The sequence below is a fragment of the uncultured Pluralibacter sp. genome (assembly GCF_913775985.1).
Classification (GTDB): Bacteria; Pseudomonadota; Gammaproteobacteria; order Enterobacterales; family Enterobacteriaceae; genus Pluralibacter.
This window is the reverse complement of the sequence record NZ_CAJYMB010000147.1, coordinates 346,029-459,952: the sequence shown is the minus strand read 5'-3', so window position 1 is coordinate 459,952 and position 113,924 is coordinate 346,029. Positions and strand designations below refer to the sequence as shown.

The following is a 113,924-nucleotide window of genomic DNA, read 5'->3' as shown; positions in this document are numbered from 1 at the left end:
TTCGCCAGCGAGGCCAGCAGCACGCCGCAGGTGATGAGCGTCAGGTAGTGGCGATTGAAGGCAAACAGCAGCGCATTGGCTACCGCCATCAGGCAGCAAAAGAGGATCAGCCGCCGGCGATCGCCCCGGCTGTCGGAGCGTTTCGCCAGCGCAAAGCTAATGGCAATCCCGGCCACGGCGTTGACGGTATAAAACAGGCCGACCCAGAAAGGCGCGGCGTTAACCTCTCTGCTGAGAAACAGGCTCAGGGTCGGCATCTGCAGCGCACCGGCAACGCCCACCATAAACGCCACCAGCATAAAAGCGGCGTACACGCCGTTGAGGCGGCGCCCCATTGTTATCAGCCAGTGCATCATTGATCCTTATGTTCTTTCGGGGCCAGACAGGTTACGCGGATCCAGCCCGCCTGCCGCTAGCGTAATTGCAGATGATATTGAAAAACCATAAAAAAACGCCAGCAGAGAATACCTGCTGGCGAAAACTCAGTCACACATGATAAGGCCGGTCTAGCGCGATTCAGAAACCTGCCCGTTGACGTCCCACTGCATCAAATCATTCAGCATTTTCAGCCGGTAGCCTGCAAGCAGGCGGGCCAGCCACGATGCGTCACGCGTTGCCAGAAAATAACGGCAGTAGAAGTTATAGGTTACCGGTTTCATCCTTTCGCGCCTCCTCGCTTCATCGACGGTAATTATTGTCCTAATATGGGGATTAATATATTGATGAGATTTGAGAAGGAGTTCCCCTTTTATGTCCTCTGCCCGCCTGCAACAGCAGTTCATCCGCCTCTGGCAGCGCTGCGAGGGGAAATCTCAGGAGACCACCCTCAGCGAGCTGGCTGAGCTCCTGAGCTGCTCCCGCCGCCATATGCGCACCCTGCTGCACAGCATGGAAGAGCGCGGCTGGCTCGCCTGGGAGGCGGAGGCCGGACGCGGCAAGCGCTCGCGGCTAACGTTCCTGTATACCGGGCTGGCGCTGCAGCAGCAGCGGGCGGAAGATCTGCTGGAGCAGGATCGCATCGATCAGCTGGTGCAGCTGGTGGGGGATAAAACCGCCGTGCGCCAGATGCTGATCTCCCACCTCGGGCGCAGCTTTCGCCAGGGGCGCCACATCCTGCGGGTGCTCTACTATCGCCCGATGCGCAATCTGCTGCCGGGCACCCCGCTGCGGCGCTCGGAGACGCACATCGCCCGGCAGATCTTCAGCGGCCTGACGCGCATAAATGAGGAAAACGGGGAAGCAGAAGCCGACATTGCCCACCACTGGCAGCAGCTTTCACCGCTGCACTGGCGCTTCTATATCCGGCCCGGCATCCACTTTCACCACGGGCGCGAGCTGGAAATGGACGACGTAATTCAGACTCTGTCCCGCATCCGCGCGCTGCCGCTGTATACGCACATCGCACAGATTGATTCGCCGACGTCCTGGACGCTGGACATCCACCTTTCAAGGCCCGACCGCTGGCTGCCGTGGCTGATGGGCCACATTCCGGCGATGGTGCTGCCGCGCGAGTGGCAAACCCTGCCCCATTTCGCCAGCCTGCCGGTTGGCACCGGCCCCTATGCGGTGGCGCGCAACAATGAAAACCAGCTGAAAATCCACGCCTTCGACGACTTCTTCGGCTACCGGGCGCTGATCGACGAGGTGAACGTCTGGGTGCTGCCGGAGGTCAGCGATGAGCCGAGCTGCGGCCTGACGCTGGAGGGATCGACCGAGGGTGAAAAAGCGGTGGAGAGCCGCCTCGAAGAAGGCTGCTACTATCTGCTGTTCGACGCCCGCAGCCCGAAAGGCGCCAGCGGCGAAGTGCGCCGCTGGGTCAGCCACGTGCTTTCTCCCAATAACCTGCTGTACCACGCCGATGCCAGCTATCAGGGATACTGGTTCCCGGCCTACGGCCTGCTGCCGCGCTGGCACCACGCCCGGCCTGTGCAGGCCCCAAAACCCGCGGGTCTGGAAACCCTGACCCTGACCTACTATCGCGAGCACCCCGAGCACCGCAGCATCGCGGAAATTATGCGCACGCTACTGCAGGAGCATCAGGTCACGCTGGAAATACAGGAGCTGGAGTACGCCGAATGGCACCAGGGTGATGCCCGCAGCGATCTGTGGCTCAACAGCGCCAACTTCACCCTGCCGCTGGATTTCTCCCTGTTTGCCCAGCTGTCCGAAGTGCCGCTGATCCAACACTGCATTCCCCTCGACTGGCAGGACGCGACGGCGCGCTGGCAGGCCGGCGAGCTGCCCCTCGCCGCCTGGTGCCAGCAGCTGATCGCCGATCGGGCGATTGTCCCCCTCATCCACCACTGGCTGATGATTCAGGGCCAGCGCAGCATGCGCGGGCTGCGGATGAATACCTTAGGCTGGTTTGACTTTAAATCCGCCTGGTTTGCGCCGCCGGAGCCGTAAGACTTTCTGTCGTAGGCCAAAGTCATTACAATGGCGCGTTCTCAACGGGGTGCTGATAAACATACGCGCGTTGCGCGAATGGGCTGAGAAAATACCCGTCGAACCTGATCCGGATAACGCCGGCGAAGGGATTTGAGGCTGTCTCAAAATCCTTTGCCACCCATACTCTGAGGTGCAAAGTGTTGAAAAAACTGCTGCCGCTCGTCGCGCTCGTCGCCCTGCCCGCTTTTGCTAAACCGGTACTCACCGTCTACACCTACGACTCTTTCTCCGCCGACTGGGGCCCCGGGCCCGCCGTTAAAAAGGCCTTTGAAGCCGACTGCGGCTGCGAGGTGAAATATGTGGCGCTGCAGGACGGCGTCTCGCTGCTGAACCGCCTGCGCATGGAAGGGAAAAACAGCAAGGCCGACGTGGTACTCGGGCTGGACAATAATCTGCTGCAGGCAGCGAAAGCCACCGGGCTATTTACCGCAAGCAGCGTCTCAGGTGAGGGGCTGAAAGTGCCCGGCGGCTGGCACGATGACGTTTTCGTTCCTTATGATTACGGTTATTTCGCCTTCGTCTACGACAAAAACAAGCTGAAAAACCCGCCCGCCAGCCTGAAAGAGCTGGTCGAAAGCCCGACCCGCTGGCGGGTTATCTATGAAGACCCGCGTACCAGCACCCCGGGTCTCGGCCTGCTGCTATGGATGCAGAAAGTCTACGGCGACGGCGCGCCGGACGCGTGGCAGAAGCTGGCGCAGAAAACCGTGACCGTCACCAAAGGCTGGAGCGAGGCCTACGGGCTGTTTCTTAAAGGCGAGAGCGATCTGGTCCTGAGCTATACCACCTCCCCGGCATACCACGTTATCGAAGAGAAAAAAGACAACTACGCCGCGGCCAATTTCACAGAGGGGCACTACCTGCAGGTGGAAGTTGCCGCCCGCACCGCCGCCGGCAAGCAGCCTGAACTGGCGGAGAAGTTCCTCCACTTTATGGTCAGCCCCGCCTTCCAGAAAGCCATTCCCACCGGCAACTGGATGTATCCGGTCAGCAACGTACCGCTGCCGGACGGCTTCACGCCGCCGCCCGCCGCCGCTGCCACGCTGCAGTACAGCGCTGAACAGGTGGCCGAAAACCGCCAGAACTGGATCCGCCAGTGGCAACGCGCCGTCAGCCGCTAAGTGCGGGTGCCCTGCTGCCGGGCATCGCCGTCGCCGCCCTCACGATCGTCGTGGCGCTGGCGGCGCTGGTTGCCCTGCTGCTGAACGCGCCAACCTCCGACTGGGGCGATTTTCTGCAGGATGACTACCTGTGGCACGTGGTGCGCTTCTCCTTCTGGCAGGCGCTGCTTTCCGCTCTGCTGTCGGTTATTCCGGCGATATTTCTCGCCCGGGCGCTCTACCGCCGCCGCTTTCCCGGCAGGAACATCGTGCTGCGCCTGTGCGCCATGACCCTGATCCTGCCGGTGCTGGTGGCGGTTTTCGGCATCCTTAGCGTATACGGACACCAGGGCTGGCTGGCGCAGCTGTTCACCGCCGCCGGCTGGCACTGGACCTTCTCGCCCTACGGCCTGCAGGGGATCCTGCTGGCACACCTGTTTTTCAATCTGCCAATGGCGACGCGGCTGCTGCTGCAGGCCCTGGAGCAGATCCCCGCCGAGCAGCGCCAGCTGGCGGCCCAGCTCGGGATGCGCGGCGCGGCCTTCTTCCGCTTTGTGGAGTGGCCGTGGATGCGCCGCCAGCTTCCGGCCATCGCCGCGCTGATATTTATGCTGTGCTTCGCCAGCTTTGCTACAGTGCTGGCGCTCGGCGGCGGGCCGCAGGCTACCACCATCGAACTGGCGATCTACCAGGCCCTGAGCTTCGATTACGATCCCGGCCGCGCGGCAATGCTGGCGCTGGTGCAGATGATCTGCTGCCTCGGGCTGATGCTCATCAGCCAGCGGCTGACCCGAAGCCTGGCGCCGGGAAGTGCCCAGCGCGCGCGCTGGCGGGATCCCGACGATCGCCTGCGCAGCCGGGTGAGCGACGCGGTGCTGATCGTGCTGATGCTGGTCCTGCTGCTGCCGCCGCTGCTGGCGGTGGTGACCGGCGGGCTGAACCGCCACCTGCCGGAGGTGCTGGCCCAGCCGGTGCTGTGGCAGGCGGCCTGGACCTCCCTGCGCATCGCAGTTGCCGCCGGGCTGCTGAGCGTGATCCTCACGGTGATGCTGCTGTGGAGCAGCCGCGAGCTGTACGCCCGCAATCTGCCGCTGGCGGGCCAGGGCCTGGAGCTGAGCGGCATGATTATTCTGGCGATGCCGGGCATCGTGCTGGCCACTGGATTCTTCCTGTTGCTTAACGATACCGGCGGGCTGCCGGATTCCGCCGACGGCATTGTTATCTTCACCAACGCGCTGATGGCCATTCCCTACGCCCTGAAGGTGCTGGAAGCGCCAATGCGCGACGCGGCTTCCCGCTACGGCATGCTCTGCGCCTCGCTGGGTCTGCGCGGGTTAAACCGCCTGCGTATCGTCGAACTGCGCGCCCTGCGCCGCCCGCTGGCGCAGGCGCTGGCCTTCGCCTGTGTGCTCTCTATCGGAGATTTTGGCGTCGTGGCGCTGTTTGGCAACGACACTTTCCGCACGCTGCCGTTCTATCTTTACCAGCAAATCGGCGCCTACCGCAGCAGCGACGGCGCGGTTACCGCCCTGCTGCTGCTCGCCATCTGCTTCCTGTTATTTACCGTCATTGAAAAACTTCCGGGCCGCCATGCTAAAACTGAATGATGTCACCTGGCTGTACGAGCATCTGCCGATGCGCTTCTCCTTTGCTGCGGAAAAAGGCGAGCGCATCGCCGTGCTCGGCCCCAGCGGAGCGGGGAAAAGCACGCTGCTCAGCCTGATTGCCGGTTTTATTACCCCGGCCAGCGGCAGCATCACTATCGACAATCGGCCACACGGCGCAACGCCGCCCTCCCGCCGCCCGGTGTCGATGCTGTTTCAGGAAAATAACCTCTTCAGCCACTTAACGCTGCGGCAGAATATCGGGCTGGGAATGCATCCCGGACTGAAGCTGAATGACGCCCAGCGCGAGAGGCTGCAGGCCATTGCCGCGCGGATGGGCATTGGGGATTTACTGGAAAGGCTGCCAGGGGAACTGTCCGGCGGCCAGCGCCAGCGGGCGGCGCTGGCGCGCTGCCTGGTGCGGGACAAGCCGGTGCTGCTGCTGGATGAACCCTTTTCGGCGCTGGATCCGGCCCTGCGTCAGGAGATGCTGACGCTGGTGGACGACATCTGCGAAAGCGCGCAGCTGACGCTGCTGATGGTGTCCCACAGCGTGGAGGACGCGGCGCGCATCGCGCCGCGCTCGCTGGTGATTGCGGAAGGAAGGATTGTCTGGGACGGGGCAACGCGCGATCTGCTGAGCGGCGCCAGCAGCGCTTCGGCGCTGCTGGGCATCGCCCGCACCTAGCGGCTGACGACCTTCGCCAGTATCTCCAGATAAACAGGCATCAGGGGATGGTTGAACATCCCGTACAGCGCCGCGGCGGCCAGCACCGCCAGCAGCGGCGCGAGCCACACCAGCACCCCGCGCGGCAGATAGCGCGCCAGCGCGTCGTCGGCATCCTTTTTGCGCCACAGCCGCCAGATAAACCAGCCCGCCAGCCAGACCAGCAGCGCAGTGCCCAGCAGCAGCCACTTGAAGCTGCTGCTTCGGTCATCGGCCGGAATATCAATGGCCGCCCCGGCCAGAATTCCCGGCAGGAAGTAGACCGGCGGCCAGAACAAGCAGCCGATAAGGTTAGGCACGATAAATTTGGCGACAGGCAGATTGAGCATCCCGGCCACCATCGGGATCAGCGGCCGGGTCGGCCCGACAAAGCGCCCAACCAAAATCGTCACCATGCTGTGCTGGTGCAGGGCGTGCTCGGTTTTATCCAGCAGGGCCTTGTTTTTCTGAATAAAAGACCAGTTGTGCAGCGGCTTTTTGAAGCGCCATCCCAGCCAGAACGAAATCCAGTCCCCCAGCAGGCAGCCCACAATCCCCGCCAGCCACGCCTGCCAGAAGTTCACTTCGCCGCTGCCGATCAGCGCGCCCAGCCCGGTCATCAGCACCGCGCCCGGCAGGATCAGCCCCACCAGCGCCAGCGATTCCAGAAATGCCACCAGCCCGACCGCCAGCAGCGCGTAGGTCGCCGACTGGGTGATGAAATGTTGCAGAAATGCTTCCATAGGAGATCCGCCTGAAAAGTGAACCAGCGATTCTCCAGCCCGGCGCGGTTTACGTCAAGCCTGCGATTATCAACCCGGTTTACATATTGCTAACACCCGCGCGAAACTCGCTCGGGCTGGCGCCGGTGCATTTCTTAAAGACCCGCGAGAAATAGAGCTGATCTTCGAAGCCCACGTTGCGCCCGACGCTGGCTATCGGCATCCGGGTGGTGCTCAGCAGCAGCTTCGCCTGGCTGATGCGCTGGTCCTCCCGCCAGCTCAGTACGCTGACCCCCAGCTGCTGGCGAAACAGGTGCGACAGCCGCGAGGGCGAGAGACAGACGTGGCGGGCGACGCTGGCGATATCAAATTCGCTGTCCGCCAGCCTGTCGCTGATGTACTGGCAGGCGTCGCGCACGCGGCCGTCCAGCGGGGGATGCAGCGAGGCGTTGATCGCTTCCACGCGCCTCAGCAGCAGCTGCTCCAGCAGATTGATCGCCAGCAGTTCGGAATAGCGCCCGGTGCCCTGCCCGGCGTCAATAATCTGCGAAAACAGCTCGGCAATGCGCGGCTGGTCCTGCTCCTCGGGTCGATAAAAGCCGGTGCGGGCAAACAGGCTCGGCCAGTTCAGCCACTCCTGCCAGTAGGCGCGCGGGCGGAAATAGACCCACTTGTGGTGCCACTCCCGGGCGTCGGGATGGCGGCCGTAGTGGTGTACTTCGCCGGGGGGAAACAGCAGCATGTCGCCGGGGCGGCAGACGAACTGCTTATCGTTATTTTCAATGATCCCTTCACCGCGCACGGTCAGATTGAGGATATAACCCTTCATTCCCAGCGGGCGGTCAATAAAAAAATCGAGATAGCCGTCGGCTTCAATCGGCGTTAATCCCGCCACCAGATGGGCATTAAAGGAGTAGCCGGGTAACAGCGGATCGTTCTGGGGTTCTGCTATCGCCATGGTGCATGCTGCCTGCCAGTAAAGGAATCATTTGTCCATATTGCCAGCGGCGGGATAAAGGGTGAAATGGCCTGTGAGAATATTTGTGCGCCGTCACACTTTGCCCTTCCATAGCAATATTATCCATAAGATCAGCGCTAAACGCCTGACGCTTTTGCGCCGCAAAACCCTACTGTTTCTCCAGACCTAATATCTTCAGGAGAAACACGATGGCAATAGCAATTGGCCTCGATTTTGGCAGCGATTCGGTGCGGGCGCTGGCGGTTGAATGCGCAACCGGAGAGGAGATCGTCGCCCGGGTCGAGTGGTACCCGCGCTGGCAGGAGGGCCGCTACTGCGACGCCGCCGGGAATCGCTTTCGCCACCATCCGCTGGATTATATTGAATCAATGGAGTCCGCGCTGCGTGCAGTTGTCGACTCGCTGGGGCCGCGCCGCGACGAGGTCGTGGGTATCGGCGTGGACAGCACCGGCTCCACGCCGGCGCCCATTGACGAGCATGGCAACGTGCTGGCGCTGCGCCCGGAGTTTGCGGATAACCCCAACGCCATGTTCGTGCTGTGGAAAGATCACACCGCCGTCGAAGAAGCCGAAGCCATTACCGCTCTGTGCCACCGGTCAGGCAGCGTTGATTACTCCCGCTACATCGGCGGCATCTACTCCAGCGAATGGTTCTGGGCCAAAATCCTGCACGTGACCCGCGCCGATCGCGCGGTGGCCGAGGCGGCAAGCTCGTGGATAGAGCTTTGCGACTGGGTACCGGCACTGCTCTCCGGCACCACCCGGCCGGAGGCGATCCGCCGGGGCCGCTGCAGCGCGGGCCACAAGTCCCTGTGGCACGAAAGCTGGGGCGGACTGCCGCCGGCGGACTTCTTCGACGCTCTCGACCCGCTGATCAACCGCCATCTGCAGTATCCGCTTTTCAGCGAGACCTGGACCGCCGATGTGCCGGTAGGCACCCTGACCGCCGAGTGGGCGCACCGCCTGAATCTGCCCGAAACCGTGGTTATCGCCGGCGGCGCTTTTGACTGCCACATGGGTGCTGTCGGCGCGGGCGCCCAGCCCAACGCGCTGGTGAAAGTGATTGGCACCTCCACCTGCGACATTCTGATTGCCGATCGCGATAGCGTGGGCGAGCGTGCGGTGCAGGGGATCTGCGGCCAGGTGGACGGCAGCGTGGTGCCCGGCTTTATCGGTATGGAGGCCGGGCAGTCCGCTTTTGGCGATATCTACGCCTGGTTCAGCCGCATTCTCGGCTGGCCGCTGGCGCAGCTGGCGGCGGCGCACCCCGAACTCGGGCCGCAGATTGATGAAAGCCGCAAAGCGCTGCTGCCGAAACTGACCGAGGCCTGGGCAAAAAATCCCGATCTTGAACACCTTCCGGTGGTGCTGGACTGGTTCAACGGCCGACGCACGCCGAACGCCAACCAGCGGCTGAAGGGCGTCATCACCGACCTCAATCTGGGTACCGACGCACCGGCACTGTTTGGCGGCCTGGTGGCGGCGACCGCTTTTGGCGCCCGCGCCATTATGGAGTGCTTCACCGAACAGGGGATCCCGGTGGACAGCGTAATGGCGCTGGGCGGCATTGCCCGTAAAAACCGGCCAATCATGCAGGCCTGCTGCGACGTGCTGAACCGCCCGCTGCAGATTGTCGCCTCCGATCAGTGCTGCGCCCTCGGCGCCGCGATTTTTGCCGCGGTGGCCGCAGGCGTTCACGCCGACATCCCCGGCGCGCAGCAGAAAATGGCCAGCCGGGTTGAAAACACCCTGCAGCCGCGTCCCGCCGAGGCGCAACGTTTCGAACAGCTCTATCAGCGCTACCAGCAGTGGGCTAAAAGCGCCGAACTTCACTATCTCCCCTGCGGCACAGCAGCGGAACATCCGTCTGCCGCACAGATGGCTCTGACTCATTAAGGATACCGATATGACAATTTTCGATAATTACGACGTCTGGTTTGTGATTGGCAGCCAGCATCTGTACGGCCCGGAAACCCTGCGCCAGGTCACCGACCACGCGCAGCAGGTGGTTAACGCCATGAATGCGGAAGCGAAGCTGCCGTGCAGGCTGGTGCTGAAGCCGCTGGGCACCACGCCGGATGAGATAACCAACATCTGCCGCGATGCCAACTACGATGAAAAATGCGCCGGTCTGGTGGTGTGGCTGCACACCTTCTCCCCGGCCAAAATGTGGATCAACGGCCTGGCTATTCTCAACAAGCCGCTGCTGCAGTTCCACACCCAGTTCAATGCCGCCCTGCCCTGGGACAGCATCGACATGGACTTTATGAACCTCAACCAGACCGCGCACGGCGGCCGCGAGTTTGGCTTTATCGGCGCGCGGATGCGCCTGCAGCACAGCGTGGTCACCGGCCACTGGCAGGACAAGCACGCCCAGGAGCGCATTGGCAGCTGGATGCGTCAGGCGGTTTCTAAGCTGGACACCCGCCAGCTGAAAGTGGCCCGCTTTGGCGATAACATGCGCGAAGTGGCGGTCACCGACGGGGATAAAGTCGCAGCGCAGATCAAGTTTGGCTTCTCGGTGAATACCTGGGCCGTGGGGGATCTGGTTGAGGTGGTCAACGGCGTCAGCGCAGGCGATATCAGCGCGCTGGTGGACGAGTACGAGAGCAGCTACCGCATGGCGCCCGCCGCGCAGGTTAACGGCGAGAAGCGCCAGAATGTACTGGACGCGGCCCGCATCGAGCTTGGCATGAAGCGCTTTCTTGAAGAGGGTGGCTTCCATGCCTTTACCACGACGTTTGAAGATCTGCACGGCCTGAAACAGCTCCCCGGCCTTGCCGTGCAGCGCCTGATGCAGCAGGGCTACGGCTTTGCGGGGGAAGGCGACTGGAAAACTGCCGCTCTGCTACGCATCATGAAAGTGATGTCAACCGGTCTGCAGGGCGGCACCTCTTTTATGGAAGACTATACCTACCATTTTGAGGGCGGCAACGACATGGTGCTGGGATCCCACATGCTGGAAGTCTGCCCAAGTATCGCTACTGCGGAGAAACCGCTGCTGGACGTCCAGCATCTCGGCATCGGCGGCAAAGCCGATCCGGCCCGCCTGATCTTCGACACCCGCCCGGGCCCGGCCATTGTCGCCAGCCTTATCGATCTGGGGGATCGCTATCGCCTGCTGGTCAACACTATTGAAACCGTCCCCACGCCGCACCGCCTGCCGAAGCTGCCGGTGGCCAACGCGCTGTGGAAGGCTCATCCGGATCTCAATACCGCGTCCGAAGCGTGGATCCTGGCCGGCGGCGCGCACCACACCGTGTTCAGCCACGCGCTGACCCTGGACGATATGCGCCTGTTCGCCGAGATGCACGACATTGAACTGACGGTGATCGACCCGCAGACCCGCCTGCCGGCATTCAAGGACGGCCTGCGCTGGAACGATGTTTACTTCGGATCAAAACGCTAATTTGTTAGGTACCGGACGCGTGGATGCGTGTCCGGATTAAGGTGAGCCTATGTATCAACAATTAAAGCAGCAGGTGCTGGAGGCCAATCTCCAGCTGCCGAAGCACCATCTTGTGACCCTGACCTGGGGCAACGTCAGCGCCGTGGATCGCGATCTTGGCGTGCTGGTGATCAAACCTTCCGGCGTTGATTACGACAAAATGACCGCAGACGATATGGTGGTAGTCAGCCTGGAGACCGGCGCGGTAGTGGACGGGACGAAAAAACCGTCATCTGACACCCCGACCCACCGCCGTCTCTATCAGGCGTTTCCAACGCTGGGCGGCATCGTGCATACCCACTCGCGCCACGCCACCATCTGGGCCCAGGCCGGGCAGCCGATCCCGGCAACCGGCACCACTCACGCCGATTACTTCTACGGCCCGGTTCCCTGCACCCGCACAATGACCGATGCGGAAATCAACGGCGACTACGAGTGGGACACCGGCAGCGTGATCGTTGAAACCTTTGAAAAGAACGGCATCGATGCCGCGAGCATGCCCGGCGTGCTGGTGCATTCCCACGGCCCGTTTGCGTGGGGCAAAAATGCCGAAGACGCGGTACACAACGCGATCGTACTGGAAGAGATTGCCTATATGGGGATTTTCTGCCGCCAGCTGGCGCCAGATCTTCCCGACATGCAGCCCTCTCTGCTGGATAAACATTTCCTGCGCAAGCACGGGGCGAAAGCCTACTACGGCCAGTAACCCCTGTATAAAATCACAGCGCGCCCGCGCGGTTCAGGTTATACTTTGAGCCTGTTTACTGCTTGAGTGGCGCGCGTGATCCAGCAACGAGAAGGCTTCTTACTGACCCGGCACTGGCGGGATACCCGACAAGGCACGGAGGTGACGTTCTGGCTGGCCACCGACGACGGCCCGCTGAAAGTTACCCTGCCGCCGCAGGAATCAGTGGCCTTTATCCCCGAAGCGCAGCGCGCACAGACTGAAGCGCTGCTAAGCGACGAGCGCGACGCCCGCCTGGCCCCGCTCGCCCTGCGGGACTTCCACCGCCGGCCGGTATTTGGCCTCTACTGCCGCTCGCACCGCCAGCTGATGCGCCTTGATAAACGCCTGCGCGAGGCGGGTATTACCGTCTACGAAGCCGACGTTCGCCCGCCCGAACGCTACCTGATGGAGCGCTTTATCACCGCCCCGGTGCGGGTAGAAGGTACGGTTCAGGGCGATACGCTGATTGATACGCGTATGAAGCCCAGCCCGCACTATCGCCCGCCCCTGAAGTGGGTTTCGCTGGATATTGAAACCACCCGCCACGGCGAGCTGTACTGCATCGGGCTGGAGGGTTGCGGACAGCGCGTTGTCTACATGCTGGGGCCGGAAAACGGCGCGGCGGGAAACCTCGACTTCCGGCTGGAGTACGTTCCCGGCCGCCCGCAGCTTCTCGAAAAACTCAACGCCTGGTTTGCCGAACACGATCCGGACATCATCATCGGCTGGAACGTGGTGCAGTTTGACCTGCGGGTACTGCAAAAGCACGCCGAGCGCTACCGCATTCCGCTGGCCCTCGGACGGCAGAGCGCGGCGCTGGAGTGGCGCGAGCACGGGTTTAAGAACGGCGTTTTCTTCGCCCAGGCCGAAGGCCGCCTGATTATTGACGGTATCGAAGCCCTGAAATCCGCCTTCTGGAACTTCAGCTCTTTTTCGCTGGAGTCGGTATCCCAGGCGCTGCTGGGCGAGGGCAAGTCCATCGATAATCCCTGGGATCGAATGGACGAAATCGACCGCCGCTTTGCCGAAGACAAGCTCGCCCTCGCCACCTATAACCTGAAAGACTGCGAGCTGGTGACCCGCATTTTCCACCACACCGACATCGTGCCGTTTCTGCTCGAGCGCGCCACGGTTAACGGCCTGCCCGCCGATCGCCACGGCGGATCGGTCGCGGCCTTCAGCCACCTCTATTTTCCGCGCATGCACCGGCTGGGCTACGTCGCCCCCAACCTCGGCGACGTGCCGCCGCAGGCCAGCCCCGGCGGCTACGTGATGGACTCGCGCCCGGGGCTGTATGATTCGGTGCTGGTGCTGGATTACAAAAGCCTCTATCCGTCGATTATTCGCACCTTTCTGATCGATCCGATCGGGCTGGTGGAGGGCATGGCGCAGCCGGATTCGGCCCACAGCACCGAAGGCTTTCTCGGGGCCTGGTTCTCGCGAGAAAAACACTGCCTGCCGGGGATCGTGGATCACATCTGGCACGGCCGCGACGAGGCCAAGGCCCACAGCAATAAGCCGCTGTCCCAGGCGCTGAAGATCATCATGAATGCCTTTTACGGCGTGCTCGGCACCAGCGCCTGCCGCTTTTTCGATCCCCGGCTGGCATCGTCGATCACCATGCGCGGCCACGCGATCATGCGCCAGACCCAGGCGCTGATTGAATCCCGGGGCTACGACGTCATTTATGGCGACACAGACTCCACTTTCGTATGGCTGAAAAAGGCCCACGGCGAGGAAGACGCGGCGCGCATCGGCCGCGAGCTGGTGAGCTTTGTGAATAGCTGGTGGGCGGCGGAGCTGGCAAAAGAGGGCTTAACCAGCGCAATGGAGCTGGAGTTTGAAACCCACTTCTGCCGGTTTTTAATGCCCACTATTCGCGGCACCGACACCGGCAGCAAAAAACGCTACGCTGGTATGATCCAGCGCGGCGACGAGCAGCAGATGGTGTTTAAAGGCCTGGAAACGGTGCGCACCGACTGGACGCCGCTGGCCCAGCAGTTCCAGCAGGAGCTGTACCGGCGGATTTTTCGCAACGAGCCCTACAAGGCTTTCATCCGCGAAACTATCGACAAGCTGATGGCCGGCGAGCTGGACGATCGGCTGGTGTACCGCAAGCAGCTGCGGCGCCCGCTGGCGGAATATCAGCGCAACGTGCCGCCCCACGTGCGCGCGGCACGGCTGGCCGATGAGCATAACGCCCGGCTGGGTCGCCCCTTGCAATATCAGTCCCGGGGCAGCATTAAATATGTGTGGACCACCGGCGGCCCGGAGCCGGTCAGCTATCAGCAGTCGCCGCTGGACTATGAACACTATCTCAGTAAACAGCTTGAGCCTGTTGCTGAAGGAATACTGCCTTTTGTTAACGATGATTTTGCTACAATACTCACGGGGCAACTGGGGCTGTTTTGAGACGTGACGAATCCGACAGCATCCAGTACCATAGCGCCCTTCCAAACTCCTGGACCCAATTTTTGCTTACCGTAACTCAGACTGCGGTGCGCGATCTTTGCCTGTTATTTCAAGATATAGAGCCCAAAATCATATGCCTTTTACACTTGGTCAACGCTGGATCAGCGATACAGAAAGCGAACTGGGATTAGGGACCGTGGTAGCGCTGGACGCGCGGATGGTTACCCTCCTCTTCCCGGCTACCGGAGAAAACCGTCTGTACGCGCGCAATGACTCCCCGATCACCCGCGTGATGTTCAACCCGGGCGATACCATTACCAGTCACGAAGGCTGGCAGCTGCGCATTGATGACGTAAAAGAAGAGAATGGCTTACTGGCCTATACTGGCACGCGCCTCGACACCGAAGAAGAGGGCGTTGAACTGCGCGAAGTGCTGCTCGACAGCAAGCTGGTGTTCAGTAAACCGCAGGACCGGCTGTTCGCCGGGCAGATCGACCGCATGGACCGCTTCGCCCTGCGCTATCGCGCGCGCAAATACCAGAGCGAAGAGTACCGGATGCCCTGGAGCGGCCTGCGCGGCCAGCGCACCAGCCTTATCCCACATCAGCTGCATATCGCCCACGACGTGGGCCGCCGCCACGCGCCGCGCGTGCTGCTGGCTGACGAAGTCGGCCTGGGTAAAACCATTGAAGCCGGGATGATCCTGCACCAGCAGCTGCTGTCCGGCGCTGCCGAGCGGGTGCTGATTGTCGTCCCGGAAACCCTCCAGCACCAGTGGCTGGTGGAGATGCTGCGCCGCTTCAACCTGCGCTTTGCGCTGTTTGACGACGAGCGCTACGCCGAAGCGCAGCACGATGCGGAAAACCCGTTCGAAACTGAGCAGCTGGTGATCTGCTCGCTGGACTTCGTGCGCCGCAGCAAGCAGCGCCTGGAGCACCTGTGTGACGCGGACTGGGACATCATGGTCGTCGACGAAGCGCACCATCTGGTATGGAGCGAAGAAGCGCCGAGCCGCGAGTATCAGGCCATCGAGCAGCTTGCCGAGCGCGTGCCCGGGGTGCTGCTGCTGACCGCTACCCCAGAACAGCTGGGAATGGAGAGCCACTTCGCCCGCCTGCGCCTGCTGGATCCGAGCCGCTTCCACGACTTCGGCCAGTTCGTTGAAGAACAGCAGAACTACCGTCCGGTAGCCGACGCCGTGGCGCTGCTGCTGGGCGGCGAAAAGCTCAGCGATGCGCAGATGAACACCCTCGGCGAGCTTATCGGCGAGCAGGATATTGAAGCCCTGCTGCAGACCGCCAACAGCGATCGCGACGGCGCCCAGAGCGCTCGCCAGACGCTGATCGCCATGCTGATGGACCGCCACGGCACCAGCCGCGTGCTGTTCCGCAACACCCGCAACGGCGTGAAAGGCTTTCCACAGCGTGAGCTGCACACCATCAAGCTGCCGCTGCCGACCCAATACCAGACCGCCATTAAAGTCTCCGGCATCATGGGCGCGCGCAAAACTGCTGAAGAGCGCGCCCGGGACATGCTCTACCCGGAACAAATTTATCAGGAGTTTGAAGGCGATTCCGGCACCTGGTGGAACTTCGACCCGCGCGTCGAGTGGCTGATGGGCTACCTGACCAGCCACCGCTCGCAGAAAGTGCTGGTGATCTGCGCTAAGGCAGCCACCGCGCTGCAGCTGGAGCAGGTACTGCGCGAGCGCGAAGGCATCCGCGCGGCAGTGTTCCACGAAGGTATGTCGATTATCGAGCGCGACCGCGCCGCCGCCTGGTTTGCCGAAGAGGACACCGGCGCGCAGGTGCTGCTGTGCTCTGAAATCGGCTCCGAAGGCCGCAACTTCCAGTTCGCCAGCCAGCTGGTGATGTTCGATCTGCCGTTTAACCCGGATCTGCTGGAGCAGCGCATCGGCCGTCTGGACCGCATCGGCCAGGCCCACGACATCCAGATTCACGTTCCTTACCTAGAAAAAACCGCCCAGTCGGTGCTGGTGCGCTGGTTCCACGAAGGGCTGGACGCTTTCGAGCACACCTGCCCCACTGGCCGCGCCATCTACGACAGCGTACACGGCGAGCTGATCAACTACCTGGCCGCGCCGGAAGAGACCGCCGGTTTTGACGATCTGATCGCCCGCTGCCGCGCCCAGCATGACGCGCTTAAGGCACAGCTGGAGCAGGGCCGCGATCGGCTGCTGGAGATTCACTCCGGCGGCGGAGCCGGCGCGCTGGCGCTGGCGGAAAGTATTGAAGAGCAGGATGACGACACCGGGCTCATCAGCTTCTCCATGAACCTGTTCGATATTATCGGCATTAACCAGGACGACCGCGGCGACAACCTGATCGTGCTGACGCCGTCTGACCACATGCTGGTGCCGGATTTCCCGGGCCTGCCGGAAGACGGCTGCACGGTGACCTTCGAGCGCGATATCGCCCTCTCACGCGAGGACGCGCAGTTCCTGACCTGGGAACATCCGCTGATCCGCAACGGTCTGGATTTGATCCTCTCCGGCGATACCGGTAGCAGCACCATTTCGCTGCTGAAGAACAAAGCGCTGCCGGTAGGCACTCTGCTGCTGGAGCTGATTTACGTGGTTGAAGCCCAGGCGCCGAAACAGCTGCAGCTGCACCGCTTCCTGCCACCGACGCCGGTGCGGATGCTGGTAGATAAGAACGGCAACAACCTCGCCGGACAGGTAGAATTTGAGAGCTTCAACCGCCAGCTCAGCGCCGTCAACCGCCATACCGGCAGCAAGCTGGTGAATGCCGTTCAGCAGGACGTGCACGCCATTCTGCAACAGGGCGAGGCGCAGGTGGAGAAAGCGGCTAAAGCGCTGATTGACGCCGCCCGTCAGGAAGCCGATGAGAAGCTGAGTGCCGAGCTGGCGCGTCTGGAAGCGCTGAAAGCCGTCAACCCGAACATTCGCGATGACGAGCTTGAGGCTATCGAGAGCAACCGCCAGCTGGTGATGGAAAGCCTCGCTCAGGCCGGCTGGCGGCTGGACGCGCTGCGCCTGATCGTCGTGACGCACCAGTAAGGGATCGCCGATGATAATGCCGCCCTACCACCCGCCGCAGGATCCCTGGCTGGTTATTCTCTACCAGGATGCGCACATCATGGTGGTCAACAAGCCGAGCGGCCTGCTGTCGGTGCCGGGGCGTCTGGAGGAGCACCGGGACAGCATCATGACCCGCATCCAGCGCGACTATCCCCTGGCGGAGTCGGTACATCGCCTGGATATGGCCACCAGCGGCGTGATTGTCGTGGCGCTAACCAAAGCGGCAGAGCGCGAGCTGAAGCGCCAGTTTCGCGAACGCGAGCCGAAGAAGCAGTATCTGGCACGGGTGTGGGGCCATCCGCAAAAAGCGCAGGGGCTGATTGACCTGCCGCTGATTTGCGACTGGCCGAATCGCCCGAAGCAGAAAGTGTGCTTTGAAACTGGCAAGGCGGCGCAAACGGAGTATGAGGTGGTGGAGTACGCGGCGGACAACAGCGCCCGCGTGGTGCTAAAACCCGTTACCGGGCGCTCGCACCAGCTGCGCGTGCACATGCAGGCGCTGGGACACCCGATTCTCGGGGATCGCTTCTATGCCGATCCGCAAGCGCTGGCGATGGCGCCGCGCCTGCTGCTGCATGCCGAAACGCTAACTATCACCCATCCGGCGTTTGGCAACAGTATGACGTTTAAGGCGCCGGTGGACTTCTGACGTCACAATTCGGCGGACAGGTAACTGCGGCCTCATCAGTACGTTGATGAGGCCTTTTTATATTTCCGGCCCGGTCTGGCATCCCCAATAAAAACAGAATCTCACTTACCTTGTGTAAATGTGTCTCGCCCCGGGATAGCCTTATAACCATTCATAATTAAAGAATTATTTCTGGCATTAATTATGGAGATAATTTTGTAACTATAAAAAATTCAATCAATTAACAATAGCGCCAGTAAAAAAACAACATCTAGTATTAACAGGCAGGAATATCCGCAGTAGTGCAAGGGTGTTTAAAATTAAAAACGGTGCTAATGTCATTTTATCCGCTGGGCTTATATCACTTTGATTAAAGTTAGTTCAAAAAAAGATGAATCCTTTTATAAACCTGTGGTTATTTAATTTAACATCGACATTATGCGTTAATGATATCAAGGGGGGAAGTAACGCTGGAGGCGAACGCCGCTCAGGGACGCAGGAAGCCGTAATCTTTCAGAATATAACCACTGTACCTCTCTTATTACATCCATGTTTTTAACATAATTAGCATAATCACATACTCATGTTTTTGGCCAGGAAAACGTCTTTTAAGGGGAGATGATGAAAAAGATCCAACAGTTATTGCTTTTGGCTTCAGTGGTAACATCAACAGCGGTGCTCGCTGCCGATTATGGTCAAACACCGGGGAGCTACACTAACTACATTTTTGACCAGAGCGTAAGCGGGTTTGATTCCGTGGATTTTGCGATTACGCCGGATGCCGATCCCGGGCACGCCGCCAACGTATACTGGTCTTCACAGTTTGGCTTTGTTGGCTCATCAGCAGCTGCTTATACAGGAATGCAGAGCAATGGCGGCCCTAAGCGCACATTTTTATTCTCAGCCTGGGGAGCAACCGAGTCCAGAGTGGGCAGTGAGGGGAGCTACTGTCAGAGCTTTGAAGAGTCGGGAAGCGGCCGGACCTGCCGCATCACGCTCGACTGGAAGCAGGGGCATACGTATCAGTTCCATGTGGGATATGACCAGCACGATAACTGGTTAACCGTTAAAGTTAACGATCTCACTGATAATACCTCCTTCACGCTGGGAAGTATCAAAACGGAGGCGTCCCAAATTTCGCCGCAAAATATGGTCAACTGGACAGAGTATTTCGAGTGGAGCGATAAACGTACCGTTTGTTCAGGTCAGCCCTACAGCAAAGCAACCTTCACTCTCCCTGTCGGATATTCAAACGGCACCGGCTATACAGCGTTCACAAACTCCCACAGTTCGAATACTTGCCAGGCGTACACGAAAATTACCAGTACAGATACGGGCACTGTTCATGAAAATGGGGTAGGTAACTCTTTACGGGGAGCGATAAAAAACAGCTACCTCTGCGTTGGTGCCTGGGGGGAATTAAAAGATGGTATCGATGCAGAAACGGATCTCTGTAATTCATCAGAAAAGCAGGGCTGGGTTCGCCCCAAAAATGATTTGTCGCTCGAGGCCGCCTATAACCAATGTCTGGCAGCCGACAGCAGCAGTAATAAGGTAAAAATCAGATCGTGTGAGCATACTAATCCCAATTTCCAGTGGGATATTAAAGGGACTGAAATACGTAAGGCGCAAACCTCGCTGTGCCTGACCAGTAATGGTACAGGGCAGACGCTGACGTTAACATCCTGCGACGGTAGCCTGGCGCAGGAGTGGGATACTTCAGAACTCGGCCTGGCTGATAAAAAAGCGTAATTTTTATTTAGCGGAAGAGTACTGCTGTTGCGGACTCTTATTACTGTGCGGCGCCCGGCGTAGATTGCCGGGTGTTTTATTATTTAGCAGGTTCTAAAGAGGCCGGGCATCGCCAGGGCACTAAACAGGCACGGCAATATTCTTATCTGTTTATTAAACCGTTAACGCATTCCCGAACAGGTCTTATCAATAAAACCGGGCCCTATTCACTTCACACATGGTGAGTGAACAAGGGCCCGGCCTTGAAGCTAATTTCTACTTAAAACCTTTCTGCTCTTTGATCAGCTCGTAGGCGCTCTGGATCTCCTGCGCCTTCTGCTTGGCCATCTCCATCATCTCCGGCGGCAGCCCCTTGGCGACCAGTTTATCGGGATGGTGTTCACCCATCAGCTTGCGGTAGGCGCGCTTGATGGTGGTGGCATCATCAGAAGGCTTCACCCCGAGAACGTTGCAGGCGTCTTCCAGCGTCGGTCCGCGTTGCGCCTGCTGCCAGCTGCCGCCGCCCTGGGACTGCTGCTGGTAGCTGCCGCCAAACTGCGCTCCGCCCTGAATCATGCGCAGGAACTGCTCAAACTGGGCGCGGGAGATACCGAGCTCCTCGGCGATCACAAACAGCACGTCTCTCTCATTAGGATGTAATTCGCCATCGGCAAAAGCGGCCTGAATCTGAATTTCCAGAAACATCCTAATTAAATCAGCGCGGCCAAAACAGACGCTGCGCAGCTGACGCATTTTTTCACGCAGCGGATAATTATCCGCTTTGCCGATACGAAATGCCTGCTGCGCTGCGGTGCGGGAGTTACCGTGCAGGTTCATGCGGTCCATCAATACCGATGCGACCTGGATATCGGCTTCCGTCACGCGCCCTTTCGATTTGGTGAGGTGCCCCATCACTTCGAAGGTGGTGGCAAAAAAGAGCGACTGGCGCTCCTGCTGCCCCGCGGAAAAGCTGAGCCGGCGCGTCCGTGCTGTGTCGAACATATGGCCTACGATAAGCCCAAGCAGTACGCCCCAGAAGCCGCCGCCCATCATAAACGCCACGGCGACACCAATTACTTTACCCCAATACTGCATAGACTCCCCAATCGCTCAAATGTCATGCCGCTGGCATCATATTGCGCCTTGAAAAAAGGCGAGTTTTTAAACTACGACCTGTCGGTCATAGCAGGACATAAACTATAATTTGCTTTATCATACTCGCCATTCGACGCAGTACCTAACGTCACGAATTTGAAACGACCTTATTAACACTGGCGCGTTAACGACGAGTGCGTTAGTCTCTGACCGTTTGCATGCCGCGAAGCCACAGATGACGGAACAATAAATACAACGTATGAAAAAACGTATTCCCACCCTTCTGGCCACAATGATCGCCAGTGCCCTTTACAGCCAGGCAGGCGTTGCGGCTGACCTTGCCTCACAGTGTATGCTGGGGGTACCAAGTTACAACCGTCCGCAGGTTGATGGCGATACCAACAGCCTGCCGGTAACCATTAATGCCGATCACGCCAACGGCAATTACCCTGATAACGCCGTCTTTAGCGGCAATGTAGATGTTCAGCAGGGTAACAGCCGCCTGACCGCTGATGAAGTCCAGCTGCACCAGAAACAGCCTCAGGGCCAGACCGACCCGGTGCGCACCGTCGATGCGCTCGGCAACGTGCGCTACGATGACGATCAGGTGATCCTCAAAGGGCCAAAAGCCTGGTCGAATCTTAACACCAAAGATACGAACGTCTGGAAGGGCGATTATCAGATGGTGGACCGCCAGGGCCGCGGTAAAGCAGACGTCATGAAGCAGCGCGGCGACAACCGCTACACCATTCTTGATAACGGCACATTTACCTCCTGCCTGCCCGGCTCCAATACCTGGAGCGTAGTAGGTAGCGAAGTGATTCAGGACCGGCAGGAAGAGGTTGCAGAAATCTGGAACGCGCGCTTTAAGCTCGGTTCGGTCCCTATTTTCTACAGCCCGTATTTGCAGCTGCCTATCGGCAACAAGCGCCGCTCCGGTTTCCTGATCCCCAACGCGGGCTACGGCTCTGACGATGGTTTCGAGTTTAGCCTTCCTTATTACTGGAACATCGCGCCGAACTTCGATGCCACTATTACGCCGCACTACATGTCTAAGCGCGGCAACGTCAATTGGGAAAACGAATTCCGCTACCTGACGCACGCGGGTTCCGGCGTTGTCGAATTCGACTACATGCCGTCCGACAGCCAGCACGGCGACGACAGCGGCCACCGCTGGATGACCTACTGGAACCACTCCGGGGTTGTTGACCAGGTGTGGCGCCTGAACGCCGACTACACCAAAGTCAGCGATAAAGATTACTTCGACGACTTTAGCTCGAAATACGGTAACAGTACCGACGGCTACGCCACGCAAAAATTCAGCGCCGGCTATTTTGTCGATAATTTCGATGCCAACCTGTCGGCCAGAAAGTTCCAGGTTCTTGATGACGGCAGAAACAGCTCATACTACTCGCTGCCGCAGCTGGACGTTAACTTCTATCAAAATGACGTAGGGCCTTTCGACACCCGGCTGTACGCGCAGGCGGTCAAGTTCGAGAACACCAGCTCCGATATGCCAGAAGCCACTCGTCTTCACCTTGAGCCGAGCATCAATCTGCCGCTGTCAAACCGCTGGGGCAGTATTGATACCGAAGCCAAGCTGATGTCGACCCACTACGAGCAGAAGCGGATAAACGGCTATAACGACACTTACGGTACACACCTTAAGGGGTCCGTAAACCGCACCCTGCCGCAGTTTAAAATTGACGGCAAAATGGTTTTCGAACGCGACATGGACTGGTCAGAAGGCTATACCCAGACGATGGAGCCGCGCGTGCAGTACCTGTACGTGCCTTATAAAGACCAGGGCAACATCATGGAGTACGACTCCTCGCTGCTGCAGTCTGACTTCACCGGCCTGTTCCGCGACCGCTCCTACAGCGGCCTCGATCGCATCGCGTCGGCAAACCAGGTGACTACCGGCTTAACCACCCGCGTTTACGATCAAAATGCGGTTGAACGTTTTAACGCATCCATTGGTCAAATCTACTTATTCAAAAAAGCGCGTACCGGCGACGATAATTTCCACTGGGAAAACGAAGACGATACCGGCTCGGTAGTTTGGGCAGGCGACACATACTGGCGCATGACAGACCGCTGGGGCCTGCGCGGCGGCGTGCAGTACGACACCCGTCTCGACGACTTCACCACCGGCAACGGCGCGATCGAGTATCGCCGCGATGAAGACCGCATGGTGCAGCTGAAATATCGCTACGCCAGCCCGGAATACATCAAAACGACGCTGACGTCGTATTCAACTGCGCAGCAGTATAAAGATGGCATCTCGCAGGTGGGCATGACCGCCAGCTGGCCAATTGCCGATCGCTGGTCGGTGGTAGGCGCTTATTATTACGACACGAAGATGAGCAAAACCGCGAACCAGATGCTGGGCGTGCAGTACAGCTCCTGCTGCTTCGCGATTGGTATTGGCTACGAACGTAAAATTAACGACTGGGACAACAACAAACTCGAGTCGAAGTATGACAACAAAATTGGCTTCAACATCGAGCTTCGCGGCCTGAGCTCTAACTACGGCCTTGGCACCCAGAAAATGCTGCGCTCGAACATTCTGCCTTACCAAAGCGCGCTGTAAGGTCCGGGGTACAACGAAATCCGCATTGCGGTTAGTTAATTGAAATGGAAAGAGTATGAAGAACTGGAAAACGCTGCTTCTCGGTATCGCTATGGCTGCGAACGTCAGCTACGCTGCACCGCAGGTTGTCGATAAAGTCGCCGCCGTGGTCAACAACGGTGTCGTACTGGAAAGCGACGTCGATGGGATGATGCAATCCGTTAAGAGCAGCGCGGGCCAGTCCGGCCAGCAGCTGCCCGACGACGCGACTCTGCGCCATCAGATTCTGGATAAGCTGATCATGGATCAGATTATTCTGCAGATGGGGCAGAAAATGGGCGTCACGGTCTCCGATGATCAGCTCGACGATGCCATTGCCAACATCGCCAAGCAGAACAACATGACCCTCGATCAGATGCGCAGCCGCATCGCTTACGACGGCATGAACTACAACAGCTACCGCAAGCAGATCCGCCAGGAGATGCTTATCTCCGAAGTGCGCAACAACGAAGTGCGCCGCCGCATCAGCGTGCTGCCGCAGGAAGTTGATGCCCTGGCGAAGCAGATTGGCAATCAGAACGATGCCAGCACCGAGCTGAACCTGAGCCACATCCTGATCCCGCTGCCGGAAAACCCGACCGCAGATCAGGTTAGCGAAGCCGAAAGCACCGCCCGCTCGATTATCGATCAGGCCCGCAACGGCACCGACTTTGGCAAGCTGGCAATTACCTACTCCGCAGACCAGCAGGCGCTGAAAGGCGGCCAGATGGGCTGGGGCCGCATTCAGGAACTGCCATCAATCTTTGCGCAGGCGCTGACTACGGCGAAAAAAGGTGACGTGATTGGCCCAATCCGCTCCGGCGTTGGTTTCCACATTATTAAGGTAAACGACCTGCGCGGTCAGTCGCAGAGTATCGCGGTTACCGAAGTTCACGCTCGCCACATTCTGCTGAAGCCGTCGCCGATCATGACCGATGACCAGGCGCGCGCCAAGCTGGAGCAGGTTGCAGCCGATATTAAGAGCGGCAAAACCACCTTTGATAAAGCGGCGAAAGAACTGTCTCAGGATCCGGGCTCTGCAAACCAGGGCGGCGATCTGGGCTGGGGAACCCCGGATATGTACGATCCGGCTTTCCGCGACGCGCTGCTGAAGCTGAGCAAAGGCCAGATGAGCGGCCCGGTTCACTCTTCTTTCGGCTGGCACCTGATTCAGCTGATGGACACGCGTAAAGTTGACCGCACCGACGCCGCGCAGAAAGATCGCGCCTACCGCATGCTGATGAACCGCAAATTTGCGGAAGAAGCGGCGACCTGGATGCAGGAACAGCGCGCCAGCGCTTACGTAAAAATCCTGAGTAACTAATGATCAAACCGTTTCGTGTAGTCATCACTCCCGGCGAACCCGCCGGGATTGGTCCCGACCTGGTGGTCCAGCTGGCACAGCAGGACTGGCCCGCCGAACTGGTCGTCTGCGCAGACGGCACGCTTCTAAAAAACCGGGCAGCAATGCTCGGTTTGCCGTTAACCCTCCTGAACTACGATCCCGATGAACCGCCCCTGCCACAGCGCGCGGGCACGCTGACCCTGCTGCCGGTGGCGCTGAATACGCCCGAGGAGCCCGGCAGGCTCAACGTACTGAATGCCCCTTACGTCGTTGAAACCCTGGCCCGCGCCTGCGACGGTGCAGCCGGCGGCGAGTTTGCCGCCCTGATAACCGGCCCGGTGCAGAAAAGCATTATCAACGATGCCGGCATCCCCTTCACCGGACACACCGAGTTCTTCGAGGAGCGCACCGGCTCCGCAAAAGTGGTCATGATGCTGGCAACCGAGGAGCTGCGGGTCGCGCTGGCAACCACCCACCTTCCCCTGAAGGCCGTGAGCGAGGCGATTACCCCTGCCCTGCTGCACGAGGTAATCGGCATCCTGCATCACGACCTGCAAACTAAATTCGGCATTGCGCAGCCCCGCGTGCTGGTGTGTGGCCTCAATCCGCATGCCGGTGAAGGCGGCCACATGGGCATGGAAGAGATAGAGACGATTATTCCGGTGCTGGACGCCTTACGCGCGCAGGGGATGAATCTCACCGGCCCGCTGCCTGCAGACACGCTGTTTCAGCCTAAATACCTCAAGGATGCCGACGCAGTGCTCGCGATGTACCACGATCAGGGCCTGCCCGTGCTAAAATACCAGGGCTTTGGTCGCGCGGTAAATATCACCCTCGGCTTGCCCTTTATCCGCACGTCCGTTGACCACGGCACCGCTCTCGAACTGGCGGGCCGCGGCGAAGCGAACGTCGGCAGTTTTATTACGGCGCTTAATCTCGCCATCAAAATGATCGCTAACTCTCAATGAATAATCGAGTCCATCAGGGCCACCTCGCCCGTAAACGCTTCGGGCAAAACTTTCTCAACGATCAATTTGTGATCGACAGCATCGTTTCTGCAATTAACCCACAGAAAGGCCAGGCGATGGTCGAAATCGGTCCGGGCCTTGCCGCCCTCACCGAGCCAGTCGGCGAACGCCTTGACGAAATGACCGTCATTGAGCTGGACCGCGATCTGGCCGCCCGCCTGAAAACCCATCCGTTTCTCGGGCCGAAGCTGACTATTTATCAGCAAGATGCGATGACCATGGATTTTGGCGCGCTCTCCAGAGAAATTGGCCAGCCGCTGCGCGTGTTCGGCAACCTGCCCTACAACATCTCTACCCCGCTGATGTTTCATCTGTTTAGCTATACTGATGCCATTGCCGACATGCACTTTATGCTGCAAAAAGAGGTGGTCAATCGCCTGGTTGCAGGGCCGAACAGTAAGGCGTATGGTCGATTAAGCGTCATGGCGCAGTATTACTGCCAGGTTATCCCGGTGCTCGAAGTGCCGCCGACGGCATTTACGCCGCCGCCCAAAGTTGACTCTGCCGTGGTTCGCCTGGTGCCCCACGCGGTAATGCCGCATGAGGTGAAAGATCTTCGGGTGCTGAGCCGTATCACCACCGAAGCCTTTAACCAGCGCCGCAAGACTATCCGCAACAGCCTCGGTAACGTGTTTACCGTTGACGTGCTGACGGAGCTGGGCATCGACCCGGGCCTGCGGGCAGAAAACATCTCCGTGGCGCAATACTGCCAGCTGGCAAACTGGATTTCTGAGCATGCTTCCCCGAAGGAGAGCTAAATCATGATTAATGCGCCCCGCGTGTGTGTTCAGGTGCAGAGCGTCTATATTGAGGCGCAGTCCGCACCGGATGAAGAGCGTTACGTTTTTTCGTATACCGTAACCATCCGCAATCTTGGACGACATCCTGTTCAGCTGCTGGGACGCTACTGGCTTATCACTAACGGCAACGGCCGCGAAACGGAAGTTCAGGGTGAAGGCGTAGTCGGCGTTCAGCCGCACATTGAGCCCGGCAACGAATATCAGTACACCAGCGGCGCAGTGCTGGAAACGCCGCTGGGCACCATGCAGGGCCATTACGACATGATTGATGCTGACGGCAACCCGTTCAGCATTGATATCCCCGTTTTCCGTCTGGCTGTGCCAGCACTAATTCACTGATCTCATGGCTACTTACCTTATTGGCGATATCCACGGCTGCTACGACGAGCTGATCGCGCTGCTCGAACAGGTGCATTTCACCCCCGGCGAGGACTGCCTGTGGCTGACCGGCGATCTGGTCGCCCGGGGCCCGGCCTCTCTTGAAGTTTTGCGCTACGTAAAATCGCTGGGCGACAGCGCGCGCATCGTGCTGGGAAATCACGATCTTCACCTGCTGGCCGTATTTGCCGGCATCAGCCGTAATAAGCCCAAAGACCGGCTTACGCCGCTGCTTGAGGCTCCTGACGCGGACGAGCTGCTCAACTGGCTGCGCCGCCAGCCGCTGCTGCAGGTAGATGAAGAGAAAAAGCTGGTGATGGCCCACGCCGGCATTACGCCACAGTGGGATTTGCCTACCGCCGAGCGCTGCGCCCGCGACGTGGAAGCCGTGCTGCGCAGCGACTCCTATCCATTCTTCCTCGACGCCATGTACGGCGATCTGCCCAACCACTGGTCAGAAGAGCTCTCCGGCCTCGCCCGCCTGCGCTTTATCTCTAACGCCTTTACCCGCATGCGCTACTGCTTCCCTAACGGACAGCTGGATATGTACAGCAAAGAGCCGCCGGAAGACGCGCCTGCGCCGCTGAAGCCGTGGTTTTTAATTCCCGGCCCGGTATCGAAAGCATACAGCATTGCGTTTGGCCACTGGGCATCGCTGGAAGGTAAAGGCGCGCCGGAAGGCATCTACGCGCTGGATACCGGCTGCTGCTGGGGCGGCAATCTTACCTGCCTGCGCTGGGAAGACAAAGCCTACTTCGTGCAGCCCTCGAACCGTCAGCTGGATTTAGGGGAAGAAGAGGAAGCCGCGGCGTCCTGACCGCGGTTTTCCCGGCAGCGCGCCGCGCGGCCGGGATAGTACTAGCGCCGTTCCAGAATTTCGAAGCAGTAGCTGTGCGAGTTGGACTCGTCGGCGTCGTGAAACTCGCTGAAAGTAGATTCCCACTGATCGGGATCGTAATCCGGAAAATGGGTATCGCCCTCCACTTCCGCATCAATGTGCGTCAGATACAGGCGCTGAGCCTTCGGCAGAAACTGCTCGTAGACGCGCCCCCCGCCAATCACCATCACCTCTTCCGCATCGCCGCAGGCGGCAATCGCTTCGTCAACGGAGCTGACCCACTGCACGCGATCGTCGCTGCCCGGCTGGCGGCTAATCACGATATTTTTACGTCCCGGCAGCGGACGCCCGATGGATTCCCAGGTCAGGCGCCCCATAATTACCGGCTTGTTTAGGGTGTTGCGTTTAAACCAGGCGAGGTCGGCAGGCAGATCCCAGGGCATGGCATTCTCCATACCAATTACGCGATCGACCGCGAGTGCCGCAATCAAACTGATCATTGAAAGTATCCCGGATAACAATTGGCCGCCGCAGCACATCAACTCATTCGGGTTGGACTGACGCAGCGGCAGAAACAGGCCTGCGGCGCACGCGGCGCCCAGGATTACGAAGGCCGCCATAAAGGCGGCCTGAATGATGACGTGTATATACGGAAAGGATAATCTCTCGTCAACTCCCGGATGCGTAAAGAAAACGAAAAAATATTACCCCGCCGCTAAGTTCCGGTTATGCAGACGGTTTTGTTTCCGGCTCGTCAGCAAGATTTCCGCTGTGCACGCCCTCTTCCGTACCCTGCCAGCCGTGCTCGCGAACCACCGAAAGCTTGCTGCGGTCTTCGTTAATGATGCCGGTCAGCATGGCGCTGGTGCGTTTGATCGCCGCAGCAAACGAAGCTTCATCGTTTTCGGACGCATCTACCATGTCCTCCACCATCCTGACGTTGAAGTGGCGGAACATATCGGCCCGCTCGCGCGCCTCGTAGGCGCCCAGCCCCAGCGTCTCCAGCGCCATGCGGCCCGACTTGAGCGCGCCCTCGAAGGTTTCACGTTCAGCCGCTTTCACCCCGGCGTGCCGCAGCTGAATGTAGTGCTCGACATCGCGGGCGCGGGCGATAATCTCGAGGTTCGGGAAGTGTTCTTTAGCCGCCTCGGTCAGCTCAAGGCTGACTTTCGGATCGTCAATGGCGTTGATCAGCACTTCGGCTTTCGCCGCACCGGCGGACTCCAGCAGATCCGCGCGGGTTGCATCGCCGTAAAAGACCTTCATCTCAAATTTGCGCAGGGTATCCACGTGATCCGGATCGTGGTCGAGGATGACCATCTTGACGCCGTTGGCCAGCAGCAGGCGGCCAACAATCTGGCCGTAGCGGCCAAAACCGGCCACGATCACCCGCGGCTGCTCTTCGTCTATTTCATCGGCTTCGCGGGCCTGGCCGCTGGAGGCTTTTTCCATCCGCGACAGCAGCACCAGCAGCAGCGGCGTGGCCGCCATTGACAGCGCCACGGCCAGCGTCAGGGCTTTCGCCCAGTCGCTGTCGATGACCTTCGCCATCTGCGCCGCGCCGAACACGACAAAAGCAAACTCGCTGCCCTGACCGAGCAGGGCGGCAAACAGGCGGCGCTGCGCTTTCGGCACGCCCAGCGGGCGCGCAATCAGCCACAGCATGATGAATTTAATCACCAGGAAACCGGCCAGCAGAATCAGGATCCGCAGCGGGTGATTCACCAGCGTGCCGAAGTCCACAGACATTCCCACGCCGATAAAGAACAGTCCCAGCAGCAGCCCTTTGAAAGGCTCAATATCGCTTTCCAGCGCATGGCGGTATTCGGAGCTTGCCAGCAGCACGCCGGCCAGGAAGGCGCCCATCGCCATCGACAGTCCAACCTCTTCAAGCAGCAGGCCAAAACCGAACACCAGGAACAGCGCTACGGCGCTGAACACTTCCCGCAGCCCGGAGCGGGCCACAAAGCGCAGCACCGGACGCGTGACGTAGCGGCCCAGCAGGACAACCAGCACCAGCGCGCCCGCCACTTTCGCCGCGGAGAGCGCAAATACGGTCAGCGAGGTTGACGCGCCGCTGGCGGCCAGCAGCGGGATCATCGCCACCAGCGGAATGGCGGCGATATCCTGAAACAGCAGCACCGCGAAGGTGCTGCGCCCGATTTGGGAGGTGGTCAGGTTGCGCTCGTTCATCGCCTGCATCGCAATCGCCGTGGAGGAGAGCGCCAGCGTCATGCCGATAAGCTCGGCAATCTTCCAGTCGAGCCCCAGCAGAATGCAGAACCCGCCGATGGCCGCGCCGCAGAGCACCATCTGCAGCAGCCCACCGCCGAATACCGACACCCGCAGCTTCCACAGCCGCTTGGGATCGAGCTCCAGCCCAATAACAAAGAGCATCAGCACCACGCCGATTTCGGCAAAGTGCAAAATAGCTTCCGCATCGGTTACCAGACGCAGCCCCCAGGGCCCGATAATGCAGCCGGCAATAAGGTAGCCGAGCACGGAACCCAGCCCAAGCCGCATAGCGATTGGCACGATCAGGGCGGCGGAACCGAGATAAATTAGCGCCTGTATCAGCGTATGGCTATCCATGATGCGTCTCCTGCCATTCAATCAGTGTTTGCCGGTAGCGGCGCGCTTTTGCCATCAAAGTTTCATCGTCGCACACAAAAGTATCGTGCATCACGAAAGGCGGGAGCCACGTCATGCCGCAGTAAATTGCCGTGGACTGCAGCGGCTGAGCCAGCACGTCAAATCCGGGAAACTGCCCGATCTCGAAATGATGTTCGCTGCCGCCGGTGGTTACCGCCCAAAGCAGACTTTTGCCATGCAGCGCAGTGCCGCCGTGGCCGTAGGCCCAGCCGTGAGAGAGCACTTTGTCGATCCACAGCTTCAGCAGCGGAGGCACGCTGTACCACTGCATTGGATGCTGCCAGACGATCAGATCGGCGCGGGAAAGTGCCTCCTGCTCGGCGGCAACGTCGATATTAAAATCCGGATAGCGCTGATAAAGGGAACGCACTTCAACGCCGTCAATTTCCTTTGCCTGTTCAATCATGCGCTTGTTCGCGTGCGAGTGCTGCGAATAAGGATGAGCATAAATAATTAAAATCATAAAGGACTCTTAATGAGAGTTATTTCACATTAAGAGTATCTGATTGTAGAAAAAAACGAAAAGGAAGTCTGACCCGTGAGGGAAAGAGCCGCGGTTAACCGCGCATGCCGTAGGGATGCTTTTCACACAGCGGGCAGCGGGAGCCCTGAGCCGGCCAGCGGGAAAAAGACCGGCTGCAGTCTGTGCAGCGCGCCGGCTCAGTGGCGTGTTGCACGACTTCGGCAGGCCTTATACCAGCAGTTACCTCAATCGCCTCTGCGGGACATACTGCGGCGCAAATACCGCATCCGCTGCAGCGCGCGGGCTCAAGGCTGAACTGCTGAGGCAACTGCACCAGCGCCTGCTGTGGACAGGCCCGGGCACAGGCGCCGCACAGCAGGCAGCGCTCCGTATCGAGCTGAGGTGTAAACCGGCTAAAGGCCGGGAACGCCTGCCGCGCTTCGCCGCTGCTGCCCGCAACAGCCGCAGAGCGGCTTGCCGCCTGTCCGGCGGAAAGCAGGTGCCGCAGACCGATGTTAACCTGCGCCTCCGGCGGCGGCACTATCCGCCAGCCCGGTTCTTCGAGCGCGGCCAGTTCAATATTCAGGGTAGCCACTGCCAGCATCCACAGCGGATGCTCATCGGACAGCATTTCAACCCCGCGAATGTGATACTGCGCGTGCCAGATCAGCAGCTCGCTAACCTCGGGCGGCAGTGGAGAAAAAGGGGCCACCAGCAGGCCGGAACGATAGTGGCGCAGCGGCGGCGGGATATTCACCAGCGCCTGGGTGGGGCAGACATACAGGCAGCGCCCGCAGCGCAGGCAGCGCTCGTCGTCAATATCAGCGCCGGACGCGCTCTCAGTTATCGCGTCGCAGGGACAGGCATCCATGCAGGCCCGGCAGTCCGCACGCGGGTATAGCCGATGGACGCAGGCCTCGCCCACCGCCGGCGGCGGTGGGGAGTCTGACAGAGAAAAACGCCGCATTAACGGATGCTGAAGAAGGTAAAGCGCAGCAGCACTTCCGCCAGCAGTAGCAGCGCGCCGCCTGCTATCAGCCAGCCGCGCCGGGCTTTAAAGCCGCCGCAGGCAAACAGCAGCGCGCCCGCAACCGACAGGCACCAGCCGGTCAGGCGCAACGAGGCGCTGGCGCTGAAAGCCGCCAGCGGCTGGTGCGGGAACGTCAGCGCATCGCTCATAGCGGCCTCGTTCAGCCACGCCATCAGGGAAGGCTGCGCCAGCAGGCGCACCGCAACTGCGGTGATGGCGATAACCGGCCCCCACGTCAACAAAGAGGCCTTTTTAATCGCCTCCGCAGGCAGCAGCGCAACGCCCAGCACCGGCCCCACAATGGCCACCGATCCAAAGAACATAATGGCGGTGTTCACATGCATCCACGTCACCACGGACGTGTGCATGTAAATAGCCCCCATGCAGTAGACATCGATAAGCCCGGCCAGCAGCGCCAGCGGAACCAGCCCGCGCCACAGCCCGGCCTTGAACAGCCCCAGCAGCAGGCCAAATCCCGCACAGCCGAGAAACAGGCTGGCAAAAACGATCTCCCGGCTGAGCCAGGAGCTGCTGACGTGGCGCAGCGCGTTAAAAGCGTTGAGCGGATAGCCCAGGTGGAATACCGACGCCAGAAGTCCCAGCCCTCCCATGATGCAAATTACCCACAGCGTCTGCATCACGTTTTGCGTCGTCAGCACCCGGCGGTTAAAACGCCGCCTGTCGGCGCACAGCGCAAATGTCAGCATCAGCGTTAGCCCGACGCTGCCCTGAAGCAGCAGGGTAAATATAAGCAGCGGCCACTCATGCATGATGCTTCTCCTCTTTTTCGGCGCCCTGATGCGGGGTTATCACCAGGCTAGGATGGGTAATCGCCGAATCGGGTAATCCCTTGACGTCACACAGCGTTCCATACTTCGCGCGCAGCTCGTCCACCGGACCAAACTTAATTGCGCCCAGCGGGCAGGTTGCGACACAGATGGGCTGTTCACCCCGAGCCTGTAAATCCACGCAGAAATCGCACTTCGACATCTGCCCGGTGCGCTCGTCGAGCTGGGGCGCACCGTAGGGGCACGACCACGCGCAGTAGCCGCAGCCCACGCATTTGTCGGTGTTGACCCTGACAATGCCGTCGCCGGGGCGCTTGTGCATCGCGGTGGTCGGGCAATTTTTAGTACAAATCGGATCCGCACAGTGGTTACAGGAGATAGAGAGCGTGTAGGCAAACACGTTGTTCTTCACGCCGCCCTGCCCGGTGGCGACAAACCCGCCGCCGGTCACTTCGTACACCCGGCGAAAGCGCTGGCCGACCTCAAGGTTATTTTTATCCTTACAGGCCACCTGGCAGGCTTTGCACCCGGAACAGCGGGAGGAGTCGATATAAAAACCGAGCTGCTTATCGCTGACCGGCGCATATTCTTTAAACTGACTCATGCTTCACTACCTCCACCAGCATGGTTTGATGAGAATTCCCTTTCGCCAGCGCCGTAATTCTTGCAGAACTGAGCACGTTGGCGCAGCCGCCGCGATCGATACCCTGCTCGTCCGGCTGCCACCAGGCCCCCGCCTGCATGGCGACGACGCCCGGCATAATGCGCGGCGTCACCTCCGCCGGGATAACGCTGATGCCGCGATCGTTATGGATGCGCACGCTGTCGCCCTGGCGAATGCCGCGCTTTTGCGCGTCGTCAGGATTAATCCACAGCTTCTGAGTCTGCACTTCCTGCAGCCACGGGTTGGCGTACTGGGTGGAGTTGGCGCGATTTTTTCCTTTCCAGGTGATCAGCTGCAGCGGATATTTCTGCACCAGCGGATCTTCCGGGCCTTCGTGGGCCGGCACGTAGTGCGACAGCGCCGGGATCTCCGGGTGCTGCATGTCGTAAAGCCGCTTTGAGAAAATTTCGATTTTTCCGGATGGCGTGGGGAAAGGATGATTATCGGGATCGCGAATGTTGTCCTCAAAAGCCACCAGCGGAGCGCTTTTGAACAGATGACGGCGCGTAACCTGCAGTTCGGCAAAGGTCGGCAGATTCTCGCCCGGCATGGCTTTGCGGCTGTTTTCCCAGATATGCTCAACCCACTGCTTTTCATCACGGCCTTCGCTGAACGCCGCCTCAACGCCGAGCTTGGCGGCCACCTCGCGCTGCCACTCATAATCGCTGCGCCGCTCAAATTCCGGCTCGATCAGCTTCTCAGAAAGGATCAGGTAGCTTCCGGTACCCCAGCTCTCGCCAATATTCCAGCGCTCCATAAAGCTGGTTTCAGGCAGCAGCACATCGGCGTACTTCGCGCTGGGACTCATGTACAGATCGCTGACCACGATAAATTCAATTTTGCTCTCGTCTTCCAGCACCTTCACGGCCTGGTGAACGTCCGGGTTCTGGTTTGCCAGGTAGTTTCCCGCCAGTGAAAACAAAATGCGGATATTGCTTTTGAGCTTATCGGCACCGACCAGGCCATCTTCCGGGGTAACTTTGCTGGCGTCGTCCGCCGCCTGCACCCAGTTCATGATTGAGATCTTCTCTTTCACCGGGTTCTCCAGCGTCTCAACGCCGGTGGTGAACTTGCGGTTGCCGCATCCGCCGTAGCCGGCGGCCCAGCCGCCCTTCACGCCGACGTTGCCGGTGATGGTCGCCAGCAGCGTCGATCCGCGGGCGGTGCGCTCGCCGCAGTTGTGGCGCTGCGGCCCCCAGCCCTGGATCAGCGCTGCCGGTTTGGTGGTGGCGTAATCCCGCGCCAGCTGGCGGATCGTCTGGGCCGGAACGTGGGTGATTTTTTCCGCCCACTCCGGCGTTTTAACGATGCCGTCTTTTTTGCCCATCAGCCAGGCGACCAGCGACTCATTCTCCGCCACGCCCGCGGGCATGCTGCTTTCGTCAAAGCCCAGCGTGTAGCGATCGATAAACGCTTTATCGTGCAGATTTTCGCTGATGATCACATACATCATCGCATCCATCAGCGCGTTATCGGTGGTGGGCAGCAGTGGGATCCACTCATCGGCCAGCGAGGAGACGGTATCGGAGTAGCGCGGATCCACCACGATAAAGCGCGTGCCGTTCTGCTTCATCTGCTGAAAATAGTGGTTAGTGTGGCCAAAAATGGTTTCGGTTGGGTTGTGTCCCCAGAGGATCACCAGCGGCGTGTCTTTCAGGGTATCCAGCGAACTGCCGCTGGCGGCAACGCCGTAGGTGTAGGGTGTGGCGGCAGCGGTATTGCCGAGGCTGACGGAGTGGTAATAGGGCAGATAGCCGCCGGTCAGGTTCAGCAGCCGCTTCATCATGCCGTCGCCGGAGAACGCGCCGCCGCTGGTGGCGGTATTGTTATGCATGAAGCGGGATTCAGGGCCGTATTTCGCCGTGATGCGCTTGAGGTTGTCGGCAATCAACGTCGTGGCTTCGTCCCAGCTGATGCGCTCGAACTTGCCTTCCCCGCGCTTGCCCACGCGCTTCATTGGGTATTTCAGGCGATCGGGATGATAGACGAACTTGCGGTAGCCTCGCCCGCGCACGCAGGCGCGCATGATAGGCATATCGGGATCCAGCGCATCATCAGGACGGGTGGTGATACGTGTCACTACGCCCCCGGCGACGTGGGCCCGGATATCGCATTTACCGCCGCAGTCAAAGGTGCTGCAGGTCGCCACGACGCGTTCCGCCGGCAGCGGCTGCACCGCAGGGGCAGACTGCGCACTATCGGCAGCGCGGCTGGCTTTTATTGATGAAAAAGGCAGGGTTAGCAGTAAAGATCCTGCTTTTAAGGCATTACGCCTTGAAAGGGGAAACGCAGTTCCGTTTTTCTCTTTTTTGGGGTCTTCCATAATTGCTCTCCAGTAAGAAGAGCGCGATTGTTACCTACCCCTAAATAATTACATTTGATATGCGTCAAAGAGCGTTGCAACAGAGTTGCCGGATGCAGCGGCCGAGGCCGCTGCAGAGAGCATTTAGTTATCCAGCTCGCTCATGGATTTAACCTGGTTACGGTTAATCTGCTCGGTTTTGCCGGTTTCGGCATTTTCATAAGAGACCAGCCCGGTATCATTATCTACTTCCGGCTTGCCGTCAGTGACAATGGTTTTGCCGTCGCTGGTTTTCACCGCCTGATTAGAGGAACAGCCCACAACGGTAAACAGTGCGGCAGCGGCAAAAATAGTGCTGGTCAGAAGTTTATTACGCATTGTTATCTCCCTGCTTAACAGTAAAAAATTTTTGTTTGAGCGTTAAGCGTAGGCTAATACGCCAGGGAGGGATTAAAAAGCAGAAGACTCTGAAGGAGATAGAAGAAAGCCCGGCGGCGATTCACCGCCGGGCCGGGGGCTTATTTGCCGATGCGGGCGTGCATTTCCTGCACGGAGATAACCTGCTCGGTTGCATCCGCATTGAGCGCCATCGCGGTGGCGAAGCCGCCGTTCAGCGTGGTGTCGTAGTGCACCTTGTACTGCAGGGCACTGCGGCGGATCACCCGGGAGTCCTCAATAGCCTGGCGGCCCGCGGTGGTGTTGATGATGTAGGTGTACTCGCCATTCTTGATGCGGTCCTGAATGTGCGGGCGGCCTTCATGCACCTTGTTCACCAGACGCGGGTTAATGCCGGCTTCGCCGAGCACCACCGCCGTGCCGTGGGTAGCGTCCAGCTCAAAGCCCTGCTTGAGCAGCTTAGCCGCCAGATCCACCACCCGCTCTTTATCGCCTTCGCGCACCGACAGCAGCGCGCGACCCGATTTTTTCATGGTTGAGCTGCTGCCGAGCTGTGCTTTGGCAAACGCTTCGGCAAAAGTGCGGCCCACGCCCATCACTTCCCCGGTAGAGCGCATTTCCGGCCCCAGCAGTGGATCAACGCCCGGGAATTTGTTGAAGGGCAGCACCACTTCTTTGACCGAGTAGTACGGCGGGATAATCTCTTCGGTCACGCCCTGCTGCGCCAGCGTCTGGCCTGCCATCACGCGCGCCGCCACTTTCGCCAGCGGCACGCCGGTGGCTTTGGAAACGAACGGCACGGTACGCGCGGCGCGCGGGTTAACTTCTATCAGGTAAACTTCGTTATCTTTCACCGCGAACTGGACGTTCATCAGGCCGCGCACCTGCAGCTCGAAGGCCAGCTTCTGCACCTGCTGGCGCATCACGTCCTGGATCTCCTGGCTCAGGGTATAAGCCGGCAGCGAACACGCCGAGTCGCCAGAGTGAACCCCTGCCTGCTCGATATGCTCCATAATGCCGCCAATCACCACTCTTTCGCCGTCGCAGATGGCGTCAACGTCCACCTCAACCGCGTCGTCAAGGAAGCGATCCAGCAGCACCGGCGCGTCGTTGGAGACGCTGACCGCGGTCTGGAAGTAGCGGCGAAGGTCGATTTCGTCATAGACGATTTCCATCGCCCGGCCGCCCAGCACGTAGGAGGGGCGCACCACCAGCGGATAGCCAATCTCTTTAGCCTTCTCAACCGCCTGCTCAATGGCGGTGACGGTGGCGTTGGCCGGCTGCTTGAGCTTGAGGCGGTCCACCGCCTGCTGGAAGCGCTCGCGGTCTTCGGCGCGGTCAATGGCGTCCGGGCTGGTGCCGATAACCGGCACACCGGCGGCTTCCAGAGCGCGGGCAAGCTTCAGCGGCGTCTGGCCGCCGTACTGCACGATAACGCCCTTCGGCTTCTCAATGCGCACGATTTCCAGCACGTCTTCCAGCGTCACCGGCTCAAAGTACAGGCGGTCGGACGTATCGTAGTCGGTGGAGACAGTTTCCGGGTTGCAGTTGACCATAATGGTCTCGTAACCGTCTTCGCGCAGCGCCAGCGAGGCGTGAACGCAGCAGTAGTCGAACTCAATCCCCTGGCCGATGCGGTTCGGGCCACCGCCGAGCACCATGATTTTGTCGCGGTCAACGGACGGATTGGCCTCGCACTCGTCTTCATAGGTGGAGTACATGTAGGCGGTATCGGTAGCAAACTCCGCCGCGCAGGTATCCACGCGCTTGTAGACCGGATGCAGGTCGTACTGGTCGCGCAGCTTGCGGATCTCCGCTTCGCGCACGCCCGCCAGCTTCGCCAGACGCGCGTCGGCAAAGCCTTTGCGCTTCAGCTGGCGCAGGAAGTCGGCATTAAGGCCGTTAATGCCCACCTCGGCCACTTTTTCTTCCAGGCGCACCAGCTCTTCAATCTGCACCAGGAACCAGCGGTCGACGTTGGTCAGGTTGAACACGCCGTCGACCGACAACCCCGCGCGGAACGCATCGGCGATGTACCAGATACGCTCTGCGCCCGCGTCTTTCAGCTCGCGGCGAATTTTGGTCAGCGCTTCCGGATCGTCGAGGCTCACTTTTGGATCAAAGCCGGTGGCACCCACTTCCAGACCGCGCAGCGCTTTTTGCAGCGATTCCTGCTGGGTGCGGCCAATCGCCATCACTTCACCCACGGATTTCATCTGGGTGGTCAGGCGGTCGTTGGCGCCCACGAATTTTTCGAAGTTAAAGCGCGGGATTTTAGTGACGACGTAGTCGATAGACGGCTCAAAAGAGGCCGGGGTGCGGCCGCCGGTGATGTCGTTCATCAGCTCGTCGAGGGTATAACCTACCGCCAGCTTGGCCGCGACTTTAGCAATCGGGAAGCCGGTCGCTTTAGAGGCCAGTGCGGAAGAGCGGGAGACGCGCGGGTTCATCTCGATAACGATCAGGCGTCCGGTTTTCGGGTTCACCGAGAACTGCACGTTAGAGCCGCCGGTTTCGACGCCGATTTCACGCAGTACCGCCATCGAGGCGTTACGCATGATTTGATACTCTTTGTCGGTCAGGGTCTGGGCCGGAGCCACGGTAATGGAGTCGCCGGTGTGAATGCCCATCGCGTCGAAGTTTTCAATAGAGCAGACGATGATGCAGTTGTCGTTCTTATCGCGAACCACTTCCATCTCGTACTCTTTCCAGCCGATCAGCGATTCGTCAATCAGCAGCTCGTTGGTCGGGGAAAGGTCCAGACCGCGCTCGCAAATCTCTTCAAACTCTTCGCGGTTGTAGGCGATACCGCCGCCGGTGCCACCCATGGTAAAGGAGGGGCGAATAATGCACGGGAAGCCGACGTCGGCTGCTACCGCCAGCGCCTCTTCCATGGTGTGCGCGATGCCGGAGCGGGCGGTGTCGAGACCGATTTTCTTCATCGCCACGTCAAAGCGGCGGCGATCTTCGGCTTTATCAATGGCATCGGCAGTTGCGCCAATCATAGTAACGCCGAACTCTTCCAGTACGCCCTGACGCTCCAGCTCCAGCGCGCAGTTCAGCGCCGTCTGTCCGCCCATGGTTGGCAGCACCGCGTCCGGGCGCTCTTTTTCAATGATTTTACGCACTACTTCCCAGTGGATCGGCTCAATATAGGTCGCATCAGCCATTTCCGGGTCGGTCATGATGGTGGCCGGGTTTGAGTTCACCAGGATGACGCGGTAGCCCTCCTCGCGCAGGGCTTTACAGGCCTGAGCGCCGGAGTAGTCAAATTCGCAGGCCTGGCCGATAACGATCGGGCCAGCACCGAGGATCAGGATGCTTTTTATGTCTGTACGTTTTGGCATAGCTTCTTTCTCCGGAGAACCTGTTTATTCCTGAGCGCAGCAGGGCATAAACAGGTTCTGATTATTTAGCGGTCTTACGGTACAGCTCAATAAGTTCGATAAAATGGTCAAACAGCGGCGCGGCGTCGTGCGGACCCGGGCTTGCTTCCGGGTGGCCCTGGAAGCTAAAGGCCGGCTTGTCGGTGCGGTGAATGCCTTGCAGCGTGCCGTCGAATAGCGACTTGTGGGTTACGCGCAGGTTCGCCGGCATCGACGCCTCATCAACCGCAAAACCGTGGTTCTGGGCGGTGATCATCACCACGTTATTGTCGATATCTTTAACCGGATGGTTGCCGCCGTGGTGGCCAAACTTCATCTTCACAGTTTTCGCGCCGCTGGCCAGCGCCAGCAGCTGGTGGCCGAGGCAAATGCCGAATACCGGAATATCGGTTTCGAGGAAAGACTGAATCGCGCTAATGGCGTAATCGCAGGGTGCCGGATCGCCGGGGCCGTTGGAGAGGAAAATGCCGTCCGGATTCATCTTCAGCACGTCTTCCGCCGGGGTCTTCGCCGGAACCACCGTCAGGCGGCAGCCGCGATCCACCAGCATGCGCAGAATGTTGCGCTTGGCGCCGTAATCGTAGGCCACCACGTGGAATGGCAGCTGGTCTTCTTTAGTCGCTTCCGGCAGCTCGCCTTCCAGCGTCCAGCTTCCCTGGGTCCAGCTGTATCGCTCTGCGGTGGTGACTTCTTTTGCCAGATCCATACCGTTCAGGCCCGGAAAGGCTTTGGCCTTTTCCAGCGCCAGCGCGGCATCCGGATTATCACCGGCGATAATGCAGCCGTTTTGCGCGCCTTTCTCGCGCAGCAGGCGCGTCAGCTTGCGGGTATCAATGTCGGCAATTGCCACGATGTTATGGCGCTTGAGATAGGTGGAGAGGTCTTCGGTTGAGCGGTAGTTGCTGGCAATCAGCGGCAGGTCACGAATAACCAGACCCTGTGCGTGTACCTGAGAAGACTCTTCATCGGCGGCGTTGGTGCCGACATTACCAATATGGGGATAGGTGAGAGTGACGATTTGGCGGGAGTAGGAGGGATCGGTGAGAATTTCTTGATAACCGGTCATTGAGGTATTGAAAACGACTTCCCCAACCGCCGTGCCCGTAGCCCCGATGGCCCGACCGTGAAACTGGGTTCCGTCTTCCAGAACCAAAAGCGCTGACTTAATCAAAACATCCTCCAGAGAATATTCACTCGGTTTATTTGCATATTAATTCACTTCTATGACATGAATCAATGCAAATCTGCTGCCCGCGAATTTTCGGCAAACGGCGGCATTCTGGAGATCTGCCAGCTAAAAGTCAACGTAAAGCGGGGGTTTTTACTATTATTATAGGCAACTAACAGTTCAAGACACCAATAGAGCGTAAAAACACATTTTAAATGGCGATGGTAAACGCTTGCGCTGCCTCAAAAGTGAAAATCAAGTCCTCATTGCCGGAAAAAGTAGACCAGATGGTCAAAATTCACATTATCGCAACGCAATTACGCTATAAAAAACATGTTAACAAGGACTTAAGCATAAAAATAAACTAAAAGGAATAAAATTAAAGGGCAATAAATTATTGCCCTTTGCAATCAATACAATAACGACTGCCACAACCACATCACGAAGCGTTAAAGTTGCTATAAACTATGAAGATCGAGCACATCTTTCATATCAAAAAGACCATTATTTTTTGATTTTAACCATAGTGCGGATTTTACTGCGCCATTGGCAAACGTCATGCGGCTGGAGGCTTTGTGGGTAATTTCAACGCGCTCGCCGATATCTGCAAACATGGCGGTATGCTCGCCCACGATGTCGCCGGCGCGGACGGTGGCAAAGCCGATAGTGCCGGGCACGCGCTCGCCGGTGTGCCCTTCCCTGCTGTAGACCGCACACTCGCTGAGATCTTTATCCAGCGCACCGGCAATGGCCTCGCCCATCGCCAGCGCGGTGCCCGACGGCGCATCCACTTTGTGCCGGTGGTGCGCTTCAATAATCTCAATGTCGGTATAGTCGCCCATTACCTTCGCGGCTTTCTCCAGCAGCCGCAGCATGACGTTAACGCCGACGCTAAAGTTGGCCGCGAAGACGATGGCGATGTCTTCCGCTGCGTTACGAATAGCCTGCTTACCCGCATCGTCAAAGCCGGTGGTGCCAATCACCATGCCTTTGCCGTGCGCGCGGCAGAACGCCAGGTGGTTCAGCGTTCCTTCCGGGCGGGTAAAATCAATAAAGATGTCGAAGTCATCTTTGATTGCCTCAAGACTGCTCTGCACCGTAACACCGGTGGCCGGAATACCGGCCAGCTCGCCGGCGTCGACGCCAACCAGCGACGATCCTTCACGTTCCAGCGCCGCGCCCAGCACCACGCCGTCAAGCTGCGCGGCAGCCTGAATTAGCTGGCGCCCCATACGTCCGCCCGCGCCCGCAATGGCGACGCGGATGTGTCCATCTTGCATATCTATTCTCTTGGTTAAAATAGTGTTAATCGAATTCAGAGTAACCAGCACCGGCGGTGCCCGCTACTCCAATGCGTTCATAATTAGAATTTACTGTTACACCGGCAGTAATATCAGTAAAAGGCATAGGCGATTAGCGAAAACCGCATGATTCCCGAATCACCAGCGCCGGCGGTAAGATAATGCGCTTGGGCGGCTCATCATTACCCTGAATTCTGCTATACAGCAGCTCTCCTGCTTTACGGCCTATCTCTTTTGCCGCAACCGAAATGGTGGTTAGCCCCGGCTGTACCAGTGCAGCCTCCGTTATGTCATCAAAGCCAACCAGGGAAAAATCCCGCCCCACGTCGCGATCCATTTTACGCAGAGCCTGCATCACACCGAGTGCAACAACATCTTGATAGCATACAGCAGCAGTTATCTGCGGAAAGGCGCTAAAAAGGGCCTCCGCCACGCGCGCACCATCGCTTTGTGAAGCCTGACAGGTCACGAGCCAGCGCGAGTCCGGGGAAATCCCGTGCTCAAGCAGTTTGCTGGTAAAGCCGCCAATTCGCTGCGCCCGGGTTCCCGAGCTCTGGCTGCCGCCGATAAACGCAATATTGTGGTGCCCCAGCTTGAGTAAATGAGCCGTTGCCATCTGCGTACCGAGGAAGTTGTCCGTCCCTACAAAATCGAAATCAGGGTCGCTGAGCGGGCGCACAACCATGATTGCGGGAATTTTGCGCCGCTTTAGACTTTCAAAAAAAGCCTGAGGCGTTTTGCGTGCCGCGCAGAGCACCATGCCGCAGGCGCTATTACGCATCAGGGAATCGAGAAATTTCTGCTGCCGCTCTTCCGACTCCTCGCTGTTGGCCAGAAACAGCAGCAGATCGTGGCGCTCCATTTCATGGCTTAGCCCGGCAGTCATCTCGCTGTAAAAGGGGTTCGTAATATCATGCAGCAGAAGGCCAACCTGATTACTGCTTCGGTTACGCAGATTAGCTGCAGTCTGGTTATAGACATAACCCGAGTCATCGAGCGCTTTAAGAACTCTTTCCCGGGTTGCCTGAGATATTCGTCCGCGATTTCGCAGGACCATGGAAACTGTTGCGGTTGATACACCCGCACGTTCAGCCACCTGCGCCAGAGTTACTGTAGTCATCATCCCTCCTCATTTCGTTTTTAGATTAATCGAATAACCTTCAATTTGCACATTTCCCTGTGAGGAACTTCACAGTCTCCCATCAAAACGCCCTATTTCACTCTGTTTTGTCAGGTTAATCGCGTTAACCAAGCTGATACACATCGGTTAATCGATTAAGCTAAAAATAACAACATGGAGAAAGAAAATGACAACAACTTCCTATGACAAATTCCCTGTAATTTCTGTAAAGGGGTATAACCATCAGGCTTTTTGTGGCTGGGACGCCACCTTTTCAGCCCTCACCAGCAAGGTTACCGGAGCAGCAAAGACAGTACTGACTATCGACTGCTATCCGGGCGTGCGGCTGGCAGAACTTGAACAATATCTTCTGAGTCAGTTTAAGCCAGCGCTGTTAATAAATGCTGAAAGCGCGCGACGCAATGAAGAAGCCATCCACACTATGCTTGCACGTAACCTGACTGACGATCGGGTATTTGGCGTACTCTCATGCCACCAGCTGCACGAGTTTTTTAATGCCGAAAAACTGGACGCATTGCGTCAGCAAGTTACCGATATTCCTGAAGGATTGGTGATTATTTATGGATCCGGTGCAGCCCTCGTTCATCCCGGTGACGTACTGGTTTATGCCGATATGCCCCGTTGGGAGATTCAGCAGCGAATGCGTCAGGGAGAGCTCGGCAACTGGGGCGTGAACAACCAACAGGAAGATATCCTGCGCCGCTATAAACGTGCTTTTTTCATTGAATGGCGGGTTTTCGATCGCCATAAAACGCCGCTCCTCGCACGCTGTGACTTCCTGCTGGACACGACTTTGGCCCATGCGCCATCCATGATTAGCGGTTCAGCGCTACGTGCCGGGCTAGAACAAGCGGCTCAGCGCCCCTTCCGCGTGGTCCCATTCTTCGACCCCGGCGTCTGGGGTGGCCAATGGATGAAAGAAAAATTCGATCTCGATCCCACAAAACCAAACTACGCATGGTGTTTCGACTGCGTGCCCGAGGAAAACAGCCTGCTGATGCGGTTTGGCGATGTGCGGGTCGAGATCCCCTCTCTGGATCTGGTGCTTTTACACCCTCGCGAACTGTTGGGGGAAAAGGTGCATGCTCGCTTTGGCTCAGAATTCCCTATCCGCTTTGACTTCCTGGATACCATCGGAGGGCAAAACCTGAGCTTTCAGGTCCACCCTTTGACCGACTATATCCAGCAGCAGTTCGGTATGCACTACACCCAGGATGAGAGCTACTACATCCTTGATGCCGAACCGGATGCGGTGGTGTATCTAGGCACAAAAACAGGTACCGAGCCTCAGGCCATGCTTGACGATCTTCGCCAGGCCGCGCGCGGCGAAAAGGCATTTGATGATGCCCGCTTTGTTAACCAGATCCCGGCCCGCAAGCACGATCACTTTTTGATCCCCGCCGGTACGGTGCACTGCTCCGGGAGCGGCACGATGGTGCTGGAGATTAGCGCAACCCCCTACATTTTCACCTTCAAGCTGTGGGACTGGGAACGTCTCGGCCTCGATGGCCAGCCTCGTCCGGTGCATCTCGATCACGGAGAACAGGTTATCGACTGGCAAAGAGATACGCAGTGGGTTCACCAGCATTTGGTCAACCACATTGAGCCCGTGGATGAAGGTGAAGGCTGGCGGGAAGAGCGTACCGGTCTGCACGAGCGGGAGTTTATCGAAACTCGCCGACACTGGTTTACCGCACCAGTGACTCACCACACAGGAGGCGGCGTTAACGTGTTGAACCTGGTTGAGGGCGCGGAGGCCCGGGTCGAAAGCCCTACCGGCTCGTTTGAACCTTTTGTTGTCCACTATGCGGAAACTTTCATTATTCCAGCTGCCGTTGGCGAATATCGAATTACGCCGTGGGGCAAAGGCGTTGGTCAGCAACTGGCTACCGTGAAAGCCTGGGTAAGGGGATAAGCGATGATCAACATTATTGTGGCCTCTCACGGACCAATGGCAAAAGCCATGCTGGAAAGCGCCGTCATGGTCTACGGCGCGCTACCCCACTGCTGTGCGGTGACGCTGACGGGAGAAACTGGTATCGAAGGTTTCAAACGCGACTTTGCACAGGCGCTGGAAGCGGCATCAAAGGATGCAGACGGCGTTCTGGTGCTCTGCGACATGCAAAGCGGTACGCCGTGGAACGTGGCCTGCCAGTATGCCTTTAACCCGAAAACGGCACCGGCAGTAGCAGTACTCGGCGGCGTCAATCTGCCGATGCTGCTGCAAACCGACGATATTCACGATTTAACTGACATAAAAGAAGCGGCCTCGCAGCTGCTGGCGCTTACGCAGCCTACGTTAGTCCACGCCACACCCGTCGTTACGACAGAATCAGACGATTTTTAAGGAGCCCGTTATGAGCATTTCATTTGTACGTATTGACGATCGCGTCATTCATGGCCAGCTCGTTACGCGCTGGGCAAAAGAGCTTCCCTGCGATGGTATCGTGGCGATAGACGATGCTGTTGCTGCCGACCCACTACTCTCCTCGGTAATGAAAGGCGCGGTTTCAGATACCAAAGTGTGGCTATTCAGCACCCGCACGGCCATTGAAAAATTACCAAAGGTGATTGCCAGTGAAAAACGCTACTTCATCATCGGCAAATCGCCCGTCACTCTCCAGCTACTTGAACAGGCCGGTATCAGTCTTGAAAACAGCAACGGGAAAATTAATGTCGGTCCGATGAGCGCTCGCGCAAATACCACCACGATTGGTCCTAACCAGTCCGTGACTGCAGAAGAGCGAGAAGCCTTTGACTGGCTGAGCGCGCAGGGCCACCAGATTGAATTCAGACTGGTGCCGGATTCCAGCAGCTACAGCTGGCTGGATGCGCGTCAGAAAATAAAATAAGGAACGGGCGATGATTATTGAAGCAACAGTCATTGGCATACTCTGCTATCTGGGCGCGCTCGGCACGCCCTGGCTGCTGGGAATCAGCGGAGGCTGGTATCTGATTACCCGGCCGCTGGTCTCGGGCATGCTGGTAGGACTCGTGTTGGGAGATATCAAAACCGGGATCATGATAGGCGTCGCGGTTCAGGCTGTGTATATCGCAATGGTGACCCCCGGCGGCTCCATGCCTGCCGACCTGAATTTCGTGGCCTGGCCGGCCATCGCGCTGGGCATCCTTTCAGGTAAAGGGCCGGAGGTTGCGGTTGCACTGGCGGCCACTATCGGTATTGCAGGTACGATTCTGTTCAATATCCTGCTGGTGCTGAACTCATTCTGGAACCACCGAGCCGATAATGCTCTGGAGCGCGGCGACGAGCGCGGTATTTATCTTAACAGCGCAGTCTGGCCGCAGGTCACCAGCTTCCTGCTGCGCTTTATCCCAACCTTTATTGCCGTCTACTTTGGCGCCCAGTACATTAGCGGTTTTATGGACAGCCTGCCGAAAGTGGTTCTCTCCACCATGAATGTGCTGGGCGGTATTCTCCCGGCAGTGGGCATCGCGATTCTGCTAAAGCAGATAATCAAAGATTACACCATGCTGATCTACTTCCTGGTGGGCTTCGTATGCATTGTGTTCCTCAAGCTCAACATGGTCGCTCTGGTGATCGTTGGCGCCCTGCTGTCGCTCATTCACTATAACTACAAGCCGGAAGCGCCGCAGACGAGAACGTCAGCGACAGTGGCTGACGATGAGGATGAATTCTGATGGAAGAGCGTAAATTAACCCGTAAAGATCTGCGCCGCTGCTGGCGAGCATGGATGATGCACAATTTATCCTCAATGAGCTTCGAACGGCTGGAGTCGTTCGGGTTCTGCCTGAGTATGCTACCGGTCGCTAAAAAACTGTATCCGGATGCTGACCAGCGCAAAGAAATGCTGCGCCGCCACGCTTCCTTTTACAATACGGAACCGCAGATTGGCGCCATCGTTAACGGTATGACGCTCGGTCTGGAAGAGAAGAAAGCCAACGGCGAACCCATTGATGGCGAAACAATCAACACGTTGAAAGTCGGCCTGATGGGCCCGATTGCGGGCATCGGCGACTCAATGATCCCCGGAATGCTTATCCCTATACTGCTGAGTATCGGGATGGCGCTTGCTGCCGGCGGCAACATCTTAGGGCCTCTGTTTTACTGTATCGCCTGGCTGGCTATTATCCTTCCCGGAACGTGGTTTCTGTTTCTCAAAGGCTATCAGATGGGGTCGGGTTCGGTTGAGATGCTGGTCAGCAGCAAATCAACCCGCCTGCGTGAGGCTCTGTCGCTGCTGGGTGTCTTTGTTATGGGAGGCGTCGCGGCCAGCTACGTAAAACTGGACACCGGGCTGGAGTTTATAACCAAAGATGGCGTCAATATTCATGTCCAGCAGATGCTGGATGGGATATTCCCACAGCTTCTACCATTGCTGGTGGTGCTTGGGACCTGGTATCTGATGGCAAAACGCGGTGTTTCACCGGTAAAAGCGATGGTTTTACTGTTGGTGCTGGCTGCCGCAGGCGTTTCCAGCGGCCTGTTTACAGGCTAATGCACTCGCCGGGGCCGTCTGGCCCCGGTTTCTTAAGGCTGAAAGTTTTGCCACTGCTTCGCGACTTTGTCAGGCCGGGAGATAAACTGAAGTCTTTCAGGGTCGGTAATGAACTGGCTGTAAATCGGTGCTGCAGTAATCCCGAACTCAGCATACTCACGCGCTCTGATAACCTGCAACCGCCCTGGCGCATAGTGTTTGTTATGCAGCCAGATGACCTGCCCATCCTGCATCAAGGGATACCACGCCAGTCCCTTGTGCGCCCGAACTTTCTCATACTCAAAACCATATTCCCGATCGCACCATGCGGCGAATGTTAGCGGCACCAGCGGATCGGCAGAGATCGTGGCATGTCCCCAGCCAGGGGGGACCAGGACTTTATCTCCTGGAGCGGCCACTACCGCAAAGCAGCGTCCCGGATCGTTATCTACCCGCTCCTGCATGTAAATAATCGCCTTTCCCTGCCAGATCTCATACAGTTCCGGCGGCGACCAGCCGCTGTGCTGACTGATGCGGTGAATATGTCCCTGGCTGCGAATAGGCTCTTCTCCCAGCTGCCCGGCGGCATAAGTGACCACCCCAAACAGTAGCATCCTTTTTTGCAGCTCTTCGCGATCCTGAATACGAGCGACGTCCATCGCGATGGCATACACTTCCCCAGGTCCGTGACAGTGCGGATCTCGCAGCGAAGATCGAATCTGATCGAGATAGCGTATTTCCGGCATGGGTCCTGTGACGTCCTCGCCGTAGCAAAAACCCAACGGCGCGTGGTTAATAGCCATATCGAGCCCATAGTCAGTCATAGCGGATCACCTTGACCTGGTGGTCGATCTCCTTCACCCGCAGAGAAAATCCCTGACCGAGCGCCGCATAGTCGTGCCCGGCAATCGCGGGCCACACGGCCAACGCGGACAAGATATCGGCACCGGTATTGATTAAGCGATGTGCGGTGAAACCGGGAATGATATGCACTGACCCTGGAGATACCGTCTCCAGCGTAGCGCCACCCTCTTCATTTTGCAGCAGCAAAAGCCCCTTGCCGCGCAGACCAAAATAGACTTCCCCCTGCTCTCTGCGGGCATGATAGTGGCCGCGGGTCATGAAGAATTCATCTCCCACTTTTCCCGGATTCAGGTGCGTGACGCCGGTAAAAAGCGCGCCTTCAGCCGCTGAAGTGTCCAGCACCTCAACAGTATAAATGACCTGTTTTGGGTCCATATTCTGCCACGCGGCACCGTCTGCAAATATTTCAGCAAGATCGGCAGTAGTGGTAGACTTGCGTAAAAGCGGATGATGTGTAAACGCGCCCGTCAGCCAGTCAACAAGCGACGGCTGTTTAAAGAAAGGATCCATAATTTTGTCTCCGCCCGAGGAGAACAACAGGAAGAGATTAGCAGATTAATCGATTAATCCGCTAATCTCGGGCTCGCTATGCGCTGCAGATCACACAATATTACGGCGCCAGCGCCAGCACTTCCGCCACCCAGCCGCGAAAACCTTCCACGTCCAGATCCAGCGCCACCTGCACGTTGGCGGGCTGCTCGTAGCGACCATCGATATCCACCACCGTCGTGCCCGCAGTCCAGCGCCCTTCGGTTTCTACCGCCACAAAGCATGGTTTCAGGGTAAACAGCTCCGGGCGTGCCAGCCAGGCAATGGCACACAGATCGTGCATCCGTAGCCCGGTGCTCATGCTGCCGCTGCGGTAGTGGCTAAACAGTGCATGGAGCATTTTACCGGTGCGGTTTAGCCCGGGCAGCGAGGCAAGAAACTCGGGGGCAAGCACCGCTTTATTGGTGACATCAAGCCCGCACATCACGATCTCCAGTCCGCTGGCGAATACCCGCGCGGCGGCTTCAGGATCGATGGCGATATTAAATTCGCCGGTAGGGGTAAAATTGCCCCGTCCGGCCGAGCCGCCCATAATCACCAGCCGGCGAATTTTCTCCCGGCAGGCGGGATACTGAATCAGCAGCAGGGCGATATTGGTCAGCGGGCCGATAGCCACCAGCGTTACCGGCTCCGGTGCGTTAATCAGCGCATCCCTTATCGCCAGCAGGGCCGGTTTATCCAGCGTCTGGCGCCGGTGCTCGACGAAAGGATAACCTTCCATGCCGGACTCGCCGTGAACGTAGGCGGCATCGCGCGCGGGGCGCAGCAGCGGCGTACTCGCGCCCTGAGCAACGGGCACGTCGGCCTGCCAGAAGTGCAGCAGCTGCAGAGCGTTGCGGGTGGTTTTCTCCACCGACACATTGCCGGCGACGGTGGTGATAAGCTGCAGATCCAGCGCCGGGGAGAAGAGCGCTGCGGCAATCGCGGCGGCATCGTCAATGCCCGGATCGGTATCCAGGATAATCGGTAGCGGCATAGTTCCTCCTTAAAAAGCCTGAGATTCCATCCTAAAGCGGGGATTTAATGGTGACCAGCGGCTTTTCACGACGCCCGGTTATAGTGCCGCGTTTAGCCTGGGGAAATGGCGAAAAGAACGGAAATGGACGCGGTAAAAAAAATGCCGGTCAGAGGCGACCGGCACAACAGAGATTATTCGACTTCGCGGATATCGAGGCGCAGCTCTTTCGGCACTTCGAAAACAATATTTTCTTCGCGGCCTTCCAGCGGAATAGCCTCGCCGCCGCCCAGCGCCTGCAGGCGCTTAATAACGTTCTGCACCAGAATATCCGGCGCGGAGGCACCGGCGGTAACGCCGACGCAGGCGGCATTCTCGACCCACTCGGGCTGAATGTCGCTGGCATCGTCAATCAGAAACGCCGCTTTGCCCATGCGCTGGGCTAGCTCCGCCAGCCGGTTAGAGTTCGAGGAATTCTTCGATCCTACAACCAGCACCGCATCGGCGCGCTGAGCAAGATCGCGTACCGCTTCCTGCCGGTTGGTGGTGGCGTAGCAGATATCATCTTTGCGCGGCCCGACGATTTTCGGGAAGCGCTGGCGCAGGGCGTCGATAACATCGGAAGTGTCATCCACCGACAGCGTGGTCTGCGTCATAAACGACAGCCGCTCTTCGTTTTTGACCTGCAGTTTCCAGACGTCTTCCGGGGACTCCACGAGATACATGCCCCCTTTCGGGTTGCTGTACTGGCCCATGGTGCCTTCCACTTCCGGGTGGCCCGCGTGGCCAATCAGAATCGACTCTTCACCCCGGCGGCTGGCGCGCGCCACTTCCATATGCACTTTGGTAACCAGCGGGCAGGTGGCATCAAAGACGGTGAGATCGCGGCCTTTGGCTTCGTTGCGCACCGCCTGTGAAACGCCGTGGGCGGAAAAGATCAGGATCGCGCCGTCGGGCACTTCAGCAAGCTGTTCAATAAAGATGGCACCGAGCTTGCGCAGGGTATCCACCACATAGCGGTTATGGACCACTTCGTGGCGAACGTAGATAGGCGCGCCGAAAATCTGCAGCGCGTTTTCAACAATGCTGATAGCGCGGTCTACACCGGCGCAGAAGCCGCGCGGGTTAGCCAACAGGATCTGCATTTCAGGCCTCCAGTACCGGATCGACTTCCAGCACTTCAATATCAAAGTGGACCGTCTGCCCGGCCAGCGGGTGGTTAAAATCAACGGTGATCGAGTCGCCGTTAATTTCGCGGATGACGCCCGGCATTTCGCTGCCGTCCATCGCGGTAAACAGCATAATAGCGCCAATTTCTGGCTCGCCGGCATCCATAAACTCGCGGCGTGAGAAATACTGCACCAGATCCGGGCTGGTCGTACCGAACGCCGCATCGGGTTCGAGGGCGAACGCCTTCTTATCTCCCGCTTTCAGACCGAGCAGCTGTTGCTCAAGGCCTTCCGACAGGGAGGTATCGCCGAGGCGAAACAGGGCCGGCTTACCGTTGTTGCGGGTAGACTCGGCGGTAGAACCATCATCAAGCTTGAGCGAGAAGTGGACCAGCACCGCGCTGTTGCTCTGTACAGATTTAGACATGCAGGTTAGCTCTAAAATTTTACGCTACCTGCCCGCCGGCCGGAGCCGGACACGCAGATAGCGCGATTATCGTAGGCCGGGCTCGCGACATGTGCGGCCCGGCCATGTGGCTTACGCCTGTTTTTTCACTGCGGCTTTCGGCAGAAAGCCTTCGAGCACCACCAGCGCCGCACCGATGCAGATTGCGGTATCGGCGAGGTTGAAGGTGGCGAAGTGCCAGTTGCCGACGTAGAAGTCAATCATATCGACCACGAAGCCGTGCCACAGCCTGTCAAACAGGTTGCCCAGCGCGCCGCCTACGATCAGCGCATAGGCGATATTGTTCAGCTTCTGCGTCGCCTTCGAGCGGTACATCAGCGCCGTCAGAATGACGCAGATGCCGATAGCGATGCCGGCAAAAAACCAGCGCTGCCAGCCGCCGCTGTCCGCCAGGAAGCTGAAAGCCGCGCCGTAGTTACGGGCGTAGTGCAGATTGAGCGACGGAAACAGCGACACGGTATCCCCCAGCATAAAATGCTGGAGGATCAGGTATTTGCTGCCGAGGTCAACAATCAGCACCACTACAACCAGCCACAGCCAGCGCAGGCCGCTTTGAGAAAGAGAGTGGCTCATCAGGCGAACTTACGTTTTTCGCCGTCACCGGCGACGTTGCTGACACAGCGGACGCAAATATCTGCGTGACCCGCCACCTGGCCGATATCGGTGGTGTAGTGCCAGCAGCGCGGGCACTTCTCACCAACGGCTTTCTGCAGAGCAATTTTCAGCCCTTTCAGCAGTTCGCTCTGCTGCGCGTCGCCTGCGGCATCGCCGTAGTCCGCCACTGCGGCGGCAGAGGTCAGCAACACAAAGCGCAGCTCGTCACCGAGCGCCGTCAGCTTCGCGGCCAGCTCTGGCTCGGCGTACAGCGTTACCGCTGCTTCCAGCGAGCCGCCGAGTTTCTTGTCAGCGCGCGCCTGCTCAATCACCTTGTTCACTTCGCCGCGCACTTTCAGCAGATCGCTCCAGAAAGCGTCGTTCATGGCTTCCGTTTCTGCCAGCCCGAACAGGCCGGTGTACCATTCGCCGGTAAAGACGTACTTCTCGCGATCGCCCGGCAGGTAGCCCCAGATTTCGTCGGCGGTAAAGGACATGATCGGCGCCATCCAGCGCACCAGCGCTTCCGCGATGTGGTACAGCGCGGTCTGGCAGCTGCGGCGGGCAATGCTGTCCGCTTTAGCGGTGTACTGACGATCCTTGATGATATCGAGATAGAAAGAGCCCATTTCGATCGAGCAGAAGCGCATCAGGCGCTGTACGACTTCGTGGAAATCGTAAGACTCGTAGGCCTTCAGGATATCTTCCTGCGCGGTTTTGGCGCAGCCCACCGCCCAGCGATCCAGCACCACCATCTCTTCCGGCTTGACCATATCGGTTTCAGGATTGAAGCCGTTCAGGTTCGCCAGCAGGAAGCGCGCAGTATTGCGGATGCGGCGGTAGCTGTCGGCGGCGCGCTTGAGGATCTCGTCGGAGACCGCCATTTCGCCGGTATAGTCGGTAGAAGCCACCCACAGGCGCAGGATATCGGCGCCCAGCTTGTTCATCACGTCCTGCGGCGACACGGTGTTGCCGATGGATTTGGACATCTTGCGGCCCTGACCGTCCACGGTGAAGCCGTGGGTCAGCACCTGACGGTAAGGCGCCTTGCCTTTCATCGCCGTGGAGATCATCAGGGAGGACATAAACCAGCCGCGGTGCTGGTCAGAACCTTCCAGGTACATGTCCGCCGCGTGGCCGGCAAATTCCGGGCGCACGTCAACTACCGACGCGTGCGTCGATCCCGAGTCGAACCAGACGTCCAGCGTATCCGGCACCTTCTCATACACGTCAGCGTCGTCGCCCATGATGTCGCGCGGGTCGAGATCCCACCACGCCTGGATGCCGTCCACTTCAACGCGCCTGGCTACTTCTTCCATCAGCTCCAGGGTGCGCGGATGCAGCTCGTGCGTCTCTTTATGCACGAACAGCGACATCGGCACGCCCCAGGTGCGCTGGCGGGAGATACACCAGTCCGGGCGGTTAGCGACCATCGACTCAATGCGCGCCTGGCCCCAGTCCGGGATCCACTGCACGCTTTTGATTTCAGACAGCGACTGCGTGCGCAGGCCCTTCTGATCCATGCTGATAAACCACTGCGGCGTGGCGCGGAAGATGATCGGCGTTTTGTGGCGCCAGCAGCACGGATAGCTGTGAACCAGCTTCTCCAGATGCAGCAGCGCGCCGCTTTGGCGCAGGATATCTACGATGATGTCGTTGGCTTTGAATACGTTGATGCCGTCCAGCGCCGGGTACGTGCCGGGCACGTAAGCGCCGTCCGGACCAACCGGATTCGCGATTTCCAGACCGTATTTCAGACTGATGGTGTAGTCGTCCGGGCCGTGGCCGCCGGCGGTATGAACCGCGCCGGTACCGGCATCGAGCGTCACGTGATCGCCAAGGATCGCCGGAACGTCAAAATCGAGGAACGGATGCTTAAAGCGCATCAGCTCCAGCGCGTCGCCTTTCACTTCGCCCAGGATACGGTAGTCGGCCACGCCGATACGTTTGGTCACGCTCTCTACCAGATCTTTAGCGAGGATCAGCGCCTGGCCTTCAACCTGTACCAGCGCGTAGTCAAATTCCGGCGACAGCGAGATAGCGCGGTTCGCCGGCAGGGTCCACGGGGTGGTGGTCCAGATAACCAGAGAAATCGGGCCGCTGACCGAGGTTATGCCGAATTTGGCTTTCACTGCATCCTGATCGACCGCCTGGAAGGCTACGTCGATGGAAGGAGACGTTTTGTCGTAGTACTCCACTTCCGCTTCCGCAAGCGCCGAGCGGCAGTCGATGCACCAGTGCACCGGCTTGGCGCCTTTATGCAGGTGGCCATTGCCGATGATTTTACCCAGCGCGCGAATGATGTTGGCTTCGGTGTTGAAGTCCATGGTCAGGTAAGGACGCGACCAGTCGCCGAGCACGCCCAGGCGGATAAAGTCTTTGCGCTGCCCGTCAACCTGGGCGGCGGCATATTCGCGGCACTTGGCGCGGAATTCGGCGGCGGTGAACTTCTCGCCCGGCTTGCCGTACTCCTGCTCCACTTTTAGCTCGATAGGCAGACCGTGACAGTCCCAGCCCGGGACGTACGGGGAGTCGTAACCCGACAGGCCTTTGGACTTTATAATAATGTCTTTCAGAATCTTGTTTACAGAGTGACCAATATGAATGCTGCCATTCGCATAGGGAGGGCCGTCATGCAGAATGAAGGTTTTTTTGCCTTTTTTCGCCGCGCGGATGACGCCGTACAGGTCATCATCAGTCCAGCGGGCCAGCATTCCCGGCTCGCGCTTGGCGAGATCGCCGCGCATCGGGAACCCTGTTTCCGGCAAATTCAGGGTTGATTTATAGTCACTCATCAGATTCTCGTTTCCGTATTTATAACGTTGGCATTACGCCGGGTTTGACAGGCCGAGATAGTCGCGGGCCGTTAATTCATCGCGAGCGATTTGCGCTTTAAGCTCATCAAGTGAGGCAAATCGCTGCTCGTTGCGTATTTTTTTACGCAGTATCACATCTATATGGCGACCGTAGAGGTCCATTACAACGTCCAGCAGGTGGACTTCCAGCTGCTGGCGCACGCCGGACACCGTGGGGCGCGTGCCGATGTTGGCAACGCCGGGCAGCAGCTTATCGCCGAGCCCGGCCACTTCCACGGCATACACGCCTTTCACCGGGGAGACCTGGCGGCGCAGCGGCAAGTTCGCCGTTGGAAACCCAATAGTGCGCCCCAGCTCATCGCCGTGAACCACGCGTCCTGAAATGATAAAAGGATGGCCGAGCAGGGTTTCCGCCAGTGCCAGATCGTCGCTGGCCAGTGCCTGACGCACCGCCGTGCTGCTGATACGCAGACCGCCTTCGCAGAAGGTGTGGGTGCTGGTGACATCAAAGCCAAATTCAGCGCCCGCCTTCTGTAATAGCAAGAAATCCCCTTCGCGACCAGCGCCAAAGCGGAAGTCGTCGCCAACCGCAAGGAACTGCACGCCCAGGCGCTTGACCAGCAGATCGCTGATAAACTCCTGCGCGGTGAGGGCGGCGAAACGGCGGTCAAAACGGATGACCAGCACATAGTCCACGCCGCTTTCGCGCAGATAGCGAACCTTTTCACGCAGGCGCGTCAGGCGCGCAGGCGCGTGGTCCATCGCGAACATCTCCAGCGGCTGCGGCTCAAAAATCATCACTACTACCGGCAGTCCACGCTCGCGCCCTTCAACCTGCAAGCGCTGGAGTAATGCCTGATGCCCGCGATGCACGCCATCAAAGTTGCCAATGGTCAGCACGCATCCGCGCGGGATTCGATCAAAGTTGTATATGCCGCGTATCAGCTTCATGTCTGGCTCAAAACAGTGAAAATCGTCAAAGTATACCTTGTACAGGATGCTTCGTTAACCGACGATTGTAATTCAATCGGCAAAGATGCAAGGATTTCATTCATCTCAGTGCAAACGCCATGAAAAACCCCGAACCGCTACGATTTTTTATGGCGGAAAAGCTGTATTCGACGCATACAAGCTGTTAGAATCTTGCGCCATCAATACGTAACCAAGCGTTGTCACATTAACGGCGCTTATTTGCACAAATCCATTGACAAAAGAAGGCTAAGAGGGCATATTCCTCGGCCTTTGAATTGTCCATATAGATCATATTTGGGAGTTGGACCTTGGCTAATATCAAATCAGCTAAGAAGCGCGCCGTTCAGTCTGAAAAGGCTCGCAAACACAACGCTAGCCGCCGTTCTATGATGCGTACTTTCGTTAAGAAAGTATACGCAGCCATCGAAGCTGGCGACAAAGCTGCTGCGCTGAAAGCATTTAACGAAATGCAACCGATCGTGGATCGTCAGGCTGCTAAAGGCCTGATCCATAAAAACAAAGCTGCACGTCATAAAGCAAACCTGACTGCACAGATCAGCAAACTGGCTTAATCGCCGCTTCGTTGACGCTTTGTGAAAAACCCGCTTAACGCGGGTTTTTTTATGCCTGTTATTTGGCGGGTGTAAACAGCGCGCTGTAATCGCGATTGCAGATACGCTGCACCGCCGGGTGCTGGATCATGCGTCCGGCAAAGATAGCGTGGTACTCCTCCATCACGTTATCAATCCTGCCTATCTCCACGATATTGTCATCGATGTAAAGATCCTGCGCATACAGCGTCGGCGCCACAAAAATAGCATTGTGCGAGGCGCCAAATGCCTTCATCAGCGCGGCATCGTCAAACTCGCCGAGAATTTCAATATTCAGATTCTGTGAATTGATCCAGTTGAGCAGCTTGCGGCCGAGCATCGAGCGACGACCGGGGATCAGCAGGCGCCGCTCTTCGAGACAGGCGGGAAAAGGCCGGGCCGGCGGCGGATTGAGGCACCAGAAGCTCACCCCGCACTCGCCAATTTTTACCGAGAACAGCCCCTCCTGCTGGGTGGAGTCCACCGGACAGTCGGAGATAATCATGTCGAGCTTGTGCTGGCTCAGCTGCTCCAGCAGCATCTCGTGGGTTGACTCAAAGCAGCGCAGGTGGATTTGCTCATCTTCGACCACCGCCGCATCCAGCACGCCGCTCACCAGCCGCTTGGAAAGCGCATCCGCCACGCCGACGTCAAACAGCAGGTTCGACTCTTTGCGATAGTTGATGGTATCCAGCATCTCCTGGCTGAGCGTGAACATTTTATCGGCGTAGCGAAACGCCAGCTCGCCGAGCTCAGTAGGCTCCAGCCCCCGGCCCTTGCGCTTGAAGAGCTTGCCCTGCAGCCGCTCCTCCAGCGCCTTAATCTGGCCGGTGATGGTTTGCGGCGTCAGGTAGAGCGCGTCCGCGGCGCCGACAATCGAGCCTTCCCGATAGACCTGCCAGAAGTAATAGAGATGGTTGTAGTTAATATGCGACATGGTATTCCTCCGTGAATATTGAGCAAAATAGCCGCCCGAGGGCGGCTATTGATAACGTCATGCGTGTTTTGCCGACCCACTTCCCCGCAGGCGCAGCAGGCAGTAACCGCACACAGCGGCGATACACGATCCCAGCAATATGCCGAGCTTGGCCCAGTTAACCAGCTCCGGATCCACCTCGTCGAAGGCGAGGTTAGTGATGAAAACGGACATCGTAAAGCCTATCCCGCACAGCACGCTGACGGCCATTATCTGCCTCAGAGAGGTATTGTGCGGCAGCTGCGCCAGCCCGGTGCGCAGCGACAGCCAGCAAAACAGGCTAATCCCCAGCGGCTTGCCCAGCACCAGGCCGGCCATAATGCCCAGCGGCAGCAGAGAGAATAGCCCCTGCGCCGTGACGCCCTGCAGCGAGACGCCGGCATTCGCAAACGCAAACAGCGGCAAAATGAGGTAGGTCACCCAGGGATGAAGTACGTGGATCAGCTGCTTCGCCGGGGATTTCCCGTCACCCTCTCTTAAAGGAATAAAGAAGCCCACAATGACGCCCGCCAGCGTCGCATGTACGCCGGACTTCAGGACCGCAACCCAGAGTACAACTCCGACCAGAATATAGACACCGGTGCGCCGCACGTTAAGGAAGTTGAGCAGCGCAAGCACGGCAATAGCCGCGGCGGCAATCCCCAGCGACACCATCGACAGCTCAGTGGTGTAGAACAGAGCGATAATAATAATCGCGCCCAGATCGTCGATAATCGCCAGCGCCATCAGAAATATTTTCAGCGCCGCGGGGACGCGGTTGCCGAGGAGCGCCAGCACCCCGAGGGCAAAAGCAATATCGGTAGCCGCCGGGATCGCCCAGCCGTGGCTCACTACCGGATCGTGGTGGTTAAAGGCCAGATAGATAAGCGCCGGCACGACCATCCCGCCCAGGGCGGCAATCATCGGGAAAACCGCCCGCTGGCGGGTGGAGAGGGAACCCAGCAGCAGCTCGCGCTTTACCTCAAGGCCTATCATCAGGAAGAACACCGCCATCAGGGCATCGTTAATCCACAGCAGCATGTCCTTGTGGATCTCAAGCGGGCCAAAGGTTAGCTGAACGGGCATTGTCAGGAAGGATTGATAGGCGGCGCCGGTGCTGCTGAGGTTAGCCATTATCATCGCCAGCGCGGCGGCAATAATCAGGATAACGCCGCCCGAGGCCTCACTACTTAGAAAGCGTTGCAGGTGTTTCACTTTTTTTCTCTTTTCGCATTGTCAGGGGATAAGCCAGTGTAACTGCGCTTAAAGCTCGGCAAAAACAGATTATCACTGCATTAATACTCGGTTAGAACGAAACATAGCGCAAATAAAAAGGCCCGAACAGTGTTCGGGCCAGCAGGCGGGAAATTAGCGAGTCAGATCGTCAAAGAATTTTTTCACGCCGTCGAAGAAGCTTTTGGACCGCGGGCTGTTGTGCTCGCCCGTTGGGCCGCCGAAGCTCTCCTGAAGGTCTTTAAGCAGCTGCTTCTGCTTATCGTTGAGGCCAACCGGTGTTTCGACCACCACGCGGCAAAGCAGGTCGCCCTGCGCCCCGCCGCGTACGGACTTCACGCCGCGACCGCGCATGCGGAACAGTTTGCCGGTCTGGGTTTCGCCGGGCACTTTGAGATTTACGCGTCCGTCCAGCGTCGGAACTTCAATTTCGCCGCCGAGGGCCGCCATCGCAAAGTTAATCGGCACTTCGCAGTACAGGTTGTTGCCTTCGCGCTCGAAAATCGGGTGCTGCTTAACCTGCACCTGAACGTACAGATCCCCTGCCGGAGCGCCCTGCTCGCCGGCTTCGCCTTCGCCGCTGAGGCGGATGCGGTCACCGGTATCCACGCCGGCCGGAATTTTCACCGACAGGGTTTTGGTTTTCTCTACGCGACCGTGGCCGTGGCACTTGCTGCACGGATCTTTGATGATGGTGCCGCGGCCCTGGCAGGTTGGGCAGGTCTGCTGCACGGCAAAGAAGCCCTGGCGCATCTGCACCTGGCCCTGACCGTGACAGGTAGGACAGGTCTGCGGCTTGGAGCCCGCTTTTGCACCGCTGCCGTGGCAGACGTCGCACTCTTCAAGGGTCGGAATGCGGATCTCTTTGGTGACGCCGCGAACGGCCTCTTCCAGCGTCAGCTCCATGTTATAACGCAGATCTGCACCGCGAGAGGCGCGCTGGCGACCGCGGCCACCGCCGAAAATGTCGCCGAAAACGTCACCAAAGATATCGCTAAAGTCCGCACCGCCGCCGCCGAAGCCACCGCCGCCAAAGCCGCCACCGCCCTGCTCGAAGGCAGCGTGGCCGTACTGATCGTAGGCCGCACGTTTCTGGGAGTCGGTCAGGATCTCGTAAGCTTCCTTAACCTCTTTAAATTGCGTTTCAGCTTCTTTATTACCCTGATTGCGGTCCGGGTGATACTTCATCGCCAGGCGCTTATAGGCCTTTTTGATTTCACGCTCTTCCGCTGTTTTGGAAACGCCTAAAACCTCGTAATAGTCTCTTTTCGCCATCTTTTTAGATTGCCCTTAACATGCGAGCACGGGCGTGGAGTAAACTCCGACGCCCGTGCCAGTTAATTACCCTGCATCAGGGCGATTATTTTTTGTCTTTAACTTCTTCGAACTCGGCATCGACAACATCGTCATCTTTCGCGTTGTTCGCGGAAGCGTCAGCGCCGTCAGTCTGCTGCTGAGCGTGCTGCTGCTGTGCGATTTCCATCAGCTTCTGGGAAACCTGCGCCAGTGCCTGCATTTTCGCTTCGATATCCGCTTTGTCTTCGCCTTTCAGGGAAGTTTCCAGCGCGGTCAGCGCGGATTCAATTGCGGTTTTATCATCAGCCGGCAGCTTGTCGCCAGCTTCTTCAACCTGCTTGCGGGTGCTGTGCAGCAGGTGGTCGCCCTGGTTGCGGGTCTGAACCAGCTCTTCGAACTTGCGGTCAGATTCAGCGTTAGCTTCTGCTTCGCTAACCATTTTCTGAATCTCTTCCTCGTTCAGGCCAGAAGAGGCTTTGATGGTGATCTTCTGCTCTTTACCGCTGTTTTTGTCTTTCGCGGAAACGTGCAGGATACCGTCGGCGTCAATATCGAAGGTAACTTCGATCTGCGGCATGCCGCGCGGCGCTGCGTTAATACCATCCAGGTTGAACTGACCCAGAGATTTGTTATCAGACGCGCGTTTACGTTCACCCTGCAGCACGTGGATGGTTACCGCAGACTGGTTATCTTCCGCAGTAGAGAACACCTGGCTGTGCTTGGTCGGGATGGTGGTGTTTTTGTTGATAAGCGCCGTCATTACGCCGCCCATGGTTTCGATACCCAGAGACAGCGGGGTAACGTCGAGCAGCAGAACGTCTTTAACTTCACCGGTCAGCACGCCGCCCTGAACCGCAGCACCAATCGCTACTGCTTCGTCCGGGTTAACGTCTTTACGCGGCTCTTTGCCAAAGAACTCGGCAACTTTCTTCTGCACCATCGGCATACGAGTCTGGCCACCAACGAGGATCACGTCGTTGACTTCAGAAACAGACAGGCCGGCATCCTGCAGCGCAACTTTCAGCGGCTCGATAGAACGGTTTACCAGGTCTTCGACCAGGGATTCCAGTTTCGCACGGGTCACTTTGATGTTCATGTGTTTCGGACCGGTCGCATCTGCAGTGATGTACGGCAGGTTAACGTCAGTCTGCTGCGCGGAAGAAAGCTCGATTTTAGCTTTTTCAGCGGCTTCTTTCAGGCGCTGCATGGCCAGCGGATCGTTACGCAGGTCAATGCCCTGATCTTTCTTGAACTCGTCAACGAGGTAGTTGATCAGGCGAGTATCGAAGTCTTCACCACCAAGGTGGGTATCACCGTTGGTTGCCAGTACTTCAAAGGTTTTTTCGCCGTCAACTTCGTCGATTTCGATAATGGAAATATCGAAAGTACCACCGCCCAGATCGTAAACCGCGATAGTGCGGTTACCCATCTCTTTGTCCAGGCCGTAGGCCAGCGCAGCAGCAGTCGGTTCGTTGATGATACGTTTTACTTCCAGACCCGCGATACGGCCGGCATCTTTGGTTGCCTGACGCTGCGCATCGTTAAAGTAGGCCGGAACGGTGATAACAGCTTCGGTTACCGGCTCACCCAAGTAATCTTCCGCGGTTTTCTTCATTTTTTTCAGTACTTCGGCAGAAACCTGCGGCGGTGCAGTTTTGACGCCTTTAACATCAACCCAGGCATCGCCGTTATCAGCGCCAACGATTTTGTACGGCATGATAGCCACATCGCGCTGCACTTCTTCGTCCTGGAAGCGGCGGCCAATCAGGCGCTTGATCGCAAACAGGGTGTTCTGCGGGTTTGTCACTGCCTGACGTTTAGCCGGCTGACCAACCAAAGTTTCACCGTCCTGGGTGTAAGCAATAATTGAAGGCGTGGTGCGATCGCCCTCGGCATTCTCCAGCACTTTCGCGGTGGTGCCATCCATGATCGCTACACAAGAGTTGGTTGTACCCAGGTCGATACCAATAATTTTACCCATCTAAACGTCTCCACTAAAAATTCGGTCATCGTGTGGTTGTGAATCTGTAAGTAGGGGCTAAACGCGAGGTTTCAAGCACCCTGAATTGCTTTTTTTCAGGTTCACTCACTGTGTGTTGCTTACAAGATGGGGTCGCAACCTCCTTCATCAAGGGGGAGTACGAAAAATATTTTATTTTCACCCCTGTCAGATCATAGACGGCCGACAGCCGCCTGATTATTATGCCGCGCCCTGCGAGAGAGTATTGGCGCTGGGATTCACCATTTAACTGAATTTTATGATTTTTTTGAGGAATTATGGGCAACACTAAGTTGGCTAATCCGGCTCCGCTGGGACTGATGGGTTTTGGCATGACCACCGTTTTGCTGAATCTGCATAACGCGGGACTTTTCCCCATGGACGGCATCATCCTGGCGATGGGCATCTTTTATGGCGGTATCGCGCAGATCTTCGCAGGTCTGCTGGAATATAAGAAAGGAAATACTTTCGGCCTGACCGCCTTTACCTCTTACGGCGCATTCTGGCTGACGCTGGTCGCCATTCTGCTAATGCCGAAAATGGGCCTGACCGAGGCACCTGACAGCCACTTCCTCGGCGCGTATCTCGGCCTGTGGGGCGTGTTCACCCTGTTTATGTTCTTTGGCACCCTGACCGGCGCGCGGATGCTGCAGTTCGTTTTCCTGAGCCTGACCGTGCTGTTTGCGCTGCTGGCAATCGGCCACCTGACCGATAACGAAAGCATCGTTGTCGTTGCCGGCTGGATTGGCATTGTCTGCGGCGCCAGCGCTATCTATCTGGCGATGGGCGAAGTGCTGAACGAGCAGTTTGGTCGCACCGTGCTGCCGATTGGCGAGAAACACTAAGTAAAAATCCGCGCCGGGCAAAACCTCGCCCGGCGCGCTTTTACTCCCCTGCCCGCTCAGCATATGGCGCTCTATCCCGCGCCGTGCGCATCCAGCATCCCAGCCCAAGACCCATAATTGACAGCGCCAGCACGTACCACGCCGGCGCCAGCGGCGACGCGGCCATCAACATCGTTACCGCGACGGGGGTCAGCCCGCCGAAAATCGCGTACGAAACGTTGTAGGAAAATGAGATACCGGTAAAGCGCACTTCAGGCGGAAAGGCGTTAACCATCACGTAAGGCACGGCGCCGACCACGCCCACGCACAGCCCCACCAGCCCGTACAGGATAAAAAGATATTCGGAGCCGAGGCCGGCACAGTGATAGAAGGCCCAGCTTGATACTGCCAGCAGCAGGCTGCCGACAATAAACGTGCGGCTGGCACCGTATTTATCCGCCGACAGGCCCGCCAGCAGGCAGCCGCAGCAGAGCATAATCGTCGCCGCGCTGTTGGCCAGCAGCGTCAGCGCCGGCGCGTAGCGGTAATGTTTTTGCAGCCACATCGGCGACATCAGGATCACCACCACCACGCCGGCAGACAATAGCCAGGTCAGCAGCATTGACATCACGACCGCCCCGCGGTGGTGCATCACCACTGATTTCACCGGCAGCTCTTTCGCCAGCGCCCGGCGCTGCTGCATCTCTACAAAGACCGGCGTTTCCCGCAGCCAGCGGCGCAGGTACATAGCCAGCAGGCCGAACGCGCCGCCGAGCACGAAGGGGATCCGCCAGCCGCCGTCGTGAATTGCCTGCTGCGACAGTCCGGTATTGATCAGGGTTGCCACTACCGAACCGAGTAAGATCCCCACTGTCAGCCCGGCGGTCAGCGTACCGCAGGCGATACCCGTCCGCCGCGCCGGCACGTGCTCCGCCACAAACACCCACGCGCCGGGCACCTCGCCGCCGATCGCCGCCCCTTGCAGCACGCGCATCAACAGCAGCAGCAGCGGGGCAATAATTCCCATTGAGGCGTAGGTGGGCAGCAGACCAATCAGCAGGGTCGGCACCGCCATCAGCAGGATGCTGAGGCTGAACATCTTTTTGCGCCCGACCAGATCGCCAAAGTGGGCCATGACGATGCCGCCAAGCGGGCGCGCCAGATAGCCGGCGGCAAAAATACCGAAGGTCTGCACCTGGCGCAGCCATTCTGGAATGTCCGGCGGGAAGAAGAGCTCACCGACAACAGCGGCGAAGAACACGAAAATGATGAAGTCGTAAAACTCCAGCGCGCCGCCCAGTGCGGCGAGAGTCAGGGTTTTGTAATCCTGTCGATTGAGCAGTCGGGCGTGGGGCTGAACAGACATAGCGGGCCTTGTTAGGTTTAGTTTACGGCATCGTAAATAAAAAATGACTATACCGTAAATGCCCGCCTCGTAAAGAGCGGCGTCAGCCGTGGCCGCCGCGTTTTTTTATTATCCGGCAGTTAAATCCCGGCGCGCGCTTTTGGGGCGAAACGCCGCCACAACCTGCGGGCTGATCTCAACGTACGGGCCGTCGAGGAGCTGGATGCAGTAGGGAATGCTGGCGAAAATGCCGTGAACCTGCACGCTACCTTCGGCGTCCTTCACGCCCTCCAGCGTTTCCTGAATGGATTTCGGCTGTCCGGGCAGATTGAGGATCAGCGCCTGCTTGCGAATAACGCCGACCTGGCGGGAAAGGATCGCGGTGGGCACAAAATGCAGGCTAATCTGGCGCATCTGCTCGCCGAAGCCGGGCATCTCGCGATCGGCAATCGCCAGCGTCGCATCCGGGGTGACGTCGCGCCGGGCCGGGCCGGTGCCGCCAGTGGTCAGTACCAGGTGGCAGCTCATCTCGTCCACCAGCTCACACAGCGTCTGTTCGATAATCGGCTGTTCATCCGGGATAAGGCGCGTTTCAAGCTCGAAAGGGGTGGTCAGCGCGCCGGCAAGCCAGGCTTCAAGCGCCGGAATGCCTTTGTCCTGATAAACGCCGCTGGAGGCGCGGTCAGAAATTGATACCAGGCCAATGCGAAGAGTGTTCATATCTATTCCGTTCAAAATGACAGTTAGGCGGAATGATACACGCAGAGAGGAAAGGGAAACAAATCGCAGAGAAGAAGCGTGACCGGGAGTCCGGCCACGCGAGAGGAATTACAGCAGATCGCCGATCATTTTTTCCAGTTTGCCCTGGTCTACGGCAAACTTGCGGATACCTTCGGCCAGTTTATCAACGGCCATCGGATCCTGGTTGTGCTCCCACAGGAACTGAGATTCGGTGATGCGGGCCGGACGCGCTTTCACTTCGCCAGTGAACTTCAGCTTGCGCTCGATGGCGCCGTCGGCTTCGGCCAGTTCTTTCAGCAGCGGCGGCGCGATGGTCAGACGGTCGCAGCCTGCCAGCTCAAGGATTTCGCCCACGTTGCGGAAGCTTGCGCCCATCACCACGGTTTCATAACCGTGCTCTTTGTAGTAGCTGTAGATTTCAGATACGGATACCACGCCCGGATCTTCTGATGCGGAGAACTCTTTCTTATCGCCGTTCGCTTTGTGCCAGTCGAGGATGCGGCCAACAAACGGAGAGATCAGGAACACGCCCGCTTCGGCACAGGCGCGCGCCTGGGCGAAGGAGAACAGCAGGGTCAGGTTACAGTTGATGCCTTCTTTTTCCAGCTGCTCGGCGGCGCGGATGCCCTGCCAGGTGGAAGCCAGCTTGATCAGAATGCGGTCGTTGCTGATGCCTGCTTCGTTGTACAGCTTAATGATGCGTTTCGCTTTAGCGATAGAAGCGTCGGTGTCGTAGGACAGACGAGCATTCACTTCGGTAGAGATGCGGCCCGGGATCAGCTTGAGGATCTCCAGACCAATGTTCACTGCCAGTTTATCCGTTGCATCAACGATCTGCTGCTCGCGATCGCTGCTCTGGCCTTTCGCCCACGCAATCGCTTCGTCAATCAGCTTGCGGTATTCCGGGATCTGCGCGGCGTTGAGGATCAGGGAGGGGTTGGTGGTCGCATCCTGAGGCTGATAAAGCTTCATTGCTGCGATGTCTCCGGTGTCGGCCACTACGGTGGTGTACTGACGCAGTGAGGTCAATTTATCCGTCATGATAGGTGTCTCATATTAAGTAGCTGTTAGTGGTATGTAACCGGTCTGCAGTCGATAATATCACGCCCCGATAGCAGCGCAACCGTGGACGGATCAAGAGAGCAGTCTATGATAAACTCTCGTCCTCTTCGCCCTACCTGGTAAGGGATCTCGTCAAATGGTAGCGCTTCCACGCTGCGCGGCATTTATGGAAAGGACATTTCATGCCTGAGTTTTTATCCTTCGTCAGCGATATCCTCTGGGGCTCGATAATGATTTACCTGCTTATCGGCACCGGCCTGTGGTTTACCTGGCGCACCGGATATGTTCAGTTTCGCTACCTTCGCCACTTCGGCAAAAGTTTAAAGAAGAGCCTGACGCCGCAGCCCGGCGGCCTTACGTCGTTCCAGGCCCTGTGCACCAGCCTCGCGGCGCGGCTCGGCAGCGGCAATCTGGCCGGCGTAGCGCTGGCTATCACCGCGGGCGGCCCGGGGGCGGTGTTCTGGATGTGGGTCTCGGCAATTATCGGCATGGCCAGCAGCTTCGCCGAGTGCTCGCTGGCGCAGCTTTATAAAGAACGCGACGCCAGCGGTCAGTTTCGCGGCGGCCCGGCGTGGTATATGGCCCGCGGCCTGAGCATGCGCTGGATGGGCGGCCTCTTTTCCATATTCCTGCTGCTGGCCTACGGACTTATCTTCAATACCGTACAGTCAAATTCCGTCGCCAACGCGATGCGCTTTGCATTTGATATTCCCGAATATTTAACCGGTATCGCCCTGGCGGTGCTGACGCTTTTCGCCATTGTTAAAGGGCTGAAAGGCGTGGCAAAAATCACCCAGTTTATGGTACCGGTGATGGGCATCCTGTGGCTGGGCGCCAGCCTTCTCATCTGTCTGTGGCACATCACGGATATGCCGGGCGTGCTGGAAACCATCGTGCGCAGCGCCTTCGGCTGGCAGGAGGCGGCGGCCGGCGCGGTGGGCTACAGCATCAGCCAGGCGCTGACCAACGGCTTTATGCGCGGGATGTTCTCTAACGAAGCCGGAATGGGATCCACCCCTAACGCCGCCGCAACCGCCGCATCGTGGCCGCCGCATCCGGCAGCGCAGGGCATCGTGCAGATGATTGGCGTGGTGGTGGATACGCTGATTGTCTGCAGCGCCACGGCGATGATTCTGCTGCTCGCCGGGCCGGAAACAGAAGCGACCACGCTGGACGGCATTCAGCTGGTGCAAAAAGCGATGATGTCTTTCGCCAGCAGCTGGGGAGCGCAGTTCGTGGCGGGGATCGTGATGCTCTTCGCCTATAGCTCAATCATCGTTAATTACATCTATGCAGAAAATAATCTGGTGTATCTGCACAGGTATACCGCAAAGCATATTCGCCTGCTGCGCATCGGGGCGGTGCTGATGGTGATCGCCGGTACCCAGCTGAGCCTGCCGCTGGTCTGGCAGATGGCGGACATTATCATGGCGCTGATGGCGCTCACCAACCTGACGGCGATCCTGCTGCTGTCGCCGGTGGTGCGCATCATCGCCAGCGACTATTTGCGCCAGCGCAAGCTCGGCATCAGACCGGTTTTCGATCCCGCGCGCTATCCGGAAATTGAACAGCAGCTGGCCCCCGGGAGCTGGGACAATGTGCCGCGCCAATAGCTGCTATCGATCGCTTTCCGGCCATTTTTTGATACAGTCGTGAAAAACACTGCCAAGGAAGAAACATGCTGATTTTGATTTCACCTGCAAAGACGCTGGACTACCAGAGCGATCTGGCGACCGCGCGCTACACCCAGCCGCAGCTGCTGAAGTACTCAGAGCAGCTGATCGCCGAAGCCCGCAAACTCTCCGCGCCGCAGATTGGCAAGCTGATGAGCATCAGCGATAAGCTTGCCGACCTGAATGCCACCCGCTTTCACGACTGGAACCCGAAATTCACGCCGGACAACGCGCGCCAGGCGATTCTGGCGTTCAAAGGCGATGTCTACACCGGCCTGCAGGCCGAGACCTTCACCGAAGCACAGTTTGATTTCGCCCAGCAGCACCTGCGCATTCTCTCCGGCCTGTACGGCGTGCTGCGCCCGCTGGATTTGATGCAGCCCTACCGCCTGGAAATGGGCATCCGCCTGGAAAATCCTGAAGGCAAGGATCTGTACCACTTCTGGGGCGATACCATTACCGACACCCTGAATAAAGCGCTGAAGGCGCAAGGCGATGACGTGGTTATCAACCTTGCCTCCGACGAATACTTCAAGTCGGTGAGGCCAAAGACGCTGAAAGGCACCCTGGTAAAACCGGTATTTCTCGACGAGAAGAACGGCAAGTTCAAAGTGATTAGCTTCTACGCCAAGAAGGCGCGCGGGCTGATGAGCCGCTATATCATTGAGAACCAGCTTGCGGACGTGGAGCAGCTTAAGCAGTTTGACAGCGAGGGGTATTTCTTTGACGAGGCCGCGTCCGGCAGCGGCGAGCTGGTGTTTAAACGCCACGAGCAGCGTTAATTCTCCGGGCGCCGGCGCCCGGAGAGGGTAAACCTTACGCTTTTTCCATCATCAGCCTGCGCAGAGCGGCAAAGTCCGCCGGCAGGCTGTGCGACAGCAGCGGCAGATCCGCGCGATCGGCCAGCGGCTGGGGCAGCGGCAGCGTCTTGCCGAGAATCGCCTCCACGCTCTCCTTAAATTTCGCCGGATGGGCCGTGCCTAAAAACAGGCCGTACTCGCCCTGCTTCAGCTGGTCGCGCAGCGCGCGCCAGGCCACCGCCGCGTGCGGCTCGGACGTGTAGCCAATCTCTTCCAGCTCGCGCATCGCCGCTTTAGTCGTTTCATCATCTACAGCAGCGTAGCCGAGATCCCCCAGCCGCCAGGTCTTGCGGCGGAACAGCTCTTCCACCCGCGGCCAGTTGTTCGGCTGGCTGACGTCCATGGCATTAGACAGGGTTGCCTGCGTCGCCTTCGGCTTCCACTCCCCTTCCTGCAGGAAGCGCGGGACGGTGTCGTTAACGTTAGTCGCCGCGATAAAACGCTTCACCGGCAGGCCCAGCGACTTCGCCAGCAGTCCGGCAGTGAGATCGCCAAAGTTGCCGCTCGGCACCGAGATAACCAGCTGGTTGCGGGCTTCCTGCGGCAGCTGCGCTACAGCTTCAAAGTAGTAGCAGATCTGCGCCAGCAGGCGGCTGATATTGATGGAGTTCGCCGAGTTGAGGCCCAGCGCCTGCTTAAGCTCTTCGTCATCAAACGCCTGCTTCACCAGCGCCTGACAGGCGTCAAAATCGCCGTCGATGGCGACAGTTTCAATGTTGCCGCCGAGGGTGCAGAACAGCTTCTCCTGCAGCGGGCTGATTTTGCCCTGCGGATAGAGGATAACCACCCGCACGTTTTTCAGGCCGTAAAAGGCGTGCGCCACGGCGGCACCGGTGTCGCCGGAGGTGGCGGTCAGGATCGTCACCGGCTTGTCGCCGCTGATGTGGGTCAGCATCTGGGCCATAAAGCGGCCGCCGAAGTCCTTAAACGCCAGCGTCGGGCCGTGGAACAGCTCCAGGCAGCCGACATCCGGCTGAACCTCTTTTACCGGTGCCGGAAAAGCGAAGGCGCTGCGCACCCGCGCTTCCAGCTCGCCCTGCGGGATTTCATCGCCGATAAACGCCGACAGAATGCGGGCGCTGCGCGGGACAAAATCCTGCGCCAGCAGTTCGTCCACTTCCGTCAGGCTGAAGGAGGGAAGATCTCGCGGAAAGAACAGTCCCTGATTTTTACCCAGCCCCTGGGTGACGGCCTGCGCGAAGCTGACCTGCTCGTTATGATCTTTTAAGTTGTACAGTTTCATTGGTTATCCCACTACGCGTGCGCCCGCCGTGTCCAGCCGGCAAATATGAACGAAGCCTTCCTGATTTTGCAGATAGTGTTTTTCGAGCCAGTCTGCCACTCGTTGCGCCGTTTGCGGATTGTCGCACAGGGCGAACATCGTCGGCCCGGAACCGGAAATACCGCTGGCCAGCGCGCCTATTTCGGCCACGCCCTGGCGCGCCTGGGCAAAGCCGGGCAGCAGGCGCGCGCGGTACGGCTCGGCAATCACGTCTTTCATCAGTTTAGCCGCCAGCGCCGGCTGGCGGCTGTAGCAGGCGTGAATAAAGCCGGCCAGGTGGCGGCCGTGCGCAATGCAGTCCTGGCGGCGGTACTGCGCCGGCAGAATCGCCCTTGCCTCAGCGGTGGAGACTTTAATGCCCGGATAGGCCAGCACCCACAGCCACTCGTCAAACGCCGGAACGGACTGGCTGATAATCTCGTTTTCCTCAATCATCAGCTGGATGCCGCCCAGATAGCACGGCGCAACGTTGTCATAGTGCACGCTGCCGGAGATGCGTCCTTCCAGCTCGCCCATCAGCGCCAGCATTTTGCTTTCATTGAGCGGCCTGCCGCAGAACTCGTTCATCGCTACCAGCCCGGCCACCACCGAGCAGGCACTAGAGCCGAGCCCGGAGCCAATCGGCATATTCTTTTCCAGCGTCATCGCCACCGGTACTTTTTTGCCAATCTCCTGGCAAAAGCGCTCCCAGCACTGCCAGACGATATTTTCCTGCGGGTTGGTCGGCAGCTTGCTGGCGAAGCGCCCGACGTTGTTAAGGCTGAAGCTGTCGGCGGCCACCACTTCCACATTATCGCCGAGCAGCGTGCCGTCTACCGGCGTTACCGCCGCACCCAGCACGTCGAAGCCGACGCTCATATTGGCGCTGGAGGCCGGGGCATAAATTTTGACCATCTTAAACTCCTAACTTCCATGACAGGGTGCGCAGCAGATCGGCAAACACGCCGGCGGCGGTAACGTCGTTACCGGCGCCGTAGCCGCGCAGCACCAGCGGCAGCGGCTGGTAATAGTGGCTGTAGAAGGCCAGCGCGTTTTCGCCGTTCTTCACTTTATACAGCGGATCGTTGCCGTCCACCTCGGCAATTCTCACCCGGCACACGCCGTCTTCTTCAATGCTGCCGACATAGCGCAGCACCTTACCTTCGTCCCGGGCGCGGGCCACGCGATCGGAAAACTCGGCATCCAGCTGCGGCAGGCGGGCCATAAAGCTGTCGGCATCGCCGCTGTCGTCGAAGTGGCCGGGGAGTACCGACTCTACCACCACATCATCCAGCTCCAGCTGGCGGCCGGTTTCGCGGGCGAGGATCAGCAGCTTGCGCGCCACGTCCATGCCGGAGAGATCGTCCCGGGGATCGGGTTCGGTGTAGCCCATCTCGCGCGCGGTGCGGGTGGCTTCTGAAAGGCTCATGCCCTCGTCCAGCTTGCCGAAAATAAAGGAGAGCGAGCCCGAGAGAATGCCGGAGAAACGCTGCAGCTCGTCGCCGGCGTTAAGCAGGTTTTGCAGGTTCTCGATCACCGGCAGCCCGGCACCGACGTTTGTATCGTAGAGGAACTTGCGGCGGGAGCCGGCAGCGGCCTGGCGCAGCTCGTGGTAGTAATCCATCGACGAGGTGTTCGCCTTTTTGTTCGGCGTCACCACGTGAAAACCTTCGCGCAGGAAGTCGGCGTACTGGTCGGCAACTGCCTGGCTGGAGGTGCAGTCCACAATCACCGGATTGAGCAGGTGATACTCTTTCACCAGCCGGGTCAGACGCTCCAGGTTGAACGGCTCTTTAGCTTCTGCCATCGCCCCCTGCCAGTTCTCCAGATCGAGCCCGTGCACGTTGGTCAGCAGCGCCCGGGAGTTGGCGATGCCGCACACCCGCAGGTCGATATGTTTATTTTTCAGCCAGCCGCGCTGGCGCTTGAGCTGCTCCAGCAGCGCGCCGCCGACGCCGCCGACGCCGATCACGAACACTTCGATAATCTGATCGGTATTGAACAACATCTGATGAACGACGCGCACGCCGGTAGTGACGTCGTCATTGTTGACCACCGCCGAGATAGAACGCTCTGACGAACCCTGAGCAATGGCGACGATATTGATGTTCGCGCGGGCCAGGGCCGCAAAGAATTTCGCGGAGATGCCGCGCAGGGTGCGCATCCCGTCGCCGACCACGGAGATAATAGCCAGCCGCTCCATTATCGCCAGCGGCTCAAGCAGCCCCTCTTTCAGCTCCAGATAGAACTCATCTTCCATCGCCCGCTTCGCCCGGGCGCAGTCGCTCTGCGGCACACAGAAGCTGATGCTGTATTCCGAGGAGGACTGGGTTATCAGCACCACCGAAATTCCGGCGCGGGACATGGTAGCGAAAACCCGGGCCGCCATGCCGACCATGCCTTTCATGCCCGGGCCGGAGACGTTGAACATCGCCATATTATTGAGGTTCGAGATGCCCTTCACCGGCAGGGCATCATCGTTGCTGCTGGCACCGATCAAAGTGCCCGGCGCCTGCGGATTGCCGGTGTTTTTAATCAGGCAGGGGATCTGGAACTGGGCGATAGGCGCGATTGTGCGCGGGTGCAGCACTTTAGCACCGAAATAGGAGAGCTCCATCGCCTCCTGGTAAGACATTGACTTCAGCAGGCGCGCGTCGGGCACCTGGCGCGGATCGCAGGTATAGACGCCGTCAACATCGGTCCAGATCTCGCAGCAGTCGGCGCGCAGGCACGCAGCCAGTACCGCGGCGGAGTAGTCGGAGCCGTTGCGCCCCAGCACCACCAGCTCACCTTTGTCGTTACCGGCAGTAAAGCCGGCCATCAGCACCATGTGATCGGCCGGGATGCGGCTGGCGGCGATACGGCGGGTGGATTCAGCGATATCGACGGTGGATTCAAGGTAGTGGCCGACGGCGAGCAGTTTTTCTACCGGATTAATCACGCTGACGCCGTGGCCGCGGGCCTCCAGCAGGCCGGCCATGATCGCAATGGAGAGCTTTTCGCCGCGGCAGATAAATGCCGCGTTGACGGCGTCCGGGCACTGTCCCAGCAGGCTGATACCGTGCAGCACATGTTTAATCTGGGCAAACTCCTCCCCGACGGTGGCCTTCAGGCGATCGAGAGGAAATCCCGGCTGGGCATCGGCGAGTCCCTGTAGCAGTTCGGCAAAAATACGTTCGGCATCGCTGATATTGGCTAGCGCATCCTGGCCGCCGATGGTTTTTTCAATCATCGCCACCAGGTGATTGGTGATTTTGGCCGGGGCAGAGAGTACGGTCGCTACCTGCCCCTGCCTGGCGTTGCTTTCCAGAATATCGGCAACCCGCAGAAAACGTTCTGCATTTGCCACTGATGTACCGCCGAACTTCAAGACTCGCATGGTAATACCCCTTGATCTTTGGTCGAAAAAAAAGCCCGCACTGTCAGGTGCGGGCTTTTTTCTTTGTTTCTGTACGCGTTAGCCCGCACCGTTACCTGTGGTAATGATGATTGTGGTAATGGTGGTGGTCAGGCGGATGCGAATCATGGATGTTGTGTGCTCTGTAATTTATTGTCTGTCGTCTGCCTATATTGGTTAAAGGATTAGGCTGTTTAAGTCAATGAATTTCGAATTTGGTCACATTTCAGACGCATTCCCGTCTGCGCCTGAAATCCTCGCGGCCACAACCGAATAAACCAATTTTCCGGCCTGCATGCAGCGCATAAAACCATACATAAAACTTATAACAGTCTTTTAGTCGGCAAGTTTTTTTTCGATATCGTGGAGCAGCCGGTGCAGCATCGCGGTATCCCGCTGCTCCAGCAGGCCGATGCGCTGCTGGAGCCAGTCGGCCAGCTTGCTATCGTCAGCAGCCCCAACATTTTCAAGCAGCACCGCGGCGCGCTGCCTCAGCGCCTGCAGCTGATTTTCATCACTGCGGGTAATGGATTGCGCCATTTTTAGCCGCAGGGACGAAAGCTGATAGCAGTACACCATCACCGCCTGACCGAGGTTCAGCGAAGGATAATCCGCCGCCAGAGGCGCGCCGCTGAGCACGTCCGCCAGCGCCAGCTCCTCGTTAGTCAGGCCGGAATCCTCCCGGCCAAAAACCAGCGCGGCGTGGCTTATCCATTCGGCCTTTTCTTCCAGCATCGGCAGAAGCTCCTGCGGCGTCGCGTAATAGTGAAAGCGCGCACGGGAGCGCGCGGTCGTCGCCACGGTAAAATCAACATCGTGAAGCGCTTCTTCAAGCGTCTGAAAACAGGTGACATTCTCCAGAATGTCGCCCGAACCGTGCGCTACCCATCCCGCCGCGGGCTCCAGGTGCGCCAGGCTGTCCACGATGCGCATCTCGGTAAAACCCATGGTTTTCATCGCCCGCGCGGCGGCGCCGACGTTTTCAGCTCTTGCTGGTGAAACCAGTACAATTGATAACCGCATTTTCTCATTTTATCCTTTCGCAATCGTGAAAATGGCCAAACATTTTACGCATCGCGAATTTACTTTTATGCAACAAAAGCTAATGCAATTGCCACACTTAACATATAAGATTTACTGAACTATCAATAGCCAGTCAGTACCTGGAGAATGTTAACAGAACATGCATATCCCTATGTAAAAGAAGGGTAATGCGAATACGATGACTTCCCATCTTTTGGGTTCAGCATATTTATCAGTTCCAGTTAGCAACCATCCGTAATGTTGAATATTTGTGACAAAGGCTATCATTCAGATACGGACATTTCACAAAACTGTTAACGTGCTACAATTTAACTTGATATATGTCAACGAAGCGTAGTTTTATTGAGTGTCCGCTGTCTCTTAGCCTGTTATGTCGCTGTTAAAATGGTTAGGATAACAGCCGTTTTTGACACTGTCGGGTTCAGAGGGAAAGTGCCCACGACCAAGCTAATGATGTTGTTGACGTTGATGGAAAGTGCATCAAGAACGCAATTACGTACTTTAGTCATGTAATGCCGGGCATGTTAATTTACGACATGCATCAGGCGGGTTAGGGACTTTTGTACTTCCTGTTTCGATTTAGTTGGCAATTTAGGTAGCAAACATGCAGACCCCGCACATTCTTATCGTTGAAGACGAGTTGGTAACACGCAACACGTTAAAAAGTATTTTTGAAGCTGAAGGCTATGATGTGTTCGAAGCCACCGACGGCGCGGAAATGCATCAAATCCTTTCCGAGCATGATATCAATCTCGTGATTATGGATATCAACCTGCCAGGGAAAAATGGCCTTCTGCTAGCCCGCGAACTGCGCGAGCAAGCTAACGTAGCACTGATGTTCCTGACCGGCCGCGACAACGAAGTGGATAAAATCCTCGGTCTGGAAATCGGCGCAGATGACTATATCACCAAACCGTTTAACCCGCGTGAGCTGACTATCCGCGCGCGTAACCTGCTCTCCCGCACCATGAATCTGGGCAGCGTGAGCGAAGAGCGTCGCACCGTTGAGAGCTACAAGTTCAACGGCTGGGAGCTGGATATCAACAGCCGTTCGCTGGTTAGCCCGAACGGCGAGCAGTATAAACTGCCGCGCAGCGAGTTTCGCGCCATGCTGCACTTCTGTGAAAACCCGGGCAAGATCCAGTCCCGCGCAGAGCTGCTGAAGAAAATGACAGGCCGCGAGCTTAAGCCGCACGACCGCACCGTTGACGTGACTATCCGCCGCATTCGTAAGCATTTCGAATCCACGCCGGACACGCCTGAGATCATTGCCACTATTCACGGTGAAGGCTACCGTTTCTGCGGCGATCTCGAAGAGTAAATTTGTTCACCCCATAAAAAAACGGCGCATCGCGCCGTTTTTTTATGCCTGCAACATGCAGCGGTAAACCTGCCTGGGTGTTATTTAGACCACGGCATAATCGGCACCGCGCTGAGCGCGTTTTTCGGCGAGCCGTTGACGACTTTGTCCGAATAGGTCAGATAAACCAGCGCATTGCGTTTGGCGTCGTAAAAGCGCACCACCTGCAGCTTTTTGAACACCAGAGAGGTGCGTTTCTGGAAAACCACTTCCCCCTGCGCCTTGCCGCTTTTGACTTTTTCGCTTAATTCAACAGGCCCCACCTGCTGGCAGGAGATAGCCGCATCGGAAGTGTCTTCCGCCAGACCCAGCCCACCTTTGATACCGCCAGTCTTAGCGCGACTAATGTAACAGGTCACATTTTGTACATCCGGATCGTCGAACGCTTCAACCACAATCTTGTGATCCGGGCCAAAGACTTTAAAAACGGTATCCACAGAGCCAATCTGCTCCGCGCTGGCGACACCGCTGCCTGCCAGCATCAGCAGCGCACACGAAATTAATTTCTTGTATTTCATATTGTTACCATGTTTGAAAATGATTTCGGATTATTCCTTACGATACGTGCAGAATATGTATATAGATCACTCATTTATAAACTTAATCATTGTTGGTCATTAAAATTGACTATTTTGGACAAAAAAAACCCTCAATGCGCCAACATCAAAAAATGCTATTATCCGCTACCCTACTAAGAGGCACCCGCACACGCGTATATGGATGAGGATATTATATGGATCAGGCTGGCATAATTCGCGATCTTCTGAGCTGGATCGAAGATCATCTCGATCAGCCTTTGTCACTGGATAATGTTGCCGCGAAGGCCGGCTACTCCAAGTGGCATCTGCAGCGAATGTTTAAGGACGTTACAGGTCATGCGATCGGTGCCTATATCCGCGCGCGCCGTCTGTCAAAGTCAGCGGTAGCGCTACGCCTTACGGCCCGCCCCATTCTCGATATCGCTCTGCAATATCGTTTTGACTCCCAGCAAACCTTCACCCGCGCCTTTAAAAAACAGTTTACCGCAACGCCTGCGCTGTATCGTCGGGCGCCAGACTGGAACTCTTTCGGCATGCGCCCGCCGCTGCGCCTTGGCGAATTCAAAATGCCGAAGCATGAGTTTGTCACCCTGCCGGACATGCATCTGATGGGGATCACCCAGAGCTACACCTGCAAGCTGGAAGAGATTTCCGCTTATCGCCAGCAGATGCGGGCCCAGTTCTGGCGTGAATTTCTCGGCAATGCGCCCTCTTTACCGGCAGAGATGTACGGCCTGCACGAACCGCGCCCGAGCCACGATAAAGATGACGAGCAGGAGATCTTCTTCACCACCGCCCTCACTGCGGAAATGATGAATGGCTACGTGCAGCACGCGCAGCCGATCGCGGTAGACGGCGGCGATTATGTGATGTTCAGCTATGAAGGCCTCACCAGCGGGCTGCAGGAGTTTATCCTGACCGTTTACGGTACCTGCATGCCGATGCTGGGCCTCATCCGCCGCAAGGGCAAGGATATTGAGCGCTTCTATCCGCAGCAGGAGACCCGCGTCAGTGAAGGATCGCTCAAGCTGCGCTGCGACTATATGATCCCGGTTCGCCGCTAGCGCTGAATCTCATCCAGAGCAGGGGCGTCCAGATGTGAGACATCCCCTGCCGTCTCCACCACCCAGCCTGGCGCCAGCCACGGGCTCTGCTGATAATCCACTCGCGAAATTGAACAGTTGCGTAGCCGCAGGCGGCGTTCGGCGTAGGCCGGCAGCCCGAGGATAGTGCTGACCAGACAACCCAGCGCAATACCGTGGCTCACCAGCAGCGGGCGGCTGCCTTCCGGCAATTCGAGGCAGTCGTGCAGCGCGGCGCGCACGCGATCCCCCAGCTCCTGCATCGACTCCCCTTCGGGGATGCGCCCATCCGGCGTGCCGTCAACCAGCCGGCGGCGCCAGCCTTCTTCTTCCGGCGTCAGGGAGTCCACCAGCCGCCGCTCCAGCACGCCCATATCAAGCTCGCGCAGGCGCGGATCGAGAATGACGTCGCAGCCGCAGGCTGCGGCAATGTAGCCCGCGGTCTGGCGGGTGCGCCCGAGATCGCTGGCGATAATATGCGTGATGCCCAGCGCGCGAACGCGCTCGCCGACCTGCTGAGCCTGACGCTCGCCCTGTTCAGTCAGCGGGCTGTCGGACTGCCCCTGGATGCGTCGTTCAGCGTTCCACAGCGTTTCGCCGTGGCGAACTAGGTATACCTGTAACATGCTCATTATCCGTTATACTGCGGTGATTATTTTTTGCCGTAAGGGTTCTGATTATGCATCAGATTGTCTCAGCTACCAGCAATCCCGCCAAAATTCAGGCGATTCTGCAGGCTTTCAGCCAGATCTTCGGCGAAGGATCCTGCCATATTGACGCCATTTCCGTCGAGAGCGGCGTGCCGGAACAGCCGTTCGGCAGCGACGAAACCCGGGCCGGGGCGCGCAACCGCATCGCCAACGCCCGCAGGCTTCGCCCGGACGCCGATTTTTGGGTGGCGATTGAAGCTGGCATCGACGACGGCAGCACTTTCAGCTGGGTCGCGATTGAAAGCCGCGAACAGCGCGCCGAGGCCCGCTCGGCGACGCTGCCCCTGCCGGAGGTGATCCTGGAGAAGGTGCGCGCCGGCGAGGCGCTGGGGCCGGTGATGTCGCGCTATAGCGGCATTGACAACATCGGAACAAAAGAGGGGGCCATTGGCATCTTCACCAATGGCGCGCTGACCCGCACCAGCGTTTATCACCAGGCGGTGCTGCTGGCGCTGAGTCCGTTTCACAACCCGATCTACCGCTGAGTTTCCCGCAGGGCCTGCTCCAGCCACTGGCGCAGTTCCGGCGGCGCAGACTTCAGGCTGTTGGATCCCCGGGTAATCGTAGCAATCCCCGCACCGAGGGTGTTTTTCAGCTCGCGCTGGCTCAGCTCTCCCCGCAGCAGCTCCTCAATAATGCGCACCCGGGTGCCCAGCGCCTCGCGCTCGTCGGGCGTCATCATCAGGTTTAGCAGAGGCAGCTGGTGATCGGCCTCATAGGCCTGGCGCAGCAGCTCCACAAAGCGGAGCCACTCTTCGTTGCGCTGCTCGGCAACCTCGGCTGAATAGGGGGATTGTTGGGTCATGTTATGCCACCGTGTTGGGGCGGATGGCGCGGGCCATCCGCCGGATGTACTCTTTAGCGAGTACAAGCATAGCATACTCCCGAAGGATCAGTAACGCTGCTGCCACTCGGCGTCAGTCAGCACGTTCGGTTTTTCTCCCATGAAGTAGCGATAGTACGCGTCATAAGCCAGCACGTTCTTTACGTAGCCGCGGGTTTCCGCGAAGGGAATACTCTCCACGAAAGCGACGGCGCCAATGCGCCCGGCGCTGTTCCTCTGCCAGGTGCGCACCCGGCCCGGCCCGGCGTTATACGCCGCGGAAGCATAGAGGCGGTTATTACCAAACTGCTGCGACACATACTGCAGATAGCGAGTGCCGATGCTGATATTGGTGTCGGGATCGAGCAGCTGGCTCTGGCTGTTATAGCCCGGGAGATTAAACATCTTCACCGTGTGGGTAGCCGTGCCGGGCATGATCTGCATCAGCCCGGACGCGCCTGCCGGAGAGCGGGCCTTGGGATTCCACGCGCTCTCCTGGCGGGCAATCGCCATCGCGTAGCTCTGGCTGATGTCTGCCTCGCCGGTGTAGCGGGCAAACAGATTTTTGTACGCCAGCGGGAAGCGCTCCTGCAGGTTGTCCCACAGCTTGCCGGCAATGGTCGCCTGCACGCTGAGATCCCACCAGTCGCGATCGTAGGCATATTTTGCCAGTTGCCCCTGCTCGGCGCGGCTGCGGCCGCTCACCAGGCTGGTCCACTCCCCGCGAGCGGTGTTGTCCTGGTTCCAGTACATCAGCTCCTGCACCCGCGCCATCTGCGGGCCGCTAATCAGATCGGACGGCGCAGAACCCTCCACTGTATCAACGCGGATTGGATACGCCTCCCCCAGCCGCTGGGCGGCGACCATCGGATAGAATCCGCGCGCCTGCATTAACTGGCGAAGGATGGCTTTCCCCTCGTCTTCCCGGCCGCTGTCCATCAGCAAATCCGCCTGCCAGTAGCGCCATTCATCCTTCTCTTTCGCCTCCATCGGCAGGCGCGCCAGCCAGGTATTGAGCCCGCGCCGGTCGCCGGCGCCGAGCGCCATGCGGATCCGCCGCTCCACCAGTGCGGTCGAACCGGAACGCATAATCGCGTCGTCGCGCCAGCGCGCCTGCTCGTCGGTCACCTCCGCGCCCATCAGCTGCCAGACCACGATATCGCGCAGCGCCTGAGTTTGTTCTTCATTGAGCTGCTGGGCCCGGGCCAGCATCGGGATCAGCGCCCGGGCGTTCTCCACGTCCTGACGCGCCACGCGGCTGAAGGCGATCGCCGCCATCTGGCGGGTAAAATCGGTGGCGCCGGTATTCTGCGCAAACGTCAGCACGCCTGCGGGATTGGCGGCCAGGCTCAGCACCTGCCCGGAAATCGTCTGATAGTCAGCGGGCATCTGCCCCGCCAGCGCGTTCACCAGTCGGATATTGCCGGCTTTCATCGCCAGCCGGATACGCTCGAGGTACGCCAGCGGATCCTGCTCACCGGACGCGCGCCAGGCGCCAAACAACTTATCGCAGGCGGATGGCCGGTTAGCGCCGGTTAGCCACAGGTCTTTCGCCCCCGCCCAGGCCGCCTGAGTATCGCCCGCCTGATATTTGGCGTAGTAGTAATTACACTGGGCCTGCGCCGTGCCCGGCTTTTGCGGACTAAACGCAAGCAGACCCGGCCAGTCTTCGCGACGGGCGAGCTCATTTACAAAGCGATTTTGCAGCGTTCGCGTGGACGGTAGCGTCGGATTGTCGCGAACAAAAGCAGCGACTGCCTCAGCAGGCTCGCTGCTCAAATCGCTGGTCAGCTCGCGGTATTGTAGATAGGGATAGAGCGGATAGGCTTTCAGGGTCGGCATCAGCTGGCTGACAACGTCCATCTGATTGCTATCCCACGCCTGTTTAATCTGCGCGTAGCGGCTACGCTGTTCGTCCAGCGAATCGGCGACAGCCGCGCTGCTTACCGTAAACAGACAGACGGCGGCAGCCAGATAACGCCACGTCGCGGGGGTTGCTTTTTCCACAAGCGCTCCTTTAATAAAGTACATCAGTGCAGCATCATGCCGCGGTTGAAAGCGGGCTGTGCTAACGCCCCTGCTGAAGGAGGAAGGTTAGCGCAACACGCGCGGAGTCATGCTATCAGACAACCTAAATTGCGCGTCGTTGCCCGGTTTTTCGTCTTTCTTACGCCGCCGTCGCCTGGCTGGGATTCGGATGTGAAAAAGGCTACACTTCGTCTTTGACAACCTATCCGCACAATAAAAGAGGCGAAGTCCAACGTGGCTCAATTCGTTTATACCATGCATCGCGTCGGCAAAGTGGTCCCGCCGAAGCGTCATATTCTGAAAAATATTTCTCTTAGCTTCTTTCCTGGCGCCAAAATTGGCGTGCTCGGCCTCAACGGCGCCGGTAAATCTACTCTGCTAAAAATCATGGCCGGTATCGATACCGATATCGAAGGTGAAGCGCGTCCGCAGGCCGGCATCAAAATTGGCTACCTGCCGCAGGAGCCGAAGCTTAACCCGGAGCACACCGTGCGCGAGTCCGTTGAAGAGGCGGTGGCGGAAGTGGTTAACGCTCTGAAAGGGCTCGACGAAGTGTACGCGCTGTACGCCGAGCCGGACGCGGACTTCGACAAGCTCGCCGCCCAGCAGGGGAAATATGAAGAGATTATCCAGGCGCACGACGGCCACAACCTGAACGTGCAGCTGGAGCGCGCCGCCGATGCGCTGCGCCTGCCGGACTGGGACGCGAAAATCGCTAATCTCTCCGGGGGCGAACGCCGCCGCGTAGCGCTGTGCCGCCTGCTGCTGGAAAAGCCGGACATGCTGCTGCTCGACGAACCGACCAACCATCTGGACGCCGAGTCCGTTGCCTGGCTGGAACGCTTCCTGCACGACTTCGAAGGCACCGTGGTGGCAATTACCCACGACCGCTACTTCCTCGACAACGTCGCCGGCTGGATCCTGGAGCTGGACCGCGGCGAGGGCATTCCGTGGGAAGGCAACTACTCCTCCTGGCTGGAGCAGAAAGACCAGCGCCTGGCGCAGGAAGCCTCTGCGGAAGCGGCACGCCGCAAGTCCATTGAGAAAGAGCTGGAGTGGGTCCGTCAGGGCGCGAAAGGCCGCCAGTCCAAGGGCAAAGCCCGCCTGGCGCGTTTCGAAGAACTTAACAGCACCGAATATCAGAAGCGTAACGAAACCAACGAACTGTTTATTCCACCGGGACCGCGTCTCGGGGATAAAGTGGTGGAAGTGCAGAACCTGCGCAAATCCTACGGCGATCGCCTGCTGATCGACGACCTGAGCTTCTCGGTGCCGAAAGGCGCAATCGTCGGCATTATCGGCCCTAACGGTGCCGGTAAATCCACCCTGTTCCGCATGATGTCAGGGCAGGAACAGCCGGACAGCGGCACAATCACCCTTGGTGATACTGTGAAGCTGGCCTCCGTCGATCAGTTCCGCGACGCGATGGACAACAGCAAAACCGTGTGGGAAGAAGTCTCCGGCGGGCTGGATATCATGAAAATCGGCAACACCGAGATGCCGAGCCGCGCCTACGTGGGCCGCTTCAACTTCAAAGGCACCGATCAGGGCAAGCGCGTCGGGGAACTCTCCGGCGGCGAGCGCGGTCGTCTGCACCTGGCGAAGCTGCTGCAGGTCGGCGGCAACATGCTGCTGCTCGATGAACCGACCAACGACCTGGATATCGAAACCCTGCGCGCGCTGGAAAACGCCCTGCTGGAGTTCCCGGGCTGCGCGATGGTTATCTCGCACGACCGCTGGTTCCTGGACCGTATCGCTACCCACATCCTCGACTATCAGGACGAAGGGAAAGTGGAGTTCTTCGAAGGTAACTTTACCGAATACGAAGAGTACAAAAAGCGCACGCTGGGCGCCGACGCGCTGGAGCCAAAGCGCATCAAGTACAAGCGTATCGCCAAGTAAAGCCACTGCAATGCCTCCCGTTCGGGAGGCATTTTATTCTTCTGCATATCCTGAATAAAAAACAAGATGCCTCGCTAATAGTGAAATCACTCCTTTTCCTGCTGAATGATAAAATGTCCGAATCCTGACCTGTAGATAATAAACGTCTCGCGTATAATCTGTCTCGCCGCAGTAATAAACTGCATCTAATAATCAAGGAGTGATTATGCATAATAATGAACAAATTATTAGTTATTTGCAGGCTAATAATATACTTGCATTAAAGCTGGATCGCGCTCTGGCCGGCATCGGAAAAACCGTCTCAACTCAGATTGACACTATCGGTGCAGGAGCAACCCGTGGGCTTTATTACACTTCATGCCTGACTGAGGAATATAAAGATGTATGTCGCAAGCAACGAAACGAAGACATTCGATTTGCTAAAGGAATCTATCATCTTTTGCAAAATGGAAATATTACATATGAAATGCTACGAATCTATTTTGAGGAAGTTTTCAGAAATAAAACAAGTGAACAATTAGAACACATAAAAAAAATGCTTATGGCGGTAAATATTCATATTGCCGCGAGCTCACTAACTAATATTGGTTTTGCTTTAGCAACGGCATCATACGTTGCTATTGGCACGAACCTCAGTCTTGAGATTAGTGCCCTGGCAGGTAAATGGGCTACCAGGGGTATCGCATCTGTTGGTTTTTACGGTGTTGTACAGAAAGCTGCAGATTGCGCATATCGCCTTCAGATTACATATCCTGCTTACTATTCCGCACTATATTCCCACGAGCTGGAAATGATGTATTTCCTTATTGCACCATTATTTGAGCGTGCAGCTGCGCATAAGGCTCCATGGGCATCGGAGAGTGAACTTGCCAATATCATTACCAGGATGATTCAATAATGATGATGACCCCAATCCGGCGATTTTTGAGGAGAGTATTTCGGTCGTTATTTTCAATGTACGGCCCTGCACTCCTCACCGTATTATTTGCAGTTTTTTTCTTTCAGCTGTTCCCGGAAGGGCCGCTGTGGGCAGTACCGCTATTTCTTATCTTTTTACTGGTTATATTTCATCGTTACGTTAAATGGTAATACCCACACCCACCTGAAACACATTTATCCCCGTCATACTTGCAGGCAGCCTGAAGTAAGACGGAGATAAAACCCGCCTCAGTGATTCTCCCCCATCATCTCCTTCACCAGCTCCACGCAGCGCAGGAAACGGCCGTCGTAGTCGGACTCTAAAACGTGCACAAACTCGACGTTGTTCTTGTGCAGCATCTCCACCAGCATTCCCTGAAACTCTTTGCGGTCTACCGAGCTGCCGAGGCTGCGCAGGCCGTCCGCCACCCAGGGCGTGTTGTTCTCCAGCAGGATCACCAGGTCAAAGCGGTATTCGTCCACCAGTGCCTGTACAAACGGGTGCTCGCGGCCCTCGTATTTTTTGCAAAATGCCTGAGTAGTCACAAAATCGGTGTCGATAAACGCCACTTTATTAGCGTATTTCACCGCAAAATCAATGTATTGTGCCTGGCCGAGGGCGATTTTGTCATAGTCAGAGTACTGCAGCGCCATTTCATCCCCGCCAAGGTGCGAGAAGACATAGTCCCGGCCGTACTCCCAGGCGCTGGTGGTATTGAAAATATTGGCAAGCTTGTTAACCAGAGTTGATTTCCCGCTGGATTCGCCGCCGAGAATCGCCACCGTGCGCACGAAGAAAGGCTTCACCTCCGTCGGAATATAGTCCCAGTAGCGGAACGGGTTTTCGCGGATCTGCGCCCCGCTAATGCTCATAAAAGTCCGTTTGGGATCGATAAGCACCGTCTCGATACCGAGATGTTCCAGGTACTGCGGCGCGTCCGCCTCTTCAGAGGTATAAATCCAGTCAGCCTCAATGCCCTTCTCTTCCATCAGCGCCTTGACGCCGTTGCTCCAGACGTCCCAGCCGTGCGGGTACGGCTCCATCCCCTCTTCATTAAAGGCGTGAATGCGGATGTTCTTCTGGTACTTAAAGGTCTGCAGCAGCCAGCGCAGGCGATCCGATACCGTCGGCTGCTGGGACATAGCGCTGTCCTCAAACAGCGCCCGGTCGCGCTTGTCGTCGTAGCCCATAATGATATGCAGCTCGTCCACCTGGCTGCAGGCGCGCTGAATGAGATAGATGTGCCCGGTATGCAGCGGGTAGAACTTGCCGAACACCACGCCAACGCTCTTTTCCCGGCGTGGAAATTCGAGGCCGAGAAAGCGGTGCAGCGACTCCAGCTTCTGGGCGCTGGGACTTTTAATTTTCGCGTTCAGCAGCTGACTCAAATACCCTTTGGTCATTCCGCTGGCGTCGGCCACCTGCTGCAGCGTACATCCCTTTTGGCGAATCGCGGTTTTGATATAGTCGAAAGATGACAAAGACGCCTCCTGCTGATGGTTCTGCCCGACCGCGCCCGCGGCGGCCGGGTCTTAAATACAGCGACTTACCGATTATAAGTCGTCAAAGACGTTAAGCGCATCCGTCAGTTTTTTAACCCCGAAGACCTGCATCCCCTCGGGCGGTTTTTTCGGCACGTTGGCGGCGGGGACAATAGCCCGGCGAAAGCCGTGCTTCGCTGCTTCGGAGATACGTTCCTGACCGCTCGGCACCGGGCGGATCTCGCCGGAAAGGCCTACCTCGCCGAACACCACCAGATCCTGGGGCAGCGGACGATCCCGCAGGCTGGAGACCATCGCCAGCATCAGCGCCAGATCGGCGCTGGTTTCGGTGACTTTGACGCCGCCCACGACGTTCACGAACACATCCTGATCCGCCATCTGCAGCCCGCCGTGGCGGTGCAGCACCGCCAGCAGGATCGCCAGCCGGTTCTGCTCCAGCCCCACCGCCACGCGGCGCGGGTTGGACATCATCGACTGATCCACCAGCGCCTGGATCTCGACCAGCAGCGGGCGGGTACCTTCCCAGACCACCATCACCGAGCTGCCGGAAGTGACCTCATCGCCACGGCTGAGAAAGATAGCCGACGGATTGCTCACTTCCCGCAGTCCCTGCTCGGTCATGGCAAATACCCCAAGCTCGTTCACCGCGCCAAAACGGTTTTTATGGCTGCGCAGGGTGCGAAAACGCGAGTCGGCATCACCGTCCAGCAGCACCGAGCAGTCAATGCAGTGCTCCAGCACTTTCGGCCCCGCCAGCGAGCCGTCTTTCGTCACGTGGCCGACCATGACGATGGCGACGCCGCGGGTCTTGGCAAAGCGGGTCAGATAGGCGGCCGTTTCCCTCACCTGCGCCACGCTGCCCGGCGAGGACTGGATATCCGCCATGTGCATCACCTGGATAGAGTCGATAACCATCAGCTTCGGCTCCTCCTCCCCGGCGATGTGGCAAATTTGCTCGATGCTGGTTTCCGACAGCATATTCAGGTTGCCGGTGGGCAGCCCCAGGCGATGGGCGCGCATCGCCACCTGCTGGAGCGACTCCTCGCCGGTGACGTACAGGGTCTTCATCTGCTCGGCCAGCTTGCACAGCGTCTGCAGCAGCAGCGTGGATTTCCCGGCGCCGGGGTTACCGCCAATGAGAATGGCGCTGCCCGGCACGACGCCGCCGCCCAGCACACGATCGAACTCTTTAAAGCCGGTTGAGAAACGCGGCAGCTCTTCGAGGCTAATCTCGGAGAGCTTTTGCACTTTTGAGACGCCAGCGCTGCCGGCGTAGCCGCTCAGGCGCTCGTTGCGCGCCACGGTTGGCGATGCGGCGATGCGCATCTCGGTGATGGTGTTCCAGGCATGGCAGGCGCTGCACTGCCCCTGCCAGCGCGGGTAGTCCGCGCCGCATTCATTACAGACAAATGCGCGTTTTGCTGCTTTCGCCACGGTTTACTCCTGATTAAGACTCCCTGACAGAATACAAAATACGCCCATCAGGTCGGCGTGACGGATAGTGACCTCCGTCTGCTCATTTACTTTTGGCTTAGCATGATAGGCGATGCCCAGCCCGGCCGCCTTGATCATCGGCAGATCGTTAGCGCCGTCGCCGATAGCAACCGTCTGGACGGCGGGGATGTCATACTCTTCCGCCAGCCGCCGCAGGGTCATCGCCTTGTATTTGGCATCAACAATATCGCCGGTCACGTGGCCGGTCAGCCTGCCGTCGCGAATTTCAAGCTCGTTAGCCACTGCCGCCGTAAGGCGCAGCCTGTCCCGCAGATAGTCTGCGAAGAAGGTAAAGCCGCCGGAGGCGATAGCCACTTTCCAGCCGAGGGTTTCCAGCTTCAGCACCAGCTGTACCAGGCCCGGCATCAGCGGCAGCGTATCGCGCACCTGGCGCAGAATATCAGCATCGGCCCCTTCGAGGGTACCGACGCGCTGGCGCAGGCTGGCGGTAAAGTCCAGCTCGCCGCGCATCGCGCGCTCGGTAACTTCCGCCACCAGCTCGCCGGTCCCCGCCAGTTTCGCGATTTCATCAATGCACTCGATCTGGATAGCCGTCGAGTCCATATCCATCACCAGCAGGCCCGGCGTGCGCAGGTGCGGCACTTTGCCGAGCGGCGCCACATCGAGCCCGGCGGCGTGCGCCAGCCGCGTTGCGCGCGTCGTCAGTGAGCCCGCAAGGCGGATCACCTGATAATCCTCCACACACCAGGAGGCCACAATCACCATCGCCGCGCCCAGCCGATTCTGGTAGTCGGTCAGGCGCTGCTTATTCAGCTGGCGGCCGTACAGCAGCCAGCCGCTGCGCCCGGCGTGGTAATCCAGCGGCATCACTTCATCACCGCTAAGGGAGAGCGGCAGTCCAGGCCACATAGAGACATCGTCGGGCAGGTCGCACCAGGTCAGACTGTTTGGCATTACGGCTCCAGAAATGCAGATTCACGGCAGGAAAATAACGCATGAGGCTACCTTGTCGCCAGCGCTTCTGGCAACAGTAAACTGCAAAATGTTCGGCCCGCGCCGCAGGCTTGCATCAGGCGTCAATCGCCCGTCCTGCTTACGCTTTAAGGATCAATCGATTACGCGCAGCGGCATAAAAGAGGCTGCAGTTGCCAGCAGAAAACGGCTTTGAGGGGGGGATGCGCGTGCTCTCGTACCTTTACCTACAGCAGCACGTGCTCAATGCTATTGTATTATTTTCACATTGGTTACTTCTCTGTCGGCGTATTTAGTCCATTCTTTTCTTATTTTCTCTGCCAAACCAATCAAATAATCCATATTATTTTTATTTTTTTCATCTATATCATTAAGAATAAATGTTTTGCTTACGTCTATGTGCGAGTTTGGATAAAAGTTAGGTATTAATACATCAATGCAGTATATCCCATTTGATTCCAATAAGATAAAATCACCTTGCCGACTTACTATTTTTTTGGCTTCAATCATAAACATCTCCTGTTAAATAGTCACAAACCTTATAATCAATACCTTTTTCAAGATTTTTTTGTCGATATTACAGCTTCGAAATCACCATTTGATAATTTCTCACCGGGTAGCCACAAAGGTTCTGTGTCTCTTGCTCCAAATTCCTTTCCTGTTGGAATTCCAGGGCTGTAACGTGTCATCGGCTCCAGCCGAGGCGCGGGAAATGACAAGGGGAAATTCATTTACGCCGGTATTACTTAGGGTGAATAGGTTCATTATGTGGTTCCGGAAGGCGTCCGAAACCGTCACGCAGTAGTTTTGGGGAGTGTAGTCAGGCATCATATATTCCCGCTGTTTCTAAGTCCGTTTCAGCATAGCAGAGAAAATATACAGATAAAAGGTACCTAATATTCCCAGGACCGTATATCTGCGAAGGGAATAGGAATTACAACAACAGGCCCTTCTTTTTTCTAATTTTCAGACATCGTAGTTTTATGCAGTTTATGCGAACCATTACACAAATAAACATGCAAACAAAAACCGAGTTGCAATATCAAACTTAAAGAGAACAGTAGAACACAGCTTATGAACAAACTAACTAAAACAATCGATTAACGTTACGTCATTACACTATTCAATAACCAGCGCAGCACCCAAAGTCTTTTTCCATCCATTCTTAACAGAATTATTGACATGTTTTAGTTAACCCAATAAGTTAGGTTCTTCGCATAATACCGACATTGTAATAACGGCGCAGCGGCCAGGGCGATGGTTTTACTTAAACACCACGACCAATTTCGCCTCTCGCAGAACTGCACTTTTAATGGATTAATGAAAATACCGTACCGAATATGGATATTATCGGCACTACCCGAAAATACGCGTTTTATTTAGCGGCATGGTTAACTGCGCTGCTGCCCGCATTGAGCCTTAGCGGCTGCGACAGCGCACTGCCGGAAGTTTATCAGGGCTACGCCGAGGGCGATTTTGTTTATATCGCCCCGGAAACCGCCGGCAGGCTTGTCGCCCTGGAGGTCAAAAAAGGCGAGCAGGTGGAGGCGGGTCAGGCGCTGGCGCGCCTCGATAGCGACAGCCAGCACAGGCAGGTGGCGGTTGAAGAGAGCCATCTGCAGGCGGAGCTGGCCACGCTGGCGGATTTACGCAAAGGCCAGCGCAGGCCGGAGCTTAACAGCGCCGATGCGCGCATCGCTCAGGCGCGGCAGGACGCGAAAATAGCGGCGTCAAAGCTGGAGCGCTATAAAAAAATCCGCGCGCGGGACTACCTCTCCGAGTTTGAACTTCAGCAGGCGCAGGCCGAAAGCCGGCAAAAGCAGGCGCGGGTCAGCGAGCTTATCTCCCAGCGGGAAAGCAGTGCCCTCCCCTCCCGCCAGGACCAGATCCTCGCCCAGCAGGCGCGGGTTGACGCCGCCCGGGAAGCGCTGGAGCAGCGCCAGATTGATCTCAACAAGCGCACGCTTGTTGCGGCGGCACCCGCCGTGGTCTATGACGTTATCTCCCACCCGGGCGAAGTGATTACCCCCGGGCAGCCCGTGCTCTCTCTTCTGCCGCAGGACGCGCTTAAAATCCGCTTTTTTGTTCCCGCGCGCCGGCTCAACAGCGTCGCCGTCGGGCAGAAAGTCAGTCTTCTGCCCGACGGACTCAGCGCGCCGCTGGCGGCAGAGGTTAACTTTATCTCACCGAAAGCCGAATACGCGCCGCCGGTTATTTACAGCCGGCAGCAGCGCGAGCGGCTGATGTTTATGGTGGAAGCGGTGCCGCTGGTCCCCTCCCCGGCGCTTAAGCCCGGCCTGCCCGTGGAGGTAAAGCTGTGATGGATTACGCGATTGCGCTGGAGCGGGTGAGTAAATCCTTCGGCAAGCGGCAGGTAGTAAGGGACCTCAGCCTCAACGTTCGCCGCGGGAAAATCACCGGCTTCCTGGGCCCAAACGGCAGCGGCAAAACCACCTCAATGCGGATAATGGGCGGGCTGCTGAAGCCCGATAGCGGCGGCGGTTCCTGCTTTGGCTACAATATCCGCAGCCAGCGCGGCCGCATCAAGCCGCTGGTCGGCTTTATGACCCAGAAGTTCTCGCTGTGGGAACCCCTGACGGTGCGGGAAAATCTGCTGTTTCTCGCCCGGCTGCACGCCATTGCCGACCCGCAGCGGCGGGTGTCGCAGCTGCTTGAGGCATTCAGCCTGACCGGCTTTGCCGACGCGCTCGCCGCCCACCTCTCCGGCGGCTGGCAGCAGCGCGTCTCGCTGGCGGCCTGCATGCTGCACAGCCCGCAGCTCATCTTGCTGGATGAACCCACCGCCGGGGTCGATCCGCACGCCCGGCGCGAGTTCTGGCGCGTGCTGCACGCGCTCGCACAGCAGGGCATCACGATTCTGGTCAGCACCCACTTCATGGACGAGGCGGAGCGCTGCCATGAACTGGCGTGGATCGCCGGCGGCAGCCTGTTGGCCTCCGGCACGGCAGATACCATTATTGCGGCGCAGGGACTTGCCACCTGGGCTATTCGCGGCCCGGCGCTGAGCGACATTGAATATCGCCTGAGCCTGAGTCAGAGCGTGGAGCAGACCAGCATTTACAGCAACACCCTGTACATTACCTGCCCGCAGAGCAGCCCGGTTGAAAGCCTGCTGGGCGGGCTGCCGCGCAGCTACCGCATTGAGAAAGCCGCCACCTCGCTGGAGGATGCCTTTGCCCACCTGATGAAAAAGGGTCCGCTGCCGTGAAGGGATTAAAACAGCGCTGCGGGCGGGTTCTGGCCATGATGATGAAGGAATTTCTGGAAATTCGCCGGGACAGGCTGGCGATTATCATGCTGTTCGCCGTGCCGGTGATAAACCTCTGCGTGCTGGGCCTGTCGGTTAATACCGATCCCCGGCACGTGAGAAGCGCGCTGATTGACTACGATCGCTCCTCCCTGAGCCGAACGCTCATCGCCGGAATGACCCACACCGGCTATTTCGATCTGCTGCCGCTGGCGGCGGAAAAAGAGGCCGACCGGCTTTTTCGCCAGGGCAAGGTGCAGATTGTGGTGATTATTCCCGCCGGATTCGCCCGGGATCTGCTGGGGCAAAAAAGGCCGCAACTGCTGGTGCAGACCGACGCAACCGATCCGCTCGCTACCGCCAACGCAGTCCAGGCGCTGGCGGCGCTGCTGGACACGGTATTTGAGCGTGACATGGAAAGCCTGCCGCCCAACGCCAGCAGTAGCCGCCAGCCGCTTGCCGGACTGATAGTGCACAAGTGCTTCAACCCTGAAAACGTGGCCCGCTTTAACCTGGTGCCCGGCCTGGCTGGCGTGATTTTGAGTATCGTCACGATCCTGATGTCGAGTCTTTCGATTCTGCGCGAGCGCGAAACAGGTTCGCTAGTGCATATCCGCAGCTCGCCCATCTCTCCCGGGGAGTTTATCCTGGGGAAGACCCTGCCCTACTTTCTGCTCGGCGCGCTGCTGGCGCTGCTGTTGCTGCTGATTGCCCACTACAGTATGGCGGTGCCGCTGGAGGGCTGCTGGCTGTCGCTGCTGGCGCTGTTCGGCGTTTTCCTGATCCTGAGCCTCGCCACCGGCGTTATTTTTTCGACTCTCGCCCGCAGCCAGCTGCAGGCAATGCAGCTGGCCTCGTTTTATTTTCTGCTCTCCACCATGCTGTCGGGCTTTATGACGCCGTATATCGGCATGCCCGCGTGGTCGCAAATGCTGGGCTCCCTGCTGCCGCTCACCTATTTTTTACGCCTGTCGCGCGGGATCGCGCTCAAAGGCTACGGGCTGGTGGATATGACACCGGACGCTATCGCCCTGCTGGTGCTGGCGCTGGTTGTTTCCGCCCTCGCGTATCTCCTCTTCCGGCGTTCACTGCGGGCCTGACCCGCCATTTTGTACCGCCAGTACAGAGATGGTACTCTTGCTGCCACACGCGGCGGGCGGCCTCTGCCCGCTGAAATACCGCTTCTGATGCCTGCTGCGCTCACCCTGAAAGGAACGCTATGCTTCGCGCAAAACTAAAATTTCGGCTGCACCGGGCGGCAATCGTCCTGATCTGTCTCGCCCTGCTGGTGGCGCTGATGCAGGGCGCTTCGTGGTTCAGCCAGAACGCCCAGCGCCAGCGTAACCCGCAGATGCAAGAGATGGGGCGCATGCTGGCGCAGCAGATTGCGCTCAACCTTACGCCGCTGATGCGCTCTGAAGCGCCCGACGAAAAGCGCATCACTCAGCTGCTGACCCGGATCACTACCAACAGCCGGGTGCTCGACGCCAGCGTGTACGACGAGCAGGGCTACCTGGTGGGCCACGCGGGAGAGAGCGTCAAAGTCCGCGACCGGCTGGCGCTGGACGGTAAAAAAGCGGGCGGCTACTTCAACCAGCAGATAGTCGAACCCATTGCCGGAAAAAACGAGCCGCTCGGCTACCTGCGCCTGACACTGGACACCCACACGCTGCCCACCGAGGCAAAGCAGGTGGATAACACCACCAATATTTTGCGCCTGATGCTGCTGCTGTCGCTGGCCATCGGCGTCGTGCTGACGCGCACGCTGCTGCAGGGGAAACGCACCCGCTGGCAGCAGTCCCCGTACCTGCTCACCGCCAGTAAAGCGGTGCAGGAAGAGGACGACAGCGATAAAAAAACACTCTGACCTCCACAGAAAGGACATCTGCCATGACTACCCTGCGCCTGCTTATCTCTGACTCTTACGATCCGTGGTTTAACCTGGCGGTGGAGGAGTGCATCTTTCGCCAGATGCCCGCCACCCAGCGGGTGCTGTTTCTGTGGCGCAACGCGGACACGGTGGTGATTGGCCGGGCGCAGAATCCGTGGAAGGAGTGCAACACCCGGCGCATGGAGGAAGATAACGTGCGCCTCGCCCGGCGCAGCAGCGGCGGCGGCGCGGTATTTCACGATTTGGGCAACACCTGCTTCACGTTTATGGCCGGCAAGCCCGAGTATGACAAAACCATCTCCACCGCCATCGTCCTCGCCGCCCTGAAGACGCTGGGCGTCAGCGCGGAAGCCTCCGGGCGCAACGATCTGGTGGTCAGCACCCCGGAAGGAGATCGCAAGATTTCCGGCTCCGCCTACCGCGAAACTCCGGATCGAGGATTTCACCACGGCACGCTGCTGCTGAACGCCGACCTGAGCCGGCTTGCCAACTACCTTAATCCGGACCAAAAGAAGCTGCAGGCGAAAGGGATTGCCTCCGTGCGCGGCCGCGTCGCTAATCTCACCGAACTGCTGCCGGGCATCACCCACGCGCAAATCTGCGAAGCGGTGACCGATGCCTTTTTCACCCACTACGGCGAGCGAGTGGACGCGGAGGTTATCTCCCCGGATCGCGCGCCGGACCTGCCTAACTTTGCGGATACCTTCGCCCGTCAGAGCAGCTGGGCGTGGAATTTCGGCCAGGCCCCGGCCTTCACCCACCAGCTGGACGAGCGCTTTCGCTGGGGCGGCGTAGAGCTGCATTTTGACGTGGAGAAAGGGGTAATTACCCGGGCGCAGGCATTTACCGACAGCCTCAATCCTGCCCCGCTGGAGGCGCTGGCCGCGCGGCTTGAAGGCTGCGAGTACCGCGCCGACGCGCTGGAAGAGGTCTGTAAAACCCTGACTGCCGACTATCCGCAGCAGGAAGCCGAGCTGCGGGAGCTGGCGGCGTGGATAGCGCAGGCGGTGCGCTAGGAAGGATAGCGGCTGCGAAAGCCGCTACAGCCGGGCGCATCGCGCGCCCGGCTTACTCATCAATCAGGCTTTATCGCCCAGCAGCACCGACTCCAGCGCGATTTTAATCATGTCGTTGAAGGTGGTCTGACGATCGGCAGAGGAGACCTGCTCGTGGGTGCGGATATGATCCGACACGGTGCAGATCGTCAGCGCCTTCGCGCCAAACTCGGCGGCCACGCCGTAGATGCCTGCCGCTTCCATCTCAATGCCCAGAATGCCGTACTTCTCCATCACGTCGAACATCTGCGGATCCGGCGTATAGAACAGATCGGCGGAGAAGATGTTGCCCACGCGGGCGTCGATGCCCAGCGCTTTCGCAGCATCAACAGCGTCGCGCACCATGTCGAAATCCGCAATGGCGGCGAAGTCGTGATCTTTAAAACGCATGCGGTTAACTTTAGAGTCGGTGCAGGCGCCCATACCGATCACCACGTCGCGCAGCTTAACGTCCGGACGTACCGCGCCGCAGGAGCCCACGCGGATGATTTTCTTCACGCCGAAATCAGTGATCAGCTCTTTGGTGTAAATCGAGCAGGATGGAATGCCCATACCGTGCCCCATCACCGAAATTTTGCGGCCCTTGTAGGTGCCGGTATAGCCCAGCATGCCGCGCACGTTGTTCACTTCGCGCACGTCGTCAAAAAAGGTTTCCGCAATGTGCTTCGCGCGCAGCGGATCGCCCGGCATCAGCACAACGTCTGCGAAATCGCCCATCTCAGCGTTAATGTGGGGAGTTGCCATTGTTATTTCCTTTACATTCAAATCAAAAAAGGGCGGGCATCGCCCGCCGCAATATCAAAACATCGGTTTGCCGTAGTCCATCGGCGAGGTGCCGAAGTATTCCGCCAGCGTCTGGCCAATGTCCGCGAAGGTTTCCCGATGGCCCAGCGAGCCCGGTTTCACCTTCGGCCCGTAAACCAGCACCGGAATATGCTCGCGGGTGTGATCAGTGCCGGTCCAGGTCGGATCGCAGCCGTGGTCAGCGGTGAGGATCAGAATGTCATCTTCACCCACCAGCGCCATCAGCTCCGGCAGGCGGCGGTCGAACAGCTCCAGCCCGGCGGCGTAGCCCGCCACGTCGCGGCGATGGCCCCAGGAGGAGTCAAAATCCACGAAGTTGGTAAAGACGATGGTGTCGTCCCCTGCCGCTTTCATCTCCGCAAGCGTGGCGTCAAACAGCGCGTCCAGTCCGGTGGCTTTAACCTTTTTGGTGATCCCACAGTTGGCGTAGATATCCGCGATTTTGCCGACGGAAACCACCTGGCCGTTCTTCTCATCCACCAGCTTTTGCAGCACCGTCGGTGCCGGCGGCTCAACCGCCAGATCGTGACGGTTGCCGGTACGCTGGAAGTTGCCTGCCCTGTCGCCGACAAACGGACGGGCGATCACCCGGCCAATGTTGTAGCCGCCTTCAGTTAGCTCTTCGCGGGCGATTTCGCACAGCTCGTACAGCTTATCGAGGCCGAAAGTCTCTTCGTGGCAGGCGATCTGGAACACCGAGTCCGCCGAGGTATAGAAAATCGGCTTGCCGGTTTTCATGTGCTCCTCGCCCAGCTCGTCGAGGATGACGGTGCCGGAGGAGTGGCAGTTGCCGAGATAGCCCGGCAGATTAGCGCGGGCCACCAGCTTATCCAGCAGCGCCTGCGGGAAGCTGTTGCTGTGCTCCGGGAAGTAACCCCAGTCAAACAGCACCGGCACCCCGGCAATTTCCCAGTGGCCGGACGGCGTGTCTTTGCCAGAGGAGAGCTCGTGCGCCCAGGCGTAGGCGCCGATAATCTCCGCGCTGCCGTCCATTCCTGCCGGAATGCTGCCGGTGGAGCCTTCGTGGGCCTTTGCCAGCCCGAGGCGGGTCAGATTCGGCAGGTTGAGCGGGCCCTGACGCCCCGTATTGGCGTCACCGCGGGCGCAGGCCTCGGCAATGTGGCCAAGCGTGTCAGCGCCGACGTCGCCGAAGCGATCCGCGTCTTCCGTGGCGCCGATCCCGAAGGAGTCGAGCACCATAATAAATGCACGTTTCATAGATTCTCCGTACTTCTTGCGCTGCAAAAAAGCGATCAGATCAGTATACCCTAAATCATCGGGGCTCAGGGAAGGATTCCCCGCGGTGCCTGGGCGCTACTTCGTGATGCGGCGATAAACCGTCGGCGTCGCTTCCGGGGCCCGATCGTCGAGTTTAATAGCTGCCTTCACCGCCCTGGCGGCATCCTGCCAGCTGGCCTCATCCCGGGCGTGGATCACCGCCAGCGGACGCTGTCCGTCGACGCTGTCACCGAGCCGGGTCATGTCGGTGAAGCCGACGCTGTAGTCGATAGCGTCAGAGGCCTGGCGCCGGCCCCCGCCCATGCCAACCACCGCCATGCCCAGCGCGCGGGTGTCCATCGCGGCCACAAAACCTTCAGTATCGGCATATACCGCCTTGCTGAGCATCGCCGTCGGCAGGTATTTGTCGACATTTTCCACGAAGTCCGCCGGCCCTTTCTGCGCGGCGACCATCCGGCCAAAGACCTCTGCCGCTTTGCCGTTGTCCAGCACCGCCTGCAGCTTCGTTCGCGCCTCGGCGTCGTCTTTCGCGAGGCCACCCGAGAGCAGCATCTCAACGCACAGCGCCATGGTCACGTCCAGCAGGCGCGGGTTGCGGTATTCACCGGTGAGGAAGCGCACCGCTTCGCGCACTTCCACCGCATTGCCGGCGCTGGAGGCCAGCACCTGATTCATGTCGGTCAGCAGCGCGGTCGTGCGCACGCCCGCGCCGTTGGCAACGCTGACGATGGCTTCCGCCAGCGCGCCGGAAAGTTCATAGGTTGGCATAAAGGCGCCGCTGCCGACTTTGACGTCCATCACCAGCGCGTCCAGCCCTTCCGCCAGCTTTTTGGCGAGGATCGAGGCGGTGATCAGCGGGATCGAGTCTACGGTGGCGGTAATATCGCGGGTGGCGTAAAAGCGCTTGTCTGCCGGCGCCAGCGAGCTGGTCTGGCCAATAATGGCGACGCCGACGTCGCTGATGATGTCGCGAAAGCGCGCATCGTCAGGAAAAATATCAAATCCCGGAATCGCTTCGAGCTTGTCGAGGGTGCCACCGGTGTGCCCCAGGCCGCGTCCGGAAATCATCGGCACGTAGCCGCCGCAGGCGGCGACCATCGGCCCCAGCATCAGGGAGGTGACATCCCCCACGCCGCCGGTGGAATGTTTATCAACAACCGGGCCGTTGAGGTGCAGGCTTTTCCAGTCGAGCACCGTACCGGAGTCCCGCATCGCCATGGTCAGCGATACCCGCTCCTCGAAGGCCATATCGTGAAAGAAAATGGTCATCGCCAGGGCCGCAATCTGCCCTTCCGATACGGTGTTATCGCGCACTCCATTAATGAAGAAGCGGATCTCTTCATCGCTGAGCACGCCACCATCGCGTTTTTTACGAATAATTTCTTGAGCGAGAAACACGGGTCCTCCGTTATTTCAGACCGGACGCGGCGCCATTTGCCGCCGCGTGAGAGAAAGGAAATTAGTAGCTGCTGCCGCTTTTGCCGTCGCCGTGGCCGAGCGCTTTCAGCAGGCTTGCCAGCAGGCTGGAGGCGCCGAAGCGGTAGTGGCGGGCATCGGCCCAGTCGGCGCCGAACAGATCATCGGCGATGGCCAGATACTGCTGCGCATCTTCCGCGCTGCGCACGCCGCCCGCGGGCTTAAAGCCAACGGTTTTCTGCACGCCCATGTCGCGAATAACTTCCAGCATGATGCGCGCGCTTTCCGGTGTGGCGTTGACCGGCACTTTACCGGTGGAGGTTTTAATGAAGTCTGCCCCGGCGCGGATGGCGATTTCAGACGCCTTGCGGATCAGCGCTTCTTCTTTCAGCTCGCCGGTTTCGATAATCACTTTCAGAAGTACGTCCGCCGCGGCGCACGCTTCTTTGCAGGCTTTCACCAGATCGTGTCCCACCTGCTCGTTACCGGCGATCAGCGCGCGGTACGGGAATACCACGTCCACTTCATCGGCACCGTAAGCGATGGCGGCTTTGGTTTCTGCCAGCGCGATGTCGATGTCGTCATTACCGTGCGGGAAGTTGGTCACCGTGGCGATGCGAACGTCCGGCGTGCCCTGGGCGTTAAGGGTTTTGCGGGCGACGGGAATAAAGCGCGGATAGATGCAGACGGCGGCGGTGTTGCCCACCGGGGTTTTCGCCTGATGGCACAGGGCAATCACTTTTTCATCGGTGTCGTCATCATTGAGAGTGGTCAAGTCCATCAGCTTGAGGGCGCGCAGGCTGCTTGCGGTTAAGTCGGTCATGTTATCTCCGGATATCGTGAAACAGGTGCTGGACGGCTATGTGATTATTTTAACAGCGCGCGATAGATTCACGTCGATCCCCATCACAGTTGATGAAAACAAGCTGCAAATAGCCATCCTGAAAATGCGACATTCGTCACTCTTGTCGGCACAAAAAATGCAGAAAAGCGGGAAAAATAGCCGCTACGGGAATGTTGCGATTATAACATTCAGCGGCATTAAATTTGCACACTCTTTTAGCAGAGCTTCAGAGACAGGTAGTGAGATGCAGCGCGGGCGGGCGCTGCGGCAGGATCGGGAAATGAAAAAATTATAACATTCAGGCTGCGTGTGGGTCCGGCAGGGAAAAGATCTGCCGGGTAGTAGCCAGCAGCGCATCGGCAATCTCATCCGCCGCTTCCGGGCGCAGCTCGCACAGGGTTTCAAATACCTGCGCCGCCCGCTCCGGCCTGTTTGGCTGCCCCTGGAAGCCGTTGAGCGGCATGTCCGGGGCGTCGGTTTCCAGCAGCAGCGCCGACAGCGGCAGCCGGGCCATCACCTCGCGGGTTTTGCTGGCGCGCGGATAGGTAATGGTGCCGCCAACGCCAATCTTATAGCCGAGCGCCACGAAGCGCTCCGCCTGCTGGAGGCTGCCGGCAAAACCGTGCACCACGCCGGTTCGCGGCAGGGCGTGGCGGCGCAGGTGCATAGCCAGCTTGTCGTGGGTGCGGCGGGAGTGGAGGATCACCGGCAGATCGTAGCGTTTCGCCAGCGCCAGCTGCGCGTCGAGGATCGCCTCCTGGCGGTCAAACTGCGGATCGTCACGATACAAATCGAGGCCGATCTCGCCGATGGCGATCAGCTTTGCCGGACGGCGGGCCAGCAGGTTTTCAAGCTGCTGCAGGCTGTCATCGCCGTGGCGCTCGATAATAATTGGATGCAGGCCCAGCGCGGCGTACAGCGGGGAATAGCGCTCGGCCAGCGCCAGCACGGCCGCAAAGCGCTCCGCCTCGGTGGAGGGCACAATAATGCGCTCCACGCCCGCCCGCGCGGCGCGATCGAGGCTGGCCTGCGCATCGTCAACGAAGGGCGGAAAATCAAAGTGGCAGTGGGTGTCGACAAAGCGGAAGCTCACGCCAGATCCTCGCTGTCCAGTCGCGAATCGTTCGCCCGCGGCGCGGGGACGATGACGGCACCGCGCGGATCGTTGGCGACTGCGGCAGGCGGCACCATAATGGCAGCAGCGACGACCGGCGAGCCGGCCGCGGGAGAGGCAGCGCCACCCGCGGCAGAGGTTCCGGCGGCAGCATCATGAGACGCCGATGCCGCAGAAACGGCGGCCGCGGTAGAGGCGGCAAGCGGAGAAATAGATGTCGCGAGGCGCGGCCGAAAGCGGCGCAGCGGCGGCGTGGCTGCCAGAATTTTGCCAACGGTGGCGAGGAAGTAGCGGCCGCACTGGCGTCCGAGATTGTAATCGTCGAGCAGCGCGGGCAGGCGGCTGCCGAGCGCCATGCTTTTCAGCGGCTTCGGCGGATAAATTTCCAGAATGCGCAAGTTGCCCGGCGGTTTTTCAATAAACGACTGGATCGCGCGATAGGTTTTTTCGTGATGCTGCACGAGGTTAACGAAAGGCTGCAGGCTGCTCTCCCCGAGCCAGCGCTCCATCCGCTTGAACCACTGCGGGGTGTAGTACATCTGCGAGGGCACGGTGCGGATCACCACCAGGGTTTTGGCCCCGCGTTTTACCGCTTCCTGTACCGGGATCGCATCGCTCACGCCGCCGTCGAGCCAGTTAACGCCGTCCATCAGCACGCCGCTGCGGTAAAAGCCGGGGATCGCGCTGGAGGCGCGGATCTGATCCAGCCAGGTCTCTTTAGTCGGCGAGAAGTAAGCCGGCGAATAGTCATCCGCCCGGGAGGCGCACATCAGGAAACTTTTGCCGCCGTCAAAACGGCGTGCGCCGATGTCCATCGCCAGCGGCATCTTGCTGCTGGTGGCTTCGGTCAACCAGTCGAGATCGATAAGATTGCCGCCGCGCACGAAGCGCATCGGATCGAAAAAGTCGCGCGAGGTAGTGTAGCGCGTGATCACTTTGCGGGCGTAACCCGGCTGGTTGCAGACATAGGCCGACAGGTTTTGCGCCCCGGCAGAAGTGCCTAAATAGAGATCGAACGGATCGAAGCGGGCGCGCATAAATTCATCCAGCACGCCGGCGGTAAAAATCCCGCGCTGCCCCCCGCCTTCGCAAACTAGCGCAATTTTTCCCGGTTGAAATGGCGTAACTGAAAGTGGCGATATGTCGCCAAGGGTAATCGGAATCCGCTGTCCCACGCTGCCCGCCCGCTGATTTTTAATTTTGATTTCAACCATAGCGCAATTCATCCGTGGCTTAAATGAATAAAGCCAGCCCGAAGGCTGGCTTTATGTTACAAGCAATATCGTCCGCTATGGACGGCGGCGGCCGGTAAACAGGCTCACCAGGAACAGGATAATACCGACAACGAAGACGATTTTAGCTGCCCATGCCGCAGTGCCCGCCAGTCCGCCGAAACCCAGCGCGGCTGCGATCAGTGCGATAACCAGAAAAATAATGCCCCAACGAAACATACGATTCTCCTTACCATAATGAATGTCGGCTATTATGAGGATTATTTATGCCATCAAAATGCCAGACGTCTTTCCCGGACAACATCGCCGGGGGCTGGTTTTCCAACCTGTTTATTTCACTTTAATATCGTTTTTAACGCTCTTAACACCGTCGACTGCTTTAGCAATGCTTTCCGCGCGCTCGCTCTGGGCCGCAGACTCTACGTTACCGGAGAGCTGCACCACGCCATCGGTGGTTTCCACTTTGATGTGGCGGGACGGCACAACATCGTCGGCCAGCAGCTTAGCTTTCACTTCGCTGGTGGTGGCGGTATCACCGGCATAGCCTTTCATAGACTGTGATTTGCTGTCGCGAACGTGCAGTTTGTCGCTGACAGAAGTTACTCCCTCAACGCTTTTAGCCACTTTAACTGCCTCTTCCGCCTGCGCCTGGCTGGTCACGAAGCCGCTCAGAGTAACCACTTTCTTGTTTGTTTTAACGGAGATGTCGGTGCTCTTAATAGAGTCATGATCGACCAGCGCCGCTTTCACCTTCGCGGTGATGCTGCTGTCATCCATGAAGTTGCCGACTTTATTCATTGAGCTGTCAATTTTGTCGCCAGCTTTATCCATGGTTGAGGATTCAGCCATCGCGGAACCACTTACCAGCGCGGTACCCAGCATGACGGCCAGCAGGGTTTTGGAAATTTTCTGTGTTGTCATCATCATTGACTCCTAATGTCGTGCTCTAAATCTGAGCTCAGGCGATCTTCATGATCGCATTGCTGTAGGGCAGGTGAGTAATATCACCGCTGATTCTCAGTTATAAATATCGGTAGTGACGAACTCAGCAGGCCAATAAACCAGACAATGCGCATTGAACAGCGTAACTGACCTGCGAGTGCGTCGTTACATTGTTAAATATAGACAACAATTTTCATTGTGCCTGAGCAGGCGCGCAAAAAGTGGTCAATAACGTCTAAAATGCGGGGATTTAAGAACTTTCTGTAAGGAAATCAAACGCCGGGAAGAGACGGTGCGCGGCCCGTGCCGCGCACCGGGGGAAGGATTAGTGCTCGCGAGTTTTACGGAACTGCACGTCCGGATAGCGCTCCTGCGTGAGGTTCAGGTTAACCATCGTCGGGGCGATGTAGGTCAGGTTATCGCCGCCGTCCAGCGCCAGCTGTACTTCGTTCTTGCGCTTGAACTCTTCGAATTTCTTCACGTCCGCGCACTCCACCCAGCGGGCGGTCGCGACGTTAACGGATTCGTAGATGGCTTCCACGTTGTACTCGCTTTTCAGGCGCGCCACCACCACGTCAAACTGCAGCACGCCTACCGCGCCGACAATCAGATCGTTGTTGGCAATCGGGCGGAACACCTGCACCGCGCCCTCTTCCGACAGCTGAACCAGCCCTTTCAGCAGCTGCTTCTGCTTGAGCGGATCCCGCAGGCGGATGCGGCGAAACAGCTCCGGCGCGAAGTTCGGAATACCGGTGAACTTCATCATCTCGCCCTGGGTAAAGGTATCACCAATCTGAATGGTGCCGTGGTTGTGCAGGCCGATAATATCGCCGGGGAAAGCCTCTTCCACGTGGGCGCGATCGCCGGCCATAAAGGTCAGCGCATCGGAGATAACCACGTCTTTATTGATTCGCACCTGGCGCAGCTTCATGCCCTTCTCATATTTGCCGGACACCACGCGCATAAACGCTACGCGGTCGCGGTGTTTCGGGTCCATGTTGGCCTGAATCTTAAACACGAAGCCGGAGAACTTCTCTTCTTTAGCTTCCACTTCGCGGGTATCGGTTTTGCGCGGCATCGGTGCCGGCGCCCAGGCCACCAGGCCATCGAGCATGTGGTCAACGCCGAAGTTACCCAGCGCGGTACCGAAGAATACCGGGGTAATTTCACCGCTCAGGAACAGCTCTTCGTCAAACTCGTTAGACGCGCCCTGTACCAGCTCCAGCTCGTCGCGCAGCTGCTGGGCCAGCTCCTCGCCAACGGCGGCATCGAGATCCGGGTTATTCAGCCCTTTAACGATGCGCACGTCCTGAATGGTGTGGCCCTGACCGGTCTGATAGAGGTAGGTTTCATCTTTATAGAGGTGGTAAACCCCTTTGAACAGCTTGCCGCAGCCTATAGGCCAGGTGATAGGTGCACAGGCGATTTTCAGCTCGCGCTCGACTTCGTCCAGCACTTCCATCGGATCGCGGATATCGCGGTCGAGCTTGTTCATAAAGGTCAGGATCGGCGTGTCGCGCAGGCGGGTAACTTCCATCAGCTTGCGGGTACGATCCTCTACGCCTTTCGCGGCGTCGATGACCATCAGGCAGCAGTCCACCGCGGTCAGGGTGCGGTAGGTATCTTCCGAGAAGTCCTCGTGCCCCGGGGTGTCCAGCAGGTTGACCAGGCAATCGTGATAGGGAAACTGCATCACCGAGGTAGTAATGGAGATACCGCGCTGTTTTTCCATCTCCATCCAGTCCGATTTGGCGTGCTGGCTGGAGCCGCGGCCTTTAACGGTACCGGCGGTCTGGATAGCCTGTCCGAACAGCAGCACCTTTTCGGTGATGGTCGTTTTACCGGCATCCGGGTGAGAAATAATGGCAAAAGTGCGGCGCTTGGCCACCTCCTGCAAATAGGGAGACAACGTCATAGTCAATTCTTCTTCAATTCGGCGCGGCCAGGCGGCCACGAGGGTGGAATACGAAAATGCGGCTATTTTACCCGCCGGGCGGGGACAGGCAATCAATGTTTACACAGGCGTAGCTCCAGGTCGGCCAGCGAGGTGACGGTCCACGTCGGGTTGATGCCTTCGGGCAGGGTTTGCTGATGCGCGTTAAGCCAGCAGGTGGCCAGCCCGGCATTGATGCCGCCGAGCACGTCCGAGGAGGCGTTATCACCCACCATCATCACCCGGCCGCGATCGGGATTGCCCGCCTGCTGCAGCGCGTAGTCGAAAATGCGCCGGTCCGGCTTCGCCACGCCCACCTCTTCGGAGATAACCAGCAAATCAAAATGATCGCTCAGCCCGGTGCGCTCGAGGCGGCGCTGCTGCAGGGCGGTAAAACCGTTGGTGATGATGCCCATTTTTACCCTGCCGTGCAGCGCGTTAAGCAGCGAGACGCCGCCCGGCAGCGGGGTGCAGATCTCCGCCATGGCGCTGATGAACGCGCTGTTCAGCTCGCCGGGTTCGACATTGAGGCGCGATGCCCAGCCCTCAAAGCGCTGGTGCTGAAGCTGGAGCGACGAAATGGCGCCATTTTGATAATCCACCCACAGCGGCTGGTTTACCGCCTGGTAGCGGCGGAAGTCGTCGTCGCTAAAAGTGACGCCGTAGTCGAAAAACATCCGCTGCAGGCCGCTGAAAGAATCGAAGGTGAACAGCGTCTCGTCGGCGTCAAAGAAAATCCAGTCCCAGTTGTTCATCACAGGCCCTTGTCTTACATGCTCAGCGGCAGCGCCATCACAATGGCGTCTTCATGACCGTCGGCAGTTGGATAATAGTTGCGGCGCACGGTGGCCTCGTTAAATCCCAGGCTCTCATACAGCGCGATGGCCGCCGCATTGGAGGCGCGAACTTCCAGCCACAGCGTCGCTACGCCGCGCTTCTCCACCGCATCAATCACCGCTTCCAGCAGTTCGCGCCCGAGGCCGCGCCGCTGGTGCGCCGGATCGACGGCAATGTTAAACAGCGTGGCTTCATCAAGCACAATTTGCGTAATGGCGAACGCTGCCATCTCGCCGTCCACCGCGAGCTGCAAATTAAGGTAGCGCTCCCCCTGGTTGCTGGCGAACGTTTTCTCGCTCCAGGGAAAGGCGTGGGCGCGGGTTTCAATCTGAAAGGCGCGCGCTAAATCAGTCGTGCTGAGGGTAGAAATCGTGTTCATGAGCGCAGATCTGCTGCCAGAGCGCGGCGCGGGCCGCGGGGCTGGTTTGAAGTTGTTCAAAGTCTGGCGTGGCAACCTGCGCCCCTTCCAGCGCCACCGGTTCAGCCTCGCCGAGGCGCCAGCTGTTGCAGCGGCCGCCCTCGGGCAGCATCGCCACGCGGTCGGGCGTCAGCTGCAGCACCTGATCCGGCGAGACGGCCAGCGCCCGCAGCACGTCGCTGACCAGCGGATCGGTCAGCGGCGGCAGCGCCCGGGCCACCATCACCAGACGAATGTGTTCAGGCAGCGAGATAGCGATTTCGCCCTGCAGCGCCGAGGGGCGGCGCAAAGACCACTGGGTAATGCCCAGCTGCTGCAATTGCCAGTCTCGTCGGGATATCATCGCGGTTTTCTCCTGTCTGTCAGGCGCGGAAATATAGCAAATTCGTCGAACTTGCGCCAACAAACCACTATAATCGCCGCCGACCTATATTGAGGATGTATTCTATGTCTGCGTTGACCCCGGCAAGTGAAGTCTTGCTGCGCCACAGTGATGATTTCGAACCGCGCCGTATTTTGTTTGCCGGCGATTTGCAGGATGACCTGCCCGCACGTCTGGAGACGGCCGCCAGCCGCGCCCACACCCAGCAGTATCACCACTGGCAGGTGCTGAGCCGCCAGATGGGCGACAGCGTCCGCTTCAGCCTGACCGCCGACGCCAGCGATGTTGCCGACTGCGATACGCTGATCTACTACTGGCCGAAGAACAAACCGGAAGCCCTGTACCAGCTGACCAATATTCTCTCTCTGATGCCGGTAGGCAGCGAGATTTTCGTGGTGGGCGAAAACCGCAGCGGCGTGCGCAGCGCCGAGCAGATGCTGGCGGATCTCGCGCCGCTGACCAAAGTGGACAGCGCCCGCCGCTGCGGCCTGTACCACGGTCGCCTGGAGAAGAACCCGCAATTTAACGCCGAAGCTTACTGGCATCAGTACGATCTCGACGGCCTGACCATCAAAACCCTGCCGGGCGTCTTTAGCCGCGACGGGCTGGACGTGGGCAGCCAGCTGCTGCTCTCGACGTTCACGCCGCACACCAAAGGAAAAGTGCTGGACGTCGGCTGCGGCGCGGGCGTGCTCTCCGCAGTGCTCGCCAGCCACTCGCCCAAAGTGCGCCTGAGCCTGTGCGACGTGGGCGCCTCGGCGGTGGAAGCCAGCCGCGCGACCCTGGCGGCAAACGATCTTGAAGGTGAGGTATTTGCCAGCAACGTCTTCTCCGACGTCAACGGCCGCTTTGACATGATTATCTCCAACCCGCCGTTCCACGACGGGATGCAGACCAGCCTTGAAGCCGCCCAGCAGTTAATACGCGGCGCGGTCAAGCACCTGAACAGCGGCGGCGAGCTACGGATTGTCGCTAACGCTTTCCTGCCCTATCCGCAGGTGCTGGACGAAACCTTCGGCTTTCATGAAGTGCTGGCTCAAACCGGCCGCTTTAAGGTGTACCGCACGGTGATGACTCGCCAGGCGAAAAAGTAGTTCTCCCCCGCAAACGCCCGCCAGCCGGGCGTTTTCTTTTGCCCATTTTTCCAGCATTCGATCGGTTACCCGCAATTAACTGTTGACGAAAGTCCGAAAACCACTAGAATGCGCCTCCGTGGTAGCGATTCTTTTCTTAAGAATCGATGGTATGCGAAGGTGGCGGAATTGGTAGACGCGCTAGCTTCAGGTGTTAGTGTCCTTACGGACGTGGGGGTTCAAGTCCCCCCCCTCGCACCATAAACCACGCAGATATTGCTCGCATCGGGCGAAGGTGGCGGAATTGGTAGACGCGCTAGCTTCAGGTGTTAGTGTCCTTACGGACGTGGGGGTTCAAGTCCCCCCCCTCGCACCAAGTGAGGCAATATCAGTAAGAAAATCTGTGCGAAGGTGGCGGAATTGGTAGACGCGCTAGCTTCAGGTGTTAGTGTTCTTACGGACGTGGGGGTTCAAGTCCCCCCCCTCGCACCAGCTTTCTTACTTCCCTCTGTAATATCCCGCGTTATCCCAACAGCCTTAAATTCATCGCAATAAGCTCCGCACCGCCAACCAGCGCCAGCGCCGACGGCAGCAGTACAAAATGCCTTAGCTGACGATGCCAAATCATCACGCAGCTCAGCAGCATCCCGCATACCACGATCCCGCGCCACATATCCATCGACAGGCCGGTAAATCCCAGCAGGCCCAGTAATAGTCCGGGGATAAGCGCGCCCCATCCACTGCCTAACGTCCGCTGCAACATATCGCTATCCTCAATGGCACTAATGAGAATTAGTATCATATGATAATTTTTATCATTTAAATAGCGAGTAACGGTAGGGGTATTGCGACGTGCCGCTGTGGAGGTGCCGGTCCGGCAGCAAGTGCCTTTTCTCCGGAAAAATAAACACGTTAACTAAAGTAATTAAATATATTTGCCGATTAGGTTGACAGAATATTCTGAATAAAAAAATTTATCGACAACTAATTTCTTTATTTTGTGGAAATCTCTAACTCAGGGTCTAGAGTTAGAAATGCGTTTTATAACCCGTAACAAAATAAAGGAAATAATATTATGATTAACAAACATGACATCAAGGATCATACTCAGGTTGTAGCCAGCTGCGGCAGCCACGTTGGCGTTGTCGACCATCTTGACGGCGACCGCATCAAGCTTGCCAAAAGCGATCCGGAATCCGGTGGCACCCACCACTATATTCCGCTGGAGTGGGTTGATAAGGTCGATGACAATAAAGTTATTCTGACCAAAAATAAAGAAGAAGTATTCTCTCAGTGGCAGTCAGCTTAATATTTATCTGAAAGATAAATAGCCTCTCCCCCTGAGGAATTAAACCCGAAATAATTCACGCTGCATGACTGCGGTAACTGATACAGACTTCGTGAACTTGCAGCAGGCAGGCAGCATGTTAGTCCAGGCACAGCCAGCGCACATGCGGCGTGAAGCGTATCGGGTTAATCCCCTACTATTTTGTGCTGACTTAAGGCAGCAAGAGAGTGAATAAGCCCAGCCATCACGAAGTTTGACGGGTATTTTATTAATCTACTGACAGCAGGTATTTCTATGGACAACTCATCAGCATCGCAGGACCCGCGTGACAAATATCCCCAGCCGCCGTTTCCCGAACAGCCGCAGCCCGCGCCAGGCCTGGCCAGCAGCATGAAGCCGCTGCCGGATCACGGCGAGACCAGCTACCGCGGCCACGGTCGCCTGCAGGGTAAACGCGCGCTGATCACCGGCGGTGATTCCGGCATTGGCCGCGCGGCGGCGATAGCCTTTGCCCGCGAAGGCGCGGATGTCGCCATCAGCTACCTGGCTGCAGAAGAAGAAGATGCAACGGCAGTTATTGAACTTATTCGCCGGGAAGGCCGTAACGCCGTGGCGCTGCCGGGCGATATTACCGATGAAGCTTTCTGCGCCAACCTGGTTTCCGATGCCGTAGCACAGCTGGGCGGGCTGGATATTGTTGTTAACAACGCCGGACGCCAGCAGTACTGCGAATCTATTCTCGACCTCAGCACCGCCGATTTTGACGCCACCTTTAAAACCAACGTCTACGCGATGTTCTGGATAACCAAAGCGGCGCTGCCGCACCTGGCCCCCGGGGCGTCTATTATTAATACCACGTCGGTGCAGGCGTACGATCCGAGCGACATTTTGCTCGACTACGCGCAGACCAAAGCCTGCATCGTGGCCTTCACCAAATCGCTCGCCAAGCAGCTGGGGCCGAAAGGCATCCGGGTGAACGGCGTCGCGCCAGGCCCGTTCTGGACGCCGCTGCAGCCGTCCGGCGGCCAGCCGCAGAGCAAGGTAAAATCTTTCGCCGAGTCCTCGCCGCTGGGGCGCCCCGGGCAGCCTGCGGAGATTGCACCGCTGTATGTCCTGCTCGCCTCTGACGAAGCGAGTTACTGCTCCGGGCAGATATGGTGCTCGGACGGAGGCACCGGCACGCTGTAATGCCATACTTTGATCATTAAATATTTTAAAGCACAAAGATTCGTCTTTGTGCTTTGCTGTTATCTGGGGAAAACCAATGGACTTTATGAGCTGGACCGCGGTGGCGGGCGCGCTGCTGCTGCTGTTTTCACTTAGCCTGGGATGGATTAACCGCACGCTAGTGCCGCTGTTTGGCCTTTATCTGCTGGTCGGAATTGGCCTCGGGCCGTGGGTGCTGGATCTGGTACAAATCGACATCATCAAATACAGCACCATCATCGCCCACTGTACCGAGATAGCGATGGCCGCCTCGCTGTTTATGACCGGGCTGAAAATACGCCTGCCGTTCAGCGCCAACGGCTGGAAAAAAGGCCTGATGCTGGCGGGTCCGGCAATGATCCTCACCGTGCTCGGCGTCATGGTCGCCAGCCACTATCTGCTCGGCATGAGCTGGCCGCTGGCGCTGGCGATGGGCGCTATCGTCGCGCCAACCGATCCGGTGCTGGCGAGCCTCATCGCCATCAGCGATTCCCGCGACAGCGACAGCCTGCGGCTTTCGCTCTCTACCGAAGCCGGGCTCAACGACGGCACCGCCCTGCCGCTGCTGGCGCTGGCGCTGCTCTTGTTCAAGGCCGACGGCAGCCTGTCGTTCAGTGAAATCGGCCACTGGTTCAGTATCGAAGTGCTGTGGTCTCTGGCCGCAGGGATTGCCATTGGCTTTATCATGGGTCGCGGCCTCGGGCTTATCACCACCCACTTTCGCTACACCCAGCGCGAGTTCTCTCCCAGCGACTTCGTGGCGCTCGGGCTTATCAGCCTGAGTTTCTCCGTGGCAATGATGCTCGGCGCCTCCGGGTTTCTGGCCGCATTTGCCGCCGGCGTCGGCCTGCGCAGCGCCGAGCTGAAGATCCAGCACCGCTTCCCGGACGAGCGCCAGGAGGAGGACGGCATTTCGATTCCGGCGGAAGTGGTAGTCAACCCGCACCAGCGCCACGGCTTTCAGGAAGCGAACCGGGTTGAGTCCGTGGGGCTGGTGGTGGGCGATGCACTGACCTTTGGCGATATCGTGGAGCGTATTTTTGCCGCCGCCATTATTATCGTTCTCGGCATTACCATCGCCCAGCACTGGCAACCGGCTGGCCTGATCATCGCCGCGGTACTGTTTTTCGCCATTCGCCCGGCGGCGGTGTGGCTGACCACCAGCCGGTGCAGCACCTCGCGCTACCAGCGGCTGATGATCGGCTGGCTGGGCATCCGCGGTATCGGCAGTCTTAACTATATCGCCTGGGCGTGGACCCACGGCATGCGCGGCGAAGAGGTCTCTTTTATGCTCGACTGCGCCCTGACCCTGGTGGTCGCCAGCGTGCTTATCCACGGTATTTCCGTTACGCCGCTGATGTCCCTGCGCAAGAAATATCAGGATTAGCGCACCAATCGCGCTATCAGCCATTGCCAATGACCCTGCGCGAAGCTAGGATTATGAATCATTATCATTTAGATTCACGGTCCTCGCTTCGCTATGAATGTTCGCGCCCTCTCCTCCGCTGAAAATATCATCTGGCGTACGCCGCTCTCTCCCGAGCCGGCGCCGCTGGCGGCTATTGTTCGGGAGAGTATTGCCGAACAGCGCCCGGCGCTGCTGGATATTGTCCGCGTTGGCGAGGTTGCGCCTGCGGAGGCCATGTCCCTCAACGCATGGCAGGCAGCACCGCAGCTTCAGTCCCTGCTGAACACCTATGCGGATCATATCTACCGCAGCGAACCGGACCTCACCCGGGAAAACAAGCCCCTGCTCTCCCTGTGGGCGCAGTGGTATTTCGGCCTGCAGATACCGCCGCTGCTGCTGGCCCTGCTGACGGTCAACACCGGCTTTAGCCTCAGTCCACGGCACTGCCGCGCCGAATTTCACGAAACCGGCCGGGTGGCGCGCTTCTGGAACGACATTGTGCCGGACCCCGCAATAACCCGGCTGTCGCCGGTTGAGCGGGTAGAGCGGCTGATTAGTGAGACGCTGGCGCCGGCAGTGGCCGCGCTGGAAGAGACTGGCGAAATTCACGGCAAGCTTATCTGGAGCAACACCGGATATCTGATTAACTGGTGCCTGGGAGATATGAAGCCGCTGCTCGGGGACGCGCTGGCGAATGAACTGCGCCAGCACCTGTTCTTCTCCCGCAACTTCACCGACGGCCGGGAAAACCCGCTCTGGCGCAGCGTTATCCTGCGCGACGGCGCGCTGGCCCGCCGCACCTGCTGCCAGCGCTACCGCCTGCCCGGCGTGCAGCAGTGCGGCGACTGCACTCTGAAATAGCCGGGCAGCCCGCCGGGCGTGAAAAATCCTACACCGCCTGCTCGCTCTCCAGCGCCGCGCGTTCCGCTTCCTGCGCCTCCTGCTCCAGCAGCTGCTTTTCGTACACCTTAAAGAACGGGAAGTAGATAATCGCCGACACGCAGGCCAGCAGCAGCACCAGCACCACCGCGCGGAAGTCCCAGCCCAGCGCCCACGCGGCACCCACCGGCGCCGGCGCGGTCCAGGGCACCACCGAAATCACCCGACCAATCAAATCGAGCTTCATCGCCGCCCAGGCAAGGGTGGCATTAACCATCGGCGCGACGAGGAACGGAATAAAGAACACCGGGTTCATGACGATGGGCGTGCCGAAAATCACCGGCTCGTTGATATTAAACAGGCTCGGCACCACGCCGAGGCGGCCAATGGAGCGCAGATGCGCCGAGCGGCTGCGCAGATAGCAGAACACCAGCCCCATGGTGGCGCCCGAGCCGCCGATCACAATAAAGAAGGTCCAGAACGCTTCCATAAAAATGTGCGGCAGCGGCGCGCCCTGGGCCAGCGCGGTCTGGTTGAGGCCGAGGTTGGTCAGCCAGAACATCTGCAGCATCCCGGAGATAATCGCCGCGCCGTGAATACCGGCGAACCACAGCAGGTGGCCGATCAGCACCGCCAGCAGGATCGCGGGCAGCGAATCTGCCGCCGACACCAGCGGCTTGAACAGCGCCATAATCGCCTGCGGAATAAGCATCCCAAACTGGTTCTGGATGAGGAGGCTGAGGGGATAGAGCGTCAGCACCACCACCAGCACCGGGATCAGCAGGTCGAAGGAGTTTTTGATCATCGGCGGCACCTGCTCCGGCAGGCGGATGCCGATATTGCGCAGCTTCAGAAAGCGCATCATCTCAACGCAGTACAGCGCCACCAGGATCGCGGTAAAGATGCCGGTGCCGCCAAGGCTGTCTACCGGCAGCGCGCTGGCGGTTTTCGGCGCCGCCACCAGCAGGAAGGCCATGATCGACAGCATCGCGCACATAAAGGGATCGAGCTGGGCGCTTTTTTCGTAATGCTTGCCGAGGTTGTAGGCAATCGCCGCACAGATGTAGATCGACATGATCCCCATCGTCATGTCGAACGGCGTCAGGATGCGGCCCTCATACTGTTTGGCTAAATCCAGCCACGCCCGGGCAAATCCCACGGTGGTATCGGCGGAGAAAGGCGGGTAGGCAAAGACCAGCAGGAACGAGCCAACAATCATAAACGGCATAGCGGAGATGAAACCGTCGCGGATGGCCATAACGTGACGCTGGGCGGAAATGCGCCCGGCTATCGGGCTTACATAGTTTTCTACAAAACGAAAGATCAGGGCAAACGCGGCGTGATTACCTGACATAGCAGCTCTCCTGCGGGAAGCGGTTTATGGACAACGCTTATTATTGTGGTGACAGCACGTGTGACGCTTTCAGTATTAATCGCGCTAAACGCTATCTGCAACCGGTTACTGTAACCGGTTGCAGTGATTGTGAAGAGGATCGAAAAACCAGTTGATAAGAGCGCGCGTTATGCCCTGTTTACCCTAAATCTCATGAGTCAGGTGCAGAACGTCATCACGCGCCTACTGGCCGATGAGATAAGGGTAAACCACCGCAGACAGCACCGGGCAGCATGAAGTACGACAGGCATATTTACAGCGCAGCCCGCTTGTGACACATTGCTTCCGCTTATCTCAGGAGACCACCATGAGCTTAGAATCCGTGCGGCAATTTTTCTCTGACCGCGCTCCCGATATCGAAATACTCGAAATGCAGCAAAGTACCGCCACCGTCGCCCAGGCCGCCGCCGTCCACAACGTCGAGCCCGGCCAGATTGCCAAAACCCTGTCCCTGAAGGTGAAAGACGCGGTGATCCTGGTGGTCGCCAAAGGCGATGCCCGGCTGGATAACAAAAAGTTGAAATCCACCTTCGGCGCCAAGGCGCGGATGCTCAGCACCGATGAAGTGATCACCTGGACCGGTCATCCGGTGGGCGGCGTCTGCCCCTTCGGGCTGGAAAATCCGCTGGCGGTTTACTGCGATATCTCCCTGCAGCAGTATCAGGAAGTGCTTCCCGCCGCCGGTGCCACCTACAGCGCGGTGCGTATTTCACCGCAAAGGCTGGCGGAACTCACCGAGGCGCGCTGGATAGACGTCTGCCAGTAAGACGACAGGTCACGCCGGCGAAGCGGTGCGCTTTCTGAAATTACGCGGCGACTCGCCGCTGTAGCGCCGAAAAAAGCGCGCGAAGTAGGTGGCGTCGCTAAACCCGAGAAAATCAGAGATCTGCGTGATGGTCATGCTGGTGTGCTGAAGGCTGCGGCTGGCCTCCAGCATCAGACGCCGGTGCAGCACTCCCAGGGCGCTGCAGCCGTGCAGCTCCCGGCACAGGACGTTAAGGTGGGTTACCGACATCCCCACCCGGCGGGCATATTCGGCCAGCGGCAGGTGCTCGCGGTAGTGGCTTTCAATCAGTCGTGCAAACTGGCGCATCACCCCGCGCCGACGCACGGCAAGCGGAGGAAGCGGCGTGCCGTCGCGCGTCTGCCGGTTAAGCCACACCAGCAGCGCAGCAAGCATCGCATGCAGCATCATCTCCCGGGCCTCCAGCTCCTGCTGGTACTCGCTCATGAGCGTAGCAAACAGGGCATCAATATCCGCAGCGGAAGCGCTCACCCTCAGGCATCGCGGGTGGTTAAGCACGTCCAGCAGCTGGCCGAACTGCGCTTCAAAACGGCCCAGCAGCGGCAGCGATAGCGACAGCACGTACCCCTGCGCGCCGGGGGAGAAGCGAAAGCCGTGCACGCACAGGGCGGGAACGATCTGCAGACAGGCACCGCTATAGACTACCGTTTCCCCCTCCACCACAATCTCCGCTTCACCCTTTTGCAGGTAGAGTATCTGCACCAGTTCCGCATGCTGATGTACGCGTATGTGCCACGCGTGCAGGCTGCTGCGCTGCCAGATTGATTCGCAGTGCAGCAGCTCCGGCGTGGGGCCACCGGCCGCTTCGCCATACAACGTAAATGTCGGCACGTTACTGCTTCGGGGCATCGCTTCTCCTTTTTGTGGGTTGAGCTTCAGGCCACCGTTTCGAAAGGTAGCCCAACATAGTTCTCGGCAATGGTGGTTAGCCCGGCCTGGGAACCGAGGTAGTAGCGGCGGTCCGCCTCCTGCATCTTTTTGTCAAACGGCGTGCTGTCGCTGAAGTCGTGCAGCAGGTGCGTCATAAACGCGCTAAAGCGCTCCCCCTTCCAGACGCGGTCAAGCGCATAGGCCGAGTAGCGGGACAGCAGATCGCTGCGCCCCTGATGGTAATAGGCGCATAAAATACGCC

General features: G+C 58.4%; 105 protein-coding genes, 3 tRNA genes, 1 pseudogene, 1 riboswitch and 1 other annotated feature (2 of these 111 cut by a window edge). Of the genes and pseudogenes, 47 read left to right on the top strand and 62 right to left on the bottom strand.

Annotation, left to right across the window (positions count from 1 at the left end):
* Both QZ766_RS19575 and sgrT read right to left on the bottom strand, forming a co-directional pair.
* On the bottom strand, positions 1-353 hold the 5' portion of the coding sequence (locus QZ766_RS19575; RefSeq protein WP_297206486.1) for a sugar efflux transporter. The gene continues 826 nt to the left of window position 1, outside the view; only the first 353 of its 1,179 coding nucleotides appear in the window; it begins with the start codon at positions 351-353; its stop codon lies off the left edge, out of view.
* A gap of 153 nt (positions 354-506) precedes the next feature.
* On the bottom strand, positions 507-659 hold the full coding sequence (sgrT, locus tag QZ766_RS19570; RefSeq protein WP_297206187.1) for a glucose uptake inhibitor SgrT: 153 nt from the start codon (positions 657-659) through the stop codon (positions 507-509).
* Positions 660-750: 91 nt separating this feature from the next.
* Here sgrT and sgrR point away from each other — a divergent pair, with 91 nt between their 5' ends.
* The 4 genes from sgrR (at position 751) to thiQ (ending at position 5,840) form a co-directional block, all read left to right on the top strand.
* Positions 751-2,406, top strand: a complete 1,656-nt coding sequence (gene sgrR, locus QZ766_RS19565; RefSeq protein WP_297206184.1) for an HTH-type transcriptional regulator SgrR — start codon at positions 751-753, stop codon at positions 2,404-2,406.
* 35 nt (positions 2,407-2,441) lie between these two features.
* Positions 2,442-2,555: riboswitch (TPP riboswitch) on the top strand.
* Positions 2,556-2,585: 30 nt separating this feature from the next.
* Positions 2,586-3,569, top strand: a complete 984-nt coding sequence (thiB, locus tag QZ766_RS19560) for a thiamine ABC transporter substrate binding subunit (RefSeq protein WP_297206181.1) — start codon at positions 2,586-2,588, stop codon at positions 3,567-3,569.
* A complete protein-coding gene (gene thiP / locus QZ766_RS19555; RefSeq protein ID WP_297206178.1) occupies positions 3,545-5,155 on the top strand; it encodes a thiamine/thiamine pyrophosphate ABC transporter permease ThiP in 1,611 nt (536 codons plus the stop codon). The genes thiB and thiP overlap by 25 nt, the downstream gene beginning before the upstream one ends.
* Positions 5,139-5,840: a thiamine ABC transporter ATP-binding protein ThiQ gene (gene thiQ, locus QZ766_RS19550; RefSeq protein ID WP_297206175.1), complete on the top strand. Its 702-nt coding sequence runs from the start codon at positions 5,139-5,141 to the stop codon at positions 5,838-5,840. Before thiP ends, thiQ begins: the two co-directional genes overlap by 17 nt.
* Here the strand turns inward: thiQ and QZ766_RS19545 are convergent.
* The gene (locus tag QZ766_RS19545) at positions 5,837-6,601 is read right to left on the bottom strand and encodes a DedA family protein (RefSeq protein WP_297206173.1); all 765 of its coding nucleotides are present in this window, start codon (positions 6,599-6,601) and stop codon (positions 5,837-5,839) included. The two genes, thiQ and QZ766_RS19545, sit on opposite strands and share 4 nt — an antisense overlap.
* A gap of 79 nt (positions 6,602-6,680) precedes the next feature.
* Positions 6,681-7,532 (bottom strand): arabinose operon transcriptional regulator AraC, encoded by an 852-nt coding sequence (gene araC / locus QZ766_RS19540; protein ID WP_297206483.1) that lies wholly within the window; start codon positions 7,530-7,532, stop codon positions 6,681-6,683.
* Positions 7,533-7,747: 215 nt separating this feature from the next.
* On the opposite strand from araC, the gene araB reads away from it, so the two are divergent.
* The 7 genes from araB to QZ766_RS19505 all read left to right on the top strand — a co-directional run bounded on the left by araB (position 7,748) and on the right by QZ766_RS19505 (position 19,586).
* On the top strand, positions 7,748-9,454 hold the full coding sequence (araB, locus tag QZ766_RS19535) for a ribulokinase (RefSeq protein ID WP_297206170.1): 1,707 nt from the start codon (positions 7,748-7,750) through the stop codon (positions 9,452-9,454).
* Positions 9,455-9,464: 10 nt separating this feature from the next.
* A complete protein-coding gene (araA, locus tag QZ766_RS19530) occupies positions 9,465-10,967 on the top strand; it encodes an L-arabinose isomerase (RefSeq protein ID WP_297206167.1) in 1,503 nt (500 codons plus the stop codon).
* 49 nt (positions 10,968-11,016) lie between these two features.
* Entirely contained in the window at positions 11,017-11,712 is a 696-nt protein-coding gene (gene araD, locus QZ766_RS19525) for an L-ribulose-5-phosphate 4-epimerase (protein WP_297206165.1), read from the top strand.
* 75 nt (positions 11,713-11,787) lie between these two features.
* A complete protein-coding gene (gene polB / locus QZ766_RS19520) occupies positions 11,788-14,145 on the top strand; it encodes a DNA polymerase II (protein ID WP_297206163.1) in 2,358 nt (785 codons plus the stop codon).
* Between the two features lie 133 nt (positions 14,146-14,278).
* Positions 14,279-17,185, top strand: coding sequence for an RNA polymerase-associated protein RapA (rapA, locus tag QZ766_RS19515; protein WP_297206161.1), 2,907 nt, complete (start codon positions 14,279-14,281; stop codon positions 17,183-17,185).
* 10 nt (positions 17,186-17,195) lie between these two features.
* Positions 17,196-17,855: a bifunctional tRNA pseudouridine(32) synthase/23S rRNA pseudouridine(746) synthase RluA gene (rluA, locus tag QZ766_RS19510; protein ID WP_297206159.1), complete on the top strand. Its 660-nt coding sequence runs from the start codon at positions 17,196-17,198 to the stop codon at positions 17,853-17,855.
* 600 nt (positions 17,856-18,455) lie between these two features.
* Positions 18,456-19,586, top strand: a complete 1,131-nt coding sequence (locus tag QZ766_RS19505) for a ricin-type beta-trefoil lectin domain protein (protein ID WP_297206156.1) — start codon at positions 18,456-18,458, stop codon at positions 19,584-19,586.
* A gap of 255 nt (positions 19,587-19,841) precedes the next feature.
* On the opposite strand, the gene djlA is transcribed toward QZ766_RS19505, so the two are convergent.
* Positions 19,842-20,660 carry a co-chaperone DjlA gene (gene djlA, locus QZ766_RS19500; RefSeq protein WP_297206154.1) on the bottom strand — a complete coding sequence of 273 codons (819 nt, stop codon included), beginning with the start codon at positions 20,658-20,660 and terminating at the stop codon, positions 19,842-19,844.
* A gap of 259 nt (positions 20,661-20,919) precedes the next feature.
* Here djlA and lptD point away from each other — a divergent pair, with 259 nt between their 5' ends.
* From lptD to apaH, 6 genes are read left to right on the top strand one after another with little or no spacing between them, the layout of a single operon-like run.
* Positions 20,920-23,253 (top strand): LPS assembly protein LptD, encoded by a 2,334-nt coding sequence (lptD, locus tag QZ766_RS19495; protein ID WP_297206152.1) that lies wholly within the window; start codon positions 20,920-20,922, stop codon positions 23,251-23,253.
* A 55-nt stretch (positions 23,254-23,308) separates the two neighbouring features.
* Complete coding sequence (gene surA, locus QZ766_RS19490; RefSeq protein ID WP_297206150.1) at positions 23,309-24,595, top strand: peptidylprolyl isomerase SurA; 1,287 nt, start codon at positions 23,309-23,311, stop codon at positions 24,593-24,595.
* Positions 24,595-25,584 carry a 4-hydroxythreonine-4-phosphate dehydrogenase PdxA gene (gene pdxA / locus QZ766_RS19485; RefSeq protein ID WP_297206149.1) on the top strand — a complete coding sequence of 330 codons (990 nt, stop codon included), beginning with the start codon at positions 24,595-24,597 and terminating at the stop codon, positions 25,582-25,584. Before surA ends, pdxA begins: the two co-directional genes overlap by 1 nt.
* Entirely contained in the window at positions 25,581-26,402 is an 822-nt protein-coding gene (gene rsmA / locus QZ766_RS19480; protein ID WP_297206147.1) for a 16S rRNA (adenine(1518)-N(6)/adenine(1519)-N(6))-dimethyltransferase RsmA, read from the top strand. Before pdxA ends, rsmA begins: the two co-directional genes overlap by 4 nt.
* A 3-nt stretch (positions 26,403-26,405) precedes the next feature.
* The gene (gene apaG / locus QZ766_RS19475) at positions 26,406-26,783 is read left to right on the top strand and encodes a Co2+/Mg2+ efflux protein ApaG (protein ID WP_297206145.1); all 378 of its coding nucleotides are present in this window, start codon (positions 26,406-26,408) and stop codon (positions 26,781-26,783) included.
* A 4-nt stretch (positions 26,784-26,787) separates the two neighbouring features.
* Positions 26,788-27,639 (top strand): bis(5'-nucleosyl)-tetraphosphatase (symmetrical) ApaH, encoded by an 852-nt coding sequence (apaH, locus tag QZ766_RS19470; RefSeq protein ID WP_297206143.1) that lies wholly within the window; start codon positions 26,788-26,790, stop codon positions 27,637-27,639.
* Between the two features lie 41 nt (positions 27,640-27,680).
* Here apaH and folA read toward each other — a convergent pair whose 3' ends face one another.
* From folA to QZ766_RS19410, 12 genes are all read right to left on the bottom strand, one after another.
* The gene (gene folA, locus QZ766_RS19465; RefSeq protein ID WP_297206141.1) at positions 27,681-28,160 is read right to left on the bottom strand and encodes a type 3 dihydrofolate reductase; all 480 of its coding nucleotides are present in this window, start codon (positions 28,158-28,160) and stop codon (positions 27,681-27,683) included.
* Positions 28,161-28,386: 226 nt separating this feature from the next.
* Entirely contained in the window at positions 28,387-30,252 is a 1,866-nt protein-coding gene (kefC, locus tag QZ766_RS19460; RefSeq protein ID WP_297206140.1) for a glutathione-regulated potassium-efflux system protein KefC, read from the bottom strand.
* Entirely contained in the window at positions 30,245-30,775 is a 531-nt protein-coding gene (gene kefF / locus QZ766_RS19455; protein WP_297206138.1) for a glutathione-regulated potassium-efflux system oxidoreductase KefF, read from the bottom strand. The genes kefC and kefF overlap by 8 nt, the downstream gene beginning before the upstream one ends.
* A 94-nt stretch (positions 30,776-30,869) precedes the next feature.
* Positions 30,870-31,742: a 4Fe-4S binding protein gene (locus tag QZ766_RS19450; RefSeq protein ID WP_297206136.1), complete on the bottom strand. Its 873-nt coding sequence runs from the start codon at positions 31,740-31,742 to the stop codon at positions 30,870-30,872.
* A complete protein-coding gene (locus tag QZ766_RS19445) occupies positions 31,742-32,575 on the bottom strand; it encodes a DmsC/YnfH family molybdoenzyme membrane anchor subunit (protein ID WP_297206134.1) in 834 nt (277 codons plus the stop codon). Before QZ766_RS19445 ends, QZ766_RS19450 begins: the two co-directional genes overlap by 1 nt.
* The gene (locus tag QZ766_RS19440; RefSeq protein ID WP_297206132.1) at positions 32,568-33,197 is read right to left on the bottom strand and encodes a DMSO/selenate family reductase complex B subunit; all 630 of its coding nucleotides are present in this window, start codon (positions 33,195-33,197) and stop codon (positions 32,568-32,570) included. The genes QZ766_RS19445 and QZ766_RS19440 overlap by 8 nt, the downstream gene beginning before the upstream one ends.
* Positions 33,184-35,580 (bottom strand): DMSO/selenate family reductase complex A subunit, encoded by a 2,397-nt coding sequence (locus QZ766_RS19435; protein WP_297206130.1) that lies wholly within the window; start codon positions 35,578-35,580, stop codon positions 33,184-33,186. Before QZ766_RS19435 ends, QZ766_RS19440 begins: the two co-directional genes overlap by 14 nt.
* Before the next feature lie 123 nt (positions 35,581-35,703).
* Positions 35,704-35,937, bottom strand: coding sequence for a YgdI/YgdR family lipoprotein (locus QZ766_RS19430; RefSeq protein ID WP_297206128.1), 234 nt, complete (start codon positions 35,935-35,937; stop codon positions 35,704-35,706).
* Between the two features lie 140 nt (positions 35,938-36,077).
* Positions 36,078-39,302, bottom strand: a complete 3,225-nt coding sequence (carB, locus tag QZ766_RS19425) for a carbamoyl-phosphate synthase large subunit (RefSeq protein WP_297206126.1) — start codon at positions 39,300-39,302, stop codon at positions 36,078-36,080.
* A gap of 61 nt (positions 39,303-39,363) precedes the next feature.
* The gene (carA, locus tag QZ766_RS19420) at positions 39,364-40,512 is read right to left on the bottom strand and encodes a glutamine-hydrolyzing carbamoyl-phosphate synthase small subunit (RefSeq protein ID WP_297206124.1); all 1,149 of its coding nucleotides are present in this window, start codon (positions 40,510-40,512) and stop codon (positions 39,364-39,366) included.
* A 455-nt stretch (positions 40,513-40,967) separates the two neighbouring features.
* A complete protein-coding gene (gene dapB, locus QZ766_RS19415; RefSeq protein ID WP_297206121.1) occupies positions 40,968-41,789 on the bottom strand; it encodes a 4-hydroxy-tetrahydrodipicolinate reductase in 822 nt (273 codons plus the stop codon).
* A 133-nt stretch (positions 41,790-41,922) separates the two neighbouring features.
* The gene (locus QZ766_RS19410) at positions 41,923-42,930 is read right to left on the bottom strand and encodes a LacI family DNA-binding transcriptional regulator (protein WP_297206119.1); all 1,008 of its coding nucleotides are present in this window, start codon (positions 42,928-42,930) and stop codon (positions 41,923-41,925) included.
* A 187-nt stretch (positions 42,931-43,117) separates the two neighbouring features.
* Here QZ766_RS19410 and QZ766_RS19405 point away from each other — a divergent pair, with 187 nt between their 5' ends.
* Genes QZ766_RS19405 through QZ766_RS19385 form a run of 5 tightly spaced genes read left to right on the top strand, consistent with a single transcriptional unit; the run spans position 43,118 to position 47,429 of the window.
* Positions 43,118-44,866, top strand: a complete 1,749-nt coding sequence (locus tag QZ766_RS19405; RefSeq protein ID WP_297206116.1) for a class I mannose-6-phosphate isomerase — start codon at positions 43,118-43,120, stop codon at positions 44,864-44,866.
* Between the two features lie 3 nt (positions 44,867-44,869).
* Positions 44,870-45,298, top strand: a complete 429-nt coding sequence (locus tag QZ766_RS19400) for a PTS sugar transporter subunit IIA (protein WP_297206113.1) — start codon at positions 44,870-44,872, stop codon at positions 45,296-45,298.
* 10 nt (positions 45,299-45,308) lie between these two features.
* Positions 45,309-45,803: a PTS sugar transporter subunit IIB gene (locus QZ766_RS19395; protein WP_297206111.1), complete on the top strand. Its 495-nt coding sequence runs from the start codon at positions 45,309-45,311 to the stop codon at positions 45,801-45,803.
* A gap of 10 nt (positions 45,804-45,813) precedes the next feature.
* A complete protein-coding gene (locus QZ766_RS19390; protein WP_297206107.1) occupies positions 45,814-46,611 on the top strand; it encodes a PTS sugar transporter subunit IIC in 798 nt (265 codons plus the stop codon).
* Positions 46,611-47,429, top strand: a complete 819-nt coding sequence (locus QZ766_RS19385) for a PTS system mannose/fructose/sorbose family transporter subunit IID (RefSeq protein ID WP_297206104.1) — start codon at positions 46,611-46,613, stop codon at positions 47,427-47,429. Before QZ766_RS19390 ends, QZ766_RS19385 begins: the two co-directional genes overlap by 1 nt.
* Before the next feature lie 32 nt (positions 47,430-47,461).
* Here QZ766_RS19385 and QZ766_RS19380 read toward each other — a convergent pair whose 3' ends face one another.
* From QZ766_RS19380 to ribF, 8 genes are all read right to left on the bottom strand, one after another.
* Positions 47,462-48,232, bottom strand: a complete 771-nt coding sequence (locus QZ766_RS19380; protein WP_297206101.1) for a glucose-6-phosphate isomerase family protein — start codon at positions 48,230-48,232, stop codon at positions 47,462-47,464.
* Positions 48,225-48,782: a glucose-6-phosphate isomerase family protein gene (locus QZ766_RS19375; protein ID WP_297206099.1), complete on the bottom strand. Its 558-nt coding sequence runs from the start codon at positions 48,780-48,782 to the stop codon at positions 48,225-48,227. The genes QZ766_RS19380 and QZ766_RS19375 overlap by 8 nt, the downstream gene beginning before the upstream one ends.
* 100 nt (positions 48,783-48,882) lie before the next feature.
* Positions 48,883-49,797: a ribonucleoside hydrolase RihC gene (gene rihC, locus QZ766_RS19370; RefSeq protein ID WP_297206097.1), complete on the bottom strand. Its 915-nt coding sequence runs from the start codon at positions 49,795-49,797 to the stop codon at positions 48,883-48,885.
* A gap of 173 nt (positions 49,798-49,970) precedes the next feature.
* Positions 49,971-50,921 (bottom strand): 4-hydroxy-3-methylbut-2-enyl diphosphate reductase, encoded by a 951-nt coding sequence (gene ispH, locus QZ766_RS19365; RefSeq protein ID WP_297206095.1) that lies wholly within the window; start codon positions 50,919-50,921, stop codon positions 49,971-49,973.
* A 1-nt stretch (position 50,922) separates the two neighbouring features.
* Positions 50,923-51,372, bottom strand: coding sequence for an FKBP-type peptidyl-prolyl cis-trans isomerase (gene fkpB / locus QZ766_RS19360; RefSeq protein ID WP_297206093.1), 450 nt, complete (start codon positions 51,370-51,372; stop codon positions 50,923-50,925).
* A gap of 111 nt (positions 51,373-51,483) precedes the next feature.
* Complete coding sequence (gene lspA / locus QZ766_RS19355) at positions 51,484-51,984, bottom strand: signal peptidase II (protein WP_297206091.1); 501 nt, start codon at positions 51,982-51,984, stop codon at positions 51,484-51,486.
* Positions 51,984-54,800, bottom strand: a complete 2,817-nt coding sequence (gene ileS / locus QZ766_RS19350; protein ID WP_297206089.1) for an isoleucine--tRNA ligase — start codon at positions 54,798-54,800, stop codon at positions 51,984-51,986. Before ileS ends, lspA begins: the two co-directional genes overlap by 1 nt.
* A gap of 33 nt (positions 54,801-54,833) precedes the next feature.
* Positions 54,834-55,772 (bottom strand): bifunctional riboflavin kinase/FAD synthetase, encoded by a 939-nt coding sequence (ribF, locus tag QZ766_RS19345; RefSeq protein WP_297206087.1) that lies wholly within the window; start codon positions 55,770-55,772, stop codon positions 54,834-54,836.
* Between the two features lie 329 nt (positions 55,773-56,101).
* Here ribF and rpsT point away from each other — a divergent pair, with 329 nt between their 5' ends.
* Positions 56,102-56,365: a 30S ribosomal protein S20 gene (rpsT, locus tag QZ766_RS19340; RefSeq protein WP_297206085.1), complete on the top strand. Its 264-nt coding sequence runs from the start codon at positions 56,102-56,104 to the stop codon at positions 56,363-56,365.
* Positions 56,366-56,423: 58 nt separating this feature from the next.
* Here rpsT and nhaR read toward each other — a convergent pair whose 3' ends face one another.
* The 4 genes from nhaR to dnaK all read right to left on the bottom strand — a co-directional run bounded on the left by nhaR (position 56,424) and on the right by dnaK (position 61,848).
* On the bottom strand, positions 56,424-57,320 hold the full coding sequence (gene nhaR / locus QZ766_RS19335; protein WP_297206083.1) for a transcriptional activator NhaR: 897 nt from the start codon (positions 57,318-57,320) through the stop codon (positions 56,424-56,426).
* 57 nt (positions 57,321-57,377) lie between these two features.
* On the bottom strand, positions 57,378-58,553 hold the full coding sequence (gene nhaA / locus QZ766_RS19330; protein WP_297206081.1) for a Na+/H+ antiporter NhaA: 1,176 nt from the start codon (positions 58,551-58,553) through the stop codon (positions 57,378-57,380).
* Between the two features lie 153 nt (positions 58,554-58,706).
* The gene (dnaJ, locus tag QZ766_RS19325) at positions 58,707-59,846 is read right to left on the bottom strand and encodes a molecular chaperone DnaJ (protein ID WP_297206079.1); all 1,140 of its coding nucleotides are present in this window, start codon (positions 59,844-59,846) and stop codon (positions 58,707-58,709) included.
* An 85-nt stretch (positions 59,847-59,931) separates the two neighbouring features.
* Positions 59,932-61,848: a molecular chaperone DnaK gene (dnaK, locus tag QZ766_RS19320; protein ID WP_297206077.1), complete on the bottom strand. Its 1,917-nt coding sequence runs from the start codon at positions 61,846-61,848 to the stop codon at positions 59,932-59,934.
* 296 nt (positions 61,849-62,144) lie between these two features.
* On the opposite strand from dnaK, the gene satP reads away from it, so the two are divergent.
* The gene (gene satP, locus QZ766_RS19315; protein ID WP_297206075.1) at positions 62,145-62,711 is read left to right on the top strand and encodes an acetate uptake transporter; all 567 of its coding nucleotides are present in this window, start codon (positions 62,145-62,147) and stop codon (positions 62,709-62,711) included.
* A gap of 40 nt (positions 62,712-62,751) precedes the next feature.
* Here the strand turns inward: satP and QZ766_RS19310 are convergent, their stop codons facing one another.
* From QZ766_RS19310 to tal, 3 genes are all read right to left on the bottom strand, one after another.
* Positions 62,752-64,056: an MFS transporter gene (locus QZ766_RS19310; RefSeq protein ID WP_297206073.1), complete on the bottom strand. Its 1,305-nt coding sequence runs from the start codon at positions 64,054-64,056 to the stop codon at positions 62,752-62,754.
* A 108-nt stretch (positions 64,057-64,164) separates the two neighbouring features.
* Positions 64,165-64,755 carry a molybdopterin adenylyltransferase gene (mog, locus tag QZ766_RS19305; RefSeq protein WP_297206071.1) on the bottom strand — a complete coding sequence of 197 codons (591 nt, stop codon included), beginning with the start codon at positions 64,753-64,755 and terminating at the stop codon, positions 64,165-64,167.
* A gap of 108 nt (positions 64,756-64,863) precedes the next feature.
* On the bottom strand, positions 64,864-65,817 hold the full coding sequence (gene tal / locus QZ766_RS19300; RefSeq protein ID WP_297206070.1) for a transaldolase: 954 nt from the start codon (positions 65,815-65,817) through the stop codon (positions 64,864-64,866).
* A 203-nt stretch (positions 65,818-66,020) separates the two neighbouring features.
* On the opposite strand from tal, the gene QZ766_RS19295 reads away from it, so the two are divergent.
* The gene (locus QZ766_RS19295; RefSeq protein WP_297206068.1) at positions 66,021-67,451 is read left to right on the top strand and encodes a sodium:alanine symporter family protein; all 1,431 of its coding nucleotides are present in this window, start codon (positions 66,021-66,023) and stop codon (positions 67,449-67,451) included.
* A 65-nt stretch (positions 67,452-67,516) separates the two neighbouring features.
* Positions 67,517-68,293, top strand: a complete 777-nt coding sequence (gene yaaA / locus QZ766_RS19290; protein ID WP_297206066.1) for a peroxide stress protein YaaA — start codon at positions 67,517-67,519, stop codon at positions 68,291-68,293.
* 34 nt (positions 68,294-68,327) lie between these two features.
* Here the strand turns inward: yaaA and thrC are convergent, their stop codons facing one another.
* The 6 genes from thrC to yjjY all read right to left on the bottom strand — a co-directional run bounded on the left by thrC (position 68,328) and on the right by yjjY (position 74,582).
* Positions 68,328-69,614 (bottom strand): threonine synthase, encoded by a 1,287-nt coding sequence (gene thrC, locus QZ766_RS19285; protein WP_297206064.1) that lies wholly within the window; start codon positions 69,612-69,614, stop codon positions 68,328-68,330.
* A gap of 3 nt (positions 69,615-69,617) precedes the next feature.
* Complete coding sequence (thrB, locus tag QZ766_RS19280; protein ID WP_297206061.1) at positions 69,618-70,547, bottom strand: homoserine kinase; 930 nt, start codon at positions 70,545-70,547, stop codon at positions 69,618-69,620.
* A 1-nt stretch (position 70,548) separates the two neighbouring features.
* Positions 70,549-73,011: a bifunctional aspartate kinase/homoserine dehydrogenase I gene (gene thrA, locus QZ766_RS19275; RefSeq protein ID WP_297206059.1), complete on the bottom strand. Its 2,463-nt coding sequence runs from the start codon at positions 73,009-73,011 to the stop codon at positions 70,549-70,551.
* Positions 73,012-73,035: 24 nt separating this feature from the next.
* Positions 73,036-73,151, bottom strand: a sequence feature (Thr leader region).
* Positions 73,090-73,158 carry a thr operon leader peptide gene (gene thrL, locus QZ766_RS19270; RefSeq protein WP_297206481.1) on the bottom strand — a complete coding sequence of 23 codons (69 nt, stop codon included), beginning with the start codon at positions 73,156-73,158 and terminating at the stop codon, positions 73,090-73,092. It overlaps the preceding feature by 62 nt.
* A 207-nt stretch (positions 73,159-73,365) precedes the next feature.
* Complete coding sequence (locus tag QZ766_RS19265) at positions 73,366-74,052, bottom strand: tRNA/rRNA methyltransferase (protein ID WP_297206056.1); 687 nt, start codon at positions 74,050-74,052, stop codon at positions 73,366-73,368.
* Between the two features lie 389 nt (positions 74,053-74,441).
* A complete protein-coding gene (gene yjjY, locus QZ766_RS19260; protein ID WP_086870418.1) occupies positions 74,442-74,582 on the bottom strand; it encodes a protein YjjY in 141 nt (46 codons plus the stop codon).
* A gap of 95 nt (positions 74,583-74,677) precedes the next feature.
* Between yjjY and arcA the strand changes: the two genes are divergently transcribed.
* Complete coding sequence (arcA, locus tag QZ766_RS19255; RefSeq protein WP_297206054.1) at positions 74,678-75,394, top strand: two-component system response regulator ArcA; 717 nt, start codon at positions 74,678-74,680, stop codon at positions 75,392-75,394.
* A gap of 80 nt (positions 75,395-75,474) precedes the next feature.
* Here arcA and creA read toward each other — a convergent pair whose 3' ends face one another.
* On the bottom strand, positions 75,475-75,951 hold the full coding sequence (gene creA / locus QZ766_RS19250; RefSeq protein ID WP_297206050.1) for a protein CreA: 477 nt from the start codon (positions 75,949-75,951) through the stop codon (positions 75,475-75,477).
* A 215-nt stretch (positions 75,952-76,166) separates the two neighbouring features.
* On the opposite strand from creA, the gene robA reads away from it, so the two are divergent.
* Positions 76,167-77,036 (top strand): MDR efflux pump AcrAB transcriptional activator RobA, encoded by an 870-nt coding sequence (gene robA / locus QZ766_RS19245; protein WP_297206049.1) that lies wholly within the window; start codon positions 76,167-76,169, stop codon positions 77,034-77,036.
* Here the strand turns inward: robA and gpmB are convergent.
* Entirely contained in the window at positions 77,033-77,680 is a 648-nt protein-coding gene (gene gpmB, locus QZ766_RS19240; RefSeq protein ID WP_297206046.1) for a 2,3-diphosphoglycerate-dependent phosphoglycerate mutase GpmB, read from the bottom strand. The two genes, robA and gpmB, sit on opposite strands and share 4 nt — an antisense overlap.
* A 53-nt stretch (positions 77,681-77,733) precedes the next feature.
* Between gpmB and yjjX the strand changes: the two genes are divergently transcribed.
* Entirely contained in the window at positions 77,734-78,249 is a 516-nt protein-coding gene (yjjX, locus tag QZ766_RS19235) for an inosine/xanthosine triphosphatase (protein WP_297206043.1), read from the top strand.
* Here the strand turns inward: yjjX and trpR are convergent.
* Both trpR and sltY read right to left on the bottom strand, forming a co-directional pair.
* Complete coding sequence (gene trpR / locus QZ766_RS19230) at positions 78,240-78,569, bottom strand: trp operon repressor (RefSeq protein ID WP_297206041.1); 330 nt, start codon at positions 78,567-78,569, stop codon at positions 78,240-78,242. The genes yjjX and trpR overlap by 10 nt on opposite strands.
* Before the next feature lie 87 nt (positions 78,570-78,656).
* On the bottom strand, positions 78,657-80,594 hold the full coding sequence (gene sltY / locus QZ766_RS19225; RefSeq protein ID WP_297206038.1) for a murein transglycosylase: 1,938 nt from the start codon (positions 80,592-80,594) through the stop codon (positions 78,657-78,659).
* A gap of 255 nt (positions 80,595-80,849) precedes the next feature.
* Here sltY and ettA point away from each other — a divergent pair, with 255 nt between their 5' ends.
* The 3 genes from ettA to QZ766_RS19210 all read left to right on the top strand — a co-directional run bounded on the left by ettA (position 80,850) and on the right by QZ766_RS19210 (position 83,606).
* Positions 80,850-82,517 (top strand): energy-dependent translational throttle protein EttA, encoded by a 1,668-nt coding sequence (gene ettA / locus QZ766_RS19220; protein WP_297206036.1) that lies wholly within the window; start codon positions 80,850-80,852, stop codon positions 82,515-82,517.
* Positions 82,518-82,722: 205 nt separating this feature from the next.
* Positions 82,723-83,415 carry a hypothetical protein gene (locus tag QZ766_RS19215; protein WP_297206033.1) on the top strand — a complete coding sequence of 231 codons (693 nt, stop codon included), beginning with the start codon at positions 82,723-82,725 and terminating at the stop codon, positions 83,413-83,415.
* A 2-nt stretch (positions 83,416-83,417) separates the two neighbouring features.
* On the top strand, positions 83,418-83,606 hold the full coding sequence (locus tag QZ766_RS19210; RefSeq protein WP_297206479.1) for a hypothetical protein: 189 nt from the start codon (positions 83,418-83,420) through the stop codon (positions 83,604-83,606).
* Between the two features lie 78 nt (positions 83,607-83,684).
* On the opposite strand, the gene nadR is transcribed toward QZ766_RS19210, so the two are convergent.
* The 4 genes from nadR to QZ766_RS19190 all read right to left on the bottom strand — a co-directional run bounded on the left by nadR (position 83,685) and on the right by QZ766_RS19190 (position 87,875).
* Positions 83,685-84,917, bottom strand: coding sequence for a multifunctional transcriptional regulator/nicotinamide-nucleotide adenylyltransferase/ribosylnicotinamide kinase NadR (gene nadR, locus QZ766_RS19205; protein ID WP_297206030.1), 1,233 nt, complete (start codon positions 84,915-84,917; stop codon positions 83,685-83,687).
* 72 nt (positions 84,918-84,989) lie between these two features.
* The gene (radA, locus tag QZ766_RS19200) at positions 84,990-86,372 is read right to left on the bottom strand and encodes a DNA repair protein RadA (protein ID WP_297206026.1); all 1,383 of its coding nucleotides are present in this window, start codon (positions 86,370-86,372) and stop codon (positions 84,990-84,992) included.
* 3 nt (positions 86,373-86,375) lie between these two features.
* Complete coding sequence (serB, locus tag QZ766_RS19195) at positions 86,376-87,347, bottom strand: phosphoserine phosphatase (protein ID WP_297206024.1); 972 nt, start codon at positions 87,345-87,347, stop codon at positions 86,376-86,378.
* Positions 87,348-87,614: 267 nt separating this feature from the next.
* Positions 87,615-87,875 (bottom strand): hypothetical protein, encoded by a 261-nt coding sequence (locus tag QZ766_RS19190; protein ID WP_297206021.1) that lies wholly within the window; start codon positions 87,873-87,875, stop codon positions 87,615-87,617.
* A gap of 830 nt (positions 87,876-88,705) precedes the next feature.
* On the opposite strand from QZ766_RS19190, the gene QZ766_RS19185 reads away from it, so the two are divergent.
* From QZ766_RS19185 to lplA, 5 genes are all read left to right on the top strand, one after another.
* Entirely contained in the window at positions 88,706-89,686 is a 981-nt protein-coding gene (locus QZ766_RS19185; protein ID WP_297206018.1) for an HlyD family efflux transporter periplasmic adaptor subunit, read from the top strand.
* Positions 89,683-90,594: an ABC transporter ATP-binding protein gene (locus QZ766_RS19180; protein WP_366509454.1), complete on the top strand. Its 912-nt coding sequence runs from the start codon at positions 89,683-89,685 to the stop codon at positions 90,592-90,594. Before QZ766_RS19185 ends, QZ766_RS19180 begins: the two co-directional genes overlap by 4 nt.
* A 35-nt stretch (positions 90,595-90,629) precedes the next feature.
* Complete coding sequence (locus QZ766_RS19175; protein ID WP_297206012.1) at positions 90,630-91,733, top strand: ABC transporter permease; 1,104 nt, start codon at positions 90,630-90,632, stop codon at positions 91,731-91,733.
* 119 nt (positions 91,734-91,852) lie between these two features.
* Entirely contained in the window at positions 91,853-92,500 is a 648-nt protein-coding gene (locus tag QZ766_RS19170) for a YtjB family periplasmic protein (protein WP_297206010.1), read from the top strand.
* Positions 92,501-92,523: 23 nt separating this feature from the next.
* A complete protein-coding gene (gene lplA / locus QZ766_RS19165; protein ID WP_297206009.1) occupies positions 92,524-93,540 on the top strand; it encodes a lipoate--protein ligase LplA in 1,017 nt (338 codons plus the stop codon).
* Between the two features lie 63 nt (positions 93,541-93,603).
* Here lplA and deoD read toward each other — a convergent pair whose 3' ends face one another.
* The 4 genes from deoD to deoC all read right to left on the bottom strand — a co-directional run bounded on the left by deoD (position 93,604) and on the right by deoC (position 97,861).
* Positions 93,604-94,323, bottom strand: coding sequence for a purine-nucleoside phosphorylase (deoD, locus tag QZ766_RS19160; protein WP_297206008.1), 720 nt, complete (start codon positions 94,321-94,323; stop codon positions 93,604-93,606).
* Positions 94,324-94,377: 54 nt separating this feature from the next.
* Entirely contained in the window at positions 94,378-95,601 is a 1,224-nt protein-coding gene (deoB, locus tag QZ766_RS19155; protein WP_297206006.1) for a phosphopentomutase, read from the bottom strand.
* A 96-nt stretch (positions 95,602-95,697) separates the two neighbouring features.
* Positions 95,698-97,020, bottom strand: a complete 1,323-nt coding sequence (gene deoA, locus QZ766_RS19150; protein WP_297206004.1) for a thymidine phosphorylase — start codon at positions 97,018-97,020, stop codon at positions 95,698-95,700.
* A 61-nt stretch (positions 97,021-97,081) separates the two neighbouring features.
* Entirely contained in the window at positions 97,082-97,861 is a 780-nt protein-coding gene (gene deoC, locus QZ766_RS19145; RefSeq protein WP_297206001.1) for a deoxyribose-phosphate aldolase, read from the bottom strand.
* A gap of 16 nt (positions 97,862-97,877) precedes the next feature.
* On the opposite strand from deoC, the gene QZ766_RS19140 reads away from it, so the two are divergent.
* Entirely contained in the window at positions 97,878-98,177 is a 300-nt protein-coding gene (locus tag QZ766_RS19140; protein WP_297205999.1) for a hypothetical protein, read from the top strand.
* 3 nt (positions 98,178-98,180) lie between these two features.
* Here the strand turns inward: QZ766_RS19140 and QZ766_RS19135 are convergent, their stop codons facing one another.
* The 8 genes and pseudogenes from QZ766_RS19135 to QZ766_RS19100 form a co-directional block, all read right to left on the bottom strand.
* Positions 98,181-98,975: a metal-dependent hydrolase gene (locus QZ766_RS19135; protein WP_297205997.1), complete on the bottom strand. Its 795-nt coding sequence runs from the start codon at positions 98,973-98,975 to the stop codon at positions 98,181-98,183.
* A gap of 281 nt (positions 98,976-99,256) precedes the next feature.
* Positions 99,257-100,171, bottom strand: a pseudogene (locus QZ766_RS19130) (patatin family protein); the annotation flags it as partial.
* Positions 100,172-100,285: 114 nt separating this feature from the next.
* A complete protein-coding gene (locus QZ766_RS19125; protein ID WP_003856556.1) occupies positions 100,286-100,447 on the bottom strand; it encodes a DUF1328 domain-containing protein in 162 nt (53 codons plus the stop codon).
* A 111-nt stretch (positions 100,448-100,558) separates the two neighbouring features.
* Positions 100,559-101,155, bottom strand: a complete 597-nt coding sequence (osmY, locus tag QZ766_RS19120) for a molecular chaperone OsmY (protein WP_297205994.1) — start codon at positions 101,153-101,155, stop codon at positions 100,559-100,561.
* 340 nt (positions 101,156-101,495) lie between these two features.
* The gene (gene prfC, locus QZ766_RS19115) at positions 101,496-103,085 is read right to left on the bottom strand and encodes a peptide chain release factor 3 (protein WP_297205991.1); all 1,590 of its coding nucleotides are present in this window, start codon (positions 103,083-103,085) and stop codon (positions 101,496-101,498) included.
* Between the two features lie 92 nt (positions 103,086-103,177).
* Positions 103,178-103,858, bottom strand: a complete 681-nt coding sequence (gene yjjG, locus QZ766_RS19110; protein ID WP_297205989.1) for a pyrimidine 5'-nucleotidase — start codon at positions 103,856-103,858, stop codon at positions 103,178-103,180.
* A 14-nt stretch (positions 103,859-103,872) separates the two neighbouring features.
* Positions 103,873-104,319: a ribosomal protein S18-alanine N-acetyltransferase gene (gene rimI, locus QZ766_RS19105; RefSeq protein ID WP_297205985.1), complete on the bottom strand. Its 447-nt coding sequence runs from the start codon at positions 104,317-104,319 to the stop codon at positions 103,873-103,875.
* Positions 104,288-104,701, bottom strand: coding sequence for a DNA polymerase III subunit psi (locus tag QZ766_RS19100; RefSeq protein ID WP_297205982.1), 414 nt, complete (start codon positions 104,699-104,701; stop codon positions 104,288-104,290). The genes rimI and QZ766_RS19100 overlap by 32 nt, the downstream gene beginning before the upstream one ends.
* 104 nt (positions 104,702-104,805) lie before the next feature.
* On the opposite strand from QZ766_RS19100, the gene rsmC reads away from it, so the two are divergent.
* From rsmC to QZ766_RS19080, 4 genes are all read left to right on the top strand, one after another.
* On the top strand, positions 104,806-105,834 hold the full coding sequence (gene rsmC / locus QZ766_RS19095) for a 16S rRNA (guanine(1207)-N(2))-methyltransferase RsmC (protein ID WP_297205980.1): 1,029 nt from the start codon (positions 104,806-104,808) through the stop codon (positions 105,832-105,834).
* 153 nt (positions 105,835-105,987) lie between these two features.
* Positions 105,988-106,074 (top strand) — tRNA-Leu (locus QZ766_RS19090).
* A 28-nt stretch (positions 106,075-106,102) separates the two neighbouring features.
* A tRNA-Leu gene (locus tag QZ766_RS19085) sits at positions 106,103-106,189 on the top strand.
* A gap of 29 nt (positions 106,190-106,218) precedes the next feature.
* Positions 106,219-106,305: transfer RNA gene (locus QZ766_RS19080), tRNA-Leu, on the top strand.
* A gap of 31 nt (positions 106,306-106,336) precedes the next feature.
* On the opposite strand, the gene QZ766_RS19075 is transcribed toward QZ766_RS19080, so the two are convergent.
* Complete coding sequence (locus QZ766_RS19075) at positions 106,337-106,576, bottom strand: DUF1435 family protein (RefSeq protein ID WP_297205977.1); 240 nt, start codon at positions 106,574-106,576, stop codon at positions 106,337-106,339.
* A 312-nt stretch (positions 106,577-106,888) separates the two neighbouring features.
* Between QZ766_RS19075 and QZ766_RS19070 the strand changes: the two genes are divergently transcribed.
* The 4 genes from QZ766_RS19070 (at position 106,889) to fhuF (ending at position 110,576) form a co-directional block, all read left to right on the top strand.
* The gene (locus QZ766_RS19070) at positions 106,889-107,122 is read left to right on the top strand and encodes a DUF2171 domain-containing protein (RefSeq protein WP_297205974.1); all 234 of its coding nucleotides are present in this window, start codon (positions 106,889-106,891) and stop codon (positions 107,120-107,122) included.
* Positions 107,123-107,395: 273 nt separating this feature from the next.
* Positions 107,396-108,289 carry an SDR family oxidoreductase gene (locus QZ766_RS19065; RefSeq protein WP_297205971.1) on the top strand — a complete coding sequence of 298 codons (894 nt, stop codon included), beginning with the start codon at positions 107,396-107,398 and terminating at the stop codon, positions 108,287-108,289.
* Positions 108,290-108,365: 76 nt separating this feature from the next.
* Positions 108,366-109,694 (top strand): cation:proton antiporter, encoded by a 1,329-nt coding sequence (locus QZ766_RS19060; protein WP_297205968.1) that lies wholly within the window; start codon positions 108,366-108,368, stop codon positions 109,692-109,694.
* A gap of 93 nt (positions 109,695-109,787) precedes the next feature.
* Positions 109,788-110,576, top strand: a complete 789-nt coding sequence (gene fhuF / locus QZ766_RS19055; protein WP_297205966.1) for a siderophore-iron reductase FhuF — start codon at positions 109,788-109,790, stop codon at positions 110,574-110,576.
* A gap of 28 nt (positions 110,577-110,604) precedes the next feature.
* On the opposite strand, the gene QZ766_RS19050 is transcribed toward fhuF, so the two are convergent.
* Positions 110,605-111,948, bottom strand: a complete 1,344-nt coding sequence (locus QZ766_RS19050; RefSeq protein ID WP_297205963.1) for a PTS sugar transporter subunit IIC — start codon at positions 111,946-111,948, stop codon at positions 110,605-110,607.
* Between the two features lie 346 nt (positions 111,949-112,294).
* On the opposite strand from QZ766_RS19050, the gene QZ766_RS19045 reads away from it, so the two are divergent.
* Positions 112,295-112,753 carry a YbaK/EbsC family protein gene (locus QZ766_RS19045; protein ID WP_297205960.1) on the top strand — a complete coding sequence of 153 codons (459 nt, stop codon included), beginning with the start codon at positions 112,295-112,297 and terminating at the stop codon, positions 112,751-112,753.
* Between the two features lie 9 nt (positions 112,754-112,762).
* Here the strand turns inward: QZ766_RS19045 and QZ766_RS19040 are convergent, their stop codons facing one another.
* Together QZ766_RS19040 and pobA are read right to left on the bottom strand one after the other, a co-directional pair.
* On the bottom strand, positions 112,763-113,641 hold the full coding sequence (locus QZ766_RS19040) for a helix-turn-helix domain-containing protein (RefSeq protein WP_297205957.1): 879 nt from the start codon (positions 113,639-113,641) through the stop codon (positions 112,763-112,765).
* A 26-nt stretch (positions 113,642-113,667) separates the two neighbouring features.
* A protein-coding gene (pobA, locus tag QZ766_RS19035; protein WP_297205954.1) for a 4-hydroxybenzoate 3-monooxygenase crosses the window boundary here: on the bottom strand, positions 113,668-113,924 show its 3' end. The gene runs 928 nt beyond the window's last position; the window shows 257 of its 1,185 coding nt (coding positions 929-1,185); its start codon lies beyond the right edge, outside the window; it ends in the stop codon at positions 113,668-113,670.

Excerpts from the sequence above, each read along its gene's own strand:
- QZ766_RS19265 (WP_297206056.1), bottom strand. The coding sequence starts at position 74,052 with ATGCGGTTATCAATTGTACTGGTTTCACCAGCAAGAGCTGAAAACGTC.
- creA (WP_297206050.1), bottom strand. The coding sequence starts at position 75,951 with ATGAAATACAAGAAATTAATTTCGTGTGCGCTGCTGATGCTGGCAGGC.
- QZ766_RS19410 (WP_297206119.1), bottom strand. The coding sequence starts at position 42,930 with ATGACTACAGTAACTCTGGCGCAGGTGGCTGAACGTGCGGGTGTATCA.
- QZ766_RS19440 (WP_297206132.1), bottom strand. The coding sequence starts at position 33,197 with ATGAGTCAGTTTAAAGAATATGCGCCGGTCAGCGATAAGCAGCTCGGT.
- yjjX (WP_297206043.1), top strand. The coding sequence starts at position 77,734 with ATGCATCAGATTGTCTCAGCTACCAGCAATCCCGCCAAAATTCAGGCG.
- djlA (WP_297206154.1), bottom strand. The coding sequence starts at position 20,660 with ATGCAGTATTGGGGTAAAGTAATTGGTGTCGCCGTGGCGTTTATGATG.
- QZ766_RS19125 (WP_003856556.1), bottom strand. The coding sequence starts at position 100,447 with ATGTTTCGTTGGGGCATTATTTTTCTGGTTATCGCACTGATCGCAGCC.
- arcA (WP_297206054.1), top strand. The coding sequence starts at position 74,678 with ATGCAGACCCCGCACATTCTTATCGTTGAAGACGAGTTGGTAACACGC.
- dnaJ (WP_297206079.1), bottom strand. The coding sequence starts at position 59,846 with ATGGCGAAAAGAGACTATTACGAGGTTTTAGGCGTTTCCAAAACAGCG.
- yjjY (WP_086870418.1), bottom strand. The coding sequence starts at position 74,582 with ATGACTAAAGTACGTAATTGCGTTCTTGATGCACTTTCCATCAACGTC.
- QZ766_RS19040 (WP_297205957.1), bottom strand. The coding sequence starts at position 113,641 with ATGCCCCGAAGCAGTAACGTGCCGACATTTACGTTGTATGGCGAAGCG.
- QZ766_RS19190 (WP_297206021.1), bottom strand. The coding sequence starts at position 87,875 with ATGATTGAAGCCAAAAAAATAGTAAGTCGGCAAGGTGATTTTATCTTA.
- lspA (WP_297206091.1), bottom strand. The coding sequence starts at position 51,984 with ATGAGCCACTCTCTTTCTCAAAGCGGCCTGCGCTGGCTGTGGCTGGTT.
- ispH (WP_297206095.1), bottom strand. The coding sequence starts at position 50,921 with ATGCAGATCCTGTTGGCTAACCCGCGCGGCTTCTGCGCCGGTGTAGAC.
- araD (WP_297206165.1), top strand. The coding sequence starts at position 11,017 with ATGTATCAACAATTAAAGCAGCAGGTGCTGGAGGCCAATCTCCAGCTG.
- thiQ (WP_297206175.1), top strand. The coding sequence starts at position 5,139 with ATGCTAAAACTGAATGATGTCACCTGGCTGTACGAGCATCTGCCGATG.
- QZ766_RS19545 (WP_297206173.1), bottom strand. The coding sequence starts at position 6,601 with ATGGAAGCATTTCTGCAACATTTCATCACCCAGTCGGCGACCTACGCG.
- lptD (WP_297206152.1), top strand. The coding sequence starts at position 20,920 with ATGAAAAAACGTATTCCCACCCTTCTGGCCACAATGATCGCCAGTGCC.
- QZ766_RS19385 (WP_297206104.1), top strand. The coding sequence starts at position 46,611 with ATGGAAGAGCGTAAATTAACCCGTAAAGATCTGCGCCGCTGCTGGCGA.
- dapB (WP_297206121.1), bottom strand. The coding sequence starts at position 41,789 with ATGCAAGATGGACACATCCGCGTCGCCATTGCGGGCGCGGGCGGACGT.
- apaH (WP_297206143.1), top strand. The coding sequence starts at position 26,788 with ATGGCTACTTACCTTATTGGCGATATCCACGGCTGCTACGACGAGCTG.
- sgrT (WP_297206187.1), bottom strand. The coding sequence starts at position 659 with ATGAAACCGGTAACCTATAACTTCTACTGCCGTTATTTTCTGGCAACG.
- rluA (WP_297206159.1), top strand. The coding sequence starts at position 17,196 with ATGATAATGCCGCCCTACCACCCGCCGCAGGATCCCTGGCTGGTTATT.
- robA (WP_297206049.1), top strand. The coding sequence starts at position 76,167 with ATGGATCAGGCTGGCATAATTCGCGATCTTCTGAGCTGGATCGAAGAT.
- QZ766_RS19050 (WP_297205963.1), bottom strand. The coding sequence starts at position 111,948 with ATGTCAGGTAATCACGCCGCGTTTGCCCTGATCTTTCGTTTTGTAGAA.
- apaG (WP_297206145.1), top strand. The coding sequence starts at position 26,406 with ATGATTAATGCGCCCCGCGTGTGTGTTCAGGTGCAGAGCGTCTATATT.
- QZ766_RS19405 (WP_297206116.1), top strand. The coding sequence starts at position 43,118 with ATGACAACAACTTCCTATGACAAATTCCCTGTAATTTCTGTAAAGGGG.
- deoD (WP_297206008.1), bottom strand. The coding sequence starts at position 94,323 with ATGGCAACTCCCCACATTAACGCTGAGATGGGCGATTTCGCAGACGTT.
- QZ766_RS19450 (WP_297206136.1), bottom strand. The coding sequence starts at position 31,742 with ATGCGGCGTTTTTCTCTGTCAGACTCCCCACCGCCGCCGGCGGTGGGC.
- thrA (WP_297206059.1), bottom strand. The coding sequence starts at position 73,011 with ATGCGAGTCTTGAAGTTCGGCGGTACATCAGTGGCAAATGCAGAACGT.
- mog (WP_297206071.1), bottom strand. The coding sequence starts at position 64,755 with ATGAACACTCTTCGCATTGGCCTGGTATCAATTTCTGACCGCGCCTCC.
- fhuF (WP_297205966.1), top strand. The coding sequence starts at position 109,788 with ATGAATGTTCGCGCCCTCTCCTCCGCTGAAAATATCATCTGGCGTACG.
- QZ766_RS19065 (WP_297205971.1), top strand. The coding sequence starts at position 107,396 with ATGGACAACTCATCAGCATCGCAGGACCCGCGTGACAAATATCCCCAG.
- araB (WP_297206170.1), top strand. The coding sequence starts at position 7,748 with ATGGCAATAGCAATTGGCCTCGATTTTGGCAGCGATTCGGTGCGGGCG.
- yaaA (WP_297206066.1), top strand. The coding sequence starts at position 67,517 with ATGCTGATTTTGATTTCACCTGCAAAGACGCTGGACTACCAGAGCGAT.
- kefF (WP_297206138.1), bottom strand. The coding sequence starts at position 30,775 with ATGATTTTAATTATTTATGCTCATCCTTATTCGCAGCACTCGCACGCG.
- rsmC (WP_297205980.1), top strand. The coding sequence starts at position 104,806 with ATGTCTGCGTTGACCCCGGCAAGTGAAGTCTTGCTGCGCCACAGTGAT.
- rapA (WP_297206161.1), top strand. The coding sequence starts at position 14,279 with ATGCCTTTTACACTTGGTCAACGCTGGATCAGCGATACAGAAAGCGAA.
- QZ766_RS19060 (WP_297205968.1), top strand. The coding sequence starts at position 108,366 with ATGGACTTTATGAGCTGGACCGCGGTGGCGGGCGCGCTGCTGCTGCTG.
- dnaK (WP_297206077.1), bottom strand. The coding sequence starts at position 61,848 with ATGGGTAAAATTATTGGTATCGACCTGGGTACAACCAACTCTTGTGTA.
- QZ766_RS19310 (WP_297206073.1), bottom strand. The coding sequence starts at position 64,056 with ATGTCTGTTCAGCCCCACGCCCGACTGCTCAATCGACAGGATTACAAA.
- deoC (WP_297206001.1), bottom strand. The coding sequence starts at position 97,861 with ATGACCGACTTAACCGCAAGCAGCCTGCGCGCCCTCAAGCTGATGGAC.
- QZ766_RS19430 (WP_297206128.1), bottom strand. The coding sequence starts at position 35,937 with ATGCGTAATAAACTTCTGACCAGCACTATTTTTGCCGCTGCCGCACTG.
- osmY (WP_297205994.1), bottom strand. The coding sequence starts at position 101,155 with ATGATGATGACAACACAGAAAATTTCCAAAACCCTGCTGGCCGTCATG.
- QZ766_RS19075 (WP_297205977.1), bottom strand. The coding sequence starts at position 106,576 with ATGTTGCAGCGGACGTTAGGCAGTGGATGGGGCGCGCTTATCCCCGGA.
- QZ766_RS19390 (WP_297206107.1), top strand. The coding sequence starts at position 45,814 with ATGATTATTGAAGCAACAGTCATTGGCATACTCTGCTATCTGGGCGCG.
- QZ766_RS19295 (WP_297206068.1), top strand. The coding sequence starts at position 66,021 with ATGCCTGAGTTTTTATCCTTCGTCAGCGATATCCTCTGGGGCTCGATA.
- ileS (WP_297206089.1), bottom strand. The coding sequence starts at position 54,800 with ATGAGTGACTATAAATCAACCCTGAATTTGCCGGAAACAGGGTTCCCG.
- QZ766_RS19375 (WP_297206099.1), bottom strand. The coding sequence starts at position 48,782 with ATGGATCCTTTCTTTAAACAGCCGTCGCTTGTTGACTGGCTGACGGGC.
- trpR (WP_297206041.1), bottom strand. The coding sequence starts at position 78,569 with ATGACCCAACAATCCCCCTATTCAGCCGAGGTTGCCGAGCAGCGCAAC.
- rimI (WP_297205985.1), bottom strand. The coding sequence starts at position 104,319 with ATGAACACGATTTCTACCCTCAGCACGACTGATTTAGCGCGCGCCTTT.
- thrB (WP_297206061.1), bottom strand. The coding sequence starts at position 70,547 with ATGGTCAAAATTTATGCCCCGGCCTCCAGCGCCAATATGAGCGTCGGC.
- QZ766_RS19100 (WP_297205982.1), bottom strand. The coding sequence starts at position 104,701 with ATGATATCCCGACGAGACTGGCAATTGCAGCAGCTGGGCATTACCCAG.
- satP (WP_297206075.1), top strand. The coding sequence starts at position 62,145 with ATGGGCAACACTAAGTTGGCTAATCCGGCTCCGCTGGGACTGATGGGT.
- araA (WP_297206167.1), top strand. The coding sequence starts at position 9,465 with ATGACAATTTTCGATAATTACGACGTCTGGTTTGTGATTGGCAGCCAG.
- rsmA (WP_297206147.1), top strand. The coding sequence starts at position 25,581 with ATGAATAATCGAGTCCATCAGGGCCACCTCGCCCGTAAACGCTTCGGG.
- QZ766_RS19175 (WP_297206012.1), top strand. The coding sequence starts at position 90,630 with ATGATGATGAAGGAATTTCTGGAAATTCGCCGGGACAGGCTGGCGATT.
- QZ766_RS19215 (WP_297206033.1), top strand. The coding sequence starts at position 82,723 with ATGCATAATAATGAACAAATTATTAGTTATTTGCAGGCTAATAATATA.
- QZ766_RS19445 (WP_297206134.1), bottom strand. The coding sequence starts at position 32,575 with ATGCATGAGTGGCCGCTGCTTATATTTACCCTGCTGCTTCAGGGCAGC.
- gpmB (WP_297206046.1), bottom strand. The coding sequence starts at position 77,680 with ATGTTACAGGTATACCTAGTTCGCCACGGCGAAACGCTGTGGAACGCT.
- surA (WP_297206150.1), top strand. The coding sequence starts at position 23,309 with ATGAAGAACTGGAAAACGCTGCTTCTCGGTATCGCTATGGCTGCGAAC.
- QZ766_RS19045 (WP_297205960.1), top strand. The coding sequence starts at position 112,295 with ATGAGCTTAGAATCCGTGCGGCAATTTTTCTCTGACCGCGCTCCCGAT.
- thrC (WP_297206064.1), bottom strand. The coding sequence starts at position 69,614 with ATGAAACTGTACAACTTAAAAGATCATAACGAGCAGGTCAGCTTCGCG.
- pdxA (WP_297206149.1), top strand. The coding sequence starts at position 24,595 with ATGATCAAACCGTTTCGTGTAGTCATCACTCCCGGCGAACCCGCCGGG.
- QZ766_RS19435 (WP_297206130.1), bottom strand. The coding sequence starts at position 35,580 with ATGGAAGACCCCAAAAAAGAGAAAAACGGAACTGCGTTTCCCCTTTCA.
- QZ766_RS19170 (WP_297206010.1), top strand. The coding sequence starts at position 91,853 with ATGCTTCGCGCAAAACTAAAATTTCGGCTGCACCGGGCGGCAATCGTC.
- kefC (WP_297206140.1), bottom strand. The coding sequence starts at position 30,252 with ATGGATAGCCATACGCTGATACAGGCGCTAATTTATCTCGGTTCCGCC.
- QZ766_RS19070 (WP_297205974.1), top strand. The coding sequence starts at position 106,889 with ATGATTAACAAACATGACATCAAGGATCATACTCAGGTTGTAGCCAGC.
- QZ766_RS19210 (WP_297206479.1), top strand. The coding sequence starts at position 83,418 with ATGATGACCCCAATCCGGCGATTTTTGAGGAGAGTATTTCGGTCGTTA.
- rihC (WP_297206097.1), bottom strand. The coding sequence starts at position 49,797 with ATGCCGCTACCGATTATCCTGGATACCGATCCGGGCATTGACGATGCC.
- QZ766_RS19505 (WP_297206156.1), top strand. The coding sequence starts at position 18,456 with ATGAAAAAGATCCAACAGTTATTGCTTTTGGCTTCAGTGGTAACATCA.
- serB (WP_297206024.1), bottom strand. The coding sequence starts at position 87,347 with ATGCCAAACAGTCTGACCTGGTGCGACCTGCCCGACGATGTCTCTATG.
- ribF (WP_297206087.1), bottom strand. The coding sequence starts at position 55,772 with ATGAAGCTGATACGCGGCATATACAACTTTGATCGAATCCCGCGCGGA.
- lplA (WP_297206009.1), top strand. The coding sequence starts at position 92,524 with ATGACTACCCTGCGCCTGCTTATCTCTGACTCTTACGATCCGTGGTTT.
- folA (WP_297206141.1), bottom strand. The coding sequence starts at position 28,160 with ATGATCAGTTTGATTGCGGCACTCGCGGTCGATCGCGTAATTGGTATG.
- QZ766_RS19400 (WP_297206113.1), top strand. The coding sequence starts at position 44,870 with ATGATCAACATTATTGTGGCCTCTCACGGACCAATGGCAAAAGCCATG.
- QZ766_RS19395 (WP_297206111.1), top strand. The coding sequence starts at position 45,309 with ATGAGCATTTCATTTGTACGTATTGACGATCGCGTCATTCATGGCCAG.
- QZ766_RS19185 (WP_297206018.1), top strand. The coding sequence starts at position 88,706 with ATGGATATTATCGGCACTACCCGAAAATACGCGTTTTATTTAGCGGCA.
- deoB (WP_297206006.1), bottom strand. The coding sequence starts at position 95,601 with ATGAAACGTGCATTTATTATGGTGCTCGACTCCTTCGGGATCGGCGCC.
- sgrR (WP_297206184.1), top strand. The coding sequence starts at position 751 with ATGTCCTCTGCCCGCCTGCAACAGCAGTTCATCCGCCTCTGGCAGCGC.
- tal (WP_297206070.1), bottom strand. The coding sequence starts at position 65,817 with ATGACGGATAAATTGACCTCACTGCGTCAGTACACCACCGTAGTGGCC.
- yjjG (WP_297205989.1), bottom strand. The coding sequence starts at position 103,858 with ATGAACAACTGGGACTGGATTTTCTTTGACGCCGACGAGACGCTGTTC.
- QZ766_RS19380 (WP_297206101.1), bottom strand. The coding sequence starts at position 48,232 with ATGACTGACTATGGGCTCGATATGGCTATTAACCACGCGCCGTTGGGT.
- carB (WP_297206126.1), bottom strand. The coding sequence starts at position 39,302 with ATGCCAAAACGTACAGACATAAAAAGCATCCTGATCCTCGGTGCTGGC.
- fkpB (WP_297206093.1), bottom strand. The coding sequence starts at position 51,372 with ATGTCTAAATCTGTACAGAGCAACAGCGCGGTGCTGGTCCACTTCTCG.
- nhaR (WP_297206083.1), bottom strand. The coding sequence starts at position 57,320 with ATGTCGCATATTAACTACAACCATCTCTATTACTTCTGGCAGGTCTAT.
- prfC (WP_297205991.1), bottom strand. The coding sequence starts at position 103,085 with ATGACGTTGTCTCCCTATTTGCAGGAGGTGGCCAAGCGCCGCACTTTT.